Below are 109,673 nucleotides of genomic sequence, written 5' to 3' on the forward strand. Positions count from 1 at the left end.
GAGGGAGTCCAGATGCCGCTGCAACAGGTGCGCGGCGGCGTGTTGGTCCAGCACCTTGCGGCGGTCCCGGCCGTTCATGTGGGGCAGATCGGCCAGGTCATCCCGGGCGGCGCACGAGGTCAGGGTTTCATCCACCGTGGTCACGGGCACGGCCAGACGGCGGGTCAGCCGTTTGACGAAGTTGCGGGCCTGCCGCAGGCTCAGGGGTTCCTGGCCCTCGGCGTCCGGCGGATGCAGGGGCAGACCCACCACCACCTGCTCCACACCGTGCTCGATCACCAGGGCGGCAATCTCGTCCGCAACCTGCTGTTGCGAACGATTGTACAGGGTTTTGAATGGAAAGACCAGCCGCGCGTCCGGGTCGGAAATGGCCAGCCCCACCCGCTCGGTGCCGTAATCTATGCCCAGATGCTTCATGCGGCGGCTCGTTCCGATGGTTCATTCCAAAAGACGCCTCAGCCCGCGTACGGGGCCAGCACCTCGCCCAGATCCCGCAGGAAGGCTGCCAGCATGGCCTCGGTGATGTCGCCCATGTGGCCCACGCGGAACACCGGCGGCGCACCGGCGGCCTCCAGGGCGGTGTTCATCTTCATGTACCCGGTATCAAAAAGATAGCCCCTGGCGCGCATGGTTTCCTTCACGGCCTTCAACTCCGCGGCGCTCAGGCGGGCCGGACACTGCACGGCCGTGGCCGTGGGGGAGCGGAAGCCTTCCTGGGCAAAGAGGGAGAAGCCGGGCAGGCCGGCCACAAAGGCGTGGGTCATGTCCCGCAGGCGGCGGTGCCGCTCGAACCGCGCCTGCGGCCCCTCCACCTCAAGAATGTACCGCAGCTGCACGGCCAGCTGGTTGGCCAGGGCCGTGTTGGGGGTGGAGAGCGTCTGCTGCTTGCCCGCCCGCTCCAGGTGGCGGACGATGTCCGTCACATAGCCTTTGTGGGTGATCTGCTTGGATTTTTCCACAGCCTCGTCGGTGATGAAGGCCATGCCCAGGCCGGCGGGCAGGGCCAGGCTCTTCTGGGTGGCCGTGGCGTAGCCGGCGCAACCCATGGCCCGCAGATCCACCTCGGTGCCGCCGAACACGGAGACGCCGTCGATGAGGGGCAGGGCGCCATGACGGCGGACCAGGGCGCAGAAGTCGGCCAGATTGTCGTGACAGACGCCGGTGGAGGTCTCGTTGTGGGTCATGGTGACCACGGCGGGGCGTTCGGCTTTGAGGGCCTCTTCCACCAGGGCCAGATCCATGGCCCGGCCGGGCGCGATCCTGCGCTGCACGGCGCGTTTGCCGTTGAAGGCCGCGGTGTTGTGAAAGAGATCCCCGAACGCGCCCACGGAAATATTGAGCACCACCTCATCATCGGCCACCAGGGAGCGGACGAGGGTTTCCAGGGCGTTGGAACCGGAGCCGGGAATGAGCGCCAGATGCACGCCGTCATCGGCAGGCGAATCCGTCAGCCCGGCCAGGGTGCGCAGGCCGCGGAAGATGATGTCAAAGCGGAGATTGGCCTCCGAGTCGCGGTGGCCGAATTCCGGCAGGGCGGCTGCCTGACGGATTTCGGGCCGGATGTACGTCGGGCCGGTGATGAACAGGGTGAGGTCGTGGGTGAGATCGGGGCAGTCCATGGATCCTCCGCAGCGCAGGAAAAGGGAAAGCCGGGGCGGAGACTCGCCGCCCCGGCGTGATGTTTGAGGCAGTTACTTGTCCGCCGCCACCACCCGGCGCACGCCGCCGGCGCGGGGAATGGCCTTGGCCACGGCCTTGCGGAAGCGCTTGCTCCAGCGCGGGCCGTGCAGCCGTTCAGCCAGATACTCCAGGGAGTGCAGCACGGGGTGCCCGTCCTGCAGGCCCAGCAGCGAGCGCGTGATGCCCACCTTGCAGGAGGGGCAGCCGACGATGATGGGCCGGTCCGCAGGGTAGGCGGCCAGATCCTTGGTCAGCTGTTCCTGTTTGCGGCTGCGGATGCGGTTATAGATGTCCGGCGAGGTCAGCGCGCCCATGCCGGATTCGCCGCAGCATCCAGGAGAAACAGCCACCTGCGCGCCGGTGAGCCGGGCCAGTCCCTGGCGGTAGGCCTCGGTGGCCTTGGGGCCCTTGATGCCAGTCCATTCCGCGTGGCAGGCGCCGTGGTACAGCAACTGCCCGGCGCCGGTTTTCGGCAGCTTGTCCGGCGAGATGCGATCCAGCAGGAACTGGGTGATGTCCTGATGGGCCAGCTTGCGGTTGAGCATGGTTTCTAGCTGATATCGGGAGAGGCCGTCCCGGCAGGAGCCGCAGGAGGTGAGCAGGTGCGTCACGTGCAGACCCTCGGTGGCGGCTTCCTCCAGGAGTTTCTTGATGGCGTAGATGTTGCGCGCCTGATTGGTGGTGAAGGCCTCCTCGCAGCCACTGACCAGGAGCGGATAGCCGCAGCAGAGGTGCTCGCGCGGGACGACCACGGCGTAGCCGGCTTCCAGCAGCAACATGATGCCGGCCAGGCCGATGGAGCGATAGAACAGCGAGGCCCCGCAGCCCGGGAAGTACAACACCGTGGGCAGGCCGTCCTCGGGCTTCTCCAGGGGGGTGGCCGGCAGGGCCGCGCCCGAGGGGATGAAGAACGGGCCGCGGTCCAGCTGCAGGGCCTGCAGCAGGTTGTTCACGCCCAGCTGCGGGCCGGGGCCGGAGAAGAGCGGGTTGTCGATTTTACGCCGCCAGGAGGGCGGGATGAGCCGCACCAGCTGGCTCTGGGCCGTGCCGCCAATGGCCGCCAGCCGGGCGGCCTTGGGCACGCGCCGGGCCGGGGCGCCAGCCAGCCAGCCGAGCACGGCGTGCTTGATGGGATGCCCGCCGGCGTGTTTGTCTTCCAGAAAGGCCCGCAGGGAGAGCACCACGCCGGGGGTGTCGATTTTCACGGGGCAGGTGGCCGTACATTTGCCGCAGGCCGTGCAGTGCTCCATGAGCCGGCGCAGTTCGTCCAGGAGAGATTTGTCCGGCTCGCCCTTGTTCACCTGGGTGTAGTAGATGGCCTCCACCAGCGCGCCCAGGGTGATGAACTTGTTGCGCGGATGGTAGATGAGCGAGCGCTGGGGCTGGAACATGGCGCAGACCTGCTTGCACTTGCCGCAGCGGGTGCAGGTCTGGATGCTTTGCAGCAGCCGGATCAGGCGTTCCTTTTCCGGCAGGCCGCTCTGGCGGATGTCCTGGATGAGGCGGTTGAAGGAGAAGGTATAGGGCGTGACCGGCAGGGCCCGCTGGGTGAGCTTGCCGGTGTTCAGGACGTTGTTGGGGTCCACTTCCTTTTTGTATTTCTTGAGCGCGGCAATCTTGTCATCGGAAATGAAGCCGATCTTGGTGATGCCGATGCCATGCTCGCCGGAGATCTGGCCCTTGAACTCCAGCACCTGCTTCATGACCGTGGCCGCGGCCTCCTCGGCCTGGTGGAGCATCTCGGGATCATTGGAGTTGACCGGGATGTTCACATGGCAGTTGCCGTCGCCGGCGTGCATGTGGCTGGCCACGATGAGCCGGGTTTTGAGCATGTTCTGATGGATTTCGGCGATTTTTTCCGCCTCGGCCGGGTAGCGGCTGGCCAGATCGCGGAAAAAGAAGGAAATCTGTACTTCCAGTTCCTGGTCGTTCAGCTCGGCCAGGGTGATCTCCTTTTTGAGGATTCGCTGGCAGAAGCCGCGCTCCATGGCGATGAATTCGTCATCCATGAGCACACCTTCCAGCCGGCCCACCTCGCCCAGGGCCCTGCGGTAGGCCTTGGCCAGATAGATCAGGTTCAGCCCTTCCAGAAAGTCCGAAAAGGCCGGGATGACCTCGGTGGGGATGACCACGTCCTCGTTGATTTTGAAGCCGGAGGTCCGCTTGGAGATGGCCGAGAGCTTGTGCCGGTCTTCCCAGAAGTGTTCGGCTTCCTTGGCGTCTTTGGCAATGAAGACGTCCATGTTGTCCCGGCGGTCCACCATGGAGGCGATTTCCGCCGTGGCTTTGTCCAGGGCTCCGGCATCGTTGCTGTTCAGCTCCACGATGAGCACGGAGATGGGGTCGCCTTCGTAGGTGGCGGATTTTTTTTGGTATTCAATGGCCTGGACGTATTTGATGCCAAACTCTTCCAGGGCGCTCATCTTGACCAGGTCGCCCTCTTCACGGATGCGGCCGCGCAGGGCCACCAGCTCGGTGACCACTTCCATGGCGTGGTGCATGCTACGGCCGAAGAACTCCAGGACAATGACGCGGGATTCCTTGAGAATATCATAGCAGATGAAGCAGGCCTCGGTGATGATGCCGTCCACGCCTTCCTTCTGCACACCGGGCAGGCCGCCGAGGTATTTGTTGGTCACGTCCTTGCCGAGGTTCTCGCCGCGGATCTGGTCCCCGGGCAGGGAGATGGTCTCCCGGACCTGGCCGTTTTCTCCAAGGATTTCAAAGACGGCTGTTTCCTCGGGCAGAATCTTGTGCCGGGGATGGTCCACACGGCGGACCTCGATGAGGTCCCCGGTGGGGGTAACCATCTTGTACGACAGGATATTATCCAGGGTGGTGCCGTATTCGAAGGCAAACGGCCCGCCGGAGTTTTCGGAAATGTTCCCGCCAATGGACGAGGCCGCCTTGGAGGCCGGGTCCACGGTGAAGAGCAGGCCTTTTTTGGCTGCGGCCTGGATGGCCTGCAGGGTGATGACCCCGGCCTGGCAGCAGAGGATCTTCTTTTCGGCGTCGATGTCGAGAATGTCCTTGCACTTGGCCATGGAGAGGATGATGGAGCGCTGGTGCGCCGGGATGGCTCCGCCGGTGAGCCCGGAGCCGCCGCCGCGCGGGACGATGACAAAATCCATCTCATTGGCCAGCCTGACGATGGCCTGGATCTGCGCCGTGGTCTTGGGGGTGATGACCAGCAAGGGCAGGTTCATGCGCAGGTCGGTGGAGTCCGTGCTGCTCTCCACCAGGGTGGAGGGGCGGGCGTCCACGCTGTCGGCGTCGAGCATGGCCGAAAGCCGGCGGGCCAGCTCCTTCTTGAAGCGCTGGTCGTCCTCGAATTCCTTCCAAAACCGCTTGATGGCCTTGGAGAGCACGCCGGCGTATTCCCGGGACAGGGAAGGCCGCTCGCGCCGGAACTTGGCCTTTACGCTTTCGATCACCTGGCGCGGGTCGATGAACGGGTTGTACCGGACCAGAAACATCTCCTGGGCCAGGGCCAGGGCCAGATCGCGCACGGCTTCAGGCCAGGCGGCGAACTCGCCGGGGGGGAGCCCCAGCACGCGGGAGACGATGTGTTCGGGAGGCAGGGAAATGTGTGGGCCTTTCTGCATCATGGGGGGCCTCGCAAGGCGGAGAGCGCCGGCTGGGCCGGGCTGTCCTGAGGGGGGAAAAGGGGAAATACTTAATGACCCAGAGCCGGCTTGGCAACCCCTGGCCATGCAGCTGATTTTACAACCAGCCAGACTGAAGGGATTGGGGCCGGTGAGGGGCGTGTTGCCTTCCGCGGCATTCTCATTTAGTTCGCTTGGGGTTTGGGCAGGCTGTTCAGCAACTGTTCAAAGCCCTGCAGCATCTGCCCGAGTCCTTGCTGCAGCGCCTGACCGGCCCGCCAGGCCAGATACTCTTCCTGACTGGGAAAACCGGCGAACATGAGATCCTGGCCCGTGGCGTTGAAGGCGCCGGAGTTTTCGATGGGCTGACAGACCAGCACGGGCAGCGGGGCCGAAGGGTCCAGGTGAAACACCGTGACCCTGGCCAGGCCGGGCAGGGCGTCCTGCCGCAGGCAGAGTTCCACATCGCTGCGGGTGCCGTTCTGGGCCGGGGCGATGGCCGCCACCGTGCCAATGACCCCACCCTGCAGTGCGACCGGCGTGCCCAGGGGCAGCCGGGATTCCTGCAACGGCACGGCAAAGCGAACCGTGGCCCGGCGATGCGTCACGGGATTGCACAGGCCGCCCGGCAGGGTGGACGTGTCTGAACAACTGGTCAGCGTGGCCGTCATCAACACCGTCAGCAGCAGACAGAGCCATGCGGCCAGTGCATGGGGACGGAAAGGGTGTTTCATGAATCAGCAACTATCATATTCCGATCCAGCCCGCCAGTCTTCCGCCACGGTGTCGCCGCATGGGCACCATGGGGGCCGCGTTTTCCAGACTGCCCGCGCCCTGGGCATTTCCCCGGACGCGCTGCTGGACGTGAGCAACAATGCCAACTCCCTGGCTGCGGACCTCACGACCGACATCCTGGCCGCCATCCGCCCGGAGCATCGTTTCTACCCGGACCCGGCCTGCGCGGCCCTGCGCGAGGCCCTGACAACCGCCGAAGGTCTGCCCTCGACGCAGATTTTGCCCGTGCACGGTTCCGCCGAGGGCATCCTGCTGGCACTTTTGGCCCGCAACCCGGCGCAGGTGTGCATTGTGGGGCCGATTTTTTCGGAATATCCTCGATGGTGCGAGGTGCTGGGCATCCCCTGGCGCCTGCATGCCCTGCGGCCGGAAACGGGCTTTGCCCTGACCGCCGAAGACCGGCAGGCCTTGCAGGCCGCGCCCGAGGGCATGGTGATCCTTTGTTCTCCGAACAATCCCGCGGGCTGCGTCATTCCGGATCTTCCCGGCCTGCTGGCTGCTCTGGCGCCGCGCGAAGTGATTGTGGATCTGGCGTACAAGGATTTTTTGCACGGCGAGCCGGCCTTTGCCGGGCATGTGCCTGCGGTGCTTCTGCAGGCCAATCCGCACACCATCTGCCTGACCAGCATGACGAAATTCTTTTTTTGCCCGGGGATTCGCCTGGGCTGCGTCCTGGCCGGGCCGGCGACCATCGCCCGGTTGGCCGCGTTGCAGCCGCCATGGAGCGTGACCCAGACGGCCCAGGACGCCGGAGTGGCTTTTCTTGATCAGCAGGACGCCTACCGTGCCCGGCTGGCGGAGTTGCGCCGGCTGCGCGAGGACTTCGCCGGGCTCCTGTGCCGCACCCCTGGTGTGGCCGAGGTGCTGCCGTCGGACGTGAATTTTCTGCTGGTCCGCCTGGATCCCGGATGCTGCGCGGCATCCCTGGCCGAGTCCCTGGCCTGTGAACAGCACATCCTTGTCCGCGTGTGCGACACCATCCCCGGGATGCCGCCGGGGTATGTGCGCCTGCAGGTCCGCACTGCCGAGGAAAACGCCCGCGTCGCCCAGGCCCTGGCCATCTGCGCCAGCAAATAATTCCTCCTCACCCCCGCCATAAAAATTTATGGAAGGGGGATACGGTGGGAAACCGTTCTTCAGAACGGTTTCCCACCGATTTTCTTACGCATTCTCCAGCCTGCAGCCCAGGGCCATGCAGGCGGCCATGGAGCCGAGGCAGTTTTCCACCGGGCCGATGTGGGCCTTCTGGAGCAGGGACGCGGCAATAACAGCGCGGCGGCCGCTGCCGCAGAAGCAGGTCACGGGCCGGTCCGTGGGCAGGCTGGCCAGCTTGGCCTCCAGGTCGCCCAGGTAGATGGGCGTGGCGCCGGGAAGCAGGCCCCTGGCCCATTCGCCCTCATTGCGCACGTCCAGGAGGGTGAAATCCTCGTTGGCGTCGATGCGCCGCACCAGCTCGTCCACATGGACTGCGGGCAGGCTTTCATAGGAAAACCCGGCGGTTTCCCAGGCCGGGAGCCCGCCGGCGAGGAAGCAGGTCACGTTGTCGTAGCCCATGCGGTACAGCTGGGCCACGGCTTCGTCGGCCTGGGCCAGCTCGTCGATGACCAGGCCGATTTCCTTGTCATAGTTCAGAAAATAGCCGCAGTAGGCGCTGAGCATGTCCATCGGAAAGCAGAGTGAGCCGGGGAGATGCGCGCCGCCGAAGGCCTCGGGGCTGCGGATGTCCACCACCTGCATGCCGGCGGTTTTCTTTTCCATAAAGGCCTTGGCCGATAGCGGGGCAGGCTGGGGCAGGGCGGCAAAGTCCGGGGCGTTGCCGCCGAGGTTGTACTCCTCCATCTTGCTGAAGTATTTTGGCTTATGATGGATTTCCGCCATCTTGAACTGGATGAAGGCTTCCTTGTCCGGAAGCTGGAGCAGGGGGTTGCAGCGGCGCTCGTGGCCGATGGTGGAGAATTCGCGCTCGGACAGCGACGCGCCGCAGACAGAGCCGGCGCCGTGAGCGGGATAGACGATGGTCTGATCGCCCAAGGCGAGAAGTTTGTTGTGGATGCTCTCGTAGATGTTGGTGGCGGTTTCGCGTTCGCGGCCTGGGAAGAAATCCGTACGGCCGACATCGCCAATGAACAGGCAGTCTCCGGTGAACACGGCCACGGCCGTGGTGGCGCCTTTGTCCCCGGCGCTGTGGTCGTACAGCGCCACGGAAATGGACTCAAAGGTATGCCCCGGCGTTTCCAGGATTTTTGCCTCCAGGCTGCCAAAGCGGAAGCTGTCGCCCTCGCGCACGGCCTGGCCAAAGGCAAAGGGCAGCTGCCGGCCGTGGCAGCAGACCGCACCCGTGCGGCGGGAAAGCGCCGCGCCGCCGCTGCAGATGTCTTCATTGCGGTGGGTTTCGAAAATGTGGGTGATGACCGCACCATGCGCGCGGGCGATATCCTGATAGATTTGGCAGTCGCGCCGGGGGTCTACCACGCCGGCCTTGCCGCCATGTCCAAAGATATAGGAAATGTGGGCCAGACCGGGCGATCTGACGGGAACGACAAACATGGACATGCGCTGGTCCTCCCTGAGGTTCGGCCCTGCCGGGGTGCAGGGAGGCACGCTCGGCAGGGACCGGTGAGAATTGGCTTCATTGTATCGTGATTCACCAATTCTGCAAGCGGGAATCTACGGCGAAAACAGGCTTGCCTTGAGACGCCCGGCCTGTCACAAGCAGAGCATGAAGCACCCTGCACTCTCGGCGCATATCACGTGGATGCGGCAGCTGGCCCGCCGCCAATGGTGGATGGGGAGACTCTGGATCGGCCTGGGGCTGCTGCTGCTCCTGTGGGCGAATGTCGGCTGGGTGCTGACCCGGCTGGAGCATTTCGCCGCCCCCACGGCCATCACCATCACCGGGGATATTGCCAACTGGTGCGCCTTCAACGGCATCGTGCTTTTTCTGGCCATGTGCTGGATGGGCAGCCGCAACCCCTGGCTGGAGCGTGCGCTGGGCCTGGACGTGCTGCTGTTGACCCATCGCCGGCTGGCCATGGTGGTGCTGGCCTGCTTCACGGGGCACGCGCTGTTGCGGTCCTGGTCCATCTCCATGGGGCTGGGCGTGGGGTACGATCTGACGCTGCTGTACCGCATGCAACTCTCGGAATGGCCCCTGACCCTGGGGCGGATCGTGTTTTTTGCCATGCTGGTCTGCGCAGCCCTGGCCTATGCCGGGCAGGCCCTGGGCTGGCTGCGGTTCCGATACTGGAAGCAGCCGCATCTGCTGTTCTATGCGTTGTTTCCCCTGGGCATGCTGCATGGTCTGCTCTGGGGGGATGACATGGGGAAGCGTCCGTTGGTGGAATTATGGTGGACGCTGATGGCGTTGTTCCTTGTGGATTGCCTGCTGCGGTGGCGCTACATGCGGCGGATCCGGCCGCGGTTGCGTTGGACGCTTGCCGAAATACGCCGGGAGACCGCGAACACGGCCACGGTATGCTTCAGCCCGGAGGCTTCCGAGGCCCTGGCGCAGGGCCTGTCCACCCGCCGGCCCGGCCAGTTCGGCGTGCTGCGCGTGGCCGACCCTGTGCCCCTGCCCGGCATGAACGAACCCCACCCCTTCACGTTTTCCGGATCGGCCTCCTCGCCGGCCCGGCCCCTGCAATGCACCATCAAGGAGGCCGGAGAGTTCACCCGCACCGTGGCCACTCTGCCCGTGGGCACGAGTTTTGTGGTGGAAGGGCCGTACGGCCGGTTTCTGGACGACGTCTGGACGCACAACCGCCTGGCCCTCCTGGCGGGCGGGGTGGGGATAACGCCTTTTCTGAGCCTTGTGCGCAGCTGGGCCGAGCGTGACGAGGCCCTGCCTGCGGTGCTCTTCTGGTCCAACGGCAGGCGGGCGGATGTGTTTGCCGTGGAGGAACTGGCCGGCCTGTGCCGGCGTTTGCCACTGACCGTGGTCCACTGCCTTTCCCGTGAGCCGCGCGGGGAGGTCGAGGCCCTGCCCGTTGCGCCCGGTCTGCACTGGCATGCCGGACGGCTGGACGCCACGGTGCTCTCGCGCTGGTTGTGCGGAGACGAGGGGGGCGACGCCTGGGGCTGCTACGCCTGTGGCCCGGAGCCCTGGCTGGCTGGCGCTTTGGCAGGCCTGCACCAGGGCTGTGGCATTGCCCCCGGCCGGGTGCGGCGGGAGCATTTCTTCTGGTGATTACATCTTGTCGAAATACATCAGCACCCCAATGACCACAAAGCCCACCGAGGCCACCTTTCGGATGATGTCGGGATCGATGTATTTGCAGAGCACGCTGGCGAAGATGACGCCCAGCAAACTGACCAGCACCAGGGCCAGGGAGGCACCGATGAACACGGCCCAGGGCTTCTGGCTCTTGGCGGTCAAGAGCACGCAGGCCAGCTGCGTCTTGTCTCCCAGTTCGGCCACAAAGAGCGTGGCAAAGGCTGTGGCGGCAAGTTTCCAATCCATGATGTGCAACTCCATGCAGGCCAGGCTCCCGCGCCTGGGTCAGGAAATGGTGGGCGGCCAGATCATACTGTCATCAAGATGCCATGGACTTTCCATGGTGCTGTCGAATTCATATGCCAAGGTCGCCGCCGTGCGGGATAGCCTGTTTTCCCGTAAAAGCAAAGGAGCGCGCCATGGCCGAGCTGCTGCAGGACGACGAGAACGTGTTTTCCATTGAGGAATGGAACCGGCTGATGCAGGAAATTTCCCGGGCCGACAGGCACTGGACCGTGTGGAGCGACGAGGAGGAACCAGTGGTCGCCTCGGACTTCGATCGTCTGCCGTCGGAGCACTGAGACTCATTGCCCGGCCAGCACAGCCCGGCGGCAGGCCAGCAGGGAATAGGCGTACACCAGGGCCGTGGCCAGGGCGATGCCGGGTACGCCCAGCCAGTGCATGAGCAGCGCGTTGCCCGCCACATTCACCAGCACATTGCCCACGGCCAGCAGGGAGAGCACCCCATTGCGTCCGCTGGCAGCCAGGTAGCGGGAATAGGCCCAGGTCGCCCAGCTCAGGGGCATCTGGAGCATGGCGCAGGCTTGTACCTGGGCCACCAGCACGGTTTCCGGTCCGGTCATGGCGCCGCCTTCGAACACCAACCGGGCCACGGGCAGGGAGAGCGCCACCCCGATGCCGGACACGGCCGCGCCGCTCCAAAGCAGCCGGCGGGCCCAGCGCTGGCACAGGGCCAGGGCCCCGGCGGTCTCTCCCCGGCCGAGCCGTTCGGCATAAAAGGGAAAAATGGCTGTGGCCACGGCCATGCCGCCCAGGCTGATGGCCAGGGTCGGCAGCTTGCTGCCATAATTGAGCACAGAGACCGCACCCGGGCCGAGCATGGCGGCCATGGTCCGGTCCACAATCTGCGCCGAGGCCACCGCGGCCATGCCTGGGGCCATGGCCCAGGTCTGCCGGAAGAGGCGGCCCAGCCCTTGCCTCGTTGCGGTCTCCAGTCCGCCCAGCCGCCAGCGCCAGCCCCGGCTCCAGAGCAGTGCCACGGCGGCCGCCACCTCCAGCATTGCCCCGGCCAGGGTTCCGGCGGCCAGCAGATGCACATCATCCAGCGCCCCCGTGGCCAGGCCGCCAAGCAGCAGCACCAGCACCGTGCCCAGGGGCACCATGCCCGGGGCCAGGCCACTGCCGAAAAACTGTTTGTCTGCCTGCAGGGCGCCGTGCACCGCCCCGGCCAGCAGTCCGGTGCACCACAGGGGGCTCAGCCAGTGGGTCAGCCGCAGCACGGTGCGCGGGTCGGCCTCGGGTATCATCTGGTGCAGAAGCCAGGGCAAGGTGACCAGACTGGCCAGCCACAGCCCCACGCCCAGGGCGGCCGCGCCCAGGAGGGCCCAGCTGAGAATGCCATTGCGTTCCCGCTGGCTGGGAGCCTTGGCCAGCACGGGCACGATGGAAGAATGCAGGGACAACGAGATGATGCTCGACCCCATGGTGGCCACGACCATGGCCAGCAGATAGGCGTCCAGCGCCGCCGAGGCCCCGAAGAGCCGCGAGACGAGCATTTCCCGCCCCAGCCCCAGCACGGCCACGCTGGCGGAAGCCAGTCCGGCGGCCAGGGCGGCGCGACCTATGGACAATGGGGGCATGCGCACTCCTGCATGAGGAGCTACCTAGCAGAGTTCGCGTCGGGCAGACAGTCCTGAATCGTGCCCCTCGACCCACATCCCCCTGTGCAGGATTCTGGACTTGCGCCGCGGAACGCGTATTTTTACGGTCACAGCCGCATCAGTTTTTTCAGGGAGAGAGTTATGTCCGATGCCATGCATTTTGCGTTTGTCCGCCCCGAGCCCCTGCCGCCCAACGGCCGGGCCGTGGCCATCGTCGGCGGCGGGCCCTCGGGCCTGGCCGCGGCGGGCTACCTGGCCAGCCTGGGCTATCAGGTGGACGTGTACGACAAGCTGCCCAAGGCCGGCGGTCTGATGACCTTCGGCATTCCTTCCCAGCGCATCCCGCCCGGTCGCATCCAGGCCGGCGTGCTGGAGCTGGAGCGTCACTATGGCGTCAATTTTCATCTGCAGACCAAAATCTGCTGCTCCGCCCCCCTGCACGAGGAGGAGGGGGATCATTTCTCCTGCGATATTCGTGGGATGGGTGAGCTGGTGGAAGATCATGACGCCGTGATCATCTGCACGGGCTCCTGGAAGTCCCGCACCCTGAACATCCCCGGCGAGCAGCTGCCCGGCGTGTACACCAGCCTGCAGTTTCTCTTCCCCATCCGCGCCGCGGGCTACGGCAAGCCGGGCGTCACCGCCCCGGCCGTGCAGGGGCAGGATGTGGTGGTGATCGGCGCGGGGCATTCGGCCGTGGATGTGGCCCACAGCGCCCTCCGGCTGGAGGCCCGCAGCGTGACCATGTGCTATCGCAAAACCCGCCGGGACGCCCCGTGCGGGCTCTATGAAATCGAACAGCTGGAAGCCGCCGGCGTGCGCTTTCTCGAGCGGCACACTCCCCTGCGCTTTGAGGGCGAGGAGGGCCTGACCGGATTGGCCTGCCGGGTGGAGGGCCAGCCGGATCCGGTGACCCTCCCGGCCCAGGCTGCGGTCACGGCCATCGGCGAGATCCCGTCTCCCCCCTTTGCCCGGGAGCTGGGCCTGGAGAACGTCCGCAAGGGTGACGTCAAATGGCTGAACATGACGGCCATTGAGAACGTTTTTGTTGCCGGGGATGTCCTCACCGGACCAAGCAAGATCGGCAAGGCCATAGAAAGCGGGCTCAAGGCCGCGCGGTCCCTGGCCAACTGGCTGGACCTCAAGGCCCAGTCCCGGCAGGCCGAGTTTCAGGACGAGGAACGTGTCCCCCGGCCCGCGCCCCGCACCTCTCCTCATTAACCCAGCAGGATGACTCCATGAGCGATTCCCCCGCCGGAAAAGTCCTGTATGTGGACTATTCCATCTGCATTGGCTGTGAGACCTGCGAGACGGTCTGCAGCTTTCTGCATGACGCCCCCCGCATACATATGACGCGCACCCGCGACGGCGTACTGGTGCCGCTGTATTGCCGGCATTGCGAAAAGGCCCACTGCATCCGCGCCTGCCCTCGCGGCTCCCTGGCCCGGGATCGCGACGGCGCCGTGGTGCTGCAGCCCATGCTCTGCCGAGGATGTGAATCCCGCGAATGCACCCAGAGCTGCCCCTATGCGGCCATGGTGCTGACAAACAAGGGCGTGGCCGTGCGCAAGTGCGACATGTGCGCCGAGCGTCGGGCCATCGGCCTGGGGCCGGCCTGCGCGGCCATGTGCCCCACCGGGGCCATCCACTTTCTGGACCGCTGCGACCTCCCGGCCTGCGAGACCGAGGCCGCCAGGGACGCCGAAAAACGCGTCCTGGCGCACCTGCGCCCCTCGGCGAACAAGTGAGAAAGCAAGGGGAAAAAGCAGGAAAGAGGAAGAGAGAAGAGGGACGGGGGAGCTGAGTTCCCCCGGACCCCCTCCAGGTGAGTCTGATGCCTGAGCGCTAGTGTTGCGTTCTCTAAAATGATCCATACAGAATAGACGCAACACTGGGCCGCAGGCACAGCGGCCCCGGAGCAGCATGCTCCGTGAGTCAGCCGAAATCCGCGCAGTTCGGCTGACGATCTTCCACGAAATCTGATGACATTCTTATCACCTTATTTCGTGGACATCACACTAGTGGCAGCCGCAGTCGTCGCCGTGGTGATGATGGTGCTCGTCGGTCTCGCCGTGCAGGAACATGTCGCACAGCTCGCGCTTGACTTGCCGCTGGTTGACGTTGAACAAAAAGCGCAGGAACGTCAGGAAGTCGGCCATGCCGGCTTCGGAGGCCAGATCGTACCCGGGCACCATGGCAAAGCGGTTCAGCTCGTCGAGCAGCTGCGCGCGCACGGTGTCGTCCTTCTGGATCAGCTCTTCCACCAGCGCATAGCGGCCGTGCTTGTCGATGACCTGGGCAAAGTAGGCCTTCATGCGCAGCATGTTGATGGGGTAGAGTTTTTCCTGGAATTTCAGGTAGCTGATGGGGCCGTCCATGGCCATGGTCTGGTCGAAATCATAAATGACGATCATGATCGTTCCTCAGGCTGATGTGGATGTCACGGCCGGCTGGCTAGCGCGGCCGCGCATGCGGCAAGGTGCCATCCCCCGGCGACGGGGTCAAGCTGCGGACAATTCGGGCAAGCCGCCGCAGGACGCGACTGCCCGGGGAGCAGACGGGATCATGACAAGGCGAGCGTCATGAAGTGGTGTTTCATCATCCAGTCTTTGGGAGCAGGCGGGGCCGAGCGCTGCGCCGCAACGCTGGCGGACTATTGGACGGCCTCGGGGCAGGACGTCACCCTTGCCACCTGGGCCGACGCCCGCAGCGATTTTTATTCCCTGCCCCCGGCCGTGCGCCGCGTGGCCCTGGGGCTGGACCGGCCCAGCGCCGGCGGACTGCAGGCCATCGGCAGCAATCTCCAACGGGTCCGCGCCCTGCGCCGGGTGCTGGTGCGGGAGCGTCCGGAGGTAGCCCTGGCCTTCATGCCTGTGAGCAACTGTCTGCTGGCCCTGGCGGCGGCGGGGCTGCCCCTGCTGGCCCTGGGGTCCGAACAATGCCATCCGCCGCGGCTGCCCCTGGGGCGGCTTTGGGAGCTGGCCAGGGCGCGGCTGTATGGCCGTCTGGACGCCGTGGCCTGTCTGACCCAAGACAGCGCGGACTGGGTGCTGCGGCATACGACCGCCCGGCGCGCGCCGGTCATCCCCAATCCCGTGGCCTGGCCCCTGCCGCGTCTGGAGCCTGTGGTGGACGTGCCGGCAGACGCGCACCATCCCCGCCTGCTGCTGGCCGTGGGACGTCTGGCGGAACAGAAGGGCTTTGACCGCTTGCTGGAGGCCTTTTCCAGGCTGGCCGGCCCACCTTCCGGATCTCCCAATAGTCCAGAATTCCAGGCGTTCCACGACTGGCGACTGGTCATTCTGGGCGAGGGGCCAGAGCGGACGGCCCTGGAGGCGCAGCGCGACCGGCTTGGGCTGGGCGACCGGGTCAGCCTGCCGGGAGTGGTCGGGAACCTGGGCGATTGGTACGCTGCGGCGGATCTGTACGTCATGACGTCCCGGTTCGAGGGATTCGGCAACACGCTGGCCGAGGCCCTGGCCCACGGGCTGCCGGCGGTGGCGGTGGATTGCGAGACCGGGCCGCGCGATATCCTGCGCCACGAGCTGGACGGGCTGCTGGTCCCGCAGGACGATCCCGACGCGTTGGCCTCCGCCCTGGGCCGGCTGATGGCCGATGCTCCCCTGCGCAGGCGCTTTGGCGCGCAGGCGATGGCCGCGCGGGAACGCTTCGGCCTGCCGGCAGTGGCCTCGCAGTGGGAGGCCCTGGTGGCCGCGACTGCCGGGCAGGATCGCTCTTCACCCCGGACTTGACGAAGCCCACGGTTCAGCGGACAACACCCCATGCGCGACAGAGGATTCGAAAGCCCCTCCGCCCGATCGCCCCGGCCACATCAGAGCGAATTCTGGCGTGATCCAAGCCTGCCGTATCTGGTGGATGCCCGGTCCACGCATCTGGCCGTGGATCCTTTCCACCTGCACACCCATGACAGCTGGCTGGTTTCCCTGGTGGAAGCCGGCGGCACCCGGGCCCGCCTGCGGGACACGGTGCACGAGATCCGGGCTGGCGTGGTGGTGGTGGTGCCGCCGGGCGAGCCGCACGCCTGCAACCCTTCGCCGGGCGATATTCTCCAGTACAAAAGCCTCTTTCTGCATGCCGGCTGGCTGCACTGCCTGCACGCCGGCGCCGGCCCTGCCCTTCTGGAAGGGCCGGCTGCAGAGGCGGTGCGCCGGGCGCTGACCGCGGCCTATCACATTTTCCGCGGGCCAGGGGAACGCCTGGAAAAGGATGAGGCCTTTCAGGACCTGCTGGCTGCCCTCGGGCGTGTCTGGCCGGCCGGCCCGGTGTCGGCATCCTCCACCACGGAGGCGGCAGGGGATTCCCGGCACCCGTTCCGGCTGGTCCGCGTGGTGCAGGAATGCCTGCTGTCGCACCTGGGCCGGGTGGTCACCCTGGAGGAACTGGCCACCGCGGCGGGCACCAGTCCGCATCAGCTCTTGCGGACCTTCCGGCGTCAGGTGGGGCTCTCCCCGCACGCCTGGCAGATGCAGCGGCGTATCGAGCAGGCCAAAACCTTCCTGGCGGCCGGCCTGCCTCCGGCGGAGGTGGCCCTGGAGACGGGATTTTCCGATCAAAGCCATTTCCACCGCGTCTTCAAGCGATATGTCGGCGCCACGCCCGGCCAGTATCAGGCCGGGGTACCGACCGGAGTACCGACCGGAGTGCCGGCCGGAGTGCCGGCCAATATGTCTGCCGGTATGTCTGCCGGGGCCTCCGGCAATCCGTGCAAAATCGTCCAATCCCTGCCCCCCCGTCCTCTGGCATAGCCTGCGGGCAATGCAAGGAGGACCTATGCGTACATCTGGACTGGCCTGGATTGCCCTGGCCCTGGCTGTGGTATTCTGGGGATTGAGCTTCGTGGGCAGCAAGGTGGCCCTGGGCCTGAACGGTGGCGGTGGCCTGCCTCCCCTGACGCTGCTGGCCATCCGCTTTTGCCTTGGCGCGCTGGTATTCGGGCCGGCGGTGTTCCGCATGGGCTGCCGCCGCTGGCCATTGCGGTTGCATCTGCGGATGCTGGCCATGGCCGCCTGCCTGCCCGGCGCGTACTTCGTGCTGGAAATCTACGCCGTGACCATGACCACCGCTGCCAAGGCGGCGCTCATCGCGGCCTGCATCCCGGTCACGGTGCTGCTCATCGGGGCCTGGGTGCGCGGGGAGCGGCCTGGCTGGCGGCTCGGCTGCGGCGCCCTGGCGGCCCTGGCCGGGGTGGGGCTGCTTGTGGCCGGGGAGGACGGCCTGGCCGGCCTGGCCGGGGGCCTGAATCCTGGCGACGGGCTGATGCTCCTGGCCGTGCTGGCTGCGGCCGGGTACATGCTGATGGCCGATGGCCTGGGCCGCGAGTTGGGCGTGCAGGCCGTGACGGCTTGGCAAATGGTCTGGGGGGCGGTGTTTTTTCTGCCTATTGGGCTCTGGCAGGGGGCGGATCTGGCCTGGGGTTCCGTCTCGGCGGATGCCTGGCTGGCCACCGCGTGCCTGGCGCTCTTCCCGACCCTGACCGCCTTTTTTGCCTACAATTACGCCCTGTCGCGGCTGGGCGCGGGCACGGCCTCCCTGGGCATCAACCTCGTGCCCCTGGTGGCGGCCCTGGGAGCCTGGGCCGTGCTGGGCGAGGCCATGACCGCCCGCCAGGGCCTGGGCGGCGCAGCCATTCTCCTGGGCGTGTTCCTGGCCACCACCTCGCCAACGTCGAATACACCGGAGCCCGGCGCATCGGGGGCGGATGAATCCCTGTGTGAGGGGAGATGATTTCCGCGTGGCGATGCGGTAGAGCAGGGCAGGATCTGTTCACCTTTTGCCCGCAGGAGTCCCCGCCATGCGTCGCCCTGTTGTGAGAGCTGCGAGAATTGTAAGAGCTGCGATGATTGTGATGGGTATGATGCTTGCCGTCATGCTCTTCGCCGTCAGTCCGGTCCGGGCCCAGAATGCCGTCCAGGAAGCCTCCATGGGCCCGTTCACCCTGCGGGAAACGCCGCTGCCGGAGGTCGAGGGGCTCGTCTCCCTGAGCCTGGACTACAAGGGCGCAACGCTGCCGCTCGAAGAGGAAATCATGGCTGGCGCAGTGGCCGAAGCCGTCACGCAGGAGAATCTGCCAGGGGCCGGCTGCCGGACGCTGGTGGTCCCGGCCTTTACCGGCGGCGCGCACTGCTGCAGCATCACCTACCTGGCCATGCAGTGCCAGGGGCAGGATCTGCTCTTCAGCGTCGGCCTGGGCCATGGCTCGGAAGCGGAATTTCAGGATCTGAATGGCGACGGCACGCAGGAACTGCTCATTCAGGACTGGAGTTTTGCCTACTATGGGCCGGAAGGGACGGATTTGAGTCTGTCCTTTGCCGAGAGCCTGCCTTTTCCGCGGGTATTCGTGTTTACGGGCAATGCCTGGCGGGCGGACCGGCCCGGCGAGTTCCCTGCCTATTATCAGGCCTTGCGCACGGAAAATGAGCAGGAGTTCACCACGGCGGATGCCGGCGCGGCCATTGCCTGGACGGCCATGGCCCTCATGGAAGGCCGGCCGGAACAGGAAGTGGCTCCCGCCCTGGGCACAAGGCTGCCCAAGGACTGGCGCCGCGCCACGCCGCGAGTGCTGGAGGACCTGAAGGCCGCCCTGGCCGGCAGCGGGGAGCTGTGCACGGCCCTGCCGCTCGTGCCCCAGCCGCAGCCCTCGCAACAGTGACACGGCAGGGCGGATCGGCAGGTCTTTTGTCCGATTCTAGCTGGCCTGATTCGAGCCGGCCTGGACCTCGGCCCAACGGAAGCAGGACTCCAGATGATCGTTGACCACGCCCGTAGCCTGGAGATGGGCATAGACCGTGGTTGGTCCCAGAAAGGCGAAGCCGCGGGCTTTCAGATCCTTGGCCACGGCGTCGGCCAGGGGCGTTTTTGCCGGGATCTGGCCCAGCTCCTGCCACCGGTTGACCACGGGCCGACCATCCACGAAATTCCAGAAATACGCCGCCACGCTGCCCCGCTCGGCCTGGAGTGCCAGGAAGGCCCGGGCGTTCCGGATGGCGGCGGCGATTTTCTGGCGGTGGCGGACGATGCCCGGATCGGCCAGCAGACGGGCCTGATCGGCCTCGCCGAAGCGGGCGACCTGTTCCGGGTCAAAGCCGGCGAAGGCGCGGCGGAACTGTTCGCGCTTGCGCAGGATGGTCAGCCAGGAGAGGCCGGCCTGGAAGCTCTCCAGCACCAGAAACTCGAAGATGGCCCGGTCGTCGTGCAGGGGCAGGCCCCATTCGGCGTCATGGTAGGCCAGTTCCTCCGGGCTCTTCAGGCACCAGCCGCAGCGGGGGCGGGCATCGGGAATCTCCATGCCCATTACTGGCCTTCGATGGCGTCCATGACGTCGTCCAGGGCGTCCAGCACGCGGCGTTTGGGGTTCTTGCCGCAGATGGTCCCCACGAGGTTGCCGAGCTGCTCCCAGCTGTCGGGGTCAAAGGTGGTGGAACCGTACACGCCGGAATAGTAGCCATCCACCCAGACCAGGATGATGCCGATTTCCTCTTCGGGCATGCGCAGGAGTTCGCGGCAGGTGAGGGTCTGGATGTCCGCGGCGGCGTGGGCGGCCGGCGCCTGTGCGACGAAGAGCAGCAGGGCCAGGGCGAGCGTGGCGAGGAACGGGCGCATGGATTTCCCCCAGGGCTGGCGTGCGGTCGGGCGGCTGCGAGACCGTGTCATTGTGTACTGCAGAGGTGATGATTCTGTCCAGCCATGGGCACAGCGGTTGCGTCCCCCTGAAAAAGCACTATGCTACGCCGAGCGCCAATCACCATCACTCCCCTTGCCGGACAAGGGGTTGCAAGGGAGCACCCACATGGCCATGGATAATGTGCGCAAGCTGATGAAAGCCATCCGCAGCGACGAAGCCCTCAAGCTGGAGCTGGCCAAGGCTCCGGATCAGGCCGCGCGGGAGGAGATTCTGCGCCAGCGGGACATGCATTTCACCCACGACGAGTTCGACGCCATCATCGACCATCTCCACGTCCAGTGCCAGACGCACGAGGAGGCCGAGCGCTTCCACCAGTTCCGCCTGTGGTGGGATTTTTTGCGGCGGACGTGACCTGCTACTTTCTCCCCTCGTTTCCACTGGAGGGGGCGCGGGGGAACTCAGTTCCCCCGCACGGCTCTTTCCTAAAACTCCACATTCCCCGGCGTTCTGGGGTAGGCGATGACGTCGCGGATGTTCGGGATGCCCGTGACGAACATGAGCAGGCGCTCGAAGCCCAGGCCAAAGCCGGCATGGGGCGCGGTGCCGAACTGACGCAGTTCCAGGTACCACCAGTAGGGCGCCGGGTCGATACCCTGGGCCTGCATGCGGGCGAGCAGCACGTCGTGGCGCTCCTCGCGCTGGCTGCCGCCGATGAGCTCGCCCACGGTGGGCACCAGCAAATCCATGGCCGCCACGGTCTCGCCGCCATTGTCGGCATCGTTGACGCGCATATAGAACGGCTTGATGGTACTGGGATAATTGCACAGGAAGACAGGCTTGCCGAAGGTTTTCTCGGCCAGGAAGCGTTCGTGTTCGGTCTGCAGGTCCGTGCCAAAGGCCACGGGATACTGGAAGGCCTCGCCGGCGTCGCGGGCTTTTTGGAGCAGCTGCACGGCCTCGCGGTACTCCAGGCGGGCAAAGGGCTCGTCGGCCACGCGGGTCAGGCGGGTCAGGCAATCCTTGTCCACCCACTGATTGAAGAGGGCCAGGTCGGCCTCGCAGTGGTCCAGCAGATGCCGGGCCACGTGTTTGACGAAGGCCTCGGCCAGATCCATATTCGCGGCGAGGTCGAAGAAGGCCATCTCCGGCTCGATCATCCAGAATTCCGCGGCGTGCCGGGCGGTGTTGGAGTTTTCCGCCCGGAAAGTCGGCCCGAAGGTGTAGACCTTGCCCAGGGCCATGGCCAGGGGCTCGGCCTCCAGCTGGCCGGAGACGGTCAGATAGGCCTCGCGGCCGAAGAAATCCGCTGCCACGTCATCCTTGCTGCCGCGGGGCAGGGCGGTGACGCGGAACAGTTCGCCCGCGCCCTCGCAGTCGGACCCGGTCAGGATGGGTGTGTGCACGTGGACAAAGCCCTGGGTGCGGAAAAACTCGTGCACCGCAAAGCTGGCCTCGGAGCGGAGGCGGAAGAGCGCGCCAAACTTGTTCGTGCGCGGCCGCAGGTGGGCGATGCTGCGCAGGAACTCGTCGGAGTGCCGTTTTTTCTGCAGCGGGTAGTCCTCCGGAGCCGGGCCGATCAGTTCCAGGGACGCGGCCTTGAGCTCCCAGCGTTGCCCCTTGGCCGGGGAAGCCACCAGTTCGCCGGTCAGGGCCACGGCCGCGCCGGTCAGGATCTCCTTGAGCCGCTCCGCCCCGGGCACGGTCTCGTCCACCACGCATTGCAGGTTGGCCAGGCAGGAGCCGTCGTTGATTTCCAGAAAGGAAAAGCCCTTGGCGTCGCGCCGGGTGCGGACCCAGCCACGGACCAGGACGGAGGAGAGGGGGGATTCGCCGGCAAGCAGCGTCTTGATGGAGGGCGTGTGCATGAGGGTGCCTTGATGGAATGATCAGTCTTGGGGGAAAATGGATTCATCCGGCAGCAGGTCCGGATCCTCTTCCGAAAGGTCGTCTTCCGCCATTTCCGCCGTCTCCTTCGGGTCAAGCGGATTGCGCACGTCGCGCTCCCAGTCGATGCGGCGGACGATCTCGCGGCTCAGGTCGTCCAGGCCCTGGCCGGCCTTGGCCGCGATGGGCACGGCGTCGGGAAAGCGAAACCGCAGGGCGGCGCGGGCTTCTTCGTCCAGCATGTCCCACTTGTTCAGCACCAGCAGCCGGGGGGTGTCCTGCAGCTGCATCTCGCGCAGGATGTCCTCCACAGCCTGATTGTGCAGATCCAGTTCCGGGTGCGAGGCGTCGGCCACGTGCAGGAGCAGGTCCGCGCTCTCCAGCTCTTCCAGGGTGGCGCGGAAGGCTTCCTTGAGTTCCTCGGGCAGGTGGCGGATGAAACCCACCGTGTCCGTCAGGATGAGCTCGCGCTCCTCGGGCACGCGCAGGCGGCGGGTGGTGGGATCCAGGGTGGCGAAGAGCTTGTTCTCGGCCAGCACGGTGGCCTGGGTCAGGGCATTGAGCAGGGTGGACTTGCCGGCATTGGTGTAGCCCACCAGGGCGGCCACGGGCACGCCGGCCCGGGCCCGGCGGCGGCGGGCCGCGGCGCGATGGCGGCGGAGCTCTTCCAGCTGCTTTTTGAGCCGGGTCTCGCGGTCGCGGATTTTGCGGCGGTCCATCTCCAGCTTCTGCTCGCCCGGGCCGCGGCCGCCGATGCCGCCGGCCAGGCGGGAAAGGGCCTTGTTCTTGCCCACCAGCCGGGGCAGGGTGTAGCGCAGCTGGGCCAGCTCCACCTGCAGCTTGCCGGCGCGGCTGGTGGCGTGCTGGGCAAAGATATCCAGGATGAGCATGGTCCGGTCCAGGACCTTGCGCTCCGTGGCGTCGGCCAGATTGGAAAGCTGGGAGGGCGAAAGATTGCCGGCAAAGAGCACCAAGCCGGCCCCGGCCTGCAGGGCCAGGGTCTCCAGCTCGGCCAGTTTCTCCTTGCTGAGGATGGTGGCGCTGTTCAGGCTGTGCACGCGCTGGAGCATCCGGCCGGCCGGGACCACACCGGCTGTCTCGGCCAGGGCCTCCAGCTCGTCCAGCTCCAGTTCCTGCACCCCCTTGGGCGCGGTGGAGACGCTGACCAGCACAGCCCGGGCCGCCTCGCTGCTCCCGGCCGTCGGCGCGGTGGCGGGACGTCGGGATTCCGACGGTGTCGGTGCCAGCCGGGCCCACTCGTCTTCCAGGGCCTGGGCCAGCTCCGAAAAATCCACCTCCACATGATCCCAGGCCAGGGCGTCATGGACCTGATAGGTCGGCTGCTCGACCTGCTCCTCGGGCTCTTCCTCGCGCTTCGGGGGAGTCGGGGCCACGGGCAGGAGATTGGCGTACTGCAACCGCCGCGGTTCGCCCTGCTCATCCACGGTGAGCACGGCCAGGGAGTCCAGCCGCAGAAAGAGCATGTCCATGAGGTCTTCGCGGGAGAGCAGATCCGGCGTCAGGTGGGTGTGGACCAGCCGGAGGCCGCGCAGACGCCCGGCACCCAGGCGGGCGCGGGGCAGTTCGGGAATGTAAATGGAACCCGGCTCACCCACGATGACCATCTGGGGTCGGCCCTGTCGGTCGATGAGCAGGCCCAGCTGCCGGCCCACGCCGCGGGACAGGATGGCCAGCTCCCGGGCCTGTTCCGGGGTGTAGCCGCCCTGGTTGGGGTAGCGGCGGGTGTACAGCCGCGAAAGGGCCTTCTGCTGGCTGGGCTTCAGACCCTGAAGATTGCCTTGCAGTTTGGAGGCGATGGCGGGGCTCCTGGGAAAAAGGGACGGGGAGTCGAAAAAAACCGCGCCGTCCGGAAAAGCCCTGCGGCTCCGGACGGCGCGCAGGGAAACTAGGCGACGTCAGGATTGGCGAAATAGTCCGCAATCATGGTGTCATAGGCCGAGGTGGCGCGGAAGGTCTTGGAAGCCATGACCCGGCGCAGGGCCAGACTCACCTGGCCGGCATTGGCTTCCAGCTCGTGCATGATGGCCGGGTAGTCCGCCGGGTCCGGAGCCACGAGCATGGAATGGAAATTCTTGGCCGCCGCCCGCAACAGGGTGGGGCCGCCGATGTCCACCTGCTCCACGGCGTCCTTGAGGGCCTGTCCCTCGCGCACGGCCTGGGCAAAGTTGTACAGGTTCACGCAAATGCAGTCGAAGGGCAGGATGTGCAGCTCGCCCAGGGTCTTCAGATGCTCTGGATTGTCCTTGTCCGCCAGCACGCCGGCGTGGATGTGCGGATGCAGGGTTTTGACCCGGCCGCCCAGAATCTCAGGGAACCCGGTCACCTGACTCACAGGCACCACAGGCAGACCCGCATCGGACAGGGTCTTCCACGTTCCGCCGGTGGAAACCAGTTCCACGCCCTGCGCATGCAGGAAGGTGGCGAATTCCACCAGCCCGGATTTGTCGGACACGCTCAGCAGCGCGCGTTTGATCGGCAGCAGCTCCATGACCTCTCCTCACGAAAGGGTGTTTCCCTGGCCCACTGCCACAGTTCCGCCCTGCAGGCAAGCCGTGGCAGGACGCTGCAGCACGTTTCCCGGCCACCGCGCCAGCAGGCGGCCGGGAAACGTACGCATGGGGAGGGGAGAGATCGAGGCGATCCGGCGCGTCGGAACGCAGCTAGGAAGCCAGGGCGAGATGTTCGTACAGTTCGCGTGCGGCGCTGTTGCCGGGTTCGCGGGCCATGATGACTTCCAGATGCCGGCCGGCGTCGGCGGTGCGGCCCAGGGTGGTCAGGCAACCAGCCAGGGCAAAGCGGACGTCGGTCTTCAAAGGATTCACAGCCAGGAAATTTTCCAGATGCGGCGTCACGTCAGCCAGACGGTTGAGCACGTAGCCCGCCTGGATGATGCCGAACACGGCAACCATGTTCTCGGGATTGAGTGTCAGCGCCTTGTCAAAGCGGGCAAAGGCTTCGTCATGCTGCCCGTTTTCCATGGCGATGAGCCCGATGCCGGCCTCGGCCTTGTCATTGGGGCCGATGGAGGCAGCCTTGTTGTAGTGGTTCAGCGCCACTGGCAGGTCGCCGCGCTGCACGGCAATGGTGGCCAGACCCATGTAGGGGTCCGGATGGACGCCGTTGGAGCTGGCCGCCTTGCAGTAATACTCTTCGGCTTTGTCCAGGTCGCCCATGAACAGGTAGCACTCGCCCAATTCCTTGTTGATTTCGTACTCGAGATGATCGCTCATGACTCCCCTCCGGCGGGGTGGTTTGATTTCCACTTTGAACACGGGCTCTCCCAGGACATGCCAACTGTCATGGCGAGAGACTTTGTTACAAACCGGGGCCGGGGGGCAGAAACTGCCTGCCCGTGCCGGCGCTGAGAGTTAAGCAACACCCGTGCCAACACGGGGGCAGTTCACGCCCGCCGCAGTCCCCCCACCGCCCTGGCCTCCCGGCCCCCCAAAAAGCGCCAACTCTGCGACGATATTCAGACACTTCACTTTTTCAGCTGCGGAGGGTTGAAAATTAATCTTTTTATTTTAGCTGGTTGCGTATAGTTTTGAAAATGGAACGCCCCTTGCAATGTGCCCGGCGTCGCCTTTCGATCACAGGCCACAACAAGAACGGCCATCGCAGCGTTTAAGGAGTATTGCAATGCGTAGTTTGTTTCCCCTGCATGCCGAGCTGGTTGGCAAAGTGATGGACATGCGCATGGAGCGTCAGAATGTCGTCATGGCCAACCTCGCCAACCTTCGCACCCCTGGTTACAAGTCCATGACCCTCGAATTCGAGGAGGACCTGCAAGCGGCCCTCAACCGCGACCCCAAGGGCAAGCTGGCCCGCACCAGCGGGGAGCATCTGGCCCGCAAGTTCGACCCCAACACCTTCCAGGACACCTACGTCAAGGAGTTCCAACCGCATGTGGTGCATGGCGGCGACCGCGTGGACCTGGACAAGGAAATGGCTGTGATGAGCAAGAACAACATGATGTACAACGCGCTCGCCACAGTGCTCAAGAAGCACTTCGAGGGCATGAAGACCGTCATTCAGGAAGGGAGCAAGTAAATGGACTTCATGACTGCATTTGATATTGGCGCTTCCGCGCTCTCTGCAGAGCGCACGCACATGAATATCATCGCCATGAACCTGGCCAACGCCAAAACCACCCGCACGCCCGGTGGCGGACCCTATCAGCGCCGCAGCATCACCCTGGCGGCCACCCCGGTGCAGTCGCCCTTTGCCAAGGCCATGGAGAATGCCCTGGACCGCGAGCTCAAGGGCGTCCGCGTCATGGATATCGCCAAGGACAGCCGCGCCTTCAAGCGGGTGTACGAACCCGGCCATCCTGACGCCGATGGCGAAGGCTACGTCAATTACCCCGACATCAATGTGGTGGAAGAAATGACCAACCTTATGACCGTCTCCCGGTCTTACGAGGCCAACACCACCTCCATCGAAACCGCCAAGAGCATGTTCCAGAAGGCTCTCGCCCTGGGACAGTAACCCCCGACTCTTGAAGGAGAACGACCATGGCTATCAACAAACTTGCCATCGACGCGTACCAGAGCGCACTGAACGAAGGCCTCAAGCTGCGTCAGGATGTGAACAAGTCCGGCTTTTCGCAGCAGGATCATGAGCAGTCCAGCACCACGTCCGGCCAGGGCTCCTTTGCCGAGACCGTGAGCAAGGCGCTGGGTGACGTCAACCAGATGCAGCTGGACAAGAATTCCCTCATCGAGGCTTTTGCCTCCGGGGAAAACGAAAACGTGCACGAGCTGATGATTTCCTTGCAGAAGGCCGGGCTGGCCATGAGCATGACCACGGCCGTGCGCGGCAAGGTGCTTGAAGCATACCGCGAGCTGTCTCGATTGAGCTTCTAGCCGGCGCACCTGCTGCCTGGATTGCAACCAGTTTACTTCATTCTTAATACCGGCTTCATTCGCCTGATCGGGAGAAACCATGGCCAACGTGCTTGCCACCACCATCGAACGGTTCAAGGGATTCTGGGGCAGAACCAACCTGACCCAACGCGTCTTTCTGGCCGGCCTGGCCGTGGCGGTGGTCGCGGCGTTCATCTTCATGCTCGCGGTGCTCAACCAGCCGAACATGAAGGTGCTCTACAGCCAGCTGGCTCCCGAAGACGCCAACCGCGTTGTGGAAATCCTCAAGGCGGACAAGGTCAAATACGAACTGGCGGACAACGGCGCCACCGTGCTGGTGCCCGAGGCCCTGGTGTACGATCTGCGGCTCAAGATTGCCGGCGAAGGGGCCATGGTCGGGCAGGGCGTGGGCTTTGAAATCTTCGATGAACTCAAGATGGGTCAGACGGACTTTGTCCAGAAGATCAACTATCAGCGGGCCTTGCAAGGCGAGTTGTCCCGCACCATCATGGAGTTCCCGGAAATCGAAAAGGCTCGCGTGCACCTGGTCATTCCTAAAAAGAGCCTCTTTATTGAAGAGGAAGCCAAGCCCTCGGCCTCCATTGTCCTGCAAGTCCGCGATGGCAAGAAGCTGGAGCAGAAGCAGGTGCAGTCCGTGGTCAACCTCGTGGCCATGGCTGTGGAAGGTCTGGACAAGGAAAAAATCACCGTCACGGATACGCGCGGCCAGCCTCTGTATGCCCCCAGCGGCGAAGGCACCCTCGAAGGCCTGACCACCACCCAGCTCAACTACAAGCAGACCCTGGAACGCTCCTACGAACGCCGCATCGAAGAAATGCTGGCGCCGGTGGTGGGCTCGGGCAAGGTCATTGCCAAGGTCAACGCGGATCTGGACTTTTCCCAGCGCACGGTGCGCAAGGAGCTCTGGGATCCGGAAAAGGCCGTGGTGCGCAGCGAACAGCGCAGTGAGGAAAGCACCAACGGCCGGGCCAACACTGAATCCGGCATCCCCGAAGCCAATTTCCGTGGCGATGGCGTGGCCGGCGCAGTCTCCACCCAGGCCTCCAACCGGGAAACCCGGACCACCAACTACGAAATCAACAAGGAAGAGCAGAACATCGTGGCCCCCGTGGGCGAGCTCAACCGGTTGACCGTGGCCGTCATTGTGGACGGGTTGTATGAAAAGGCCGAAGGTGCGGAAGAATTTACCTATGTGCCGCGTTCCGCGGAAGAGATGCAGCGCTTCCAGGAGCTGGTGCGCAGTGCGGTGGGCTATGATTCCGCCCGGGGCGACTCGGTGCAGGTGAACGACATTTCCTTCGGTGGTCCCGAAGTCGAGGAAAAGCCCTCCTTTACCAAGATGGCCTTTGATTTGATCTTGCGCAACATGAAGACTATCCTTAGCTTCGTGGCGCTGGTGGTCTTCGTGATGGTGGTGGTGCGGCCGGTCATCCTGGCCCTCATCCGCCCCAGCGTCACGGGCGAAGCCGTGGAAGGCCTGGAAGGCCTGCCCGAAGGCGAACAGCGTCTGGCCCTCATGGAAGGCGACTCCGAAGAGCTGGAAGCCATGGACGCCATGCGCAAGATCGAAGACATCAAGGCCCATGTCATGCAACTGACGGAGCAGAACATGGAACAGGCGGTGGGCATCCTGCGCTCCTGGGTCAAGGATCTTCAGGAACAACCCGCCCACGCCCGCGCCGCCTAACCCTGCCCCCGCGTTTACGCCTTAGCCAAAGGAAGTTGTGACCATGCCTCCCGAACAGCGCCTCAAGGGCCCGACCAAGACCGCCATCCTCCTGCTCGCCATGGGGGACAAGTTCACCACCGAGATCTTCAAGCGCATGGACCGCCACGAGATCTCCGCAATCTCCAAAGCCATGGTGGAACTGAACACCGTGCCCAAGGAGCAGGTGGAAGAAGTGGTTCGCGAGTATCACCGGGCCCTCATCGTCGGGCAGGAGATGATCACCGGGGGTGAAGACGCCGTCAAGCGCATGCTGGCCAAGGCCCTGGACCCCGACACGGCCAAGTACATCATGGATCATCTGAATCTGGATCACGGCCCCGTGCCCTTCCGCGAGCTGGAGAACGTCTCCCCGCGCATCCTGGCCCAGATTCTGCGCAACGAGCATCCGCAAACCCTGGCGCTTATTCTGGGGCATCTGCCCTCGGAACAGGCAGCCCAGCTGCTGAGCAACCTGCCTGCGGGCGTGCGGCCGGAAATCCTCATGCGCCTGGCCCGGCTGGAGGCTGTGCCCGAGGAAATGCTGGTGGAGGTGGACAAGGTGCTGCAAGCCCAGCTCATCGCCATGGGTGGCAAGGAAGGCAAGAAGGTCGGCGGCGTCGGCGCGGTGGCCGAAATCCTCAACGCCGTGGACCGTGCCACGGAAGAGGAAGTCCTCTCGGAAATCGAAGAGGAAAGCGCCCAGATGGCCGAGGAAATCCGCAACCTCATGTTCGTCTTCGAAGACATCAGAGGCCTGGACGACCGCCATATCCGCGAACTGCTCAAGGAAATCTCCAACGAGGACCTCACCCTGGCCCTCAAGGGCGCCTCCGACGACCTGCAGCAGAAGTTCTTCAGCAACCTCTCGGAACGCGCTGCCTCCATGATCCGGGAAGACCTGGAAATCATGGGCCCGGTCCGGCTCTCCGATGTGGAAGGCGCGCAGCAGAACGTGGTCAAGACGGTGCGCCGCCTGGAAGTGGAAAACCGCATTCAGATCAGCAGGGGGTCTGGCGATGTCTTTGTCTAGTAGCGCAGAATCCTTGCAATACGGTAAAGTCATCCTCAACGACGGCCGCGCCCTCTCGGGTGGCTTTCTGGAGGAGTCGGCCGAGCGCAGGGCTGTCCTCAGTGCCGAGGAAGAAGCCGACTACATGGCCGCGGTCAAGACCCGTGCCCAGGAAATGGCCGCCCAGCTGCTCCGCCAGGCGCAGGCCGAAGCCCAGGCCCTGCGCGAGCAGGCCAGGGAGGAAGGCTACCAGGAAGGTCTGGAGAAGGCCCGCGAAGAGCTGGCCGAGGCCCACGCCGCCATGGTGGATTCCCTGGCCCAGGCCCTGGCCGCCGTGCGGCAGGGCTGCCTGGAAATCTTCGCCGCCTGCAGGGAGGATCTGCTCCTGCTCCTCAGGGCCAGTGTGGAAAAGGTCCTGGCCACGGAACTGGCCCATGACCGCAATGTCGTGCTGGCCGCTTATCTGGACGAAGCCCTGGAGCGGCTGGACGGCCTGGCCGGCCTCACCGTGGTTGTGCATCCGGATGATGAACCCCTGATGGCCAACATCCTGGAAATTGCCCGCCCGCGCTACCCTGACCTCACAGCCTGGCGCATCCGCACCGACGAGCATCTGGCCCAGGGCAGCATTGTGGTGGAAAGCGGCCAGGGCATGGTGCACAACACCGTGGAAGCCAGGCTCCAGGCGGTGTCCCGGGTGCTGGAAGGGCTGACCCTGCCCGCCACCGAGCGGGAAGAACTCCTGATGCAGGAACAACAGGAAGAAGAGGCCTAGCCATGGATGCGGCCGCCTGTCTTGACGAACTTTCGGAACTGGACCCCTGCCTGAGCTATGGCAAGGTCACCAAGGTGGTGGGCATGATCGTGGAGGGCCGCGGCGTGCGCGCGCCTCTTGGCTCGGTCTGTCACCTCATTCCCGAAAGCCAGCGCGGCCGTGGCGATGCCTCCTGCCAGGCCGGGCACATTGCCGCCGAGGTGGTGGGTTTTCGCGACGGCGCCGTGCTTTTCATGCCCTACGGCGACATGCGCGGCATCAAGCCCGGCACGTTGATCCAGAACTCCTCCATGCCTCCGAACTTTCCCGTGGGGGATGAGCTGCTGGGCCGGGCCGTGGACGCCTTCGGCGCGCCGCTGGACGCCGCCCCTCCGCCAGGAAGAGCCTTCTGCTCCCCCATGCACACCGGCCACCATCGGCCCATCTTTGCCTCCCCGCCCAATCCTCTCTCCCGGCCGCGTATCAGCGAGCCGCTGGATGTGGGCGTGCGGGCCATCAACAGCCTGCTGACCCTGGGCAAAGGGCAGCGTGTGGGCATCATGGCCGGCTCGGGGGTGGGCAAGTCCACCCTGATGGGCATGATGGCCCGCTATACCAAGGCCGACGTCAACGTCATCGGCCTCATTGGTGAACGCGGCCGCGAAGTGCTGGAATTCATGGAAAAAGATCTCGGTCCCGAGGGGATGGCCCGTTCCTGCCTGGTGGTGGCCACCTCGGACCAGAGCCCCCTGGTGCGCCTGCGCGCGGCCTACGCCGCCACGGCCCTGGCCGAGCATTTCCGCGATCAGGGCAAGGACGTGCTGCTGATGATGGACTCCGTGACCCGCTTTGCCATGGCTGCCCGGGAAATCGGTCTGGCCGTGGGCGAACCGCCCACCACCAAGGGCTACACGCCCTCGGTTTTTGCCCAGCTGCCCAAGCTCCTGGAACGCGCCGGCCGCAACAGCAAGGGCACCATCACCGGCATTTACACCGTGCTGGTGGACGGGGACGACTTCAACGAACCCATCGCCGACGCCGTGCGTTCCATCCTGGACGGCCACCTGGTGCTCACCCGTGAACTGGCCGACCAGGGCCACTACCCCTGCATCGACATCCTCAAGTCCATCTCGCGTCTGAAATCCGACATCATCGCGCCGGAACTCAATGCCGCCGGCCAGACCATCCTCAGGCACATGGCGACCTACAAGCGGGTGGAAGACATGGTCAACATCGGGGCCTACACCCCCGGCGCCAATGCGGACATCGACAAGGCCCTGCAGATGATCGGCCCCATCCGGCAGTTCCTGCAGCAGCCCGTGGCCGAGCAAAGCCCCATCGACCCGAGCTTCGAGAGCCTGAAGGCCCTTGCTGCGCAGTGATCCGGCCGGGGTGTGCCGAGAGGTGACTATGTGTCTCTGTGAATGGGGGACGTCCTGCGGCGGCAGGGCGTCCCCTTCTGTCTTTCGGCTTGCGCAGCTCAGTCGTGACGCGCCAGCAGGTGCTGGGCCAGCCGCATGGCCATGGCCAGCAGTTCGGCATGCGAAATGTCTCGGCCATGCCGGCGGCAGCTGCCGTCTTGAGCGCATTCGAGGCCCAGGGGGGAGAGGGCGCGCAGATCCTGTTTCAATCCTGGCACCCCCGCGGCCAGCCGCAGCAGGGCCATGAGCACCCGATGGGGCAGGGCTGCCGGGTCCAGCAGCAGTTCCACGCGGGCAAGGTGCGGGGCGCGGTCCTGAAAGGTTTCCTCACGGGTGACGATCACGCCCCGGGCCACGGGCCGGCCTTCAAGTTCCTGACGCTCCTTGCGCACCAGGGTGGACCGGCCGCTGACGTGGTCCGTGGGAGCCTGCACGTGCCAGTCCATGGTGCCGAAGACGCCGGCCAGGGCCTCGCGCAGGGTCTCGCGCCGGGCCAAATCCATGGTCTGGGCGGCGCGCATCCGCTGGGCCGCCAGGGCGCCGCCGCCCAGAAGCGCCAGGCAGGCCAGGGCGCCGGGCATGGTCACTGCGCCGCCGGACAACTGCCGCGCGCCAGGAAAGATGGCCACGGCCATGGTCAGCGTGACCGCCAGGGAGAGCAGCAGAAACACGCCCAGCACGGCCTGGCCGGGCAGGGCCTGCCAGACGGCGGACGGTTCCTCAGCATCTTGCTGCGGCGCAGGCAACGGCAGGGCGGCCATCCGGGCCCTTTGGCCCGCCCAGGGCCCTCGGTTCCCTTGGTCCCCTTGGTTCCCTTGGTCCAGGGGATCCGAAAAAAGCACGGCCTCCAGCGCGGAGAGCGGCATGTCGCGGTGGGGCAGGATGCCGGCCGGTTGCCGCAGCAGCATCAGGAAGAGCTGGGCCTGTCGCTCAATGGCATCAACGAAAAAGAGAAAAATCAGGGCATGGGTCAGCAGCACGCCAGTCAGAAAGCCCACCCAGGAGGCGGCGAAAACCGGATCCTCCCGGTGCAGCACCAGGGCCGCCAGGGTGAACACGACGCCGCCACCGAGAAACACGCTCAGACACTGCACCCGTGGCGGCATGTCCGCCAGGGATTGCCCGCATGACGTCCGCATAGCCCGACCTCCGTGTTCGGAGTTGCCTAACATCGTCATGACATTGGCGCAATCCATTCCTCGCTTGCCAGTGGCAGCGCCCCGGCGGGCCATGCAGGCATTCTTCGCGCAGCCTGCTTGACGTCGCCACGCGGCCGTGTATGGATGCTTGAAAGGAGGCTTCCATGCGTTTTCATGTTGCCTCATACACACCGTCTCAGGCCGCATTGCGGACCTTTTCCCGCAGCCCCTGGCCGCTGCTTGGCGCCGGGCTGTTCTGCCTGTTGATCTTCCTGGGAGCCCTGGCCGGCTGGTTCGGGCTGTTCCACTTGGACGGCCAGCCGTTACACTGGCGAATTTCTTTGGAAATTGCCGTGTTGCCGCTGTTTCTGGCCGGGGTGTGCCTGTACATGGCCCGCTTGTCCATGCGTCAGGCCTCCTGGCTGGTCAAACTGTATCCGGACGGCATGCTCCTCAACGCCAGGCTGACGCCGAGCACCAAAAAAAGCCAGGACTCCGGCGAGGGAGTGGCGCTGTTCTTTTTGGAATGGAAGGACGTGGCCTGGGCGCGGCTGCGCAATGAAATCCGCTACGTCAGAACACCCATGCCAGGGCACCGGCAGCGGCGCGAGGAAGATTTTGTGGAGCTGGAATGTGTCAGCGGCCAGGTGGCCTATCTGCGCGGCCATCTGGCCCGGGAAGCCGCGCGGCAGGGGCTGTGCCCGGATGATTTCTGCCCCCTGGAGCTGACGGACGACAATCATCTGCTCCTGCGCTGGGATGTGACCCCGGGGGCCGAGGAATTCCTCAAGGCCATTGCCGGGCACATCCCCGTGCGCGAGCCCGTGCACCTGACGGTGTGAGGCGCACGGGCTCGCGGACAGCCAGGAAAGGCCAGCAGCCTGCCGGGGAGCCCGGCGCGGCGGCCAGGGAGCGCGTCCGGCTACTTGTTTTTTTCCATGCCCTGGAGGGCCTGAAGCAGCTCCAGGTTCTTGCGCACATAGTCATCCACGCCCGGGCCTTCCTGGGTGGTGTTGCTGCCAATAATGTCATCGAATTCAGAGGTTTCCATATACTGCCGCATCTTGCGCATTCTGGACATGATATGGAACAGGAAGGCGATGACCACCAGCAGCATCACCCCGGCAAAGACCACCTGATCGAGCATGGCCGCGGAAAAGCCGATCTTGACGCTGAAAATGTAGTTGCCCAGGAAGAATGCAATGCCGCAAGCCGCAATGCCTGCCACGGACTTGAGCCAGATGAAGAAGTAGCGCCGGTTGAAGACGCGTTCCTTCAGCAGGCCCAGCACGCTGATGACGATGGACGAAACGAAGACGAGGGTCTGCACTGCCAAAAATCCCGTGGCGCCGCCAAGCAAGACGGAGACGAGGATGTCGCGTACTGCATTGTCCATGCTGCACTCCTTGCCTGCGCCGCCGGGGGGGTATGCCGCGGCCCGCGCAGGAAACCGGTCATTACGCTGTCGCGGGGGCGAAGTCCATGGGGTACATGGCCGCGCGGGTCTGCTCCGCTGCGCCTTGTCCCAGGAGCCGCCACATCTTCAGCGTCAGTTCCTTGAAAATTTCCGCCCGGTGTCCATCGGTCACATGCTTGGCAGCGCGCAGGGTGTGCAGCCAGGCTTCCATGCCCATGGATTTGATCCATTCCTTTTTGGCGGTTTCTTCCACATATTCCTCAATGCGCATGAGCATGGCCGGCTTGCGCTGCACATAGGCAATGGGCGAGCCGACATCAATGCCCTTGGATTCCATCAGCTGCCGGAACGCAACAACCTCGGCGGCCACCTGTTGCAGCGTTTCCTGATTCATGTGCGCCAGCATCTCGATGTAATCCGCCAGATCATCAAGATGCACCTCCACCAGTCCCACGCCTAGCTTTTTTGCCGCCCACTTCAGCATTGCCGCACCTCGCAGGTTCTCATGATTGTCCTTGGCCACGCCGGCAGTCCGCGATGGACTGCCGAACGCTGCTGCCCCGCTCACGCATCAGGTGGCGCCCGGCGGGCTGCCGCCTGCCGCCTGCCTGCTGCGGATCTGCTGCAGGCGCTTGACGATGGCCCGCAGCATGACCAGGCTTTGCCTGTCCAGGTTGATGAACTTGCAGGCCATGAGCGTGGCATCGCAACGAATGACCCGGCATTGCAGGTCTTTCATCAGCACTTTGTAGGACGTCATGAGGTCGAGGGAAATGACCTGCTCCACAGCAAAAGCCCATCCCTCGTGGTACGCGGCCAATCCATGCTCGCTGAGATTGCTCAGGGGCAGCTGGCGTGCGGTTTCGTTGATGAACACAGAAAGGCCTTCGGCATTGACGCGAGCGGTGCGGCGGCGGTCGCCAGCCGTGTCGGGCGCACTGGCCCGGGCCTGCGGGCGCGGCTTGGAGCGCGTGTCTGCCTGCTCCGGGGGGGGGCGGCTGCACCCGGGGTTCCTTGGGCGGGGACGCCTGGGGAGCGGCATTGCTGCGCGCGGAGCGCGAGGCGTTGTCCCTCTGGCTCCCCACCAACGGCGGGCTGTGGGCCCGTCGGCCGTGGGAAAGATGCTGCGGCGGGGGCGCAGAAATCTCGAACAGGGATTCAGGCGGCGGCGCCGGCATGGATGTGCCCCCTGGCCGGGCCTCATATTGGGCGTGCCCGGGGTCGTCGTCCATGGAATCGTCCAGATCCAGGGCGTATTCCTCGGCCTCCTCGTCATCCAGAGCCGGATCCATGCCCGGGGAGTCGGCGTCGTCCGTGTCCAGGATAATGCTGAAGGCTTCACCCGCCTCGGGATCGGCCCCGTGCTCGTGGAACGCCTCCTCTGACGCTGCGGGCGTGGCATCGTCCGTGTCGCGCCACTCCTGCGCGTCCGGTTCCTCTGCTGACGCCGGCGGGGGAGGGGGCTCGGGGAGATCCAGCAGCTCGGGCTCGGCCGCATCCAGGGGGATGATGATGGCTTCTGGAATGTCGTCGGCGGCCGTCTCGAACTGGATTTCCACGCCATCCACCGACACTGCCGCGGGGGGCGGCGATTCTGCCGTGGGATCGGCGGCATCATGCTCCGATGATTCGACAAATTCAAACTCGGGCTCGGATTCTGGCTCGAATTCGGGCGCTGCCTGGAGCGCGACCTCGGCCTCAATGACCGGGACAATTTCCGGGACAATTTCGGGGACGGCCTGGGGAGCCGCGTCGGGGGCTGAGGGCGCATCCTGGCCGACGTCCTGCGGAAAATCCTGTGCCGCCACCGTCAGGAAGGGCGGCTCAGAGGTGGTGACCAAGTCGTCCAGGGTCTCGATATCTGCCTCGGGGTCTTCCTCAGTCACGGCAACAGAGGCGGCCTGAGGCGTCGCGGCCGGAGCCTTGGACGTCGCCTTCAGGGCCGGGTCAGGGCTGTTGGCGGGCGGCGCAAAGGCCACGGCCAGGGCCGAGGAGAGGTCGTTGAAGTCCTGCTCGCGCAGCCCGGTGAGCTGGTCAACATGGCGCTGCAGGTGCTCCAGGGTCTGCCGGGTCAGGCGCATGACCCGGGCGGCGGGGTCTTCACTGTTCTGGGCGGCAAAGGTGGCCACGCACTGCTGGGCCAGTTTGATGACACCCTGGTCCTGTTGCAAGAGCGCGGAAATCGTGCCCAGCGTGTCCATGAGCGCACTGTATTGCTTTTTGCGCTGGCTGGCTGGCAGGGACTGCTGCAACTGGGCCATGAATTGTTTGAAGACGGGGCGGGCATATTTCGGGAACACGAATTCCAGGGCCTGCCGCCAGAGAACAATAAGCACCAGTTTGTAATAGTGAATAAAGTTGGAACAGGCGGCGTCCTCGGGCATGCCAAGGCCTTCGCATTCCGCATCGCAGGAATACTCCTGGAGGAACTGATGAAAGCTCGCCGCAAGGCGATTGTAGTCCGAGTCGCGCAGCATCCTCTGCCCCTGAAACGTTCCGTTGGTTGCGCATCACTTCCCGGCCGAAGTTCCTGCAGGCGAAGCCTCATGTGGCTGTGGTGAAACACCCCATGACACCATGCCGAAGCGTTGCTTCAACCCGTCGAAATATGCCGGCATCATCACCTTTGCTGTCATGCCGCAGTCAATAATACCGGGCGAATTCAACAAGGGTAATGGTGCGTGCAGGTGATGACATCAACAACAGGAACAGTGCATACTATTGTGAGCCTTGTTGTTCCAGTATGATGCAAAAAAGGATGCTGTGTCAAGAATAGGTTACAGCGTTGCTGTGAAGTGATCGCGTTCTGGAGAAGCGCATGCTGCTGTGGAATTGCAGAATATTGCAGTACGAAAATAATCTAATGAAAGTTTAGAAAAATTGTAACATGCTATCATATAGGCAATAAAGTCTCCATCGACGGGAAAATACACAACGGAGAGGGCTGCGTATTCCACATCTGTGGAAATCCGTACACGGGAATAATCCCTATAAAAAAATCTCGAAAAAAACTGGTCCGGGGCAGAGGCAGGGGAAATCCTGCCTCTGCCCCTGGCGCAACCATTGCTGTTCACTCGAAGTGTTGTGGACAGGCAGATTCCCCGGTCTGCTCCATTTCGGGGGGAGAGGCCTGGAGCACCAGACTGGCGCCTGCCCGTTGCCGTGCGGCAAAACAGAGGGCCGAGCCAGCCAGGCCGAGAATGCCAAAGCCTGCGAGCAGGGCTTTCATGGCCAGCTGATACTGACTCATGACCTCCGGTCCCAGCGGGCGGTCCCCCACATGGTGCGCAATGACCACCGTCACCGCGCTCATGCACAGGGTCATGCCCAGCGTCCGGGCCTGGCCGGTCAGGGCCGAGGCGATGCCGTAGCGGGCCGGAGTCACGGCGGACATGACCACCACCATGCTTGGCGAGGAAAACATGCCGATGCCCAGCCCCACCACACCCAGGGCCAGCCCCACGTATTCCAGGCTGCTGCCCAGCGAGACCTGCGAGGCCAGGCACACGCCCGTGGCGGTCAGCAGCGAGCCGGCCCCGGCCAGCAGGCGTGGCGAGAGCTTGTCCGCCAGCCGGCCGACCACGGGAGAAACCAGGCTCTGCACCACAGGCTGGATTACCAGCAGCATCCCGGCCGCAGCCGGCGTCATCCCCCGGCCGATCTGCAGGTGCAGGCTCAGCAGAAACGGCACGGCAAAGGCGGCTCCCGACACGGTGAAGATGGAGGCAATGCCAAAGGAAAACTGCCGGTTGGCCAGAAAGAGATCCAGGTGCAGCAACGGGGCGCTGCTGCGTGATTCGATGAGCAGAAATACCACGAACAAGGCCGCGCCGGCTCCCATGCCCCACCACCCCGAGGCTTCCTCGGTATGGGCGCTGCCAAAGACGAACAGCCCGATGGCCAGCGCGCTGCTGATGGCTCCTGGCCAGTCGAAGCGCTCTCCGGCCTTGGGATGGATTTTCCAGTCAAGATTGCGCAGACAAACGCCCACCGCCACCAGGGAGGGGAGCATCCCGGCATAGAACAGCCAGCGCCAGCCAAGCTGGGCCACGATGAGCCCACCCAGGAACGGCCCGGCGGAAATACCCAGGAAAATCCCGGCCATGCTGATGCCCAGGGCCTTGCCCCGTTCTTCGGGCGGAAAGGCGTCGTACAGCAGGGCCAGACCGGTGGCCAGGGTCATGGCCCCGCCGGCAGCCTGCACCCCGCGGATGGCCAGGAACCATTCCATGGTCGGCGCCAGGGTCAGGCCCAGGGTCGTGAGCGTAAAGAGTGCCAGCCCGGTCAGAAACACCGCACCCCGGCCCAGAATGTCCGCCGCCCGGCCCAGGGGCAGCAGGAGCATCGCGTTGCCGCATAAAAACACGGCTTCCACCAGACTTAACGCAATGGCCGAGGCGGAAAACTCCCGCCCGATGGCCGGCAGGCAGACGCCCACCCCGGAAATCATGAACGGTACGGCAAACTGTGTGACGACGACGGCAAACAACACCGCCCACTTGTTCGACTTATGCATGGTGTGAGGCTTCCTGTTCGAGGGCCGCCTCGAGATTGGCGGCCATGGCTGCCAACAGGGTAAGTGTCTCCGCCTGTTGGGCGGCGTCGAATCCCTTGAACAGCGCGTGGTTGTGTTCCCCGAGCACGGCATAGAGCCGGTCGGAGAGAGAGGTGGCCTTGGACGTGGGAAACACGCGCTTGAGCCGTCGGTCACTGGCATCTTCCCGGCGTTCCACATAGCCGTGCTGCTCCAGCTCAAACAGGGTCCTGGCCGTGACTGCCCGGTCCACCTTGATGGCCCGGCACAAGGCGTCCTGCGGCTGGCCCGGTTTTGCCAGCACTTCCAGGAGCAGGGCGATCCAGCCCCGTTTGATGCCCAGCCGGCGCATGCGGGGCGCCAGAAATGCCGCGGACAAACGGTGGAGTACGGCCAGATGATGCCCAGGGGCCTTGCCTTTGCATCGCGCGTGAGGATGTTCCATTGCTTTCCCAATTGTTGATTTATCAATTGAAGGAGGGAATGAATCTTTCCAGCGCCGTTGTCAAGAGGGGCGCCGTCGGGGTGGCCGGAAAAACGGTCAGCCGAGGCGGAGTCTGGCGGCGATGTTTGCCGGGGTCGTGACGGGCCCGGCGGGCAGGCGGAGCGGATCAAACAAGCCAATGAGTTCGGCCGGTGTGCAGGGTTCAGGAGCGGGCATTATGCCCGCCTGTGCGCCCAGCCAGCCGGTAATGGCCTCGGGCCGGACGCCGGCCTCTCGCAGTGCGGCCAGTTCCAGACTGCCATGGCGCTTGGCCAGCCGTTCCCCGGCCGGGTCCACCAACAGGGGGACGTGCAGATATTGCGGTGTCGCGCCCCCGAGGAGCTGGCACAGCAGCACCTGCCAGGGCGTGCTCTCAAGCAGATCCACCCCGCGCACGATCTGGGTCACACCCATGGCGAGGTCGTCCACCACCACGGCCAGCTGATAGGCCCAGACACCGTCGGATCGCCGCAGGGCCACATCGCCCAGGCGGGCCGGGGCGATGCGGATTTGGCCGCGCTGCAGATCCGTGAACGTTACCGGCTGCTCAGGACAGTGCAGCCGCAGGGCCGGCCGCCGGCCCTCGGCCTCTCGCGCCGCACATTCAGCCGGGGACAGGCCGCGGCAGGTTCCCGGATACACCGGCCCGGCCTCGCCGACATGCGGGGCGGAGGCCAGCCCCCGCAGTTCCTTGCGCGTGCAGTAGCAGGGGTAGATCAATCCCCTCGCCGCCAGGGAGTTCAGGGCGGCATGATACCGATCCAGCCGCTGGCTTTGAAAGTGCGGCCCCTCGTCCCAGTCCAGGCCCAGCCACGTCAGATCCCGCTGCAGCTGGTCCGCGAACTCCGGCCGCGAGCGCACGGTGTCAATATCTTCCATGCGCAGGATGACCCGCCCGCCCCGGCGGCGCGCCGCCAGCCAGGCCAGCAGAAAGGCCCAGGCATTGCCCAGATGCATGCGCCCCGTGGGGCTGGGCGCAAGGCGGCCGACGAGGGGGGATGGGGGAGGAGGAGAAAGAGGGGAAAAAGGACCGGGGGAACTGACTTCCCCCGGACCCCCTGCGGGTGTGATGTGTGATGGTTCGCTAGAACTGGGCATAGATGAAGGGTTGGAAGGTCTTGCCCGCCAACGGGGCCATGCAGATGACAAAGAGCAGCGCCAGCGCCGCCGTCCGTGCCAGGGAAAAGGCGGGCGATTCGAGCAGGGCGGACGGCAGGCGGCGGGTTATCCAGGGGCCCGCAGGCATGGAGAAGAGCACGCCCAGCAGGATGGCCGCCTGCACGTCCACCCCATGCAGGTACCACAGCACTTCCTTGACCGCCTCACCCGGTGTGGCAAGGCCGATCAGGGCGGTGTAGTAGTCCAGCGCGCCTGTCAGCGTCGGGGCGCGGAAGAGCGTCCAGCCGAGCATGATGGCCAGGATCAGATACACATGCTGCAGCGCCTTAGGGAGTTTGTCAAACACGGCGGGGAAGAAGCGCTCCAGGCTGATGCACACCCCGTGATAGGCTCCCCAGGCAATGAAGGTCCAGCCCGCGCCGTGCCACATGCCGCACAGGAAGAAGACCATGAACAGGTTGAACCCGGTGCGCGCCGCGCCATGCCGGTTGCCGCCCAGGGGGATGTACAGATAGTCCCGGAACCAGCTGGAAAGCGACATGTGCCAGCGCTGCCAGAACTCACGCACGCTGCGGGCGATGTAGGGGTAGTTGAAGTTTTCGGCCAAGCGCAGTCCCAGCATCCGGCCCAGGCCCACGGCCATGTCCGTGTAGCCGCTGAAGTCGAAGAAAATCTGCAAGGTATAGCAGAGGAGGCCGGCCCAGGCCATGGGCGCGGAAAGCTCCTGCGCCGGGGCATTGAAGGCCGCGTCCGCGGCCTTGGCCAGGGTGTCGGCCAGAAGGGCCTTTTTGGCCAGGCCGAGGATGAAACGCTGTGCGCCTTCGGCAAAGATGGCCCGGTCCAGCCGTCGGGCCGTCAGTTGTGGGGCCAGATCCGGATGCCGGTCGATGGGGCCGGCCACCAGCTGCGGAAAGAGCGCCATGTAACAGCCAAAGGTCAGGGGCGAGCGGCTGGCCCTGGTCTTGCCGCGGGAAACGTCCAGCACATAGCTGATGCCGCGAAAGGTGAAAAAGCTCACCCCCAGGGGTTGGGCGATGCGTTCCGCCAGGCCCATTCCGGCAGCATCCATAAAGAAATTCATGTATTTGTAGTAGATGAGCAGGGCCAGATTCAGCACCACCGCCGCAGCCACGGCCCGGCTGCCCGTGCCTTCGCTCTGCAGGGACTGCACGGCCAGCCCGGCGGCGTAGTTGAGCAGGATGGAGGCCAGCAGCACCAGCAGGTGCCGCGGTTCGCCCCAGGCATAGAAGATGAGACTGGCGGCCAGGAGAAAGGCATTGGCCCAACGTTGCCAGATAGGAGAGTGGGCCTTGCCGCGCTGGGCCTGCCACTGCAGGAGCGTATGCCCGGCCAGCACGGCGGGCAGAAAGGCCACCAGAAAAAACATGCTGGAGAAGAGCATCAGTTGCCTCCTGCCGTGCGCTGCCGGCGCAAGAGTTCCGGTTCGGTCACCAGCCAGCGGCCTTCGCCCTGCGGGTGGAAGATGGCGGTCAGCTGGATGAGCCCGCCCGGCGCGCAGGGCACGGGCACGCAGAAGAGTTCATCTGTTCCGTTGAGTGGCACGGTCACGTCTTCATGTCCGCCGCGGATGGTCAGGCTGGCCGGGGCCTCGCCGGCCACACGCTGCACCCGCCCGGCAACCACCACCCGGCCAAAGCCATCGGCGTGGATCTCCGGCAGCAGGATGGTCTTTTCCTCCCGCAGATCCCAGGCCACTTCCTCCTCTGCTCCGGCATTCCGTCGGCCGGTCTGCGTCAGCTCCAGCACGGGCGAGCCGAGCACCACCTCGCCCAGGGCCATGAACTCCGGATCCATCAAGGCGCCCCAGGGCCAGAGCATGCTGCGTTCGGCATAGGCATGCACCAGCAGGGAGGGCTTTTCCTCCTGGAAGAACCGCTCCAGGGTCTTTCTGGTCATGGCATCGTGATGAAAGTGCACGAAGGTGTGGAACAGATAGGGCAGGGGCGTGGGGAACCAGGGAGTATCCGGCTGGCCATTCTGCCCCACGTGCGTGGAAAAGTAGGAATCCGTGGCAAAGAGCACGGTGCTGCCCGGGGTGTCCGGCAGGGCGTCGTTGACGATGCGATAGGGTTTGAGCCAGATGCGCGGCATTTCGGCCACCGCGGCCTGGAAGGCCGGGGTGTGGTCATAGCGCAAGGCTTCCGTACCGGTAAAGTACAGAATGGGTACGACATCCTCGTCATACACGGTCACGGCCAATTCATCGCGCAGGGCCATGTGGCCGGCGGCATCGGCGATCTGCCTGCCGGAAAACTGCGGCATCCGGACCTGGACGCGCTCCAGGAGCAGCTCGTTGGCCAGGCGCAGGCCGCGGCCGTTCCAGTGGGCCGTGTCCGAGAGCACGTTGAAGAGACGCGCCTCGCCCTTGCGCGCCAGAAATCCCGGCGCGGTATCCAACACCTGCACGGGCGTGTCGGCCATCATGGCCAGGAACTGCTCCTGCCGGCTCTCGCCCTGCAGGGCCTCAACCCAGTCCGGCAGCCATTCCGGGTGGATGGTGGTTTTGTTCGGGCCGAGCATGAAGAGGTAGGCCACGCCCTGGCCCTCGCACCAGGTTTTGAGACCGGTCAGGTAGGCGCGGCGGCGCAGGAGCTCGTCCTGTGCGAGGGGCTTCATGCCCATGTAGTCCCGCACCGTGTTCTCCTGGCTCATGACGAAGAACAGCTCCCCCTCCTTGCCCAGCAGGTGCGCATCCACGGGCACGCCCAACCAGCGCTCCATGACCATGATGTACGCGGCCACCAGATGCGTGCGGAAGGGGAAATGATCGGCCACATACAGCTCGATGGCCCGCGGCAGCTGCCTGATGGGCGTGGCGGCGAGGTCCGGCCAGGGCGCAAGCTGGCGGTTCTCCTGCAAGTCAAGCGGCGCGGGCTTGAAGGCGGGGAAGAGCGCCAGCGTGGGCAGGGCCAGCAGCAGGGCGAACACCAGGGCCATGCTGCGGGAAAACAGCCGGGGCGCGGGCGGTGGCGTATCCGATGAGGAAGTGCGGGGGGGCATAGGGATGATCCTGGACATAATCCTAAACAAATGTGGCACTATGACACAGGCCCACAGCGATGGCCTGCGCTGCGTCCTTAGGCCTTTTTTCGGGCCACGTCATCAGGTTTGTGAAACAAAGAACGAAATATTTTTGTAAAAGTTCCAGGAGGATCAAAAGCCTTGCAGGAATCAGCGGGCGTTCTGCCAGCCTGCGCCCCGGCGCACCAGATCCAACATGGCCGGCGGCAGCAATTCCCCCACGCTGCGGGCCCCGCTGCCCGTGACCAGCTCCGCGCCGTGCTCGCGGGCCAGCCGGGCCACATGGCCATTGGCCAGGCAGTGCCGGGGATGGGCGCACAGCTCCAGCCGCACCCCGCGGGTTGCGGCCAGGGCGGCTTCCTGCGGGGTGATGAGCCCGGGGTGCAGCAGCACGTCCGCCCCGGCCTCAATGGCGGCCAGGTTCGTCCCGCGCGGGACCTGATCGCCCAGTGTCTCGCCATACACGGCCACCTGTCGCGCGCCAAGCTCACGGGCCCGGGCGATCAGCGTCTCCACCCGGCCTGGCGGCACGTGCGCCAGGCACACGCCGGGGACCAGCTCCACGTCCAGGTGCAGGGCGTCGGGCATTAGCGCCCGCTGCGCCGCCAGCACCGGCTCCAGGCTGGAGGCATCCACCAGATCCGCCAGATGCACCGCATGCAGCCCCAGCGCCCTGGCCCGGCACAGCATGGCCAGCGGCCCGTCGACCCCGATGCCAAGGCGGGTGTGGATATGAAAGTCTGTACGCATGGGGAGGGGGGAGAGGAGGAGAAAGAGAGAAGGAAAGAATGGAAACAGGGGGGATAATCCTCCCTGGACCCCTTGTTCGTTTTTTTGCGCCGCAGCGCAGAAGCGCTGCGGCGCAAAAAAACAACTGGAGGGGGTTCGGGGGAACTCAGTTCCCCCGTGCCGTTTCCGGGCCGTGTTCTTTCCGGCCTTTTCCTACATCTTGTATTTCGTATCCTCGACGTTGAGCTTTTCCAGTAGGTCGCTCCATTTGTCGGCGTCTTCGGTCTTGAGGACCGGGGTGCCGGTTTCCTGGAGGGAGTCTGTGGCGGCCTGGGCCAGGACATCCTCGTGGACGCGGATGGGGGCTTCGGCGCGCAGGGCCAGGGCAATGCCGTCCGAGGGCCGGCAGTCCACACGACGCAGGGATTCGCCTTGCAGAACGCGGATTTCGGCGTAGTAGGTGCCGTCTTGCAGGGAAACGACCTCCACGCCCTCCACGCGGGCGTCCAGGGCCTTGAGGGCCGAGAGGAGGAGATCATGGGTCATGGGCCGGGGCATGGAGACGTTGTTCAGGGCCAGGGAGATGGCCATGGCTTCCATGGCGCCGATCCAGATGGGCAGGACCGTGTTGCCGGCCAGATCCTTGAGCACGAGCACGGGGACCTGGGTGTCCTCATCCAGGGCAAGGCCGTATACTTTCATCTCTACCATGTCGCACCTGCCGCTTTTCCCGAGAGGGAATGTTTCAGGGCCGCGTCGATGCGGACTGGGATCATCATGCCAGAAAAGGCCCGGTCTTGTCTCGCGTTGATCAGCCCATCGGGGTCGTGGACGTTGACCACGCGGTTCCAGGCGTCTCGGCCGGTGAGCACCAGCCCGTCGCCGTCCTGCCGCCGGGCGGGGCCTTCCAGGAGCACGTCCACCGTGCGGCCCACGAAGGTTTCCAGCCGCGATTCGCTGATGGACTGCTGCAGGCGCTGCAACCGGGCCAGACGGTCCAGGCTTGCGGCGGGGTCCACTTTGTCCGGCAAGTCCACGGCCTTGGTGCCGGGCCGCTCGGTGTAGCAGAAGGAAAAGGCCGAGGCGTAGCGCACCTGCCGGATCAGCTCCAGGGTGTCGGAGAAATCGGCCTCGGATTCGCCGGGAAAGCCGACGATGAAGTCCGTGCTGAAGGCAATCTCCGGCCGGGCAGCGCGCAGCTTCTCGATTAAGGTATGGTAATGCGCCACGGTGTAGCGCCGGCCCATGGCCGCCAGGATGCGGTCCGAGCCGCTTTGCACCGGCAGGTGGAGCATGGGCGCCAGGGTCGGTTCCTCGCCAAAGGCCGCGATCACGGCGTCGTCCAGATCCTTGGGGTGCGAGGTGGTGAAACGCAGCCGGACCAGACCGGGCAGCCGGGCCACGGCCCGCAGCAGCTCGGCAAAGGTGCGGGAGCCGGGGCCCAGATCCTGGCCATAGGAATTGACGTTCTGGCCCAGCAGGGTGAGTTCCCGCGTGCCGGAATCCACCAGCCGGCGACATTCGGCCAGGATATCCTCAAAGGGCCGGGAGCGCTGGGGGCCGCGCACGCTGGGCACGATGCAGTAGCTGCACCAGTTGTCGCAGCCGACCATGATAGTCACAAAGGCCTGGGTTGAGGCGGACTGATTATCCAGATGATCTTCCCGGGGCCGCCAATGCTCGGAGAAGTCCAAGAGCGAGAGGCGCAGCCGGGGATGAGCCAGCAGGCGATCCATGGCCTCGGGCGCCTCGGGCAGGGAATCCCCGCCAAACACCAGCCGGACAAAGGGAAACCGTCGCCACAGCTCGGTCCCCACCTGCTGGGCCACGCAGCCCCCCACGGCGCAGAAGGCCTGCGGATGCTCCCGAAAATAGGCCGCCAGCCGGCCGAGCAGGCTGTACACCTTCTGTTCCGGCTTTTCGCGTACGCTGCAGGTGTGCAGGATGATGCAGTCCGCCCCGGCCAGGGCCTGGGGGGAAAGCTCCTCGCCCGGGCCGAGCAGCACTGGCAGGCGGGCATGGCCGCGGGCGGTCAATGCTCGATCCAGCCAGGCAGCGTCGTGGACGTTCATCTGGCAGCCAAACGTGATGGTATGAAATTGCATGGGCGGACTGTAAGCAGTGTTGCGGCCAATGGGAAGGGCCAGGGATGGGGAAGGCCGTTCCTATCCGCTTCAGGCGCGCCCGTCTAGCCCGTCTGGCCCGCGTCCTCTTGCAAGGCCATCAGGATTCGGTCCGCCGCTTCCCGGGGGGAGAGGGCGGCACCGTCCAGCACCAGGGCCTGCGGGGACATTTCAAAAGGCACATCCACGCCGGGTACTTCGCCCAGGCCGGGATCGGACCGGCCCGTGCGCTGACGTTCCAGGGCGCGCGCATACAACCGGGCCTGGACCAGCCCTTGCGGCCGCGCCGCCTCGCGGGCCATGGCAACGCCCAGGGGCACGTCGATGATCACTTCCAGGAACGGGAGTTGCCGGGCTGCGGCCCTGTGCCGCAGGGCCTCCCGCCAGGCCCGGCGGTGGGCCGTGGCGTCCACAATCACGACCCTGCCCTGCCGCTGCAAGGCCAGGGCTTCGTCCGCCAGCAGCGCATAGGCCTGCTCGCGTTCCTCGGCCGTGTACTGCGGCTGGGGGATATAGACCTTGCGTCGCTCATCCATGGCCAGATGCACCGCATCCACCCCCCGCGCCGCCAGGGAATCCCGCACCAGCCGGGCGATGGTGGACTTGCCCGAGCCGGGCAGCCCGGCAATCCAGAGCAGTGGCGGGGATGGCATGATCACGGGCTGCACTCGCCGGCCTTGTCCTGTCAGTCCAGCAGCGCTTCCGGTTGCCTGAAATCAAAAGGCGTCTCCACCACCCGTTCCATGAAGCGCAGGAGCGCCTGCCGCACGGCCGGGGGGTGGCTGGGGTACCATTGGGGCGAGGCCACCACCAGACAGCGGAAGACGAAGAATGGGGCAATGACCTCCAGGGCCTGGGCGTCCCCCGTCCGGCTCAGGTATTCCTCGAAAAAGGCGTTCCAGAGCTGCCGGAACGGGCCTTCGAAGCGCAAGGGCGCCTCGGGCCGCATGAGCAGGCCCAGGAGCAGGTAATTGACGGCCATGGCCGCCAGATCGCCGGCCGGCTCGCCCCATTCGCCACGGCTACGGTCCAGGAGGCCGAAGCCGCCGGCCTCGGTGGTCAGGACATTGAAAGGATGGAAGTCCCCATGCACCTGGGCCAGCCGGTGATGCAGGGGCTTGAGCCGCCAGCGCCAGTCCAGGAGGCGTTTTTCCAGGGCCAGGAAACGTTCGGCGGAAAAGTCGGGATAGTCGGCCGGATAGGCTTCGTCGATCAGGCCGAGGATGCATTCGCTGGAGCCGATGAGATTGCGGATGTGGCGATAGTACAGATCGGGATCGTCTTTCCTGGTGCGATGGATATCCGCCAGCCAGCCGGCCAGGGCACGGGCCATGGTCACATCCTGGGGCCGGAACCCGCCGCTGCGGACGCGCTCCAGGTCGTCATAATAGTCATGGCCGGGCAGCTTTTCCTGCAGCAGAAAGAACTCTTCGATGTCGTTGCAGAGCACCAGCCGGCCGCCGGCAGCCACATAGCCCAGGGCCAGGGAGCGGGCGTGGCCGGGGAGACGGGCCGAGGTCTCGTGCTGGAACATGAGGATGGCGGCGCGGTCCCAGTAGAACTGGTGGCCGTATTTGTCGCCGCGCATGGAGGAGAGCACGGCTTCGCGCCTGTGCCCGTCCTGTTCATATTCCACAAGCACGGGCTTGCCGTAGCCGAATTCCTTGATGCCTTGCTTGCTGGCCCCGGCCATGGTGCGCACGGCGAGGAGCCGGGCGGCCGGGCCGAAGCGGGCTTTCAGAAACGCGTCCAGGGCCGGAAGTTCGACATCGCGCATACGCACCTCGTCCTTCGCAGCGGGGCGGGGGGGCCTCGATTCAAACTCAGACATCCCCCCGCCTCTGGTCTTCTTGCTCTGCTACCGCGGGTCCCCCAGATGCAGGGGGTAGCGGGACCAGAATTCATCCAGGGTGAAGCGGTGTTCCTGGGTGCCGTGCTGTTCCACGCAGAAGGCCGCGGCCGTGGCGCCCATGCGACAGGCGGCGGCGAGATCCATGCCGTCCACCAGCCCGCAGAGCAGGCCGGCACGGAAGGAATCGCCCGCGCCAGTGGGGTCTTTGACTTCCTTGACGGGCACGGCGTCGATCTCCAGCAGGCCATCCTTGCCGTTGCGGCAGACCGCGCCCTTCTCGCCCAGGGTGGTGATGCAGATTTCGGGCAGATCAGCCACTTCGGCCTTGGTCAGGCCGGTGGATTTGCTGACCATTTCCATTTCATAGTCGTTGGAGATGAAAATCCGGGAGCCGGCGATGCATTTTTTGAGCTGGTCGCCGCTCAGGGCAGGGATCTGCTGGCCCGGATCGAAAATGTAGGGGATGTTCAGGGCGGCGAACTTCTCCGGCAGGGTGGTCATGTCTTCCAGATTGCCGGGGCCGATGATGGCGATGGCCCCGCCGGCCTGGGTGTGGCCCAGGTCGTAGGTGCAGGGCTGGCGCATGGCGCCGGGGTTGAAGCCGGTGATCTGGTTGTCGTCGCGGTCGGTGGTGATGTACGCGCCGGCAGTGAACTCCTCATCCACGTGACGGATGCCGTCCAGGGAAAGGCCGAGCTTGCGCAGGTGCGCCTCATACGCCCCGAAGTCCTTGCCGGCGGCGCCAAGAATAAGCGGAGACTTGCCCAGAAGCACCAGGGTGTAGGCGATATTGCCGGCGGTGCCGCCGAACTTTTCCGCCAGACCATCCACCAGAAAGCAGACATTCAGGATGTGCAGCTTGTCCGGAAGAATGTGATCTGCAAAGCGGCCGGGAAAGCTCATGATCCGGTCATAGGCCAGGGAGCCGGAAACGTAGATGCGCATGCGGGGGTCTCTCCAGTCAGGGTAAAAGGTGAACGGTCAGGCCATGGCCGGCGGCGTGGTCTCGTCCTCAATCCATTGCAGAAAATCCGGGTTGCCGGCCAGAATGGGCAGGGCCACCACGCATGGGACGTCGTAACTGTGCAGTTCCCGGACGGCATCAATGCAGGACTGGACCTTGGCCAGGGTGGTCTTGCAGAGCATGACCACTTCCTCGCCTTCTTCGATGGCGTCTTTCCACCAATACATGGCCTGCATGTTGGGAACCATGTTCACGCAGGCGCACAGCCGGCGTTCCAGCAGGCGACGGCCCAGGGCGCGCGCTTCGTCCATGCTTGGAGCAGTGATGTAGAGCAGTCTGGCTTCCATGGCAATTCTCCATGCCGCCCTCAGGGGCACAACGGCTTGGCGCTGGGGCCGGAAGTGGTCAGCCAGCCGGCAATGGCCCTGGCCTGGGTTTCGTCTATTTTCGCACCCTTCTGCTGCATCTTGGCCACCGTGGCCGGCCAGAAAGACGGCTCCACCTTGCCCAGACGGAAACAGATTCGGCGGGGATCATGACAGGCGCCGGCACATTTGGCCACGGTCAGCGCCCCGGCGTCCTGGGCAGACCCCTGCGTGGAGGCATGCAGAGACATGGCAAACAACAACAACGCCACCAACAACACGCAAAACGCAACAACCCGATGCATGCAAGGCTCCTCTGAATCTAAAAGGGAATCCTGGCTTGCTCATACGTGATTTTTCGGCAACTGTCTGCCCTGGATCGCCCGTTTGGCCTCTTCCTGGAGAATTCCTCATGCCCCGCGTCAGTGCCCGCCCCGCCGCCTTGCACCAAGACCCCCATCGTATCAACGCCATCCTGGCCATCCTGGCCGCCCGTTATCCGACACCGGAAACCATGCTCCACTGGGGCACGCCCTGGGAACTGCTGGTGGCCACGGTGCTTTCGGCCCAATGCACAGACGACCGCGTGAACCAGGTGACCCCCGGCCTCTTTGCCCGATTTCCGGATGTTTCGGCCATGGCCGGGGCCGGACAGGCCGAGGTGGAAACGCTGATCCATTCCACAGGTTTTTTTCGCAACAAGGCCAGACATCTCATCGCCGCCGCCCGCATCATCCTGGACCGCCACGCCGGCCAGGTGCCGCAGACCATGGACGCCCTTCTCGAACTGCCCGGCGTGGCCCGCAAGACGGCCAATATCGTCCTGGCCAACGCCTTTGGCGTCCAGGCCGGCGTGGCCGTGGATACCCACGTCAAACGCCTGAGCTGGCGGCTGGGGCTGACCGATTCCAAGGACGTGGCCCGCATCGAAAAAGACCTCATGACCCTGACTCCCCAGGCCGACTGGGGCCGGCTCAACCACTGGCTCGTGCTCTTTGGCCGCGAGGTCTGCCCTGCCCGCAGCCCGCACTGCGCCCGCTGCCCGCTGGAAGCCCTGTGCCCAAAGCGGGATGTGGGCGGAAGGAGTGGGGAGAAGGAGTGAGCAGAGGAAGAAGAGAGCAGAGAACGAAGAAAACCAGGGGGGATAATCCCCCCTGGACCCCCTGTTCGTTTTTTTGTGCAACGCAGCGCCGGAGCGCCGCGCCGCATAAAAAACAACTGGAGGGGGTTCGGGGGAACTCAGTTCCCCCGTGTCGTTTCTTCTCTTTTCTTTCTTTTCGTTGGCCTACTTGGGCACATCGGCCAGGGTGCCGCCCTGGGCGGCGCTTTCGAGCCGGAATTTGGTGTTGCCCAGCCAGCTGTCGCGGGACTCGGTGCCGTTGGTGAAGCGTTCGATGCGATAAATGGATTGGACGTCCAGATCCACGCCAAAGAGGACGACGCTGTCGGGCAGTTTTTTGGTGATGGTATAGCGGCCCTGGCTGGGGTTGGCCTGGATGAGTTTAAGGATATCCTTGGCCTGCTCGGTCTGGGGCCAGAGACCGTCGGATGCGGTCTGCAGGCCAGGGGAGGGGGGGGCATCCGCGGCAGGGGCGGTGGACTTTGCTGGTTCGGAGTGGCCGGGCAGGGGCGGCGGCGGGGTTTCGCGCTGGAAGAGTTTGGAAGCCGCGCGGGTGAGGGAGCCCAGGGAGACCAGAGGGACATCGGCCTGATGCAGAAAGAACACTGCGCCCAGGGCGCAGGCCGCGGCCAGGGCCAGGATCAGGCAGCCCGGTGAGCGGTGGGAAGGTTCCTTGGTCTCCTTGCCGCGCCCAGGGGGAGGCGTGGGGGAGGTGAACCGCGAGCTTTGCGAGGCCGGGGTGGCGGCATGGCCGGAGGAGTGGGCGGGGCGGGGCGGGGCGTCGGCCATGTCAAAATGCACCGGCCGGTGCGGCCTGGGCGCGGCGGCCTCCTCCCCGCGGGCATGCAGGGGCTCGACGGGGGGGATGGCCTCGTCAGGCATGTCCCAGGGGGCTCCGGCGGCGGTGTCTCCGGGGTGATGGGGCGGGGCGTACGCGGGCTGCGGTTCTCCCTGCGAGGCAAGCGGGGAGCCGGAATAGGGGCTGCCCGGCTGCTCCGGGGACTGTGCATGCGGCGGCACCCCGCCGGTTTCCTGGTGCAGGGCCTTGTGGATGCGCAGCTCCAGGGTCTGGCGATGAATCATGTCCGAAGGCGCATACCGGTTGGCCCAGCGGTCTTCTGCGGGGTGATAATGAAACAACCCCTCGGCGTTCAGCACACTGACCCAGGGGGAGGTCCGGTCTTTCAGGAAAAAGATATCCGCGCTGTCCGGGCCGCTCTGGTGGGCGAGCATGGGCAGGGGCAGGGAGACGATGCGCCGGCAGATGGGATATCCCAGGTGCAGGGGTTCCAGGCGTTCCACAATGCGCCGGTCCCGCTCCTTGAAATTGCCGGGCAGCAGCTCGGGCTGCATGCGGAACACGTGCAGCAAGTGGGGGCAGAACCGGCGGACATCGCGTTCCTTGAAGCCGGCGCGCAGCTCGCGCCACTCCGCGCAGGTGCAGGTCCAGGCCTGGGGATCGACGGCATAGACGGCATTGTCGCCAACAAAACTGTCCACATGGATAACCTCATGGGCAGTATCGGCGGCATGGTCTGGCGTGTGGGGATCTTGCGGAGCGGGCACGAGGGATCCTTCTGGTCTGCCTGCAGGAGTACAGGGGGGCGTGAGCCGTCAGTGTAAAAAAGCGTGCCCGCGAATGCAACAGGATGTAATCCGCGCGACCCTCGCTTACGGTTTCCAGGGAACAGCCCGGACCTCCAGCATGTCTATCCAGACCTCTCCCGGTCCGGTGACGATGAGGTTGAGCTGGATGCGGTCAGGGTTTTCCCCGGCGTTCAGATAGAACGGAATGGCCTGGGTAGTCCAGTCGGTGTCTCCGGAAAGGGGCATGTTCATCCCGCGGGAGAAGAACTCTCCTTTGTCCTTGAAGCGACAGAGCATTTCCAGGTAGGCCTGCCCCTTGAGCCCCCGGGTCCGCAGTTTGGCGGAAAAGCTGACAATGGCGGACTCCACATCAGGATCATCCAGGGTGGCCAGCTGCAGCGTGGTGGCCTTGGCGGTCTGAAGCTTCAGGCCGCCATCGTCTGCACTGACGGCGCTGGCGGCGAGAATATCCTTTGGCTCGGCCAAATCCTTGCTGAAGAGGGACGCCTCCGCCGCCAAGGCGGGGGCCAGGGCGCGACTTCCGGGACACAGAAATGCCAGCGCCGCAGCAAGCAACGCAACAGCAACTGTCAGTGAACGCAGCATACTCCCTCCCCATGTTGCGGCAGGCAATGACGTTATTGCGGAATTTCCACCTGCGGATCCAGGGCCTTGGCCTTGGTGTACTCCTGCTGGGCCTGCCCGGTATTGCCCATGCGGGCATATATGGCCCCGCGGGTGGCGTAGGCCTGGGCATCTTCCTTGTCAATGTTCAAGGCTTTGTTGATGTCGGCCATGGCGCCCTGCAGGTTGCCCTGCTGCAGGAAGAGCTGGGCGCGGTTGAAATACGTGTGCGGATAACCGGGGTCCATGCTCTCGGCCTTGTCATAGTCGGCCTTGGCCTTGGTCAGGTCGCCCTTTTTCAGCCAGGCATTGCCACGGTTGGAATAGGCGGTGGCGTCCGGGTGCAGTTCAATGGATTTGGTGTAGTCCAGGATGGCTTTGTCCAGATCGCCCTTGATTTTGAGGGCGATGGCCCGGTGCAGGTAGGCATCGGCATCCCTGCCGTCCAGGAGAATGGCCTTGGTGAAGTCGGAGATGGCCTTGTCCAGGTCGTCCTTTTCCAGCCACATGGAGCCACGGTCAAAGTACAGATCCTGGGCGCGTTCGAGATCCGGCTTGGCCTCGTTGTTGCGACCCATTTTCAGGTAGATATTGGCGCGGTTGTGGAACACATCCGGGTCGGAAACAAGAATGCTGGAGGCTGCGGAAAAGTCCTTGAGGGCTTCCTCCATGTTGCCGCGGTCAAACCAAGCCAGGGCGCGGGCCTTGAGGGCCGTGCCTTTGTCGTACGTGGAGAGTTCCCCGGAATCGATGGCCTCGGTAAAGTAGCGCACGGCTACCTCATGCGCGCCGCGGCGGGCGGATTCGATGCCGGTCATGATTTTTTCCTCTGCCGTCTGTGCCTTGGAGGCGGACGGCAGCAGGGGATCCTTGACGCCCAGGGGGCTGCTGGGCGCCGTGGCGGGAACGCCGCCCGGTGCCAGATTCTGCACCGGGGGTTGGGCCTGGGCTGCGGACGCCTGGCTGGGCCCCCCCGCCGAGCAGATGAATCCAAGGAGACCAAAAACGCAGGAAAACAGGGCGCAGGCAAGACGGTTGCGGTGCAAGGGACAGACGGTCATGAAATCCTCCGGAAAAAACGCGATCAATCCCGTCGCAAGGGATTGATCGCTGGACGCTGAGAGCCGGTTCACTGTATCAAACAGGGCTGGATGAATGCAATCGGTCCCAGGAGAAAATACATGCGTTACAGCTTGTTCATGATGCTGGTTCTGTGCCTGGTCCTGGCTGTGTCCCCGGGCTGCAAAACCGGCGGGGGGCGCAAGGCGCGGACCACCAATCCGGCCATGCCCGGCATGACCATGCCCCAGGCCAGGCCGGCGGCGCCGGCCCAGCCCGATGGCGGGACACTGGACCCTGCGGCCAGAGAGACTCCCAAGGCGGCTGCCACGGGGCCTGCCACGGGGCCTGCCACGGGGCCTGGCCGGGAAGCGGCCACCCCGGCCCCAGTCCCGTCCCCGGGCTTAGGCGCTCCGCCACCACCCCGGCCCGTGCTTTTCCTGCCGCCAGAGCAGTGGGTGGAGCCTCGCACCGCCTTGATTTATCTGCACGACGCCGGCTCAGATCCCCACGCCGCCGCAGGCTCCCTGGGGCTGGAAGCCTCGGCCCGCGATGCCGGGGTGCTGCTGGTGGTCCCGCAGGGCAGCGGTCCGCAGGGCGCGCTTTCCTGGAATGCCGGCTCCTGTTGCGGCGAGGCTGCCACCAGCCAGGCGCCGGACGCAGCCTGGCTGGTGGCCCTTCTGCAGGCCCTGCCGGCCAGATTCGGCATCGACCCGCAGCGCATCTACCTGGCCGGCCGCGGGGCGGGGGGGATGATGGCCGGTCGCATGGCCTGCGAGCGGGCCGACCTGCTGGCCGGTCTGGCTGTGGTGGGGGCGGGGCTGGACTGGCCGGGCTGCCGGCCTGCCCGCACCTTGCCCGTGCTGCATGTGCACAGCATGGAGGATGTGAAATATCCCTATTTTGGCGGCGAGGTTGCCGCCCCGGTGGGGTCCGGTTTTCTGACCATGAACTCCGCCATCCGCAGCGCCACCTTCTGGGCCAGAAGCAACCATTGCGCCGAGACCTACACCCGCTTCACCCAGGGCAGCGCCATCTGGGAGCGCTTCCAGCAGTGCATGGGCGGGGCCGAGGTGACCTTGCTGTCCCTGTCCGTGGATGCCGGCCGCCAGGGCGACCCCTATGCCGGCTATCCCGTAGGCTTCAAGATTCTTGAGTATTTTGGCCTGACAAAAAAATGGGAGACGGGCAAGAAAAATTCCATTGACGTGATGCCCGGCATCCGGTAGTAAGCCTGTTTCCCATGCCGGAGGAAAACATGTTCGCAATTATTGAATGCAGTGGCAAGCAGTACAAGGTGCAGGAAGGCGCGCTTGTTGACGTGGATCTCCTGGCGGCCGAGCCTGGTCAGGAAGTGAAGCTGGACAAGGTTCTCATGCTGTCTGGCGGCGACGACGTCAAGGTCGGTGCGCCCTATGTGGACGGCGCCACGGTCTCCTGTGAGGTTGTGGAGCACTTCAAAGACAAGAAGGTTGTGGTCTTCAAGAAGTGGCGTCGCAACGATTCCCGCCGCAAGCAGGGGCATCGTCAGCAGTACACCACGCTCAGGGTCACGTCCATCGCCTAAGGAGAAGCACCCATGGCACATAAAAAAGCAGGCGGCAGTTCCAGAAACGGCCGCGACTCACAGGGTCAACGTCGTGGCGTCAAGCGCTACGGCGGGCAGGTGGTGCGGGCTGGCAACATTCTTGTGCGTCAGGTCGGCTCCACGTTCCACGCTGGCAAGAATGTCGGCGTGGGCAGCGACTACACGCTCTTCGCCCTTGCCGACGGCGTGGTGAAGTTCGAAAAGTACCTGCGCAACCGCAAGGTCAAGACTCGCGTGCACGTGCTGCCGGCGGAAGCTCCCGCTGCAGCCGCCGAGGCCTAGGCCAGCGCTTCATGCGTTTGCGAAGAGGGTGAAAGGCGCGCAACGCCTTTCACCCTCTTCGGCATCGCTTTTTCGACGCCGGGCTTCCGTGGTTTGTCCGCGGAGTGCCCGCGTCTTCTTGCTGTTTTTCTTTTGCATCCCCAGGTCCGCCCATGAAATTCGTTGATGAAGCCGTTATTTCCGTGCGCTCCGGAAACGGAGGGCGCGGCTGCGTCTCGTTTCGCCGGGAGAAATTCATCCCCCGCGGCGGGCCGGACGGTGGCGATGGCGGCCATGGCGGCGACGTCTGGTTCGAAGCCTCCGCCGATCTCCTGACCCTGTACGACTTCCGCCTCAAGCGCCGCTACGGCGCGGAGAACGGCCAGTATGGCATGGGTCAGCAGCGTTACGGCCGCGCCGGTCACGATCTCGTCATCAAGGTCCCGGTAGGCACGCTCATTTACGAGCTGCCCCAGCCCAAGGCCGAGCCCGACACCGACGACCGACAGGTCTCGCCCAAGGTGGTGGACGGCGGCTTCCTGGCCCCGCCCCAGCTCAACTGGCGGCCCAACGAGCCCCTGGACATCGAAGAGATGCTCAAGCTCGATGGCTACGCTGACGATGATGATGACGATGCCGCAGGCGATGACATTGACGAGGGCGGCGGCGATGCCGACTTCGACGAGCTCAACGAATTCGATGATGAAGGCTGCATCGCCAGCTGCGAAGATACCTGTGACGATGCAAATGCGGCCGGCGAAATGGAAGATGATGCGGAGGAGGACGAGGTCCAGGACGCCCGCGGCGTGCTCGTGGCAGACCTGGACACCCCAGGCAAGCGCTGGCTGGCTGTCAAAGGCGGCCGCGGCGGCAAGGGCAATGTCCACTTCAAGTCCTCCACCATGCGCGCCCCCCGCTTCGCCCAGCCCGGCGAGCCGGGCCAGGAACGTAAGCTGCGGCTGGAACTGAAGATCCTGGCCGATGTCGGTCTGGTGGGGTTGCCCAATGCCGGCAAGTCCACGTTCATCAGCGCTGTGTCACACGCCCGTCCCAAGATCGCCAACTATCCTTTCACCACCCTCACGCCCAACCTCGGCGTGGTCATGGACGGCCCCGGCGCGGACCTGGGCGAGCGCTTCATCATGGCCGACATCCCCGGCCTTATTGAAGGCGCGCACCTGGGCCAGGGCCTGGGCGTCCGGTTCCTCAAGCACGTGGAGCGCACGCGTTGCCTGGTGCATTTGCTCTCCGTGGAAGACATTGACCAGCGGATTTTTAGCGAGGCTTCTGCTGAGGCGGAGCCGTTGGACCCCTGGGCGGGCTTCCGGCTGGTGGATGAAGAAATGGCCGCCTTCGATCCCGCGCTGCTGGACAAGCCCCAACTGCGCGTGGTTAACAAAATTGACCTCATCACCCCGGAACAGCTCAAGATTCTGAAAGATCGAGCCAAGGCCGATGCCATGCGCATCTTCTTTATCTCGGCCAAGGAAAAGCATGGCGTGGAGCCGTTGCTGGCTGCGATCTGGGAAATGCTTGCCCTGCTCCAGGCGGGTGACGCACGCCGCGGAAACTGACCGCGGGAAATCGGGAGTCAGGCCATGAGTCAGGCCGCGAGTGATGTCATGTCCACGCAGGATGACGTAGAGGCGCAGCTGGCCGTCCGCCGCCAGTGGCTGGCCAAGGCCCGGCGGGTGGTGGTCAAGGTGGGCAGCGCCGTGCTCACCGGAAAGACCGGCCTGGATGATGCGGTCATCGAGCAGCTGGCCGGGCAGATCGCCGAACTCATGGGCCGCGGGCTGCAGGTGGTGCTGGTTTCTTCCGGCGCGGTGGCCGCGGGGCGCGGGGTGATCTGCACCTCGGAAAAGTGCCGGGTCATCCACGGCATGCCCGACCGACAGGCCGCTTCGGCCGTGGGGCAGAGCCGCCTTATGCACGCGTATGACCAGGCCTTCGCCAAACACGGCATCCTGACTGCCCAGCTTCTGCTCACCAGGGATGATCTGAAAAGCCCCCGCCGCTTTCTCAATGCCCGCAACACCTTTGGCGTGCTCTTCAGCTGGGGCGCGGTGCCGGTGGTGAATGAGAACGATACCGTGGTGGTGGAAGAGCTGGAATTCGGGGACAACGACACCCTGGCCGCCCTGCTGCTGAATGTGGTGGAAGGCGATCTGCTGGTGAACCTGACCTCGGCCGATGGCGTGTACACCGCCAACCCTGCCGAGAATCAGGACGCTCGACGCCTGGACTACATCGAAGACATCGATTCCCTCAATCTCGAAGCCATGTGCTCGGGCAAGACGGCCGTGGGCACCGGCGGCATGTACTCCAAACTGCGCGCGGCCCGGCGGGCGGCCCAGCTGGAGGCCCCCACGCTCATCGTTTCCGGCCGCACGCCCGGCGCACTGGTCCGGGCCCTGGATGGCGAGGCCATCGGCACCTTTGTGGTGCCGCACACCAAGAGCATCCCCCAGCGCAAGTTCCGCCTGGCCTACAACGCCGTGCCCGCGGGCACGCTGACCGTGGATGACGGCGCAGCCCACGCCCTGACGACCAATGGCAAAAGCCTCCTGCCCATCGGGGTGTGCGGGGTGGAGGGCAGCTTCGGCCGCGGGGCACTGGTGCGCATCTGCGGGCTGGACGGCCGTTGCCTCGGCGTGGGGCTGGCCAATTACCGGGCTCAGGATTTGCGCAAGATCATGGGCAAACGGCTGACGGAAATCGAGGCCGTACTTGGGCCTGGCCTGTATGCCGAAGCGGTGCATCGCAACAATATGCTGCTGGACGCGGCGTTGTGAAGCATGTAGTGAGAATTGCCATTCCATCCGCCAATTACACCAACTGACCACAGGGATTGCCAGCGGGACTGCATGAGCATCAAGTTACCAAAGCATTTGGGCACCGCCATACGGTTTGCCCTGGTGGGAGGCTGCCTTGTGTATGCCTTCTGGGGCCTGGAATGGGACAAGTTTCTGGGCGCAGTACAGCAATTCGGCTGGTTCGGCCTGTGTGTCACAGGCGTGCTGTCTGTGGTGCAGTATCTGCCCGTGGCCTTGCGCATCAGCTACCTGTCGCACTGGCAGGCCTCGCTGCTGGTTTCTCTCAAGGCCAGCGTCTTCTGTCTGGGAGTGAACAACATCCTGCCGGCCAAGCTGGGTGAGGTGGCCAAGGCCTACTACCTGCGCAAAAAGACCGGCATCCCCCTGGGCAAGGGCCTGGGGCTGATTTTCTGGGAGCGGTTCTTCGATCTGAATATTCTGCTGCTCCTCGGACTGGCCGCGGCGTTTCTGCTGGGCAAGAACGTGGTCGTGGCGCCCATGGCCATTGTGGTCGGCAGCATCTGGGCCGCGGTGATTCTCTTTCGCTGGAAGCCGGGGCTGTGCGAGCTGGTGGCCAAATTCCTGCCAGGCCAAAAGCTGAAGGATCTGTTCCACGAGGTGATGGAACAGCTGCAGTGCCGGGCCAATCCACGCTTTTTTGCAGCCCTGGGCGGCTACAGCCTGTTCGTCTGGGCCGGTTTTGCCGTGGTTTACTTCGCCGCCGTGTGGATGATGGGCGAACTGGATCTGAGTTTTGCCCAGACGCTGACGGTATTCGTGGTGGCGTCCATCGGCTTTGCCGCGCCGTCTTCCCCTGGCGGGGTAGGCGTGTTCGAAGGGGCCTTTGTGTTCGCCATGTCCCTGTTCAAGGTGGAACGCGAAACCGCCCTGGCCATGGCCCTGGTGCTGCGCTTCATGTTCTTTGTGCCCACGGTGCTGGCCGCGCTGTACGTCATGGCCCAGTCCGGCATGAGCCTCAAGGGCATTCGCGAAGTGCAGACCGAGTCCGAACAGGTGGAAAAGGAGTGCGCGTTCGATGACCCAGCCGACGAAGGATCCCTCCACGGCACCCGCTAAGGGACTGGCTGCCACACAGGGCAACCGCCCCTGCCTGCTGACCATTGCCGGCTCCGATTCCGGCGGCGGCGCAGGCATTCAGGCCGATCTCAAAACCTTTTCCGCCCTGGGCGGCTTCGGCACCACGGTGATCACCGCGCTCACGGCCCAAAACGGTCTGGGGGTAACGGGCATTCACGCGCCGCCGCCAGCGTTCGCCGTGGCGCAGCTGGATGCCGTGCTGGCCGGCTTTCCCATTGCTGCCGCCAAGACGGGCATGCTCTTTTCCGCCGCCATCATCGAAGCCCTGGCCGAACGGCTGGACGCCCAATTCGCCGCGCGCCCCTTCCCGCTGGTGGTGGATCCCGTGTGCATGAGTCAGAGCGGGCATGCCCTGCTGCAGGACGACGCTGTGGAGGCCCTCATCGCCCGCATGCTGCCCCTGGCCGCCCTGGTGACGCCCAACCGCCCCGAGGCTGAACGCCTGACCGGCATGGCCATCAACACGTCGGACGACGTCGCCGCAGCCATCGCCCGGCTGCTGGAACTGGGCGCCGGCGCGGTGCTGCTCAAGGGTGGACACTTCGACGAATCCGCAGATGTGGACGGGCAGCTCCTTGACTGGCTGGGCTTGCCCGGCCAGGCGCCCCTGGCCCTGCCCATGCCCCGGGTCCAGACCACGCACACCCACGGCACGGGCTGCACGCTTTCCGCAGCCATCGCCGCCGGGCTGGGGCAGGGGATGCCCCTGCAAGATGCCGTGACCCGCGCCCAGTGCTACCTGCATCAGTGCCTGGAGGCCGCCTTTGCGCCGGGCCTGGGCTGTGGACCGCCGGATCACATGGCGGTCTGCCACTGCCAAGGCTGAAGCCACACACCGGGGAGCGTCATATCTCCCCGGTGTGTGACGTATTTGTTATTCTGCCTTGCTATAGGTGCGGACTGAGGCAAGCTTGTCCCAGTCATAATAGGTGTTTACTGCTTCGTCACCTTTTTTGCAGGTGATGCGGATGAACTCCTCGCCCAGGAAAATCGTGGCGTCGGCGTACACTTCGCCTTCGTTGATCTGGATCTTCACTTCTTTGCGCAGTTTGCGGGAAAGGGTGCCGTGCACGGGCATGGACGCGTATTCAAAGACTTTTTCCCAGGTGGCTTTCAGCATGTGAGGCTCCTTGACGGGGTTGCACGGCGTGGTTGCGGAAGGGCATGCACGCCGCAGGTGTTGCAGGATTACAGGATTATACAAATGCGTGATAATGGGCAAGCGGCGATGCGATCTCGCCCGATGAAAAGGAAACCCCGCCAAAGCCCGGGGCTTGCCTGCAGCGGCAGAGCTGGGGTAAGCCCTTATGGAAGGAAGGCCGGGTGCAGCGGTTCTGGGGGGCAGGTCGCTGTTGGGAACCGCAATGCCGGCACCGCTGCAGGGTGCTGGCGAGAATGCGCGCGTGGGCGCGGCACAAGGTGAATCATGTCCAGCCGTACTTCTGCCTTGGTGGCCTTGCGGCCGCTGGCGCCAAAGCGCGGGGTGTTTCAGCCGCCGCTTGGGCTGATCAGCCGCGCCAGTCTTGCCGAGGTTCGCGAGCAGGCCCAACTGTTCACGGACCCCCTCATCCGTACCCTGATGGATTCCGTGACCAATCTGGTGCTGATTCTGAACAAGCACCGGCAAATCCTCTTTGCCAACAATCAGTTGCTGGACATGCTCAAGCTGGACAGCATGGAGCCGATCCTGGGTGTGCGGCCCGGGGAACTGTTCCAGTGCGAGCACGCCCGCGCGGCCAGCCATGGCTGCGGCACCAGCGAGGCCTGCACCCAGTGCGGCGCGCTCAAGGTCATTCTCTCGGGCCTGGAGGGCATCCGCGGAACCGAGGAGTGCCGCATCACCCGCCGGGACGATGAACTGGTGGAAGCCTATGATCTCAAGGTCTGCGGCTCCCCCTTTCATCATGCGGATGAGCAGTTCGTGGTCTTTGCCATCATGGATATCAGCCACGAAAAGCGGCGCCGCGCCCTGGAGCGGATTTTCTTCCATGACATCCTGAACACCGTGGGCAGCCTGCGCAATCTGGTGGAACTGGCCTGCGAGGAAGCCCCGCCGGAAATCATGGAGGAGCTGACTCTGGTGCACCAGTTCTTCCAGGGCATGGTGGACGAGATTCTGGCCCAGAAGCTCTTGCTGGACGCGGAAAACGACGAGCTGCACCCCCAGATGCAGTGGCTGCACAGCCGGGAGGTGATGCTGGCAGCCATCTCGGCCATGCGCGGGCACGATGTGGCCAAGGGCCGGGCGCTGGAACTGGACGGCGAGGCTGTCTCCTGCCCCTTCCAGAGCGACAACACCCTGCTGCGGCGGGTGCTGGCGAACATGCTGAAAAACGCCCTGGAAGCCGAACCGCCAGGAACGGTGATCCGCATTGGCGCGCAGATTGATCCGCAAGATCCAGAGCATCTGGTTTTCTGGGTGCGCAACCCAAGCGTCATCCCGCGCGCGGCGGCGTTGCAGATTTTTCAGCGTTCTTTCACCACCAAGGGCCCCGGGCGCGGTCTGGGGACGTATTCCATCAAGCTCCTGACCGAACGGTATCTGAAGGGTCGGGCCAGCTTCACCTCCCGCGAGGGTGAAGGCACGGTGTTCCAGATTCGGCTGCCTCTGGAAGGTGTGTGTTTTTAACTCCCGCCGCGACAGACAAAATGTTGCGCCATGGCCGCTCGTTCACGTCGCTGCTCCATGTCGGAGGCGTGAGCGGGCGGTTTGTTGCATCTGCATAAGCAATTTGGTAGTGTAGAAATTTCAAGGAGCTAGGCACTCATGATGTTGTCTAGAGTTGATTATTGTCGTTTTTAGTTGACACAAATCGATTGAGCGAGGTATTTGGTCCTCGAAGTGCAATGAGAGGGAGTCTCATGGCGGCTCGCGCCGTGCGTCCCTGGTTGGGCTCCGGGCCAGTCCCGGTCATGCAGGCAGGACCACGGAAGGAGGCAGTGTGGTGATGGATAGCGAGGCGGCACGCACCACCTTCACCTTGCTGGAAGCGGCAGCCCTGCTGCAGGTGCATCCAGAGACCTTGCGGCGCGCCATCAAGGCGGACGAGCTCTTGGCTGCCAAGATTGGCAAGGAATACCGTATTTCCAAAACTGATTTGGAAGCGTATTGGACCGCAAAGGGTGGAGGCGCGTTGTTTGACGACTCCCCGCGGCCCCAAGGGCTTCTTTCCAGGCCGGGGCGCAAAAAAAAGCAGCCCCGCCGGGGACCCGAGCAGCTGACACTGCTCCCGCAGACGCAACCCCCCGCTTCCGCAGGCAATCCTGGCAGCGACGAAGACGGGGACGAGTGACGCACGGCCTTCAAGGAGGACTGGACATGGCAGAGCCCACCCGCAATGATTCCGGCATGGAATCCATCACGTTGCAGAACGATGCCGGCGCTGTGATCGCCTTTACCGGGCGGTTGTGCGGCGAGCATTCGTTTTACGACGCGGAAACCGGGGCCTTGACCCAGCAAAAATTGTATATCACTAATCAAGGCTACACGGCGTATGCCGTGGTGCGCAACGATGGTCGCGTCAAGGAACGCCGGGCGTACCTGCTCAAGCGCGAAGGCCAGCATTGCCGCATCAACAATGGCCTGTTTGATGTGATTGTCAATGTTCGCGACCTGTTGCTGGCTGTGAAAGGCTTGTGCGGACTCGAAGAAGACGCCCGCGAGGAAGACTTCTTCAAGGAAGCCCTGGACATTATCGGGCAGGACGACGCCGCCAACGGCTAGCCCGCACGCTGTTGGCCGGCGGCGCGGTACTCCGCGCAGATTCGTCCTCCACTACCGACGCTTGGGACAGGCGGCTCGGAATCTGGTGCGTCTTCGACCGATTCCTCGCCGTGCAGTTGATCAACTCACAAGCAATATGAGGAGTGGCGAGTCATGGCCCTGACCAAGAAATTTCTCAAGACCAAGCCGGTATGCAAGGTGACCTTCAAGGTTGCCAGCGATGCCGTCAATGGCGCGGACGCGCTGTTTCTGGTGGGCGATTTCAACGACTGGGAAAAGTCCACCACGCCCATGAAGAAGAACAAGGCGGGCGAGTTTTCCGCCACCGTGGACCTCGCCGTGGGCAACGCGTATCAATTCAAATATCTTGCGGCAGAAGGCGGGGAAGAGCGCTGGTTCAATGATGACGCGCCCGACCGCCTGGAGTGGAGCGACTTCGCCGGCGCGGAGAACTCGGTGGTCGCTGTCTGAGCCAGCAGGCGCCAGTCTCTGAATGCCTTGGCGCCAGCCCTGCCGGGGCACTCGCAGTGCCGACCCTGCGCCGGAAATGCCCGCCGTATGCACCTGCGCACCAGCGCACGGGCAGCAGCCAGGAGCCCCGCGCCCCTCGTTTCTTTTCCGCACTCACGGACGTCGCCGCGTGTTCTGGCAGGGTGCCCTGCGCCAGACCTTCCATGCCTGTGCCAAGCCTTCCATGCCTGCGCGCAGGGGCTGGCTTGCGCTTGCCGGAGCATTGGCCGCATTGATCGCGGGCCTGCGAACGCGCCGCGCGGCTGCTGCAGGCCGCAAGGGTGGATCGGCTAGTCCTGGATCTCGAAATACTGGGTGAGCTGCACCAGATCCAGGATCCGGCGCACCTGCTTGCTGGGGCGGACCAGGCGCATGGTGGCGCCGCGGTCCCGGCTGCGTTTATGCAGGATGACCAGAACGCTGATGCCGGTGGAATCCATAAAGGTGGTTTGGGAGAGATCCACTTCCACCACGGAAAAACCAGCGTTGGCAAGGGCCTGTTCCACATCTTTCTTCAGCTGCGGAGTGACCTTGAGACTGATGTCGCCAGCAAAGACAAGGCGCATCAGGTCGCCCGTGTGCTCGATGGCGTAAGGGGGAGATTGATTGAGCATGGTTCACGCACAGCGTAAAGGGTGATTAGGGACGGCTGGATACAAGCCTTGCCGTTCCACTATCACCCGCGTCGTCCGGACGCAAGGCCGCAGTCTTTTCTCCTGGGCCGATGAGAACAGCTTCCTGTGACGATGTTGGTAAATACACTGTTTCAGCCCGGATGCAGGCATTGTCTCCCGGTGGCCAACGTGCTAAGAGTTGCACGCTGCGCGATTACAGCGCTCGGATAGCCCGCCAGCGCGGCGGAGTGCCGGGAATTCGATTCATTTGACAGCGAAAATGAGGGCACAATGGCCGGCAAGGACATGATTAACGCTTTCCTTGGCGCCGGAGCCGTCTTTGAAGGGCAGCTCCAGTTCAAGGGCATGGTGCGCATAGACTGTTCGTTCACGGGTGTCATTCATTCCGAAGGCACCCTTATTCTGGGCGAGAAGGCCCGCGTGGAAGGTGACATCAACGTGGCGCATCTGGTCTCCAACGGGACCATCGTCGGCAATGTCGCGGCCAAGGGCAAAGTGACGCTGCAAAAGAATTCCCGGTTGCTGGGCAATCTGGTCACGCCGTTTCTGGATGTGGAAGAAGGAGCGCTCCTGGAGGGACAGGTGCTCATGAAGCGTGAAAACGCCAATGAATCCAATATCCCGGCGCCTTATTTCGATTCCGGCTCCACGGGTGAGCTGCCTCCCCAGGAAGAGGAATCCGGCAGCGGCAAGAAAAAGGGCTGGTTCAAGCGGTAGTCTGGCGCGTATTTCATGGAACGCATCTATCGATACGCCAAGACGGTGTTCGACCCGGTTGAGCATTTTTGGGAACATCCGAACACCCAGCGCGCCGTGGCGGGCGGCATTGTCTTCATTTTTCTGGCGTCCCTGCTGGGCATTGAACTCAAGCGCCAGGGATTCCTGCCGGAGCCCCTCGCCTCGGCCACGCCGACCAGCCATTATTACGCCGTCAATGTGGCCTTTACCTTTCTGCTCATTCTGGAAGTGCTCAGCTTCATCTTCGTGCTGCCGTCCTCGGTGTCTCAGGCCCTGGGCAAGCAGCTGGAATTGCTCTCGCTGATCCTGCTGCGCAATTCCTTCAAGCATCTCATCCACCTGCCCGAGCCCATCGATCTCTCTGCCGGGGTGGAGCCGTTGTACCCCATCCTTTCCGACGGCGTTGGGGCCTTGATTATTTTTTATCTCATCGGCGTGTATTACCGCGCCATCAAGACCACGCCAGCCATCTCCTGCGCCATGGACCGCTACCGGTTTTCCAGCGTCAAAAAGGGCTTGGCCCTGTGTCTGCTGGTGGCCTTCTGCTTTCTGGGCGCGCGCTACCTGTACCTGAAAGCCACGGGACAGCATCCCCAGGATTTCTTTGAAACCGTGTATACGGTGTTGATCTTCTCGGATATTCTCATTGTGTTTCTTTCCCACCGTTTTGTGCCGTGTTTTCACGCCGTGTTCCGCAATTCGGGCTACGCCATTGCCACGCTGTTGATGCGCATGAGCCTGACAGCGCCCATTTATTACGATGTGGGCATCGGCGTGTTTTCCGCGCTGCTGGCCCTGGGCATCACCAAGGCCTACAACAGCTGGACCCCACCGCCGCCCGAGCGCGCTCCGGATCCGCCCGAGCTGCATGCAGCCCTGCAAGGCCATCTGGCCTGCGACGGTGACTGAGCCCGGGCCGGATTGGCCAATTCCGGATACATTCCGGACCGGCTGGCGACGTACCACCAAGAAAATCGGGGGCGCTCCGGATGGAGCGCCCCCGTTGTTTCCTGGCAGGGATGGCAGACCCTAATAGTAGCGCCATTCGCCCGGCGATTCGCGCAGGTACAGGTCAAAATCTTCCGAAATGCCGATCTTGACCTCATCTTCAAGCGTCTCAAAGATGACGCTTTTCTCCGGATCGAAGCCTACATCCAGGGCCAGGTTGTGCAGATGGGCCAGAATGCCGTCAACCTTGTTTCTGACGATCGGGTCGGTCTGGTACTGTTTCCGAGGGACCCGGGTGGTGGCGATGTAATACATGGCACCCTCCTTTCCGGGACCGCTCCTTAAGAAGCCTTGTCAGCACAGCGTGTTACTGCCATTTAAGCAGGATACCCTGTGGAACCCGGGCAGCTGCATCTGGGCACTCGGGAATGCGGTCTCTTGACGGACATATAATCATCCTGTTCCAGTATGCAACTGCCGCAAAAATCCGGGAGGCACGGGCGAGTGCCTCCTGGCTCGTGAGTCGGCTCAGGAACCGGCTCAGGAACCGGCTGGCGCAGGGGCAGGATTGGCCCGGCAGTAGCGCGAGCAGACGCTGTAGGCGTTGTCCAGCACGTACTGGCAGCCGTTGAAGATGTAGCGTGGTGAGAGCTGGGCGCGCAAGGCGCTGCACTGCCGGATACATTGGTCCTGCCCGGGATAGCCGGCAGAGAGCATGTCGGAAAAGGCGACGCAGATGGCGTCCTGGTCACCGGGGCCACACTGATTGTTGTTGATGCCGCTGCTCGCCGGCCCGTCGAACATATTGCAACGGTGACGGAAGGTGGACAGGCTCATCTGGGGCGAGCCGCCCATCGCAAGCAGGGAAGAATCGTCGGCAGCTCCCGGCGCGGCGGTTTGCGCGGACACGGGCGGCAGGGCGGCGCAGAGCAACAGCGCGGCAGCAAGTAAGCCAGACCGCACCAGAGAACGCAGGCCAAAGGGCAGGGCGAGGAATCGCATGGGCAACCTCCCGGCAAGGGTGGCGAGACGGACAGTCATCCTGGCCCATCTATGCGCATTCACCCGCTTGTGGCAAGTCCGGCGCGCGGCCGTCCCTTACTCCCCACACGCCCGTTTGCATTGCAGATGCGCGTAGTCCAGCCAGGGGAGGCAGTCCGCGCTGCTGGCGGTGGCCTGGAGCAGCCGCTGGCGGGTTTCCTGGCGGCGCTGGCGGCAATCGGCCGAGCAATCCTGCCGGGCGGCCGCGGTGGTCTGCATGTGGCGGCACAGGGCTTCCACGGCGCTGCGGGGGCACACCGCGCCAGAGGTCCACAGGGCCGGGCCGGAGTAGCTCAGGCAGCGCTCCAGCTGCAGGGCGCGGTCCCCGGCGGTGACAGGTCCGCCCGCGTGCAGCGGGGGGGGCGTCCAGAGCAGGCAGCTTGCAGAAAGGAGCAGGCATGCCAAAGCCAGCAGGCAGACGCGGCTCATTGGCGGGGCTCCTCGGGACGGGCAATGCTGTCAGGCTGGGTGGAATGATCCGACCGGGCCAGGATGGCCTTGGCTGCCAGAATGCCCGTGGCTGCGGCCGCGACGATGTTGCCGGCCACGCCGGGCCCGTCTCCAGCCACGTACAGGCCGGGAATGCTGGTCATGAGGTGTTTGTCCGTCTCCACCTGATTGGCGAAGAACTTGATCTCCGGCGCGTAGAGCAGGGTCTCTTCGTTGGAGACGCCGGGAGCGACGAGGTTCAGGCGCTCCAGTCCCTCCACAAGGTTTTCCAGGATGCGGTCGGGCAGGGCCATGGCCAGGTCGCCGCAGACGACGTTGGTCATGGTCGGTTCGATGGAGCTTTTCATGATCCGGTTCCAGGTCGAGCGCCGGCCGCGTTTCAGGTCGCCAAAACGCTGCAGGATGGGCTTGCCGCCGCCGATGAGGGTGGCCAGCCGGCCAATGGCCTCGCCGTAGGTCTGGTTGTCGGACACGGGTTCCGTGAGCACCACCTTGGAGAGGAAGGCGAAGTTGGTGTTGTCGGACTTGCGGTCGCGGTAGGCATGGCCATTGACGCAGACGAAGTCCTGGTAGTTTTCCAGGGAGACGAAGCCCTCGCGGTTGGTGCAGAAGGTGCGGGTGGAGTCGTCGTATTTGCTGGTCTGGATGAAGAAGGTCGGATCATAAATGATATCAGTGATATCAGAATAAATGTCCTTGTGCACCTCCACGCGCACGCCCACCTCGATCCCGCGCTGGGAACAGCTGAGCTGATGCCTCGCGGCCAGGCGGGAGCACCAGTCTGCGCCCAGGCGGCCAGGGGCCAGAATGAGCTGGCGGGTCTTGTATTCGGCCTTGTCGGTGATCAGCCCGGTGATGCGGCCGTTCTCGATGACGATGTCCCTGGCTTCTTCCCTGGTGTGGAACTCCACGCCCTTGTCCCGCAAATGGGCGGACATGGTGGCGATGTGGTGGGGGAGCTTGTCGCTGCCCAGGTGCTTTTGCTTGATGAGCAGCAGGTCCACGCCGTGCTTTTTGGCTGTTTTGCGGATTTCCTTGGCCGCCTCCCAGTTGGTGGGGTAGACGGGCCCGTCCATGCCAAAGCGGTTGAAGACCAGTTCCGTCTCGTCGATGAGGGCCTGGGCCTGGGAAAGGGGCAGGAACTGGGTGAGGTCCGACTTGCCCAGCTTATGGATATAATTGAGCTTGCCATCAGAGAACAGGCCTGCGCCGCCCACGCCGGCCAGGATGTGGCAGGGCGAGCATTTGCGGCAGGCGCCCTCCTTCTTGATGGGGCAATTGCGTTTGTGGATGTCATACCCCTTGTCCAGGAGCAGGATCTTCAGATCGGAATACTCGCACAGCTGGTAGGCGGCGAAGAGGCCGGCCGGCCCTGCGCCGACGATGATAACGTCCCAGATGGTGTTCACGGCTGTCTCCAGGCACGGAAAGCGGTTCGCGAAAAAGGGCAGTTTTGCATAGCGGAAGAATGCACGGGATGCAATGGCGAGTTGCAGTCCGCTGGCACAGGCAGTCGCTTTACTTCGGGCTGGGGGCGGGGTAGTGGTCGATTCTTTTCCTGCTCCAAGGAGTCCTCCATGCCCACCGCGCCGCGGCCGGCCGCGCCCTCTTCGCATCTTGCCGCCATCCTGGCCCTGAGCCTGGCCATGGTGCTCTGGGGGTCGAGCTTCATCGCCATGAAGGTGGCCGTGGGCACGTTTCATCCGCTCCTGGTGATCTTCTGCCGCATGCTGCTGGCCACGCTGCTGTTTGCGCTCTTTGCCCGGCGGTTCATGCGGGCGGAATACCGCGCCGGGGATTGGAAACCCATGCTGCTCATGGGCCTGTGCGAACCGGGGCTCTATTTTGTGTTTGAAGCCTATGCCCTCAAACACACCTCCGCCGCCCAGGCCGGGATGGTCACGGCCATGCTGCCGGTGATGGTGGCCGGCGCGGCGGCGGCCTGGCTGGGCGAGCGGCCCTCCCCGCGCATCTGGGCCGGGTTCATCCTGGCTGTGTGCGGGGTGGTGTGGTTGTCATTGGCGTCCACGGTACAGGAGGCCGCGCCGAATCCCATGCTCGGCAACTTCCTGGAGTTCCTGGCCATGGTTTGCGCCACGGGCTATATGCTGCTGCTCAAGAAGCTCTCGGCGCGCTACTCGCCCTGGTTGCTGACGGCCATTCAGGCTGCCGTGGGCACGCTCTTTTATCTGCCGACCCTGCCCTTTGTGGACTGGCCGCAGCACCTGGAATTGTTGCCGACGCTCTCGGTGCTGTATCTTGGTTCCATCGTGACCATCGGGGCCTACGGCTGCTACAACTTCGGCATGAGCCGGCTGCCGGCCAGCCAGGCCTCGGCGTTTGTGAATGCCATCCCGGCGGTCTCGCTGCTCCTGGCCTGGCTGCTGCTGGGGGAGCGGCTGAGCCTGCAGCAGCTGGTGGCCTGCGGGGTGGTTTTTGGCGGGGTGATCCTCAGCCAGGGCACGGTGCGGCAGAAAGGCTGAGCAATGCAACAACGCATTCTGCCGCGCGCATGGGCAGGAAGGCAGGGGGGACATCTTTTTTGGAAAGATATCCCCCCGAATTGTTTTAAATACCGTGTAGATCCTGATGCCGGCGGCGCAGGTGCTCCAGCAGGTACTGCGGGGACGGCTCGCTGCCAGTGGCCTGGCGGACAAGTTCCCGCGGCATGTAAAGCATGCCATGGCGATGAACGCGATCCTGGAGCCAGTTGCGCAGGGGGGAGAACTCGCCGGCAGCCATGCGGGCATCCATGGCGTGCTCGCCGCCCAGTTCATCACTGGCCGCGGCGTACAGCTGGGCGGCGTACATGGTGCCCAGGGCGTAGGTGGGGAAGTAGCCGATGGCCCCGGCGGGCCAGTGCATGTCCTGCATGACGCCGTTTTTGTGACTGTCCGGGCGGATGCCCAGGAGTTCCTCCATGCCGGCATCCCAGGCCTCGGGCAGGTCGCGAACCTCCAGCCGGCCGTCCATGAGGGCGGTTTCCAGGCGGAAACGCAGGATGACGTGCAGGCAATAGGTGACTTCGTCGGCCTCGGTGCGGATCAGGCTGGGGGAGACGGCATTGACCGCCCGCCAGAGTTTGTCCGGGCTGAGATGCTCCAGGTTGGGCAGGAAGCTCCTGGCCTGGGGGGCGAGCCAGCGGCAGAAACCCAGGCTGCGGCCGACCATGTTTTCCCAGAGTCTGGACTGGGATTCGTGCACGCCCAGGGAAATGTAGCTCCCCATGGGGGTTCCCCAGAACGCTTCCGGCAGGCCGATCATGTACAGGGAATGCCCGGCCTCGTGCAGGACGCCGTAGAGGGATTCCAGGAAATTCGTCTCGCAATGGCGGGTGGTGATGCGGTGGTCCCGCGGGCCCGGGGCGCAGGAGAAGGGATGGGCAGAAATGTCCAGTCGGCCGGCATCAAAGGAAAAGCCCACCGCTTCACAGACCAGGCGGTTCAGTTCATGCTGGGCCGGGACAGGATAGTGCCCGTTCAGGGAGCCGGGTTCGGCGCGGCGAGGGCTGCCCAGGATGGCGTCCAGAATCGGCCGGAGGCCTGCGGCCAGCTCATCAAAAAACGGGGCGAGCCGCGCGGCGGTTTCCCCGGGTTCAAATTCGTCCAGGAGAACGTCGTAGGCGGTCTGCCCTGGGCCGGCCAGGCAGGCGGCCTGTTCCTTTTTCAGACGGATCACCTCTTCCAGCAGCGGGGCCAGGGCGGCCCAGTTGCTGGTGGGGCGGGCGTCCTGCCAAGTCATTTCCGCCTTGGTGGTAGCGATGATCAGGGCGCGGGAGAGTGCTTCGGGCACGTTGACGGCGCGGTCAAATTCCCTGCGCCAGTGAAACACGGCAGCGGCGTATTCCGGGGGCAGGCCGTCGGTGGCTTCGAGCGCGGCCAGGCGTTCACCTCGGGCCGGGTCCTGGTGCCGGGCCTGGATGAGGGCCACCAGGGCGGCCAGCTGTTCGGCGCGCCAGTCGTGGCCAGCCGGGGCCAGCATGGTGCGCTGGTCCCAGGCCAGGAGTTCCAGGGCGGTGGAGAATCGGGCGGTTTCCCGGCTGTGCTCAAAGAGCCACTGCAGGGAACTGGCGGTATCTGCGGGCATGGGGTCTCGCTTTCTTTGGTATGTGATGATGGCGGACTGTAGCAGCGGTGCCGCGTCGGGGCAACCATATCGCGGGTGCGGTATTCTGGCGGCGTGTTGGGCAGGCCGCACGTCAACCTGCTGTAATTCCCCCGCTTGCTCTATTGGTGCCAATCCAGTAGGATGCCGCATTTCCATCCTGCTTCCCAAGGATCATCCCACCGTGTGCGGCATCGCCGGTTTTCTCCTGCTCGACAACGCCCCTCCCGTCACGGACACGCAGGCCCGCGAGGTGCTGGACGCCATGGCCGCCGCCATCGCCCATCGCGGTCCGGATGGCCGGGGGCATCATGTGGGCCTGCCCGCGGCCTTTGCCCATTGCCGGCTGGCCATCATTGACCTTTCCACCGGCGCCCAGCCCATGGCTTCCGAAGACGGCGCCGTGGTGATCACCTTTAACGGCGAGATCTACAACTACCGCGAGATCCGCGCCGAACTGGAGGCCCGGGGCCGGCGGTTCAAGACCCGTTCGGATACGGAAGTCCTGCTGCAGGCCTATCAGGAGTGGGGCGCCGCCTGCCTGGACCGGCTGGAAGGCATGTTCGCCTTTGCCCTTTGGGACGCGGAGCGCCGGGCGCTCTTTGCCGCACGGGACCGCTTCGGCAAAAAGCCGTTTTTCTACACCATCCAGCAGGGCGTCTTCCTTTTTGCGTCGGAGTTGTCGGGCCTGGAGGCCGCGGCGGCCCGGCTGGGCGCGGCATGCTCCATCCAGTTCTCCATCCGGGCTTCCACCCTGGCCCGGTTCCTGGCCTATGAATACGTGCCCACGCCCGAGAGCATCTATGCCGAGGCCCGCAAGCTCCCGCCGGCCCATTTTCTGGAGATGCACCAGGACGGCACGCTGCTGGTGGAGCGGTACTGGGAAACGCCCATGCCCCGGCCCGAGGGGGCCAAAGGCTTTGGCCGGGCGGACGAACCGGCCCTGTGCGAGGAACTGCGCCGGTTGTTGCGCCAGGCCGTGCAGCGCCGCCTGGTGGCCGATGTGCCCGTGGGGGTGTTCCTCTCCGGCGGGGTGGATTCGTCCTCCGTGGCGGCCATGGCCGGGCAGCTGGCGCCGGGCATCAAGACCTTTTCCATCGGCTTTACCGAGGCCAGCTACGACGAATCGGCCTACGCCGGCCGCATCGCCGCGCAGGTGGGCACGGACCATCAGCTGGAAATGCTCTCGGCCGAAACCTGCGCCGACCTCCTGCCTCAGGTGGTGGCCGGCTTTGACGAGCCCATGGCCGATCCGTCCATTGTGCCCACCTATCTGCTCTCCCAGATCACCCGGCGGCAGGTCACCGTGGCTCTGGGGGGCGACGGGCCGGATGAGCTGCTGGCGGGGTATGAGTATTTTCCTGGTTTCAAGGCCACACAGCTCTGGGAGCGGCTGCCGCGCGGGCTCAGGCGGGCGGCCGTGGCGGCCAGCCGGTTCCTGCCCGGCTCGGCCGGGTACGTGAACCCCCGCCACGTGGCCCAGACCTTCCTGGCTGCTGCCGAGGCCCCGGCCTGGCTGCGCACCCAGCGCATGCTCACGGCCCTCACCCCCGAGGCCCAGCGCGCCTTGTGGGTCAAGCCGCATGATTTTCTGGAGCGCGAGCGGCTCTTCGCCCCCACCAAAGCCATCTGGGAGGCCCTGCCGGACTGGCCACCCATGGCCAGGGTTTTTCATCTCTTCGCCCGGCAGTACATGCTGGACTACATTCTGGTGAAGGTGGACCGCTGCACCATGCTGCATGGCCTGGAGGCCCGGGCGCCGTTTCTGGATCGGGATCTGGCGGAGTTCTGCTTCCGCCTGCCCGTGTCCTTCAAGCTGCGCGGGGCCACGCGCAAGTACCTGCTCAAGCAGGCCATGGCCGGCATGCTGCCCCATGATATCCTGCACCGTCCCAAGCGCGGGTTTTTGATTCCCACGGCCGCCTGGCTGCGGGGCCGGCTGCGACCGCTTCTGGAGGAACTCCTGCACGAACGCCGGTTGCGCGAACAGGGGATCTTCGACCCGGCGGACGTTCGCCTGTTGCTGGACGAGCATGTCTCTGGTCGCAAGGATCATCGCAAGGGCCTCTGGACCCTGTTGGTATTGCAACTCTGGCTGGCCGGAAAACCCGGTATTCGCATCCAGGCGGATGCCTGACCCGGTGACGAGGTTGGCTCTCGCGCGCCCCCGCCGCCCCAAGCAATCGAGAGGACGCCGCCCATGACCGTTCCTTCGGAACCCCAAGCCGGCACCCAGGCCGGCTCCCAGGCCAGCCCTGGCGGACGCCAGGACCTTGATCTGTTGAACATGCCACTGGACGGGATTGTCCATTACTGGGTCTCCCTGCACAAGAGCCTGGAGCCGCACCGGAAACTGAGGAACGGCCAACGCCAGCTGCAGGAGGAAAGCCAGCTGACCGCGGAGCCGCTCTCGCGCTTTCTGCTGGAGCTGCTCATGAGCGAGCTGGAAACGCCGGACCTGCGCCGCCTGGGGCAGGCCAGGGTGGAACTGCTCCTGGACGCCGCTGCCCGCCGCCTGCAGCTCATGCGCGTGGCCCTGCTGGACATGGTGACGGCCGAGAATCCGCGCAAGACCGTGGCCAAGATGTCTGCCCAGTATCCTGTGGTCCCCATTGAGGAAGAGAAGGCCTTTTCCCTGGCCCAGCAGCTGGTGGCCCTGGCCGGCACGCCCAACTGGGAGGCCAAGGCCCACTATTTTTCCGTGGACCACCGCCAAAAGGACGACAAACTCATGGTGGCCCTGCTGTTCCACGTGGCCTGGTGCCGTCGGGAAGGCAAAATGGCCATGCGCCAGTTTTTGCCGCACCTGCATTCCATCTTTTTCCATCAGGGGCTGACCCTGGTGATCGACGGGTTTGATGGCCCCTTCCTGCGCAAGCGGCTCAAGGTGCATCAGGCGGCCATCATGGCCGATGCCCGCCGCAAGGCTGCCTGCTCCCTGGAACTGGCCTGCGCCATCAAGCAGCGCCTGCCCCACGAGCAGGCCCAGTCCATCGCCCGCACCTGGCTTCTGTAGCCAACCGACAGGAAAACGCGGACCCCGGGCCGCGTTTTTTGCCAGCATGCTGTTGACAACGATTTTCAATTTCAGATAAGGCCCGGACAGAACGTTTCACCCCTTTGAGGAGGTTCCGATGTCCAAGGCCCTGATCGTGTACGGTTCCACCACTGGCAACACCGAAAGCGTGGCGGAAGCCATCGCCAAAACCTTGAACGCAAACGGCGTGCAGGCCGAGGTCAAAAGTGCGGCCGACGTCCAGCCTTCCGGCCTGGCCGAGGGGTACGACGTGCTGCTCTTTGGGTGCTCCACTTGGGGCGATGACGAAGTCGAGCTGCAGGAGGATTTCATCCCCCTGTATGAAGATCTGGAAAGCGCAGGGCTCAAGGGCAAGAAGGTCGGCGTCTTTGGCTGCGGCGACTCTTCGTACACCTATTTCTGCGGCGCCGTGGACGCCATTGAGCAGAAAGCCGCGGAGCTGGGCGCGAACATCATCGTCGGCAATCTGAAAATCGACGGCGAGCCCGACTCGGGTGACGCCGAAAACTGGGCCCGCGACGTGCTGGCCGCAATGCAGTAACCACGATTGCGCCGGGCAGGGGAAGCCCGTGGCGCGGGCTTCCCCTGCCCGGCCTGCGTGGTTCGGGAAGTTGCGGGAGGCTGTCTTTCTACCGAGAAGACAGCCCCCCGCGTTCGTTATTGCGGCGTCTATCGGCCCTGGCAGCTGGCGGTCAGCATGCCGCCCAGGAGCAGGGGCTGGGGCAGGCCTGGGGCCGGGGCGGTTTCGGGCTGGTCGGCCTTGATGGAGAATTCCACTGTTGCCGGGGGCAGCACTCCGGAGGCGCCAGGGGAGCCCAGCCCGGCCAGCACCGTGTCCCCGCGAAAACAGACCGTCAGGGGCAGGGTGATCCACTCCTCGTTTTCCGAACACAGGGAGAGCTGGCGCGAGGGGGCGATGTGCTTTTCCGAGCCGGCGGTGGCGCGGAGCATGTGGCTGGCGGTGGTCAGGCGTTCCAGGCGGCCATCGGGTGCAAAGGCCAGGGAATTCACATCCCCGCTCACTCCCTCGGGATCCGGATCAAACACCGTGACCGGGCCAAGGGGAGAGAGAATCTCCACGGGCCGGGCCGGTTCCAGGGAGGCCAGGGCGCCGTTTTCGTGAAAGGCCAGACCGATGCGCGCGGGGATGGGCCCCACGGGCGTGGGCCAGCGCACGGTTTCCTCCGTCCAGAGAGAAACGCTTTGCAGCGCCCCGGAGGGGAAGAATAGCAGGCTGATGCAGCGGGCTTCCAGCACGCGGCGGCCGGCGTCCAGGACATTGGGATCTGGCGGCAGATCCAGACGCAACACCGGGGCCAGGGCCTTTTCGTCCTGCCAGGAACGGTAGGCGCTCAGCTTGCCATCCTGGGGGAAGAGCCGGCGCAGGCTGCCATCGGGATGAAAGAGCAGCCGCTCGGCCGGGAGAAGGCCCAGTGAGGTGGCCACAGGCGTTTGCGCTTCCAGGGAAAGGGCCTTGAGCACGCCGTTAGGATACAGCTCGATGGCCGGCCGCGGCGGGCGACGGGTTTCGGGGTCTCCGGAATCGTCGGAAAAGCGCGGAACGAGCTGGCCAAGCGGGGTGTCCAGGGATTGGCAGTCATCCAGGCGCAGCAGGCGGGGGGTGCCGTCAGGATGGCGGCCTTCCACGCGAACAGGGGACAGCTGCAGGGGCGGCGTGCCGCGCCCCAGGGAAACAGTGGCGGAGTGGTGTGTCATGGTATTGTATCTGAAGCGGCTTGCGGTGGGGGGCTGCAGCACGGCAGGGCAGGAGGAGAGGCGCACGGCGGGCGATCAGATATCGTCACGATGCAGGACGTCCTTGAGGAGATCCCGAAAATCCTCCACCACCTTGTCCGTGGGGGCGTATTCATACACGGTCATGCCGTAGGCCGGCGCTTCGGCCAGGCGTGGCGAATGCCGGATGGGCGTGCAGAGGTACTTGCCGTAAAATTTTTCCAGGCTTTCCAGAATGGCCTGGGAGTTCTTGTTGGGCTTGGCCAGGAACATGGGCAGCAGGTACTTGAGGACCACGCCCTGATTGTGTTTGCGCAGGGCGGCAAAATTGCGCAGAAACTCCGCAAGGCCCTGAATGGACATGACTTCCAGGGAAACAGGGGCCAGGAGCTCCCGCGCATAGAAGAGCACGTTGACGGTCAGGGCGTCCCAGCTGGGGGAAGTGTCCAGGATGATGAACTGGAAGGCGCGTTCAATGGGCTTGAGAGCCTCGGCCAGGGTGGTTTCGCCGGCGTAGTCCTGGCGGGTGATGTGGCGTTTGATCTTGGCCAGGGACTTGCCGCCGCTGAGCAGCCAGAGGTTGTCCCGGGCCTTGAGCATGGCCTGATCCGGCGTGGTCTCGCCCAGGATGAGGTTGGTCAGCCCATCGTTCGGCTTGATGCCGAGCATGAAGGCGGCCTGGCCCTGGGTATCGCAATCGATGAGCAGGGTCTTGAAATTGTTGATGGCCAGCCCATGGGCCAGATGCACGGCGGTGGTGGTTTTCCCCACGCCACCCTTGGAGATCATCACGGCGATGGAGCGGGCGCTGCCCAGGGAGAACCGCTGGCCGCAACGCTTGCAGGGCAAGGTGGCCGGGCCCGGGGGGAGCTGCGAGGTATCCACCTGCTGCCGGGTGCGGCAGCTGGGGCAGATGATTTCCATCTCAGCCCTGCTTGCTCAGATGTTTGGTGATGAGCTTGAGCATGAGGCTCGATTCCCCCTTCATCTCGAACTCCCTGAGGGCGATACGCAGGGAGATGGCCACAATGTCCGACATGGACACCTGGCTCTTGTACTCGTCTGGCACCAGCTTTTTAATGTGGTGTTTTGCGGATTTGAGTCTGTTGTGCAGCTTTGGGGGGAAGTAGACCGTGGCCTTTTTCTTGTTGGCCGGCACTGCCAGGCGGAAGGAGCGGAACTGCTCTTCGGTATCGGGGTCGGTCAGTTCCAGCAGGATATTGCGGGCATACTGGCCAGGAGAGTCGTCCAGGTCACTCAGCCGGAAGGACCGGTACTGGGGTTTGCCCACTTCGCTTTTGTCCCGATACAGCAGCGGGGCCAGATCGTCAGCTTCCCCGGCCGAGGGGTCGGCAGCGGTGTCGGCGGTGGGGTCGCCGCCGCCCAACAGCTCGGCCAGGATATCGTATTTGGGAGAGCTATCGTGTTCCGTCATGGAGCCTGTCCTTGCTGCGCCAGTCTGCTTTACGGCGTGGGACTGGGCTGCGGTCGAAGCGGCGGCCGGACTCGAACCGGGGCGCTGTGGAGAAGACGTCGTGCCGGGCATGCTACCCCAGATGTAGGGAAAAGGCCAGCTTGCCGGCAGCCGTTTTGCCCTCAGGGTACCAAGAACGACACACTTTTTCGGCGCTGTCAAGTCGCTGCGAGGGGCAGGGCGGATCAGGCCGCTGCGGAAGCCGGCGCCCCTTCTGCCACCAGGGGCTGCCGGACCAGGGAATTGCCTTCCATTCCCTTGGCCTGTTTTTTGACCGTGGCTGTGCGGTTTGAGAGCAATTCCATGCTGAAACAGGCGTCCATGGGGCAATCGATGACGGCGATGGACAGGGAGGTCAGCGGGAACTGGCCCAGCTGGCCGTCCCGGCCCTTGCCAATGATGAAGCCGCGGGCAGCGTCTTCGGGGGAATAGAGTTCCCTGGAGCGCTGGGCATACTGGTGCATCACGTGGTCGCAGATGGCCTCCACCCGCTCGGGATGGCACATGATCAGGAAATCATCCCCGCCGATGTGGCCCAGAAAATCGTCCTCCGCGCCGTGGAGTTTGGCGCTCTCGCGCAGGAGCTCGGCCGTGAGCAGGATGATGCGGTCCCCGCGCTCGAAGCCGTAGACGTCGTTGTACACCTTGAAATTGTCCAGGTCGATGTAGGCCATGGCCGTGGGGACGCAATGCTTGAGGCGGCGTTCGATCTCGCGCTCGATGGAGACGTTGCCTGGCAGGCCGGAGAGGGGGTTGGCGCCCTTGGCCAGCTCCACCTGGGTCTGGGTCAGCTGGTCGAGCATGCGCTGCACCGAAACCACGCCCAGGAGCTTGCCTTTGTCCACCACAACGATGTCATCATACACCTTGGTGGATTCCCGGATCATGGCCAGGGCGGCCACGTCTTCCAGGGGCTGGTCACCCTCCACCACCAGGGGCGCGGGGTCCATGATCCGGGCTGCCTCCCGGTTGTAGTACAAGGACATGCCAAACTGGGTGGAGAGGTGGCGGTCGGTATTGTACTGCATGAGCAGGCCGCAGGGGCGGCCATCGCGGACCACCACCACACTGGTCTGGGCTGGTTTGTCGGCCAGCAATTCCTTGATTTCGCGGACGGTTTTGGACTCGCTCGTGGTCGGGCAGGGCAGAACCAGCTCGCGGATGGGGGTGGAGCATTTCCAGGACTGGCCGTCCTGCTGGGTAAAGCCGGTTTTTCGGGGAATGGCCACGCCGGGGGTGGCGGGCTTGTAGCCGGGCGCACCCAGGCAGTTGCCCTGGCCGGCATTCACGCCCATGGACACGAGGGAGCTCAGGGCCGTTTCGGTTTCAATACCCACGGCAATGGTCCGCGCCCCGATGCGCTGGGCCATGAAAAGCAGGGTTTCCACCATGCTGCGGTGGTAGGGGTTGGTATCGATGCCTTCCACCAGGGAAATATCGAACTTGATGAAATCCGGACGGATGAGGGTGATGTTGCGCAGGCTGGAGTCTCCGGAGCCCACGTCGTCTATGGCGATGGCGAATCCCTTGGCCCGGAAGCGTTCGATATCCCGGAAAAAGAGGTTCATGTCCTTGAAGCCCTGGCGTTCGGCGAACTCCAGGACGATGTTGTGGGGCTTGAGCCCGTAGGCTTCGATTTCCTCAAGCAGCAGGCCGGGCGTGAAGTTCGGGTCGGCGATCTCGTCGGAGTGGTTGTTCAGGAAGAGCCTCTGATTGGGGCCCACAGTTCCCAGGCCGGTGAGGGCTTTTTCCCGGCAGAGCTTTTCCAGCTTGAAGGTGGCGCCGGATTCCTTGGCCAGCTGGAAGAGCATCTGCGGCGAGGAGAAAAAGGTATTCTCCGGTCCGCGGGAAAAGGCCTCCCAGCCCATGACCTGGCCGGATTCGAAATCCACAATGGGTTGATACAGCGTGGCCACCTTGCCGCGTTCCAGAATGCACTGGAATTCCTTATGTAATGGCGGGGAGGCCACGTCCCTGGGCCGGGCCCCGAGCCGGCGGGCGTGGAGAAAGGCCCGCAGGAGCACGCCGTCCATATCCCCGGCCACGTTCTTGTCCACATAGGCATAGCCCACGTGAATGTCGCTGGCCGCGGCCACACGGGGAGGCAGCTTCATGGCCAGGCGCTCCCGGGACTGCATGCGGAACATGTGGGCCGCATTGGCCAGGCCAACGATATCCGGCGGAATGTCAAAGAAGAGCACAAAGGAGGAAAAGCCCACCCGGCCCGAGAACAGCAGCGCGGCCTGGGGCAGAAACCCCGGGAAAGCGGCCAGGGCGTCACGCTCCAGCAGATGCACCAGCTCCACGCCGATGTGCTCGTCCTCGGGGGTGGAGAGGGTGTAATAGTTGGCCACATCCACGGTAATGAGGCCAAGATTCCGCTGCCGGTACAGGTCATGCAGATGTCGCCAGTGTTCCGGGGCGATGAAGGCCTCCAGGGAGGCCGGCTTCTGGCCCGAGGGGATGTGCCCGCGGACATAGCGAAGACGGTTGCCGAAATACTTGGCGAGACGCATGGGGCAGCTCCTGTGCTGGCGGCGTGGCCAGATGTGTGGGCAGGCGGCCTGATATGACGGCCTGCCTGACAGCCTGTTTGGCAGCATGTGTGGCGGAAGGGACCAACCGTTGCTTGCCGAAACAAGGCCACGCTGTACCACAGAATGCCTTGGCGCAGGGGGGAGCAGGGTGTGACAAATCGATGAAGATTCGGCGACAGGAATTGTGCGGACACAGGAGGGGATCTCCCCAACGAGCAGACGGCCTCCGGTGCAACTCCAGGGGCCGCAGGAGGCGTCCGTCGGGGGGATGTATTCGTCGGCAGGGCCCGGACGTCTGCAGGGGCTACGCGTCCGGCAAGGCCTGGACGTCTGGCACCACGCGGGCAAAGCGGTCGGCCAGGGCCGCCAGGGCTGCGCGGTGCAGCACGGCAGCGGGAATGATCCCTGGACCCCCCTGGGCGGCTGGCAAAGGATCTGACAGAGGATCTGGAAGGTCGCGCGTGACACAGGCGGCAGCAGGGATGGCCGGCAGACCGCAGGGCAGGGCCAGATCCAGGGCCGCCCGCGCCGTGGCCGAGAGGCACATGTGCGTCATGCAGCCAGCCAGAATCCAGGCCTTGCGCCCGGTCTCCGCCAGGGCGGCGGCCAGGGGCGTGCCGGCAAAACTGTTGGGCAGCTTTTTCTCCAGAACCAGCTCACCCGGCGCGGGCTGCAGGCAGGCCACAATCTGCCCCCTGGGCGCACTGCGATCAAAAGGCCCGCCCGGCGCACCGGCATGGACCACGTGAATGATCGGCGCGCCCAGCTGGCGGGCCCGCAACAGCAACGCCCGTGCCTGCTCCAGCGCCGCGGCAATGCCCACCAGGGGCAGTGCGCCATCCACGTATTCCTGCTGATAATCCACCAGCACCACGGCGCTGTGGGCAATGCCGGCAGGAATGGGCGAGAGGCCGGCCATGGCCAGCAACGTGCTGGGAGAGCGGGGGGCGTCCGGCATGCAGTCAGTCCACAATCTGCAGGAGTTCCTTGGCCAGCTCCACAACCTCGTCGGGGTCGAAGGGCTTGGTCATGTAATCGTACGCGCCGATTTCCAGCCCCTTCTTCTTGTCCGCTTCCTGGCCCTTGGCCGTGAGCAGCACCACCACAGTATCCTTGAGCGCAGGATCGTTCTTCACGGCGGTGCAGACTTCATAGCCGTTCATCTTGGGCATCATGATGTCCAGAAACACCACCTGCGGCCGCTCGGAACGGATCAGGTCCAGGCCTGCCTCTCCATCGGCGGCAGTGAGGATTTCCACGGCAAATTCGTCTGCCAGATCTTCCAGTGCCTGTTCCTGCAGGGTGCGGATGTGCAGCTCGTCCTCGATGATGAGCAGCTTCTTGCCCATGCGCAGCTTCCTTTCTTGCTGCCGGCCGTCCTAGGGCGCCGTGGGCAATGCCACGAACCCGAGGCGGGTGGCCGGGTATTTGTCGGTGACGATCATGACGCCATGCAGGCCCAGTTCCGGTGCCTCCAGCCGCGCAATGCCTTCCCAGTTCGAGGGCAGGAGCCCCCTGGCCAGTGGCAGATCCGGACCGTTTTTCTCTATGCCATTCTCCGAAAAACGCAAGGGCAGGAGGCGTTCCACGGTGGTGGCGTTGTTGGCGGGCTGTCCGGGTGTTTCGGAAGCCGGCCTGAGCAATGCCGCCTCGCCAGTCCAGAAAAAGTTCAGGCCATAGAAACCGCCATCCTCGTCGGGAGCGGTGACATCCGTGAACCGGTATTCCAGGGCAGGAAAGCCAATGCGCTCCTCCAGGACGAGTGCAGGCGAAAAAACCAGCACCTGCGCGCGGGGATTCACATTGCGGCCGTTGGCCTCGAAAAAGGCGTACACCTTGTGTTCGCGCACGAGGAGCGCCTCGAAGGCCATATTGCGCAGCTGGGCGGGCGGATCCAGCCGGACTTTGGAGACCGGGTCCATGATGATCCGGTTGGCGGCGCGGTCCACCTTGCCGCGAACCAGCCAGCCCACCATACGTTTTTGGTGCCGGGCCTCAATGGCCGCGTAAACGGTGTCGCCATCAAAGGCGATGGCCTCGTAGCCTTCGTAGCCCGGGATGCTCTTGGCAAGCCCGCCATCGGCAAAGCTCCACGGCACAGGGATGACCGGGGCCTGCAGGGCGCCATCCGGGGCCAGCCGTTCGAGCAGGGAGGATTTTTTGATGAAAAACAGCCCGCCGGCCCGCTCGGGATACTGGGGCAGGAGCACCAGCCGATCTTCCCACCAGCTGAGGCTGGAGAATTCCATGGAAGCGTCTGTCGCCGGCCCTTCCAGGTGAAAATCCTGCACAGGCAAGGGGGCGATGTCTGCCGCGTTGGTCACAACCGCCGTGCTGCACAGCAGCACCACTGTGCACAGGGCCGACAAAAGCGAAGGGCGAATGCTCATTCGCCAATGCTACCTGCTTTTGCCATGGCTGGCTAGGGCCTGCGGCCAAAAACGAGCTGCGGGAGAATCCTTATCGTAAGGATTCCCCCGCAGTGCAACAGCGCAGGCACGGTCAGCGTTATTTCTTCATGGTGATGGCGGTTTGCAGCAGGCTGTCCGTGGTGGTGACGATTTTGGAATTGGCCTGAAACCCGCGCTGTGTGGTGATCATGGTCACGAATTCCGTGGCCAGGTCCACGTTGGAGAGTTCCAGGGATTTGCCGGACACACTGCCGAAGTGGTCGTCTCCGGCATAGCCTTCCAGGATTTCCCCGGCAGCATCCCCGGCGGAATAAAGGTTGTTCCCCTCGCGCTGCAAGCCGTACTTGTTGGTGAAATCATACAAGGACAAGCGGTATAGGTCGGCGGTTTCTCCGTTGGAGTAGATGCCGTAGAGGGTGCCGTCCTCGGCAAAGCCCACGTTGGTGAGGGAGCCTTCGGGGTAGCCGTCCTGAGCCTGATAGTTGTTGTAGGACGATCCGGAGTAGGCGGTGGTGAAGGCGTCGTCACGCTCGTATTCAAAGGAGGAGAGCACGTTGCCGGCGGCGGCGTCGGCCAGGGTGGAAGTGCCATTCCAGGTGCCGGTGGTGCTGCTCAGGCCAAAGTCGATGCTCGTGGTCATGGTGGCGCCGTTCGAGAAGGTGGCCGTGACGCTGGGGCCGGAGCCGGCGCTCAGGGAGGCCAGGCTCCAGGAGGTGAGATCCGACGGATCCCCGGAGCCGGAATAGGTATAGGCTGTCTGCCCCACGAGCTGGCCGGAGGTGCTGAAGGTCATGGTGCCGGACATGAGAATGCCCGCGGAGGAGGTGCCGGCCAGGGAGGAGCCATCTTCCTCGGGTGGAATGGTGACGATGTAGCCGTAAATGCTTTCGCCGGTGCTCGCATCCTTGCCCACCTTGGAGTAGTACACAGTCAGGGTATGCTTTTCACCGGAGGAGTCGTAGACGGAGATGGAATCCGCGTGGGAGTACTGGGAGCTGGTGAGGGGTTCGTCGTCGGAGAGGCCATTGTAATCCGCCAGCATGGAGGCCAGGGTGGGGGCGCTGGCATCGTCAAGGAGGTCTCGATCCAGGTTGCTGTAGAGACTGATGGCGCTGGTGCTCCGGGCGGCCAGGGTGGGGATGGCCTCGGCGTCGGTCCAGAGGCGGATATCCGTGGTTACGTCGGAGACTGTGCCGTCGGCGTTGTACGCCTTGCCGCGCACGGCGTAGCCGTTGGTATCCACCAGATACCCATCCCGGTTGAAGACGAAATTGCCGGCCCGGGTGTAGTAGATGTCATTATTCACCTGGTCACGCACGGCAAAGAACCCCTGGCCGGCAATGGCGACATCCGTGGCCGAGTTGGTGGTTTCGAACGAGCCCTGGTTGAACATGGTCACCACGTCCTGCACCCCCACGCCGTGCCCGGTCTGCGGCACGCCCACGCTGGCGCTGGTGGTGGATGAGGCGAGATTGGAGCTGATCAGATCCGAATAGCGGATCTGCGCGTTCTTGAAGGCGGTGGTGTTGACGTTGGCGATGTTGTTCCCGGTGACCTTCATCCCGGCGGAGTAGGTCTTCATCCCGGTGGCGCCGATATACATTGAACTCATCATGTTGCAGGCTCCTTGGGCGGCAGTACCGTCGCAGGCCCGTCGAAGCGCGGGCGGGCAGAACTTGCCGATGTGGAGCAGTAAGCAGGGATCGTGCCGACGCGCATGCGGGAACACGTTGCCAGTTCCGGAAGACTGTTGTAAGGGAAGAGCGTACTGTAATAAAGGAGACGGACTATGTCGCAACGGCTGGTATCCACTGCGGTGGCGCTGGTGTTCACTCTGTTCCTTGCCGGGATGCCCGCTGCTGGACATGCGGCGGACAAATCCAAAGCTCAGGAAGACTACGCAAAACGCTTCTCGCCCATCACCAAGGACAAGGTCCGTATCCAGCCGTTTGATCCGGAATCCCAGCTCAAACGACAGAATGAGGCCATTCCAGACAAGATTGATCCCAGCAAAAGAAAGCTGGGTCACGTGAATTAACGCGGAGCGGCCAGAGCAATGTACTGTTGAGAATGGCCCGCACAAGAAGGGAGCCTATCTCCTTCCAAAACTTTTATCGTTTTAAAGAACCATAAAAAGTCTTTTGAAAGGGGGTTCGGGGGAAAACCTTTCTGAAGAAAGGTTTTCCCCCGGGAAATTGTATCACACTAAAAATACTCAGCCTTCGCGGGAGAAGGGGCGGCCCAGATCCCCCGGCGCGCCTGCCCGTTTGCGCAGGCCGGGTAGTGCGCCCGAGGTGGCCAGCACGGCAATGGTCAGCAGGTACGGCAGCATGCGCAAAAAGCTCGGGGAGATGTCCGGAATGCCGAAGAGCTGCCCGCTCACCTGGGCCTGAAACTGCAGGGCCGTCAACCCCCCGAACAGCAGGGCTCCAGCCGCCGCAGCCAGGGGCCGCCACCCGGAAAAAATGACCATGGCCACGGCGATCCAGCCCTGCCCGCCGGTCATGCCTTCCTTCCAGCCCGGCGTGTAGGCCAGACTCAGATAGGCTCCCCCCAGGCCGGCCAGCATGCCGCCGGCCACCACGCACCCGGCCCGGAGCCGCGCCACGGGCACGCCGGCTGCATCCGCTGCCGCGGCATCCTCGCCCACGGCCCGGATACGCAGGCCCAGCCGGGTGTGGAACAGCAGCCACCACAGGGCCACAGCCACCACCGCCGCCGCATACACCAGGGCGTTTTGGCGGAAGAACACGTCGCCCAGCACGGGAATGTCCGCCAGACCGGGCACGGGCAGCAGGCCCAGCCGCACCCCGCGCAGGCCCAGATAGCCCCGGCCCAGGAAGGTCGCCAGGCCGGTGCCCAGAAGTGTCAGGGCCAGGCCGCAGAGCACCTGATGCGCCCGGAGCCCGATGGTCAAGGCGGCGTGCAGCCCGGCGAGCAGGCCCCCGGCCGCCATGGCCGCACCGCAGGCCAGGAGGACGGATCTGGTTTCGTAGCCGACCACGAATCCAGCCAGCGCGCCGCAGAGCATCATGCCTTCAAGCCCGAGGTTGATCACCCCGCTGCGTTCGCACAGCACCTCGCCCCCGGCGGCCAGCATGACCGCGGCGGAAGATTTGACCGCAATCTGCCCAATGACCACGGCATCTTCAAGCATGACGCAGCCTCCAGCGTTGCAATGCGGCCGGGGTGATGCAGGACTCCGCAGCCAGGAAGGCCAGCAGGAGCATGGACTCAAGGACAATGCCGATGGAAGCCGGCAGGCCCAGACCGGACTGGAGCTGGTCCCCGCCCACGGCCAGAAAGGCCAGGGCCAGGGCCGCAGGCGGGACGCCCAGGGGATGACGACGGGCCAGACAGGCGGCCACGATGCCCTCGTATCCCAGTCCCACAGCCAGACCGTCCTGCAGCCGGCCGTGCAGGCCGCAGACCTCGCCCGCGCCGGCCAGCCCGGCCAGGGCGCCGGATCCCAGGAGCACCAGCACCAGCCGGCCGCGCGGGGCAAAGCCGGCATAGGCCGCGGCCAGGGGACCCAGGCCGGTCACCCGCACGCGGTAGCCCCAGCGGGTGCGGAACAGCAGCACCCAGGCTGCCAGCGGCAGCAGCAGCGCCAGGACAAACCCCGGATGCAGCCGCGAGGCTCCCAGCCGCGGCAACAGCGCAGCCGCGGGCAGCATGGCCGTGCCGGGAAAGCCCATGCCCGCCGGATCGCGCCAGGGGTCGTAATACAAATACTCCATGCACAGGATGGCCACGTAGTTCAGCAGCAGGGTGGTGAGGATTTCGCTGGTCCCGACCCGGGCCCGCAGCAGGGCAGGCCCAAGTGCCCACAGTGCGCCGCCGAGCATGCCCGCCAGCATGGCCGCGGGGGCCAGCAGCCAGGCCGGCGCGCCCGGCAGCAGAAAAAGCGCCGCGCCCGCCGCGCAGATTCCGCCAGCCACCAGCTGCCCTTCGGCGCCGATGTTCCAGAGCTGCATCTGCACCGCCCAGGCCACGGCCAGGCCGGTGAGCATCAGGGGGGTGGCCTTGACCAGCCATTCCGCCACGGCGTTCCAGGATCCGAAGGCTCCCTGCGCCATGTGCCCCCAGGCCTCCAGCGGTGATTGTCCGCACAGGGCAAAGACCACAGACCCCAGCGCCACGGTCACGGCCACGGCGGCGGCCAGGGAGAGCAGGCCGGCGAGCCGGCGTTCCTGACCGGTCATGCGCTGGCTCCGGCAGCGGCGTGTGCCCCGGCCATGAGCAGGCCGATGCGGTGCAGGCCTTCCTCGCCCTGTCGATTCTGCAAAGAAAGCACGTCCATGACCCGCCCGCGGAAGAACACGGCCACGCGGTCCGCCAGGGAGAGGGCTTCCTTGAGATCGCCGGTCACCAGAAGCACGCCGGCCTCGGCGCGGGCCTGGAGCAGGGCCTGCCAGACGGCACGGGTGGCCTGCACGTCCAGGCCCTGGGTGGGTTGTTCGACCAGCAAGAGCCGCGGATGCCGGCCCAGCTCCCGGCCAAGAATGAGCTTCTGCAGATTGCCGCCAGACAAAGAGCCGGCCAGGGCCTCGGGGGAAGGCGCGGCGATCTGCCGCTCGGCGATGAGCCGGGCCGTGGCCTTGCGGGCAGCCGGGCGGTTCAGCCAGCCAAGAAGTCGCAACAGTCCTGATTTGCGGATAAATTCGGTATCCCTGGTCAGCAGGCAGTTTTCCGTCAGCTGCAGGGGGGCCACGCTGCCCACGTGGTGCCGGTCTTCGGGAACATAGGCCAGTACATTGCGGGGCGGGCGATAGTCCCGGGCCGGACCGGCCATGCCGCACACGGCCACGCTCCCCGCACCAAACCGCTCCAGGCCGGCCAGACAGGCCGCCAGCCGCTCCTGCCCATTGCCGGCCACGCCGACCACAGCCAGGATCTCGCCGCGCCGCAGACGCAGGGAGACGTCGGCAAAGCCGTTGCCTGTGGCGTGCTCCAGCCGCAGGACCTCCTCGCCCAGGGGCGGGCGGGAGGAGTCGGCGGTGGATTCGTCGTCGTCGCCCAGGCCGGGAACGCTCAGGACCACCTCGCGACCAACCATCAGCCGGGCCAGCTCGCCACGATTGGTGACCTGGGAGGGCGCAATGCCCGTGGCCACCAGCCGGCCGCGGCGGAGCACGGAAATCTCGTCCGCATGGGCCAGGACTTCTTCAAGTTTGTGGGTGATGACGATGACCGCACGGCCTTCGGCTGCCAGGGCCTTGAGTGTGGCGAAGAGCCGTTCGCTTTCCGCCGGGGTCAGCACGGCCGTGGGTTCGTCGAGGATGAGCAGGCTGGCGTCGCGGGCCAGGAGCTTCAGGATTTCCACCCGTTGCCGCTCGCCCATGGACAGGTCCGCGATGCGGGCCTGGGGATCGACCTGGAGTCCGTAGCGGGCCGCAAGCTCGCGGGTCAGGGCCGCTGCGGCGGCCACAGACAGGCGCGGCAGTGAGAGGGCCAGATTTTCGGCCACGGTGAAAGGCGCCACGAGCATGAGCCGCTGGTACACCATGCCCACGCCCAGGGCGATGGCCTGGGCCGGGGAGGCAAAAGCCACGGGGCGGCCCTGGTGCAGGATGGTCCCTTTGTCCGGCCGGGTGCGGCCGGCCAGCATGGACATGAGCGTGGACTTGCCGGCGCCGTTCTCGCCCAGCAGGGCATGGATGCGGCCGGCGTGGATCTCCAGGGAAATGTGCTGATTGGCCAGGACCTTGCCAAAGCGTTTGGACAGGTCCCGCGTGGCGAAGAGCGGGGCGGCGGGGGTGGGCATACCGGGCACGGCAGGGTTTAGCGCAAGGGAACCGGTGGCGGGAGCACGGCCAGGGCATGCACAGGCGCGGGAAGGGCTACGGAGGGCGTGCCTTCCTGGGCGGCGCAGAAGACGCCAAGCAGGGGCGGCATGGGCTGGTCCAGCTGGCGCATGACTTCGTCCAGCAGATCGCACAACCCCAGGAGCGTGCCGCCGCTGGAGACAACGTCATCGAGAATCACCAACCCCTTGCTGGCGGTGGCCAGGAGCCGCATGTCCCGCTCATACATGGCCAGGAACTTGCCGCCAGAGGTCACGGATTCCACGGCCATCTGAATCACCGGCCGCACGCCGGCTTCCATGTGCGGCTTGATGCGGTTGTAGGCCACGGCCATTTCGTCCACCCCCAGGGCCTCGGCCGTGGTCTGGGCCAGCTGCAGGGCCTTTTCCACCACGCAGACGAAGACAACGCCGTCCAGAGCACCCACCTCGGTCCGGATTCTGTCGGCCATGAGCCGGCCGAGGTCGCGGTTCAGGCGAATCTGCCCCACGAGGTTCAGCGAGGCGATACGCACGCCGGCCTTGCCGCCAACCACCACCTGAGGCAGCTCCACGGCATAGCCAAGTCCGGGCACTTCCAGCCTGTATTTTTCGCCGGTCTCCCGACTGTGCAGCACGTCCATGGATGCCTCGTTTCCCGTGTTATCCTGTCCAATGGGGGCGCGGGGGAACTGGGTTCCCCCGCTTCATCCGCTTGTCTCTCTTACTTCGGGATGCTGCCGGCCACGCCCTTGACCAGCCAGTCCATGGTCAGGAGTTCCTTGTCCGTGGCGACCTTGCCGGCGGGGATGCGCTCCACGCCTTCGGTGTCCACCAGGGGGCCGGCGAAGATGGTGTCCTCGCCCTTTTGGAGCCTGGCCATTTCGGCCAGGACCTTGTCCTGCACGTCTTTGGGCACGCTGGCGTGGAAGGCGGAAAGCTTGATATCCCCTTCCTTGAAGCCGCCGAAGTACTCCTCGGCCTTCCAGGTACCGTCCAGCACCTGCTGCACCTTTTTCACGTAGATGGGCCCCCAGTTCCAGAGGGTGGAGACCAGGGCGCAATCCACGCCGGACTCGGCAACATCGGCGCCGTAGCCGATGGCGGGCACGCCGGCGGCACAGGCCGCGGCGGCGCTGTCCGGGGTGTCGGCCATCTGACGGATGAGGTCGTGCTTTTTGGCCACCAGGGTTTCGGCCAGGGTGGTTTCATTGATGGGATCGCGCCAGGACTTGAGCCAGGCCACGGTCACGGGCGTGGCCGGGGGCGTCTCGCCGCGTTCCTTCAGGCCCTTGAGGAGGCCGATGGTAAAGGCGTTGATGCCGCGGATGGGTTCGGGGATGGGCTGGGTGGCCACGGTGCCGACGTTCTTGTAGCCCATCAGGCCGGCCATGTAGCCGGCGAGGTATTCTGCCTGCTCCATGCGAGCGAAATAGTTGCCCATGTTCGGAGCGGTCTTGTAGCCGGAGCAGTGTTCGAACACGGTATTGGGAAAGTCCTTGGCCACATTCAGGGCCGGGTCCATGTGCCCGAAGGTGGTGGCGAAGATGATGTCGTAGCCTTCTTCGGCATACTTGCGGATGACGCGTTCGGCGTCGGCCGGGGAGAAGAGCTTTTCGGTGTAGGCAATTTCCACCTTGTCGCCCATCACCTGTTTCATTTCCTCAATGCCCTTGTAATGCGCGGTGGTCCAGCCCTGGTCGTTGATGGTGTCCAGGAGGGAAAAGGCCACGCGGATCTTGTCCTTTTTGGCCAGGTTGGGCTGGGCCTGGGCCGTGGTCGCGGCGAGGCACAGGCACAGTGCGGCGAGAACGGCAAGACGGCGAAGAGAGGCCATGGGCTGCTCCTTGGTGTGAAAAAACGGACAATGACGGACCGCGCCGTTGTCGCGGTCCGTCACGCAATTGTCAAGCACCGTCCGGAAACGGGGAACTACAGGGCCTTGGCCGCAGCCAGGGCGGCGGCGTAGTCCGGCTCCTGGGTCACTTCCTTGACCAGCTCATAGTACGTGATGATGCCTTCGGCATTCACCACCATGACCGCGCGGGCCAGCAGGCGCAGCTCCTTGATGAGCAGCCCGTAAGCCAGCCCCAGGGAGCCGTCGCGATGGTCGGAAAGGGTCTTGACCTGGGCAATGCCTGCCGCGGCACACCAGCGCTTCTGGGCAAAGGGCAGGTCCATGGACACGGTAAGCACGCTCACCTCGCCCAGGGCGCCGGCTTCCTGGTTGAAGCGGCGGGTTTCCATGTCGCAGACGGGGGTGTCCAGGGAGGGGACGGTGGAGAGGATGAACGGTTTGCCGGCATAGTCGGCCAGCGTCACGGGATTGAGGTCGTTGTCCAGCACGGTGAAGGCCGGGGCTTTCATGCCAACGGTCACGGGCGTGCCAACCAGGGTGAGGGGATTGCCAAGAAAGGTGACGCCGCCGGAAATCTCTTGCATGGGTCATGCTCCTGTTCGGATAAGGGAAAATAACGCCTTCGCCCGCAACGCGCCCAGGGAGGCCACAACGGGCCAACAGACGCCGGACGGGGAAGTTCCCGGAAGCATAGCCTGCGAAGAAAAATTTATCCAGTGCCCGATGCAAAAAACAGCACCGGACGGCGCTGCGTCAGGCGATATCCGCCTTGGACAGGACCATGATCAGCCTGCGGATGACGTCCACATCAAACCGGTCGCGCCGCTCCTTGAGCCAGCTCAGGGCCTCAAAGGGAGTCTTGGCCGGGCCCTCGGCCGTGGCGCGGGTGAGATTTTCGTAAACATTGCAGAGGGAAAGAATCTTCACGGGCAGGGGGATGTCCTCGCCGGTAATGCCGGAGGGGTAGCCCTGGCCATTTTCCATCTCGTGGTGGAACAGGATGCACTGGATGGTCAGCTGGTGCAGGGGCAGCGCGCCGGCCACTACCACGCCCAGGGTCGGGTGGCTGTTGGCCATGGCGGTTTCCTGAGGGGTGCGGTCCGCCGGGCGTTTGGCAAAGATGTACTGCGGCAGGCGGATCTTGCCGATATCATGGAAGATGGCGCCCAGACCCAGGCGGGTCAGGGTGTCATCGTCAAACTGTTCATAGGTCTGGGCCAGACTGAGGGTGAACACCATCACGCCAAGACTGTGATGGTATTCCGTGTACCCGCGGGCCACGTAGGCGGCAATGCTTTTGAGGGCTTCGGGATGCTTGAGAAAATCCGTGGTGGTCTGCACCAGGTTCTCCACGCGGGAGAAGCGCTTTTCCGCCAGGGAACGGGAAAGACGTTCCTGGTAGATGTCCTTCACCAGGCCGGCGGCGGACTGGCCCCAGAGCCGGGCGCGGTCTTCCTCGGGAATCCCGTCGTCATCCAGCAGTTTGGAAAGATTGCGATGGAGATAGTCCTCGTAAAACTTGCGCTCATGGGCATGAATATACAGCTTGTTGATGCCCAGAGCCGCCAGACGGTCTCGATGCGCAGGAGTGAACTGCTCGCCGCGCCGGCAGTACAAGAGCATGCGGTCCTGATGCCGCAGCATGACAGAAAAGCCGCCAGTGGTGGCGGGCAGAATGCAGTGCGGAGAGATCTCCACCACCGCAACTTCGTCGTATGGTTGGTCCTTCACGGTGCGAAACTGGGCAAGGTGCCGGGCTGCTGAGTGTACGTCTGCCATGATTCTACTCTATTGACCGGCATATCCCCAGGGGGCCATGGAGCCCGATGTGGAGCCTGGCACAGGGTTGGCGGTGTCGCAGCGGAGGTCCGTTGATGGGGGAAAGACCTCAGAGGCTCGGAATTTCCCACGCACGGTACAGCTTTGTTAAAGCGTTGCCAGACCTTGCCCCCTGCGTCAAGCACATCATGCCTTCCGGGGGCGGCCTGCAGGGTCAGACTGGCAGCAGCAAAAGCCGGCAGCGTCGTGCTCATGGTCCACCTGGCGTGTATGCAAAGGGTCAGGGTATGTCCCAATTATACACGGTGCCACCCGTCTAGGCAACGAGATGGTTGCCTTTTATTGTGATTTTTCTACTTGTTTGGAGCCTGAGGCATGAGCTCGTTAGGCAGGTTGTTCAGGAGATTCGGCAGCAGCGGGAGGTTGCGCTCCACAATTTCCAGCACCAGGAGAGCCGGTTTGTTGGCCTCGATATAATCCGGATCCAGGGCGGCGTAGGTGGCGGTTTCCACATACTCAAAGTCCTGGGCCAGATATTGGGGCAGGAATTTGGAAAAGGAGTCGCCGTACAGAATGGCCCGCGGACGCTGCCGGCCTTCGGCGGCAGCCGTGGCGTTCCGGTCCACCAGGGGAGCCAGGAACTCGTGGTACTCCGGCATTTCCTCGGTCATGATGATCATGTTCGCCAGATCACCACCCGGAGTGGTCGTGGATGTCATGTTGTAGTTGCCCAGTTCCAGGGGGGCCCAGCTTGCGCCCGTTTCAGTCTGCAGGCGGTCAACCACACGCTGGCGCAGATGTTCCATGGCGTGGAGCGCCCCCACATTGGTCCAGTGTGTATCAGTCTTAAAGTAAATGTACTCGTTCTTGCGGGCCTTGAGGGCAGCGGTGGGATCCACCACCAGGGCCGTGGTATGCCTGGAGAGGTATTCCAGGAATTGCGCCATGCGGTTCGGGCGATCCACCGGGACAATGCTGGGGGGCAATTGCTCGGGAAAAATCATGGCCTTGTTCGGCGCAATGAACAGGGCAAAGACAATCCCCCGTTCCCGGCACCAAGCGTCCCAGGCGTTCAGGCCGGCAGCGATGAGGGCCAGCTGCGGTTCCGTCAGCAGCGTGGTGCCACGGTAGGAGGAGATGGGATCCGCCGTGGGTTCGGCCAGGGTGAAAAACAGCCAGCCATCGCGACCAAACACCACCTTGTTGACCTGAATGGCGCCCAAAACACGATATTTGAGCAGCACATAGCTCTTGATCATGAGGTTGCGCAGGCCAAAGTGGTCGGCATACCAGCGGTCGAACTGTTTGGGGAACCGGGACAGCTCCTTCATGGTGGTGGGCATCCCCGGCGCCTCGGCCTTGAAGCGCTGCTCGAAATCGCCGGATTGCAGCTCCAGGCCGGTCAGCTGGGTCAGGCCCGGCACCAGCAGCACCAGACAAAACACCACCGCAAGCGCCCATTGCAGCGGGCGGGAGAAGGGGGAAAGGCAGGTGTCAGGACGCTGCGTCATATGCTAAAACCGGAAGTAAATGAACGGGTTGTACGTGGACACCGCCGTCTGCAGCACGGAGAACAGCAGCACGATGGTCAGCAGGGCAAAGGCTGCCAGCTGCGGGGCCATGCGTCGCCCCTCCCCCTTGCACAGCCGTGCGAACTGGGAATAGGCCAGGGGGGTGGAGAACAGGGCCCCCAGAAGCAGCGCCCCAAGCAACTCGCTGTGCAGGTACTGCGAGGGCAGATGCAACACGTGTTCTGCAGCGTTGCCGCCAGCCATGGCCTTCAAATACTGCAGGGCATGCCCGAATTCCTCAATGCGGAAGAAGACCCAGCCCACGATGACCACCAGCAAGGCGTACAGGTGCCGCAGCGGACGCCACAGCCGGGCCAGCAGCTGGCCCAGAAACGCGCGCTCCAGCACCAGGAAGATCGAGTAATACAGCCCCCAGATCAGGAAGTTCCAGCTGGCGCCGTGCCAGATGCCGCACAGGGTGAACACGGCAAACAGGTTGAAATACGTCCGGAACGGCCCGCGGCGATTGCCGCCAAGGGGGATGTACAGATAATCCCGGAACCAGGTGGAAAGAGTCAGGTGCCAGCGCCGCCAGAATTCCTGGATGCTTTGGGAGATATAGGGATAGTTGAAGTTTTCCGGGAACTTGAAGCCGAGCATGGCCCCCAGGCCGATAGCCATGTCCGAGTAGCCGGAAAAGTCGAAGTAAATCTGCAGGCTGTAGCAGATTGCTCCCATCCAGGCCAGCCCCATGCTCAATTCGCCGGCTGGCAGGGCCATGATCTGGTCCGCCGCCGCGCCCAGGGTGTTGGCCAGCAGGGCTTTTTTGCCCAGGCCGAGCAAAAAGCGCTGGACGCCGTAACTCCATCCATCCAGCGTGATGTCCCGGTGTGCCATTTCGCGAGCCACGTCTTCATAGCGCACGATGGGGCCGGCAATAAGCTGGGGAAACAGCGCCACGTACAGCCCCACCCGGAAGGGGTTCCGTTGCGGCTCGCTGTGTCCGCGGTACACATCCATCAGGTAGGACATGCCCTGGAAGGTGAAGAACGAGATGCCGATGGGCAAATGCACTGGCGATTGCAGCAGCAGTAGCGGTCCGTGCCCCAGTGCGGCGGCCAGTTCATTGATATTGGCCAGCAGGAAGTTGAAATACTTGAAATGCAGCAGCAGGCCCAGGTTCACCGCCAGGGAGATCCCCAGCACCCACTGCTGCCGTGTCCGGCGGGCAGCGCGGTCCGCCGGCGGGGCCAGAAACAGGCCGGCCACCCAGTTCAGCAGAATGGACAGGAGCATGAGCCAATAATGATATGGCTCTCCCCACGCGTAAAACACAAGGCTCATCAACAGCAAAAAGCCATTGCGCGCCTGCCGGGGCAACAGCAGCGAGCCAGCCAGCACCAGCGGCAGGAACAAAAAAAGGAAGAGGGGAGAGCTGAATACCATAGGGTGCGCGTGCCGGGAAATGTGAAGGAAGGATAAGACGACGGCAGGCTTCTACGCCATTCCGGCAGGGATGGCAATGCCAAAAGCAACCGGCCAACCGGCACACCCCGCAGGATATTCCGGTTGGCCGGCTGACGAGACGCCAGGGGCAGAAAAGTGGTTATTTGCCAGTTTCCACAGGGTATTCAGCTTCCAGCCAGGCAGTGATGCCGCCGGGATGCCGGGAAACGTGCTTGTACCCCAGCTTGACGGCCCACAGGGCGCCATTATGGCTGCGGGTGCATTTGACAAAGCCGCAGTAGAACACAATGGGGCGGTTCAGGTCCGGACCCAGCAGGGCCTTGAATTGCTCAAGGGTCTTGCCGTCCGTCTTGGAGGGATCCCATTCGGCCATTTCCTCAATGGGGAACAGGAACTGCCTGGCGCCGGGAATGTGGTTCTTTTCATAAGAATCCACGAGAGGCATGGTGTCCACCACCAGCAAGTCCTTCACCTCGGCGAGTTTTTTCTGCAGCTCCTCGGTGGTCACCAGGGTGTAGCCACCGCGTTGCGTCTCCCGCACCAGGTTGACGGCTTTGGTTTCCAGGTCCATCTCTTTCTTCACCAGATCGGCGCCGGCAGGGACGGCCCAGCACAACAGCATCGCAGCGGCAACGACGAGACGCGCCAAACGCATGGCTCTACTCCTTGGGCTTACAGGTGGATGAGACTTTCCACCTGCCCTAGCCGGGAGGCAACCATGGAGGCAAATCGTTTGATGTGAGGAATTGCGATGCGATCTATAGAATAAAATAATGGCTACGGCTGCCAGTGGCGCAGTGTGCCCAGGGAGCGGAAGGCAGGCTGCTGTCTGCTTGCGAGCCAGGCGCGGACATAGCAGAACGCGCAACCGACGAGCATCCATAGGTCCCGGATCAGCGCCGCCTTGAGGCTTTCCGGCGAGGCTTCGTCCCCGGTGCCGAAGCAGCCGCAGTCGATGGAGAGCCCTTCAAGAATGCCCCACCACAACACGGCGACGAAAAAAAGCAGCATTGCGGTCACCACCGTAAGGCTGCCGCGAACATTGAAGATAAGCCCCAGCCCGGCCAATACTTCCAGCACGGGCAGCGAGTAGGCCACATAATCAATGTACTGCTCGGACAGGAGATTGTACTCCCAGATGGTGTAGGCAAAGGCTTCGAGATCGGCGAGTTTGTTCACACCGGCAATGACAAACAGCCCGCCGATGACGCAGCGGACGACGCGATGCAGCCAGGTAGAGGCCAGCACCTGCCGGATCTGGGAGGGGGACGAAGAAATCAGGCCACGAGACATGGTTTCTTTTCAACCCTTTCGAGGAAGACGTCAAGTGTTCCCGGCGCAGAAGCCAGCAAGAGACGCTTGTCTCGTGGGGGGGCTGGATGCTACCGTCCGTGCCAGTCTAGCAGCTGATTGTTGCGCCAGGAGTGGTCTGCCCCGTGTCCCGAAATTCCGTTTCCGCTGTGCATCAGCCATTGGTCGCGCTGGCCCTGGGCGCCGCGCTGGTTCTGACTGCGGCCGCGCTCTGGTTTCTGTGGACCACGAGCACCCCAGGTCCCACGGTGGTGCGCCAGGATGGTGCGCCACCGGACACCGCCGCCCGGGCCCGGCCCGTTCCGCCCGCCCCCGAGCAGTTGCGCCGTCCCGCCGTTCCTGATCCCGACCTTCCGCCGCCGGACGACCTGCTGACGGATCTGGCCGGCGCCGTGCTGGCCGGCTATGTGCCTGCGGTTCCCGGCGCAGTCGGCCGCGTCACCCTGGATCTGCCGGCCCTGGCAGGGCGGTATGCCCTTGCGGATGTGGGCGGCGTCTCGCCGGCCATGCTGAGTCTGGCGTATTTCATGGCTGCCGAACCGCTGGTGCAGCGCATGGCCTGGTGTGCCCGACAGCAGGGCGACGGGGCTGCGGCGCTGACCGCCACGGCCGCAACGGTCCGGGAACTGGCCGCCTGTCACGCCCCCCCGTCCTCTCCCAACTGCGCCTTTGCCCTGGAATTTCTGGCCGGGCTTGCCGGCAGCAATCCGCCGGAGCAGGCGGCTGTCCTGACGGCCAGAGCCCGCGTGCTGTTGCAGGATCTGGCCGCACGGCTGGACCGTGCGGCGCAGGACCGCTGAGCGCGACGGCCACTCGACATCTAAAAAACTATCTAGCAGGGGATCGTCTCCAAGAACCCGCCGCGCCCTGCGTCGGGGGTGCGGGCTAGGCCTGCTGGTTTTGCTGGGCTTCCAGCTTCTGGGTCTCCAGCAGGGCCAGTTCGGAGTTCTTGCTGCTTAACTGCGTGCTGAGGGTTTCGGCTTCAGCCGCCTTGGCAGGATCCTCCTCGGCCTTGGGCTGGACCTGCTGGAGTTTCTGCTCCAGTTCCTTGATTTCCTGTTCCAATTCCTCGATTTGCTCTTCCAGCTCCTCCACGGTGTCGGTGCTGCTGTCGCTCGACCCACCACCGCCGGCCGCACTGCCGCCGGAAGCCGCGACGCCCGCGCCGGAAATCGCTGCCGTGCCGCTGCTTTGAGTGGAGGAGGCCAGGGACTTGCCTTCCTCGGAGATGGAAACCGTGTCTCCCGAGGTGGTGGCGGTGCCGGCCGGGGTCGTTTCCTGATCGGCATCCAGGTAGCCACCGCTGGCCAGGCCCTGCAGGCTGTCCAGGCTGCCGGTTTGCGCAGCCTTGCTGAACATGGACGCGGCCGCGGTGAAGGCCGCCTGCTGGGTGGTGTCCGTGGCCGAGTCCGCGCTCTGGGTCAGGTTGTCGGCAATGCGCTGCATGGCGCTCTTGAAGCCGTCGGGGTCGCTGGAGGCCAGTTGCTGCAGGGAGCTCATCAGCTGGCCCAGGGAGGAGACGGAGGATTGGTCGCCACTGGAAGACTGGGCGGCCTGTGTGGAGGATTGCGAGCCGCTCAGACTCGTGCCCTGCAGGGATTGCAGGCCGGTGACGCCGGTGGAATACAGGTCGTACAGAGAATTGGTGGCAGCGATGGTGGACATGGTCAGCTCCTCGCAGTGTGTCGTGATGATACCATGCTCATCGGCAACTGCGAGCCACACTTGACCTTGCATCGCGTAATGATGCGTCTTGGAAGGTAAAGAAATGTAATGACGCTGCGGCCTCAGCTTATTGCGGTGGCACGAAGATGTTGTCGGCAAAGCGGATGTAGGTCCGGCCACCGATCTGGGTCTGGATGGTGTAGTTCAGGAACTGCGTGGCAGCCTGGGAACCGGCGCGCCGTTGCACAGCCAGCACGCCCCGGCAGCTGCGCCCGAGATTGTCCGGGGTTTGGCCCAGGGACTGGATGTCCGAGAGCGCCAGCCCGACCTCGCTGCCCACTTCCTGGCCCTGCCGCTGGGTGATCATGTCCCTGGCAATGCGCAGGGTAAGGTCAATCACTTTGGGGTCATCGCAGGCGGCAACCCCTTGGGCGGCGGCTGCGGCAGGCAACAGGGAAAAGAGCAGGGTCAGTAGAAGAAGACGTTTCATGTCGGAACCTTATGGGAGGATGCTTGCGCAAGCGGGAGCCGTGCCTGGCTGCATATCGCGGCCCGGGGCTTTGCGTCATGCAGAATGAATGCTGTGGCCTCTACCGCGAGCCGAACCGGGAATCAAGCAAGAATTTTCCCGCTGCTGTTGACGCCAGCCTACCGGACCGCGTACAGTTGCAGGCATTGCTGCACCCGGCCGGCGTCTCGTGCCGAGCCGCTTCCTGGTTTCATTCTCTTACCGTACCAAACAAAGACTGCCTTCATGTCCCGCAAAACCGCACTCATTACCGGCATCACCGGCCAGGACGGGGCGTATCTCGCCGAGCTCCTGCTGCAAAAAGGCTATCTTGTGCACGGCATCAAGCGCCGGGCCTCCCTGTTCAACACTGATCGTATCGATCATCTCTATCAGGATCCACATGAACAAGAGCGCCGTCTGTTCCTGCATTACGGCGACCTGACGGATTCCACCAATCTGATCCGCATCATTCAAGAGTCCCAGCCGGACGAGATTTACAACCTCGCCGCCCAGAGCCACGTCCAGGTGTCCTTCGATTCGGCCGAATACACGGCCAACGCCGACGCCCTGGGCACCCTGCGCATCCTGGAAGCCGTGCGAATTCTGGGACTTGAGCAGAAATCGCGTTTCTATCAGGCCTCCACCTCCGAGCTCTACGGCCTGGTCCAGGAAGTGCCCCAGACCGAGAAGACCCCCTTCTACCCCCGCAGCCCCTATGCCTGCGCCAAGCTCTACGCCTACTGGATCACGGTAAACTACCGCGAAGCTTACGATATGTTTGCCTGCAACGGCATCCTCTTCAACCACGAATCCCCCCTGCGCGGCGAAACCTTCGTCACCCGCAAGATCACCCGCGCCCTGGCCCGCATCGCCCTCGGCCTGCAGGAAAAGCTCTACCTGGGCAACCTGAATGCCCTGCGCGACTGGGGACATGCCAAGGATTACGTGGAGATGATGTGGATGATCCTGCAGCGCGACACCCCCGACGACTACGTGGTGGCCACGGGCGAGCAGCACAGCGTGCGCGAGTTCGTGACCCTGGCCGGCCGCGAGCTGGGCATGGAAATCGCCTGGGAAGGCGAGGGCGTGGCCGAGCGCGGGCTGCTGGCCGGGTTCACCCCGGGGCATATCGAGGTGGGCGGCCAGAAAATCCGCTTGGATTTCAAGGGGCTCAAGGTGGGCGACACCATCGTGGCCGTGGACCCGCGCTACTTCCGCCCCACGGAAGTGGAAACCCTGCTGGGCGACCCGAGCAAGGCCAAAGCGACCCTGGGCTGGGAACCGCGGATCAGCTTCCCGGAACTGGTTCAGGAAATGGCCCGCCATGATCTCATGGAGGCCATGCGCGACGAGATCCTCACGCGCGAGGGATACAGAATCTGTAATTATTTCGAATAAATAAAGAGTCAAACCTCCCTGCCAAGGGAAGGAAGTCATGACTGATCAAGGGTTGCACATCCTCATCGCCGACGATTCGCGCCCCCTGCGCACCGTGGCCCTGCACATGCTGCGCAAACTGGGCCGCTGCCAGGAAGCCTGCGACGGGCGCGAAGCCGTGTCGTTGTTCGAGGCCGCCTTGCGCCGCAAGGAGCCGTTTGATCTGGTGGTGCTGGATATCCTCATGCCCCGCCTCAACGGGGTGGATGCCCTGCGCGAGATCCGTCGCATGGAACAGCATCACGGGCTGGACGAAGATGGGCGCAGCAAGGTGGTCATGCTCACCAGCCTGGACGACCCGCGCTTCATGCTGGAAGCCCAGCTGGACGCTCAGGCCGATTATTACCTGACCAAACCTTTTGACAGCGACCAGATGCGCGAAGCGCTGGCCGGCCTGGGGCTGTTGCATGAATCGGGAACCACAGCACCGGTGTGTGATGACGAACCGGCCGACTAGCCTGGATCCCTGCCCGCCGGACATGGTGCACCTTGGCGTGGGGGAGGGTGGGTTCTTTGCCGCTCCCACGCTGGTGCGCACAGTGCTCGGCTCGTGCGTGGCAGTGACCTTCTTCAGCCCGGAACGCCGGATGGGCGGTATTTTTCACGGCCTGCTGCCAAGCTGGAAGGACTATGAATCCTCCCGGCCCGTGGGGGCGCTGTGCTTTCGGTATGTGGATAGCGCCATTGAACGGCTGGTGGAGGAATTTGCCAGCCACGGCGTGCCGCCCAGGCAGCTGGTGGCCAAGGCCTATGGCGGCGCCAATGCCCTGTTTCAGGAGAACATCAGCGTGGCCGGGCGCAACGTTGCCGTGGCCCTGGAGACCCTGACCCGGCTGGGGGTGCGGGTATCGGCCTCCAGCGTGGGGGGCTCCAAAAGCCGCAGGCTGGTCTTCCGCACCGATACGGGCGAGGTGCGGCAGCAGCTGCTGGGCGCCAAAGGGGATGCCGTGTGAAATCGTATCGCAAGGAATTGTGGTTCAATGTTCCGTCCCGACGGGGGTTTGTCAATATCACGCCAGAGGTGGAATCCTGCCTGGCCGAGTCCGGCATCCGGGAGGGGTTGTGCCTGGTGAACGCCATGCACATCACGGCCAGCGTCTTTATCAATGATGATGAATCCGGCCTGCATCATGACTACGAGCGCTGGCTGGAACGCCTCGCCCCCCACGAACCCGTCTCCCAGTACCGGCACAACGTGGGTGAGGACAATGCCGATGCCCACATGAAGCGGCAGCTCATGGGGCGTGAAGTGGTGGTTGCCGTGACAGAGGGCCGCCTGGACTTCGGCACCTGGGAACGGATTTTTTACGGCGAGTTCGATGGCCGGCGCCGCAAGCGCGTGCTGGTGAAGATCATTGGCGAATAAGGCCAAATAAGGGCAGCGGCGCCGCTCCCTGCTTGCACAAAACCTATCGCAGCGCTACAGACCTCGCATGCGCCGTCGCATGCCCACAACCGTATCGGAGAAAACATCCATGCATCGTTTGCTCGTCATCCTGGCCCTCGGGGCCATGCTTTCCCTGGCTGCCTGCCAGGACAATGCGGCCAAGGAAAACGCCTCCGCCAAAGCCGAAGCCCCCAAGGCCGCCGCGCTGGCCAATACCACGGCCAACACCACCACCGCGCCCGCTGCCGCGCCGGCTCCTGCCAGCACCAAGGCCGCGGCCATGTCCCTGGCAGTGGTGGACGAAAACCGGCTGTATGAAGAATCCACCCTTGGCATGGCCGCGCAGAAAATCATGACCGAGGCCAATGAAAAGCTGCAGGCCGAGCTGCGCGCCTTCCAGGAAGCCAAGAAGGACAACGCCACCGATGCCGACGCCGACGAATTCCGCAAGGCGGCCCAGGCCTATCAGGGCATCATGCGCTCGGCGCAGACCGCGCTCTTTGAGCAGCTGCATGCCAAGGTGGTCGAAGCCATCGCCACCTACCGCCAGCAGAAAGGGCTGGAGCTGATCCTGAGCAAGGAAAACGTGCTGGCCTACGGCACCCAGGCCGACGTGACCGAAGAGGTGCTGGCCCTGGTCAATGCCCTGCCCGTGGACGACCTGAAAGGCCCCGAGCTCAAGGACAAAAACAACCTGTTCGGCGCCCAGTAACTGTCCGGCATCACTGGTTCATTATCGCCCCGTCCTGCAGCATGCGCATCGTGTGCGCTGCGGGGCGGGGCGTTTTTGTTGCGGTTGCCGCGTGTATTGAGGTTGCCGCGCGTATTGCGGTTGCGATGGTTGACAGGCCCCTGCCTCTGGAGAAATACTACCGCATGCTGCATCCCGAATATGCTCCCAGCCACACCGGGGAGGGCAGGCAACCCCGGAAAAACCGGGAGGCGCCATCGCCCCTGACTGGAACACTTCCGGGCGAAGCGGTTGCCACCGTCCATTCCGGGGATGCGGAGCGTTTGCGCGGTACGTCTGCTCCCGAAGGGCGGCAGCCGCATCCGGTCTTTGCGCAGCTGGGCGTGCAGCCGCGCAGCCTGTTCGCACATGGCGACCGGCTGGAGCGGCTGACGAGGAGTCATCACGGGCTGTGGGACGGCCGATGCTGGATTGCCCTGCGCACCAGCGCCATCCGCCGGCCGTTCTGGGGCCTCAGGCGGCGCGTGGTCTCCTGCTTTGCCGCAAGCGACTGCTGGGCGGTGCTGCTGCTGGATGGCCCGGACTCCGGCTGGTTGCTGCCCGGTGCGCTGGCCGAAGGATTGATTCTGACCCGCCGCTGGCACCTGGCCAGGGACGACGAATACAAGATTCTGCCGCCCCTGCCAGGGAGCTGTCGTTTTGAGGGACTTGCCGCCGCCCGGAGGCTGCTGGGCGCGCTGTGAGCCTGGCGGGCCTCCCGGCTATTCGGCCGGAGCACCCTGTGAAGCTTCGCTTGCGGTGGCTGCCCCACCGGAAGTAACCGGTTGCGCCGCCGGCCGTTTTTCCCCCAGATCGCCAGAGGCAAACAAGGACTGGAGCAGCTTGGAGTACCGCGCGTCATAGCGGTTGGTATCCTCGGCCAGGGCCTTGCTGGCGTCCTTGGGCGTCATGGCATGCGCATAGGGCCGTTCGGTGATCATGGCGCAGAAGCTGTCGCACACGGCCATCAGCTTGCCGAAGCCGCTCATGTCGTTTTCGCCGATACGGCGGGGGTAGCCGGAGCCGTCCAGGCGTTCATGATGTTCGGAAATGGCCTGCTTCATCTCGTCGTAGGCCAGGCCGAGCTTGTCGGCCATTTTGAGACCGGCCAGGGGATGGGCGTTGATCTTGCTGCGCTCCTCCTGGGTCAGCGGCAGGGTCTTGGTCAGCAGAAATGCCGGCAGCTTGCACATGCCCATGTCATGCAGAAAAGCGGCCATGGCACTGCGGTCCAGTTCGCGGCGGCGGACCTCGCCGCGCTTGGTGGCCAGGAGCAGCCACAGGCCTACCACGCCGCAGTTCACGGAATGCGCCACCAGGGAATGCGTGGTCAGCAGCCGGCGCATGAGCGCCCGGATACGGTGCCAGTCTGCGGCAAGATATTCCGTCAGGACCATGATGTCCCGGTAGAGCTGCTCGAATACCGGCTGCACCGGTTGTTCAAAGAACGCGGCCAGGCGCAGCTGAAACGCCTGCATGAAGATATCCGCAATCTCCGGCTCATGCAGGTTGGCGTCCACCAGGACCAGATCCAGCTGCTTGCAGATGTGTTGCGAGTAGATGGGGTGGTCCGAACGCGAGACGAACAGCACGCCCTCCTCGCACATGGCAGCCACCTCTTCCACCTGCTGACTGGAGAGCCGCTGGCCCTTGCGGAAGTAAGGCTCCAGCGTGCCGATGTTCTCCCTGAAGCGAAAGAGATCCAGCGGCGGCCTGAATTTGGGAAAACTGACCAGGATTTCCTGGCTGATTTGATAATACTCTTCACTGATATTATCTGGAATGATGTTCTTCGCTGCAGCCATGCACGAACGCTCCCGTGGGGGATAATCCCACCACTGTTGCAATGTTGAAACAACGCGAGCAGCTGAAGGCCCGTGACGCGCCGTCCCGTCCTGGCCTGCACGACAGGGGGCCAAGGCCCGCTATTCCAACGTGTTGCCATGTCACTTCAAGCCGTTTCGCAACTCTGGCACGTTTGCCCTGACTGTGCAAGCCCCTTGCTGCAACAGTGGTAGGAGGTTGGGTGAATTTTATAGAAAGAGATTTACTTTTTGTTAAAGTTCTTTTAGACATGGTCTAGACCAAAAGTTGCAGCGCTCCTTGACAGTTCATGGGATTCCGGCGATGAAGTGGGAAATTGTGGTAAAAAGTGGTAGAAGGCAACAGCAGTCGGCGGGGTTCCGCCGGGTAAGATGGGCCGGACATGAGTTCCCAGCTTCTGTTTCGCGGGCGCATGCGGCGCACACTCGATCCCAAGCACCGGCTGATGCTGCCCGGGGCGTTTCGGGACGTGCTCGGCGCAAGGGCGCAGGGGCTTGCCTTGCCGGGTGCTGCTGGCGATCGCTTCATGCTCACCTGTTATGACGGGTGTCTGGCTGGGTTTCCCATGGCGGACTGGCAGGCCTTCGAGGCTTCCTTGGCGGCGGTGCAGAATGCCTCTCGCAGGCTGCGGGATTTCAGGCGGCTGGTGGTGGGCAGCGCGGAGGAGCTGGTGTTTGACCCGCAGGGGCGGGTCCGCTTGTCCGACGCGCATCTGGCCTATGCCGGCATTGAAAAGGACGTGGAGCTGGTGGGGCAGCTGGAGAAATTCGAAATTTGGAGCCCGGAGCGTCTGGCGCAGACGCTGGAACAGGATTTCAGCGACGTGGCTGCCGAGCTGGCGGACCGCGGGGTGGAAATTCCTCTGTAAGGTGGAGCGATGACGGACAGCGCGGCCATGCAGACAGCCAATGGACAACCCGGTTCCGGACCGGCGTCGGAGCAGGTGGTGCCCCGCCATGTCTCGGTGCTGGTGCCCGAGGTGCTGGAACTGCTTGCTCCCCGCGATGGCGGTCGCTACCTCGATGGCACCCTTGGCCTGGGCGGGCATGCCTGGGCGGTGCTCAACGCCGTGCGCGAGCAGGGCGGGCGGGCCGAGTTGCTGGGCATGGACCGCGACCCCCAGGCCCTGGCCCTGGCTCGCGAGCGGCTGGCCGAGTTTGGCGATGCTGTGCGGCTGGTGCATGCGCCGTTCAGTGCCTTTGAAGCTGCCCTGGACGAGGCCGGTTGGGACAAGGTGGATGGCGCGCTCCTGGACGTGGGCGTTTCGTCTCTGCAGCTGGATGATCCGGCGCGGGGCTTCAGTTTTCTGCATGACGGTCCCCTGGACATGCGCATGAACCAGCAGGACGACGCGCAGTCGGCCCTGCAGCTGGTGAACCGGGCCGGCTATGACGAGTTGAAGGAGATCATCAAGGAGCTTGGCGAGGAGCCCCTGGCCGGCAAGATCGCCCGGGCCATTGTGGACCGGCGCGCCAAGAAACCTTTTGAAATGACAAAGGATCTGGCCGAGGTCGTCTCCCTGGCTTATCCGCCGCAGCGAAGGCACACGGCGCGCAATCATCCCGCCACCCGCACCTTTCAGGGCCTGCGCATGGCGGTCAACCGCGAGCTGGATGAGCTGGGGGCCTTCCTGGAGCGCATTGTGCCGCGTCTGGTGGTTGGGGGGCGCGTGGCGGTGATCAGTTTTCATTCCCTGGAAGACCGCCTGGTCAAACTGGCGTTCAGGGAACAGGCGGCGGGCTGCGACTGTGGGCGCACTCCGCCCTGGTGCCGTTGTGGCAAGACGCCGGCAGTGAAGATTTTGACGAAAAAGCCGGTGGTGGCCAGCGAGCAGGAGCAGGCCGACAACAGCCGCTCGCGCAGCGCCAAACTTCGGGCGGCCGAGCGGCTGGAGCAGTCTGGCCAGCCACCTGCACCAGCCGCTCGGCGGCGCTGACCTGCAGCGCAGGCGTTGCACGGACGTTGTCAGGGAAGGAGCACGGAAGATGTTGCACATGACGCACGGCAGACCCGGCGCGGTAACGGGACTTGTCTCCCGCCTCGTCATGCGCTGGATGTTTCTGGTTGGCCTCACGGTGGTGCTGGCCGTGCTGCACGTGTGGCTGAACATTGAACGAGTGGATCTGGCGTACCGGTATCGCGCCATTGAAGAAGAGATTCAGAACAAGGCCAATCTGGTGAGCAAGCTGCAGCTGGAACGGGAAAACCTCATCTCGCCCTACCGGCTGCAGGACATGGCGGGCAAGCTCGGCCTTGCCCCTGCGCAACCAGGGCAGATTCGGAAACTGCCCCTGATGGCTGAAGGGACTGAGGCGGCCGGAATGGCTGACGCGGCACACGATTCCAGCACGGCAACGCCGTAAGCAGCAGGGTGTGACAGGCATGGCAACTGTGGCTCGGAACAGGCATATTTCGAACAAGCGACGCGCTCCCTCCCGCATGGGCGGTGGGTCCACTGGTGGGCTCAGGGGCGGGGCGTCCTCGTTTGCGCGTGGTGCGGCGGCAGGCGTCACCGGTGGTGTGGGCGCCTTGTGGCGCGCCGCCGGGACGTTCAAGGCTGCCGGCAAGGACACGCCGAAGCCTTCCGTCATGCGTCCTGCTCCGCCCATGCCTCCTGGTGCGGCGAGCTTTGCCGCCCGTCAGGACAAGGAACGAGTCAGCCGGGCGCTGCTTTCCGCCAAACTCAAGCTGACCATTGTTGCCTGCGTGTTTGGCGTGTTGTGGGCCTTGCTGTGGGTGCGCGCCGGCCAGTTGCAGATCATGCAGGGGCCAAAGCTGGCGGCCATGGCCCGCCGGCAGCATCTGGCCTCGCTCAAGGTGGCCGGCCCGAGGGGGCAGATTTTTGACCGGCACGGACTGGTGCTGGCCAAAAGCGTGGAATTCGCCTCCATCTACTGCCGTCCTGGCGAGGTGGACAATCCGAACCAGGCCGCGCCGGCCTTGGCCAAGGCCCTGCGTATCTCGCGGCAGGAAGCTTCCGCCAAACTGACCAGCAAGGAACCGTTCGTCTGGGTGCGCCGGCAGGTGGATGACCGCATGGCCGCCGCCGTGCGCGAAGCCAACATTCCCGGGGTCTACCTGACCGAGGAATACGGCCGGCAGTATCCGAGCACCATTCTGGCCGGGCAGCTGCTGGGCTTTGTGGGCCTGGACGACAAAGGCCTCTCCGGGCTGGAGCAGTCCTTTGACGAAGTCCTGCGCGGCAAGCAGATGACCGTCAGCTGGCAGCGCGACGCCGCCGGGCGGCCCCTGGCCATTGACGCCGAAGGCAACGACATTCGCCAGCAAATCAAGGGCGAAGACCTGCGTCTGACCCTGGATGCCACGGTGCAGATGCATGCCCAGGAAGCCCTGGCCAAGGCCGTGGCCGAAAGCCGGGCCCGCTGGGGCGGCGCCATCGTCATCGACGTGGCCACTGCCGAAGTCCTGGCCTGGGCCGAGTATCCCTTCTTCAACCCCAATGCCTTCCGGGACGCGCCCTCCAAGCTCTGGCGCAGCGGCATGGCCATCGATGCCCTGGAAATGGGGTCGGCCATGAAGCCACTGGTTATGGCCGTGGCGTTGCAGGAAGGCGTGGTGGACAAGTCCAGCCGCATCTTCTGCGAGAACGGCTCGTGGAAGGTGGCCAAAAACAGCATCAGGGACACGCACCCCTACGGGGAGCTGACCATGAGCGAGCTTATCCGCTATTCCTCCAACATCGGTTCTGCCAAGCTGGGCCTGCTGGTGGGGCGCGAAAAGCTGCGCGATTACTACGCCCGGCTTGGCTTTGGCCAGCGCGTGGGCCTGGGGCTCCCCGGCGAGGCCGCCGGCATCCTGCGTCCGGCCGGCGCATGGAAGGAAATCGATCTGGTGACCGCTTCCTTTGGACAGGGCTTCTCCGTGACCATTCCCCAGCTGGCCAAGGCCTATCTGTGTCTGGCCTACGACGGGGTGCTGCGTCCGCTCAAGCTCATCAAGGAACCTGCCCTGCAGGAAGAGACGCCAGGGGTGCGCGTGTTTGAACCGGGCGTGACCTGGGACGTGCTCTCCATGATGCAGGAAGTGGTGGAGCAGAACGGCACCGGCCGCAAGGCCAAGATTGATGGCATCACCGTGGCCGGCAAGACCGGTACGGCCCAGAAAGCCCGGCCCAACGGCGGCTATGGCGGCGAGTACGAAGCCGTGTTCGTGGGCGTGCTGCCGGTGGAAAATCCCAAGTATCTTATTGCCGTGGTGGTGGACGAACCGCAGACCAGCCACTATGGCGGCGTGGTATCGGCCCCGGCGTTCCGGGAAATCGCCATCAAGACCATGGCCTCCATGGGCACCTTGCCAGATGCCTCCGCGCTCCTGGCCCAGGAGGAGGAAGAACCTCCGCTTGAGCTGCTGGCGGAGGGACCGCCCTCGGCCGCCATTCTGCATCCCTTGCCCGAAGGCTCCGGCGCCAGCGTGCGCATGCCCGTGGTCCGCACAGCCATGGAAACGCCGCCGCTTCCCCCCGCGCCTGAGCCGGTGGTGGTTCCTGAACGCAAGCCCATCCCCGTGGCGGAAGGGCAGGTGCCGGATTTTCGTGGCTCCTCCCTGCGCACGGCCATGGAATGGTTTGCCCGCTACGGCGTCATGCCCGAAATCAAGGGCCAGGGGCTGGTGGTCTCCCGCCAGCAGCCGCCCGCCGGGTCCCCCTGGGAGGACAAGGATAGCGTCGCCCGCGCCAAGTGCGTCATCTGGCTGGGCAAGCACGGAGGCGCATCATGAGCGGCACGCCCATGACCTATGCCGACGTACAGGCGCTGGTGCGGCAGGGCGCAGGCGTGGCCTCGCATTCCGGCAAGGTGCGGGCCGGCGATGTCTTCGTGGCCTTGCCCTCACTGCGCGGCAGCGTGGACGGCGCGAGCTTTGCGGCCCAGGTGGCTGCTGTGGGCGCCGCCTGTCTGGTGGCGGCGGAAGACGCCGCGTTGCCGGATGCGCTCTCCATTCCCGTGGTCCGCGTGGCCGATCCACGCACTGTGCTGGGCGAACTGGCGGCCCTGCGTTTTGGCACGGGCGCGCTGCCCTTTCCGGTCGTCGGCGTCACCGGGACCAATGGCAAGACCTCCATTTGCGCCATGCTGGAGCATCTCTTTGCCGCAGCGGGCAAGGCCGTGGGCGTGCTGGGCACGGTTTCCTACCGTTGGCCCGGCGTCTCGCGTCCGGCGGCCCTGACCACACCCGGCTGCCTGGAACTGCACGAGATGCTGGCCAGCATGCGCGATGCCGGGACGGATATCTGTTTCATGGAAGTGGCCTCCCATGCCCTGGATCAGGCCCGGGTGGCCGGGGTGCGCTTTGCCGCAGCCGCCCTGACCAATATCACCCAGGATCATCTCGACTACCATCAGAGCATGGAAGACTACGCGCACACCAAGCGCCGGCTCTTCCTGGAATGGCCCGAGGCAGACAAGCGCACGGCCATCAACGCCGATGACGAATACGGCGCCCAGCTGCTTCGTGACATGCCCGGCAGCGTCGGCTACGGCCTTCAGCCCCGGCTTGCCCTGCCTGCGGACCGGCTGCTCAAGGGAGCGATCCTGGAACACAGCATCAACGGTCTCATCCTCGGCTGCAGTTTTAATGGTCAGGAATGGACCCTCAAGAGCCCCGTGG

General features: G+C 64.4%; 112 protein-coding genes (2 of these 112 running past the window's edge). 49 read left to right on the forward strand and 63 right to left on the reverse strand.

Annotated features, from left to right (window positions below; translation table 11 throughout):
- From ruvX to ACYQ00_RS06990, 4 genes are all read right to left on the reverse strand, one after another.
- On the reverse strand, nt 1–417 hold the 5' portion of the coding sequence (ruvX, locus tag ACYQ00_RS06975) for a Holliday junction resolvase RuvX (protein WP_460031415.1). The gene continues 48 nt to the left of window position 1, outside the view; only the first 417 of its 465 coding nucleotides appear in the window; the start codon lies at nt 415–417; its stop codon lies beyond the left edge, outside the window.
- 38 nt (nt 418–455) lie between these two features.
- Nucleotides 456–1,619 carry a pyridoxal-phosphate-dependent aminotransferase family protein gene (locus ACYQ00_RS06980; RefSeq protein WP_460031416.1) on the reverse strand — a complete coding sequence of 388 codons (1,164 nt, stop codon included), beginning with the start codon at nt 1,617–1,619 and terminating at the stop codon, nt 456–458.
- Nucleotides 1,620–1,691: 72 nt separating this feature from the next.
- Complete coding sequence (locus tag ACYQ00_RS06985; RefSeq protein ID WP_460031417.1) at nt 1,692–5,288, reverse strand: FAD-binding and (Fe-S)-binding domain-containing protein; 3,597 nt, start codon at nt 5,286–5,288, stop codon at nt 1,692–1,694.
- Between the two features lie 182 nt (nt 5,289–5,470).
- Nucleotides 5,471–6,019, reverse strand: coding sequence for a hypothetical protein (locus ACYQ00_RS06990; RefSeq protein ID WP_460031418.1), 549 nt, complete (start codon nt 6,017–6,019; stop codon nt 5,471–5,473).
- Here ACYQ00_RS06990 and ACYQ00_RS06995 point away from each other — a divergent pair.
- A complete protein-coding gene (locus ACYQ00_RS06995) occupies nt 6,018–7,157 on the forward strand; it encodes a pyridoxal phosphate-dependent aminotransferase (protein ID WP_460031419.1) in 1,140 nt (379 codons plus the stop codon). The genes ACYQ00_RS06990 and ACYQ00_RS06995 overlap by 2 nt on opposite strands.
- An 84-nt stretch (nt 7,158–7,241) precedes the next feature.
- On the opposite strand, the gene ACYQ00_RS07000 is transcribed toward ACYQ00_RS06995, so the two are convergent.
- Nucleotides 7,242–8,633, reverse strand: coding sequence for an MBL fold metallo-hydrolase (locus ACYQ00_RS07000; RefSeq protein WP_460031420.1), 1,392 nt, complete (start codon nt 8,631–8,633; stop codon nt 7,242–7,244).
- Nucleotides 8,634–8,799: 166 nt separating this feature from the next.
- Here ACYQ00_RS07000 and ACYQ00_RS07005 point away from each other — a divergent pair, with 166 nt between their 5' ends.
- The gene (locus ACYQ00_RS07005) at nt 8,800–10,266 is read left to right on the forward strand and encodes a ferric reductase-like transmembrane domain-containing protein (protein ID WP_460031421.1); all 1,467 of its coding nucleotides are present in this window, start codon (nt 8,800–8,802) and stop codon (nt 10,264–10,266) included.
- Here the strand turns inward: ACYQ00_RS07005 and ACYQ00_RS07010 are convergent, their stop codons facing one another.
- A complete protein-coding gene (locus ACYQ00_RS07010) occupies nt 10,267–10,539 on the reverse strand; it encodes a TMEM165/GDT1 family protein (protein WP_460031422.1) in 273 nt (90 codons plus the stop codon).
- Between the two features lie 173 nt (nt 10,540–10,712).
- On the opposite strand from ACYQ00_RS07010, the gene ACYQ00_RS07015 reads away from it, so the two are divergent.
- On the forward strand, nt 10,713–10,874 hold the full coding sequence (locus tag ACYQ00_RS07015) for a hypothetical protein (RefSeq protein ID WP_460031423.1): 162 nt from the start codon (nt 10,713–10,715) through the stop codon (nt 10,872–10,874).
- A 3-nt stretch (nt 10,875–10,877) separates the two neighbouring features.
- Here ACYQ00_RS07015 and murJ read toward each other — a convergent pair whose 3' ends face one another.
- Complete coding sequence (gene murJ, locus ACYQ00_RS07020; protein ID WP_460031424.1) at nt 10,878–12,173, reverse strand: murein biosynthesis integral membrane protein MurJ; 1,296 nt, start codon at nt 12,171–12,173, stop codon at nt 10,878–10,880.
- A gap of 162 nt (nt 12,174–12,335) precedes the next feature.
- Between murJ and ACYQ00_RS07025 the strand changes: the two genes are divergently transcribed.
- Nucleotides 12,336–13,415, forward strand: coding sequence for an FAD-dependent oxidoreductase (locus ACYQ00_RS07025; protein WP_460031425.1), 1,080 nt, complete (start codon nt 12,336–12,338; stop codon nt 13,413–13,415).
- Between the two features lie 17 nt (nt 13,416–13,432).
- Nucleotides 13,433–13,942, forward strand: a complete 510-nt coding sequence (locus ACYQ00_RS07030; protein ID WP_460031426.1) for a 4Fe-4S dicluster domain-containing protein — start codon at nt 13,433–13,435, stop codon at nt 13,940–13,942.
- A 270-nt stretch (nt 13,943–14,212) separates the two neighbouring features.
- On the opposite strand, the gene ACYQ00_RS07035 is transcribed toward ACYQ00_RS07030, so the two are convergent.
- The gene (locus ACYQ00_RS07035; RefSeq protein WP_460031427.1) at nt 14,213–14,608 is read right to left on the reverse strand and encodes a hypothetical protein; all 396 of its coding nucleotides are present in this window, start codon (nt 14,606–14,608) and stop codon (nt 14,213–14,215) included.
- Between the two features lie 168 nt (nt 14,609–14,776).
- Between ACYQ00_RS07035 and ACYQ00_RS07040 the strand changes: the two genes are divergently transcribed.
- The 4 genes from ACYQ00_RS07040 (at nt 14,777) to ACYQ00_RS07055 (ending at nt 18,864) form a co-directional block, all read left to right on the forward strand.
- Nucleotides 14,777–15,946, forward strand: coding sequence for a glycosyltransferase family 4 protein (locus tag ACYQ00_RS07040; RefSeq protein WP_460031428.1), 1,170 nt, complete (start codon nt 14,777–14,779; stop codon nt 15,944–15,946).
- Between the two features lie 30 nt (nt 15,947–15,976).
- Entirely contained in the window at nt 15,977–16,960 is a 984-nt protein-coding gene (locus ACYQ00_RS07045; RefSeq protein WP_460031429.1) for a helix-turn-helix domain-containing protein, read from the forward strand.
- 25 nt (nt 16,961–16,985) lie between these two features.
- Nucleotides 16,986–17,939, forward strand: coding sequence for a DMT family transporter (locus tag ACYQ00_RS07050; RefSeq protein WP_460031430.1), 954 nt, complete (start codon nt 16,986–16,988; stop codon nt 17,937–17,939).
- Nucleotides 17,940–18,051: 112 nt separating this feature from the next.
- On the forward strand, nt 18,052–18,864 hold the full coding sequence (locus ACYQ00_RS07055; protein ID WP_460031431.1) for a hypothetical protein: 813 nt from the start codon (nt 18,052–18,054) through the stop codon (nt 18,862–18,864).
- A gap of 36 nt (nt 18,865–18,900) precedes the next feature.
- Here the strand turns inward: ACYQ00_RS07055 and ACYQ00_RS07060 are convergent, their stop codons facing one another.
- On the reverse strand, nt 18,901–19,500 hold the full coding sequence (locus tag ACYQ00_RS07060; protein WP_460031432.1) for a DNA-3-methyladenine glycosylase I: 600 nt from the start codon (nt 19,498–19,500) through the stop codon (nt 18,901–18,903).
- Nucleotides 19,501–19,505: 5 nt separating this feature from the next.
- Nucleotides 19,506–19,814, reverse strand: a complete 309-nt coding sequence (locus ACYQ00_RS07065) for an HdeA/HdeB family chaperone (RefSeq protein WP_460031433.1) — start codon at nt 19,812–19,814, stop codon at nt 19,506–19,508.
- A gap of 187 nt (nt 19,815–20,001) precedes the next feature.
- On the opposite strand from ACYQ00_RS07065, the gene ACYQ00_RS07070 reads away from it, so the two are divergent.
- Nucleotides 20,002–20,247 carry a Nif11 family protein gene (locus ACYQ00_RS07070; protein ID WP_460031434.1) on the forward strand — a complete coding sequence of 82 codons (246 nt, stop codon included), beginning with the start codon at nt 20,002–20,004 and terminating at the stop codon, nt 20,245–20,247.
- A gap of 71 nt (nt 20,248–20,318) precedes the next feature.
- On the opposite strand, the gene asnS is transcribed toward ACYQ00_RS07070, so the two are convergent.
- The 4 genes from asnS to ACYQ00_RS07090 all read right to left on the reverse strand — a co-directional run bounded on the left by asnS (nt 20,319) and on the right by ACYQ00_RS07090 (nt 24,971).
- Nucleotides 20,319–21,701, reverse strand: a complete 1,383-nt coding sequence (gene asnS / locus ACYQ00_RS07075; RefSeq protein ID WP_460031435.1) for an asparagine--tRNA ligase — start codon at nt 21,699–21,701, stop codon at nt 20,319–20,321.
- A 21-nt stretch (nt 21,702–21,722) separates the two neighbouring features.
- Entirely contained in the window at nt 21,723–23,393 is a 1,671-nt protein-coding gene (gene hflX / locus ACYQ00_RS07080) for a GTPase HflX (RefSeq protein WP_460031436.1), read from the reverse strand.
- A 233-nt stretch (nt 23,394–23,626) separates the two neighbouring features.
- Complete coding sequence (locus ACYQ00_RS07085) at nt 23,627–24,229, reverse strand: IMP cyclohydrolase (protein ID WP_460031437.1); 603 nt, start codon at nt 24,227–24,229, stop codon at nt 23,627–23,629.
- A 172-nt stretch (nt 24,230–24,401) separates the two neighbouring features.
- Nucleotides 24,402–24,971, reverse strand: coding sequence for a tetratricopeptide repeat protein (locus tag ACYQ00_RS07090; protein WP_460031438.1), 570 nt, complete (start codon nt 24,969–24,971; stop codon nt 24,402–24,404).
- Between the two features lie 409 nt (nt 24,972–25,380).
- On the opposite strand from ACYQ00_RS07090, the gene flgB reads away from it, so the two are divergent.
- The 7 genes from flgB to ACYQ00_RS07125 all read left to right on the forward strand — a co-directional run bounded on the left by flgB (nt 25,381) and on the right by ACYQ00_RS07125 (nt 31,480).
- Nucleotides 25,381–25,791, forward strand: coding sequence for a flagellar basal body rod protein FlgB (gene flgB, locus ACYQ00_RS07095; protein WP_460031439.1), 411 nt, complete (start codon nt 25,381–25,383; stop codon nt 25,789–25,791).
- Nucleotides 25,792–26,229, forward strand: coding sequence for a flagellar basal body rod protein FlgC (flgC, locus tag ACYQ00_RS07100; RefSeq protein ID WP_460031440.1), 438 nt, complete (start codon nt 25,792–25,794; stop codon nt 26,227–26,229).
- A 26-nt stretch (nt 26,230–26,255) separates the two neighbouring features.
- On the forward strand, nt 26,256–26,606 hold the full coding sequence (gene fliE, locus ACYQ00_RS07105; protein ID WP_460031441.1) for a flagellar hook-basal body complex protein FliE: 351 nt from the start codon (nt 26,256–26,258) through the stop codon (nt 26,604–26,606).
- A 79-nt stretch (nt 26,607–26,685) separates the two neighbouring features.
- Entirely contained in the window at nt 26,686–28,314 is a 1,629-nt protein-coding gene (gene fliF, locus ACYQ00_RS07110; RefSeq protein WP_460031442.1) for a flagellar basal-body MS-ring/collar protein FliF, read from the forward strand.
- 43 nt (nt 28,315–28,357) lie between these two features.
- Nucleotides 28,358–29,365: a flagellar motor switch protein FliG gene (gene fliG, locus ACYQ00_RS07115; RefSeq protein WP_460031443.1), complete on the forward strand. Its 1,008-nt coding sequence runs from the start codon at nt 28,358–28,360 to the stop codon at nt 29,363–29,365.
- The gene (locus ACYQ00_RS07120) at nt 29,352–30,119 is read left to right on the forward strand and encodes a FliH/SctL family protein (protein WP_460031444.1); all 768 of its coding nucleotides are present in this window, start codon (nt 29,352–29,354) and stop codon (nt 30,117–30,119) included. Before fliG ends, ACYQ00_RS07120 begins: the two co-directional genes overlap by 14 nt.
- Nucleotides 30,120–30,121: 2 nt before the next feature.
- Entirely contained in the window at nt 30,122–31,480 is a 1,359-nt protein-coding gene (locus ACYQ00_RS07125; RefSeq protein ID WP_460031445.1) for a FliI/YscN family ATPase, read from the forward strand.
- 98 nt (nt 31,481–31,578) lie between these two features.
- Here the strand turns inward: ACYQ00_RS07125 and ACYQ00_RS07130 are convergent, their stop codons facing one another.
- Entirely contained in the window at nt 31,579–32,658 is a 1,080-nt protein-coding gene (locus ACYQ00_RS07130; protein WP_460031446.1) for a hypothetical protein, read from the reverse strand.
- Nucleotides 32,659–32,822: 164 nt separating this feature from the next.
- Between ACYQ00_RS07130 and ACYQ00_RS07135 the strand changes: the two genes are divergently transcribed.
- On the forward strand, nt 32,823–33,500 hold the full coding sequence (locus ACYQ00_RS07135) for a hypothetical protein (protein ID WP_460031447.1): 678 nt from the start codon (nt 32,823–32,825) through the stop codon (nt 33,498–33,500).
- 80 nt (nt 33,501–33,580) lie between these two features.
- Here ACYQ00_RS07135 and ACYQ00_RS07140 read toward each other — a convergent pair whose 3' ends face one another.
- From ACYQ00_RS07140 to ACYQ00_RS07215, 16 genes are all read right to left on the reverse strand, one after another.
- The gene (locus ACYQ00_RS07140) at nt 33,581–34,054 is read right to left on the reverse strand and encodes a hypothetical protein (protein WP_460031448.1); all 474 of its coding nucleotides are present in this window, start codon (nt 34,052–34,054) and stop codon (nt 33,581–33,583) included.
- A 61-nt stretch (nt 34,055–34,115) separates the two neighbouring features.
- Entirely contained in the window at nt 34,116–34,598 is a 483-nt protein-coding gene (locus ACYQ00_RS07145) for a hypothetical protein (protein ID WP_460031449.1), read from the reverse strand.
- A gap of 48 nt (nt 34,599–34,646) precedes the next feature.
- A complete protein-coding gene (locus ACYQ00_RS07150; RefSeq protein WP_460032489.1) occupies nt 34,647–35,846 on the reverse strand; it encodes a PilZ domain-containing protein in 1,200 nt (399 codons plus the stop codon).
- Between the two features lie 1,299 nt (nt 35,847–37,145).
- On the reverse strand, nt 37,146–38,591 hold the full coding sequence (locus tag ACYQ00_RS07155; protein ID WP_460031450.1) for an MFS transporter: 1,446 nt from the start codon (nt 38,589–38,591) through the stop codon (nt 37,146–37,148).
- Nucleotides 38,584–38,961: a MarR family winged helix-turn-helix transcriptional regulator gene (locus tag ACYQ00_RS07160; protein WP_460031451.1), complete on the reverse strand. Its 378-nt coding sequence runs from the start codon at nt 38,959–38,961 to the stop codon at nt 38,584–38,586. The genes ACYQ00_RS07155 and ACYQ00_RS07160 overlap by 8 nt, the downstream gene beginning before the upstream one ends.
- A gap of 189 nt (nt 38,962–39,150) precedes the next feature.
- Nucleotides 39,151–40,164, reverse strand: coding sequence for a tRNA glutamyl-Q(34) synthetase GluQRS (gene gluQRS / locus ACYQ00_RS07165; RefSeq protein WP_460032490.1), 1,014 nt, complete (start codon nt 40,162–40,164; stop codon nt 39,151–39,153).
- Between the two features lie 13 nt (nt 40,165–40,177).
- A complete protein-coding gene (locus ACYQ00_RS07170) occupies nt 40,178–41,614 on the reverse strand; it encodes an MBOAT family O-acyltransferase (RefSeq protein WP_460031452.1) in 1,437 nt (478 codons plus the stop codon).
- On the reverse strand, nt 41,614–43,233 hold the full coding sequence (locus ACYQ00_RS07175) for an alginate O-acetyltransferase AlgX-related protein (RefSeq protein ID WP_460031453.1): 1,620 nt from the start codon (nt 43,231–43,233) through the stop codon (nt 41,614–41,616). The genes ACYQ00_RS07170 and ACYQ00_RS07175 overlap by 1 nt, the downstream gene beginning before the upstream one ends.
- A 171-nt stretch (nt 43,234–43,404) precedes the next feature.
- Nucleotides 43,405–44,004, reverse strand: coding sequence for a histidinol phosphate phosphatase domain-containing protein (locus ACYQ00_RS07180; protein WP_460031454.1), 600 nt, complete (start codon nt 44,002–44,004; stop codon nt 43,405–43,407).
- Nucleotides 44,005–44,196: 192 nt separating this feature from the next.
- Entirely contained in the window at nt 44,197–44,694 is a 498-nt protein-coding gene (locus ACYQ00_RS07185; RefSeq protein ID WP_460031455.1) for a bifunctional nuclease family protein, read from the reverse strand.
- Complete coding sequence (gene miaB / locus ACYQ00_RS07190) at nt 44,688–46,088, reverse strand: tRNA (N6-isopentenyl adenosine(37)-C2)-methylthiotransferase MiaB (protein WP_460031456.1); 1,401 nt, start codon at nt 46,086–46,088, stop codon at nt 44,688–44,690. The genes ACYQ00_RS07185 and miaB overlap by 7 nt, the downstream gene beginning before the upstream one ends.
- 83 nt (nt 46,089–46,171) lie before the next feature.
- Nucleotides 46,172–46,759 (reverse strand): AAA family ATPase, encoded by a 588-nt coding sequence (locus ACYQ00_RS07195; RefSeq protein ID WP_460031457.1) that lies wholly within the window; start codon nt 46,757–46,759, stop codon nt 46,172–46,174.
- Nucleotides 46,760–46,791: 32 nt separating this feature from the next.
- Nucleotides 46,792–47,883, reverse strand: a complete 1,092-nt coding sequence (locus ACYQ00_RS07200; protein ID WP_460031458.1) for a phosphotransferase family protein — start codon at nt 47,881–47,883, stop codon at nt 46,792–46,794.
- A gap of 81 nt (nt 47,884–47,964) precedes the next feature.
- Complete coding sequence (locus ACYQ00_RS07205; protein ID WP_460031459.1) at nt 47,965–48,903, reverse strand: carbohydrate kinase family protein; 939 nt, start codon at nt 48,901–48,903, stop codon at nt 47,965–47,967.
- Nucleotides 48,904–48,939: 36 nt separating this feature from the next.
- A complete protein-coding gene (cutA, locus tag ACYQ00_RS07210) occupies nt 48,940–49,269 on the reverse strand; it encodes a divalent-cation tolerance protein CutA (protein ID WP_460031460.1) in 330 nt (109 codons plus the stop codon).
- Between the two features lie 20 nt (nt 49,270–49,289).
- The gene (locus ACYQ00_RS07215; protein ID WP_460031461.1) at nt 49,290–49,592 is read right to left on the reverse strand and encodes a hypothetical protein; all 303 of its coding nucleotides are present in this window, start codon (nt 49,590–49,592) and stop codon (nt 49,290–49,292) included.
- Nucleotides 49,593–49,699: 107 nt separating this feature from the next.
- Here ACYQ00_RS07215 and nth point away from each other — a divergent pair, with 107 nt between their 5' ends.
- Nucleotides 49,700–50,389, forward strand: a complete 690-nt coding sequence (nth, locus tag ACYQ00_RS07220; RefSeq protein ID WP_460031462.1) for an endonuclease III — start codon at nt 49,700–49,702, stop codon at nt 50,387–50,389.
- Nucleotides 50,390–50,572: 183 nt separating this feature from the next.
- Here the strand turns inward: nth and ACYQ00_RS07225 are convergent, their stop codons facing one another.
- The 3 genes from ACYQ00_RS07225 to ACYQ00_RS07235 form a co-directional block, all read right to left on the reverse strand.
- Nucleotides 50,573–51,973 carry a hypothetical protein gene (locus tag ACYQ00_RS07225; protein WP_460031463.1) on the reverse strand — a complete coding sequence of 467 codons (1,401 nt, stop codon included), beginning with the start codon at nt 51,971–51,973 and terminating at the stop codon, nt 50,573–50,575.
- A gap of 105 nt (nt 51,974–52,078) precedes the next feature.
- Nucleotides 52,079–52,600, reverse strand: a complete 522-nt coding sequence (locus ACYQ00_RS07230) for a hypothetical protein (protein ID WP_460031464.1) — start codon at nt 52,598–52,600, stop codon at nt 52,079–52,081.
- Nucleotides 52,601–52,632: 32 nt separating this feature from the next.
- Nucleotides 52,633–53,679, reverse strand: a complete 1,047-nt coding sequence (locus ACYQ00_RS07235) for a tetratricopeptide repeat protein (RefSeq protein WP_460031465.1) — start codon at nt 53,677–53,679, stop codon at nt 52,633–52,635.
- Nucleotides 53,680–53,799: 120 nt separating this feature from the next.
- On the opposite strand from ACYQ00_RS07235, the gene ACYQ00_RS07240 reads away from it, so the two are divergent.
- From ACYQ00_RS07240 to thiD, 7 genes are all read left to right on the forward strand, one after another.
- Nucleotides 53,800–54,906, forward strand: a complete 1,107-nt coding sequence (locus ACYQ00_RS07240; protein ID WP_460031466.1) for an alpha/beta hydrolase family protein — start codon at nt 53,800–53,802, stop codon at nt 54,904–54,906.
- Nucleotides 54,907–54,935: 29 nt separating this feature from the next.
- On the forward strand, nt 54,936–55,244 hold the full coding sequence (gene rplU / locus ACYQ00_RS07245) for a 50S ribosomal protein L21 (protein ID WP_460031467.1): 309 nt from the start codon (nt 54,936–54,938) through the stop codon (nt 55,242–55,244).
- Nucleotides 55,245–55,256: 12 nt separating this feature from the next.
- Nucleotides 55,257–55,547, forward strand: coding sequence for a 50S ribosomal protein L27 (gene rpmA / locus ACYQ00_RS07250; RefSeq protein ID WP_460031468.1), 291 nt, complete (start codon nt 55,257–55,259; stop codon nt 55,545–55,547).
- A 152-nt stretch (nt 55,548–55,699) separates the two neighbouring features.
- Nucleotides 55,700–57,100 carry an Obg family GTPase gene (locus tag ACYQ00_RS07255; RefSeq protein ID WP_460031469.1) on the forward strand — a complete coding sequence of 467 codons (1,401 nt, stop codon included), beginning with the start codon at nt 55,700–55,702 and terminating at the stop codon, nt 57,098–57,100.
- Nucleotides 57,101–57,148: 48 nt separating this feature from the next.
- Nucleotides 57,149–58,321, forward strand: a complete 1,173-nt coding sequence (gene proB, locus ACYQ00_RS07260; protein WP_460032491.1) for a glutamate 5-kinase — start codon at nt 57,149–57,151, stop codon at nt 58,319–58,321.
- A 72-nt stretch (nt 58,322–58,393) separates the two neighbouring features.
- Complete coding sequence (locus ACYQ00_RS07265; RefSeq protein WP_460031470.1) at nt 58,394–59,419, forward strand: lysylphosphatidylglycerol synthase transmembrane domain-containing protein; 1,026 nt, start codon at nt 58,394–58,396, stop codon at nt 59,417–59,419.
- A complete protein-coding gene (gene thiD, locus ACYQ00_RS07270) occupies nt 59,379–60,266 on the forward strand; it encodes a bifunctional hydroxymethylpyrimidine kinase/phosphomethylpyrimidine kinase (RefSeq protein ID WP_460031471.1) in 888 nt (295 codons plus the stop codon). The genes ACYQ00_RS07265 and thiD overlap by 41 nt, the downstream gene beginning before the upstream one ends.
- A 48-nt stretch (nt 60,267–60,314) precedes the next feature.
- Here the strand turns inward: thiD and ACYQ00_RS07275 are convergent, their stop codons facing one another.
- Nucleotides 60,315–60,560: a hypothetical protein gene (locus tag ACYQ00_RS07275; protein WP_460031472.1), complete on the reverse strand. Its 246-nt coding sequence runs from the start codon at nt 60,558–60,560 to the stop codon at nt 60,315–60,317.
- Nucleotides 60,561–60,866: 306 nt separating this feature from the next.
- Between ACYQ00_RS07275 and ACYQ00_RS07280 the strand changes: the two genes are divergently transcribed.
- The 4 genes from ACYQ00_RS07280 (at nt 60,867) to ACYQ00_RS07295 (ending at nt 63,635) form a co-directional block, all read left to right on the forward strand.
- Complete coding sequence (locus ACYQ00_RS07280; protein ID WP_460031473.1) at nt 60,867–62,069, forward strand: sensor histidine kinase; 1,203 nt, start codon at nt 60,867–60,869, stop codon at nt 62,067–62,069.
- Between the two features lie 319 nt (nt 62,070–62,388).
- Nucleotides 62,389–62,733: a helix-turn-helix domain-containing protein gene (locus ACYQ00_RS07285; protein WP_460032492.1), complete on the forward strand. Its 345-nt coding sequence runs from the start codon at nt 62,389–62,391 to the stop codon at nt 62,731–62,733.
- A gap of 26 nt (nt 62,734–62,759) precedes the next feature.
- Complete coding sequence (locus ACYQ00_RS07290) at nt 62,760–63,164, forward strand: hypothetical protein (RefSeq protein ID WP_460031474.1); 405 nt, start codon at nt 62,760–62,762, stop codon at nt 63,162–63,164.
- A 153-nt stretch (nt 63,165–63,317) separates the two neighbouring features.
- A complete protein-coding gene (locus ACYQ00_RS07295) occupies nt 63,318–63,635 on the forward strand; it encodes an isoamylase early set domain-containing protein (RefSeq protein ID WP_460031475.1) in 318 nt (105 codons plus the stop codon).
- Nucleotides 63,636–63,964: 329 nt separating this feature from the next.
- Here the strand turns inward: ACYQ00_RS07295 and ACYQ00_RS07300 are convergent, their stop codons facing one another.
- Nucleotides 63,965–64,288: an STAS domain-containing protein gene (locus ACYQ00_RS07300; RefSeq protein WP_460031476.1), complete on the reverse strand. Its 324-nt coding sequence runs from the start codon at nt 64,286–64,288 to the stop codon at nt 63,965–63,967.
- A gap of 291 nt (nt 64,289–64,579) precedes the next feature.
- On the opposite strand from ACYQ00_RS07300, the gene ACYQ00_RS07305 reads away from it, so the two are divergent.
- The gene (locus ACYQ00_RS07305) at nt 64,580–65,026 is read left to right on the forward strand and encodes a bactofilin family protein (protein ID WP_460031477.1); all 447 of its coding nucleotides are present in this window, start codon (nt 64,580–64,582) and stop codon (nt 65,024–65,026) included.
- Between the two features lie 15 nt (nt 65,027–65,041).
- Nucleotides 65,042–65,956, forward strand: a complete 915-nt coding sequence (locus tag ACYQ00_RS07310) for a hypothetical protein (protein ID WP_460031478.1) — start codon at nt 65,042–65,044, stop codon at nt 65,954–65,956.
- Nucleotides 65,957–66,076: 120 nt separating this feature from the next.
- On the opposite strand, the gene ACYQ00_RS07315 is transcribed toward ACYQ00_RS07310, so the two are convergent.
- The 4 genes from ACYQ00_RS07315 to ACYQ00_RS07330 all read right to left on the reverse strand — a co-directional run bounded on the left by ACYQ00_RS07315 (nt 66,077) and on the right by ACYQ00_RS07330 (nt 68,895).
- Nucleotides 66,077–66,310, reverse strand: a complete 234-nt coding sequence (locus ACYQ00_RS07315; protein WP_460031479.1) for a hypothetical protein — start codon at nt 66,308–66,310, stop codon at nt 66,077–66,079.
- Between the two features lie 225 nt (nt 66,311–66,535).
- The gene (locus ACYQ00_RS07320) at nt 66,536–66,997 is read right to left on the reverse strand and encodes a hypothetical protein (protein WP_460031480.1); all 462 of its coding nucleotides are present in this window, start codon (nt 66,995–66,997) and stop codon (nt 66,536–66,538) included.
- Nucleotides 66,998–67,093: 96 nt separating this feature from the next.
- Nucleotides 67,094–67,465 carry a hypothetical protein gene (locus ACYQ00_RS07325; protein ID WP_460031481.1) on the reverse strand — a complete coding sequence of 124 codons (372 nt, stop codon included), beginning with the start codon at nt 67,463–67,465 and terminating at the stop codon, nt 67,094–67,096.
- Complete coding sequence (locus ACYQ00_RS07330) at nt 67,462–68,895, reverse strand: NAD(P)/FAD-dependent oxidoreductase (protein WP_460031482.1); 1,434 nt, start codon at nt 68,893–68,895, stop codon at nt 67,462–67,464. The genes ACYQ00_RS07325 and ACYQ00_RS07330 overlap by 4 nt, the downstream gene beginning before the upstream one ends.
- A 168-nt stretch (nt 68,896–69,063) precedes the next feature.
- Between ACYQ00_RS07330 and ACYQ00_RS07335 the strand changes: the two genes are divergently transcribed.
- Nucleotides 69,064–69,969 carry a DMT family transporter gene (locus ACYQ00_RS07335; RefSeq protein ID WP_460031483.1) on the forward strand — a complete coding sequence of 302 codons (906 nt, stop codon included), beginning with the start codon at nt 69,064–69,066 and terminating at the stop codon, nt 69,967–69,969.
- Nucleotides 69,970–70,054: 85 nt separating this feature from the next.
- Here ACYQ00_RS07335 and ACYQ00_RS07340 read toward each other — a convergent pair whose 3' ends face one another.
- Entirely contained in the window at nt 70,055–71,572 is a 1,518-nt protein-coding gene (locus ACYQ00_RS07340) for a carboxypeptidase M32 (protein WP_460031484.1), read from the reverse strand.
- Between the two features lie 202 nt (nt 71,573–71,774).
- On the opposite strand from ACYQ00_RS07340, the gene asnB reads away from it, so the two are divergent.
- From asnB to ACYQ00_RS07355, 3 genes are all read left to right on the forward strand, one after another.
- On the forward strand, nt 71,775–73,727 hold the full coding sequence (asnB, locus tag ACYQ00_RS07345; protein WP_460031485.1) for an asparagine synthase (glutamine-hydrolyzing): 1,953 nt from the start codon (nt 71,775–71,777) through the stop codon (nt 73,725–73,727).
- Nucleotides 73,728–73,790: 63 nt separating this feature from the next.
- The gene (locus ACYQ00_RS07350; protein ID WP_460031486.1) at nt 73,791–74,606 is read left to right on the forward strand and encodes a hypothetical protein; all 816 of its coding nucleotides are present in this window, start codon (nt 73,791–73,793) and stop codon (nt 74,604–74,606) included.
- Between the two features lie 118 nt (nt 74,607–74,724).
- The gene (locus ACYQ00_RS07355) at nt 74,725–75,168 is read left to right on the forward strand and encodes a flavodoxin (RefSeq protein WP_460031487.1); all 444 of its coding nucleotides are present in this window, start codon (nt 74,725–74,727) and stop codon (nt 75,166–75,168) included.
- A gap of 128 nt (nt 75,169–75,296) precedes the next feature.
- Here ACYQ00_RS07355 and ACYQ00_RS07360 read toward each other — a convergent pair whose 3' ends face one another.
- The 8 genes from ACYQ00_RS07360 to ACYQ00_RS07395 all read right to left on the reverse strand — a co-directional run bounded on the left by ACYQ00_RS07360 (nt 75,297) and on the right by ACYQ00_RS07395 (nt 84,398).
- Nucleotides 75,297–76,343 carry a WD40 repeat domain-containing protein gene (locus ACYQ00_RS07360; RefSeq protein WP_460031488.1) on the reverse strand — a complete coding sequence of 349 codons (1,047 nt, stop codon included), beginning with the start codon at nt 76,341–76,343 and terminating at the stop codon, nt 75,297–75,299.
- Between the two features lie 75 nt (nt 76,344–76,418).
- A complete protein-coding gene (locus ACYQ00_RS07365) occupies nt 76,419–77,285 on the reverse strand; it encodes an AAA family ATPase (protein WP_460031489.1) in 867 nt (288 codons plus the stop codon).
- Between the two features lies 1 nt (nt 77,286).
- The gene (locus ACYQ00_RS07370; protein WP_460031490.1) at nt 77,287–77,796 is read right to left on the reverse strand and encodes a hypothetical protein; all 510 of its coding nucleotides are present in this window, start codon (nt 77,794–77,796) and stop codon (nt 77,287–77,289) included.
- A gap of 224 nt (nt 77,797–78,020) precedes the next feature.
- The gene (locus ACYQ00_RS07375) at nt 78,021–80,351 is read right to left on the reverse strand and encodes a GGDEF domain-containing protein (RefSeq protein WP_460031491.1); all 2,331 of its coding nucleotides are present in this window, start codon (nt 80,349–80,351) and stop codon (nt 78,021–78,023) included.
- Nucleotides 80,352–80,676: 325 nt separating this feature from the next.
- Nucleotides 80,677–81,330: a cysteine hydrolase family protein gene (locus ACYQ00_RS07380; protein WP_460031492.1), complete on the reverse strand. Its 654-nt coding sequence runs from the start codon at nt 81,328–81,330 to the stop codon at nt 80,677–80,679.
- Nucleotides 81,331–81,334: 4 nt separating this feature from the next.
- On the reverse strand, nt 81,335–81,721 hold the full coding sequence (locus ACYQ00_RS07385; protein WP_460031493.1) for a response regulator transcription factor: 387 nt from the start codon (nt 81,719–81,721) through the stop codon (nt 81,335–81,337).
- Nucleotides 81,722–81,751: 30 nt separating this feature from the next.
- The gene (locus ACYQ00_RS07390; protein WP_460031494.1) at nt 81,752–82,762 is read right to left on the reverse strand and encodes a hypothetical protein; all 1,011 of its coding nucleotides are present in this window, start codon (nt 82,760–82,762) and stop codon (nt 81,752–81,754) included.
- Between the two features lie 118 nt (nt 82,763–82,880).
- Nucleotides 82,881–84,398 (reverse strand): flagellar hook protein FlgE, encoded by a 1,518-nt coding sequence (locus ACYQ00_RS07395; RefSeq protein ID WP_460031495.1) that lies wholly within the window; start codon nt 84,396–84,398, stop codon nt 82,881–82,883.
- Nucleotides 84,399–84,572: 174 nt separating this feature from the next.
- Here ACYQ00_RS07395 and ACYQ00_RS07400 point away from each other — a divergent pair, with 174 nt between their 5' ends.
- On the forward strand, nt 84,573–84,821 hold the full coding sequence (locus ACYQ00_RS07400) for a hypothetical protein (RefSeq protein WP_460031496.1): 249 nt from the start codon (nt 84,573–84,575) through the stop codon (nt 84,819–84,821).
- Nucleotides 84,822–84,998: 177 nt separating this feature from the next.
- On the opposite strand, the gene ACYQ00_RS07405 is transcribed toward ACYQ00_RS07400, so the two are convergent.
- The 11 genes from ACYQ00_RS07405 to ACYQ00_RS07455 form a co-directional block, all read right to left on the reverse strand.
- Complete coding sequence (locus ACYQ00_RS07405) at nt 84,999–85,940, reverse strand: ABC transporter permease (RefSeq protein WP_460031497.1); 942 nt, start codon at nt 85,938–85,940, stop codon at nt 84,999–85,001.
- Nucleotides 85,933–86,988 carry an ABC transporter permease gene (locus ACYQ00_RS07410; protein WP_460031498.1) on the reverse strand — a complete coding sequence of 352 codons (1,056 nt, stop codon included), beginning with the start codon at nt 86,986–86,988 and terminating at the stop codon, nt 85,933–85,935. The genes ACYQ00_RS07405 and ACYQ00_RS07410 overlap by 8 nt, the downstream gene beginning before the upstream one ends.
- Complete coding sequence (locus ACYQ00_RS07415) at nt 86,985–88,550, reverse strand: ABC transporter ATP-binding protein (protein WP_460031499.1); 1,566 nt, start codon at nt 88,548–88,550, stop codon at nt 86,985–86,987. The genes ACYQ00_RS07410 and ACYQ00_RS07415 overlap by 4 nt, the downstream gene beginning before the upstream one ends.
- A gap of 17 nt (nt 88,551–88,567) precedes the next feature.
- Complete coding sequence (locus tag ACYQ00_RS07420) at nt 88,568–89,212, reverse strand: phosphoribosyltransferase family protein (RefSeq protein WP_460031500.1); 645 nt, start codon at nt 89,210–89,212, stop codon at nt 88,568–88,570.
- Nucleotides 89,213–89,292: 80 nt separating this feature from the next.
- Nucleotides 89,293–90,405, reverse strand: a complete 1,113-nt coding sequence (locus ACYQ00_RS07425; protein ID WP_460031501.1) for a BMP family ABC transporter substrate-binding protein — start codon at nt 90,403–90,405, stop codon at nt 89,293–89,295.
- 95 nt (nt 90,406–90,500) lie between these two features.
- On the reverse strand, nt 90,501–91,010 hold the full coding sequence (gene tpx / locus ACYQ00_RS07430; RefSeq protein WP_460031502.1) for a thiol peroxidase: 510 nt from the start codon (nt 91,008–91,010) through the stop codon (nt 90,501–90,503).
- 169 nt (nt 91,011–91,179) lie between these two features.
- Entirely contained in the window at nt 91,180–92,205 is a 1,026-nt protein-coding gene (locus ACYQ00_RS07435; protein WP_460031503.1) for an HD-GYP domain-containing protein, read from the reverse strand.
- A gap of 353 nt (nt 92,206–92,558) precedes the next feature.
- Nucleotides 92,559–93,716: an alginate O-acetyltransferase AlgX-related protein gene (locus ACYQ00_RS07440; protein WP_460031504.1), complete on the reverse strand. Its 1,158-nt coding sequence runs from the start codon at nt 93,714–93,716 to the stop codon at nt 92,559–92,561.
- A 3-nt stretch (nt 93,717–93,719) separates the two neighbouring features.
- Nucleotides 93,720–95,162 (reverse strand): MBOAT family O-acyltransferase, encoded by a 1,443-nt coding sequence (locus tag ACYQ00_RS07445; RefSeq protein WP_460031505.1) that lies wholly within the window; start codon nt 95,160–95,162, stop codon nt 93,720–93,722.
- Nucleotides 95,163–95,322: 160 nt separating this feature from the next.
- Entirely contained in the window at nt 95,323–95,838 is a 516-nt protein-coding gene (locus ACYQ00_RS07450) for a rhodanese-like domain-containing protein (protein ID WP_460031506.1), read from the reverse strand.
- A gap of 122 nt (nt 95,839–95,960) precedes the next feature.
- Nucleotides 95,961–96,476, reverse strand: coding sequence for a MauE/DoxX family redox-associated membrane protein (locus tag ACYQ00_RS07455; protein WP_460031507.1), 516 nt, complete (start codon nt 96,474–96,476; stop codon nt 95,961–95,963).
- 143 nt (nt 96,477–96,619) lie between these two features.
- Between ACYQ00_RS07455 and ACYQ00_RS07460 the strand changes: the two genes are divergently transcribed.
- Entirely contained in the window at nt 96,620–97,294 is a 675-nt protein-coding gene (locus ACYQ00_RS07460; protein ID WP_460031508.1) for a hypothetical protein, read from the forward strand.
- Between the two features lie 85 nt (nt 97,295–97,379).
- On the opposite strand, the gene ACYQ00_RS07465 is transcribed toward ACYQ00_RS07460, so the two are convergent.
- Both ACYQ00_RS07465 and ACYQ00_RS07470 read right to left on the reverse strand, forming a co-directional pair.
- The gene (locus ACYQ00_RS07465) at nt 97,380–98,159 is read right to left on the reverse strand and encodes a hypothetical protein (protein ID WP_460031509.1); all 780 of its coding nucleotides are present in this window, start codon (nt 98,157–98,159) and stop codon (nt 97,380–97,382) included.
- 127 nt (nt 98,160–98,286) lie between these two features.
- Nucleotides 98,287–98,649, reverse strand: a complete 363-nt coding sequence (locus tag ACYQ00_RS07470) for a hypothetical protein (RefSeq protein WP_460031510.1) — start codon at nt 98,647–98,649, stop codon at nt 98,287–98,289.
- A 264-nt stretch (nt 98,650–98,913) separates the two neighbouring features.
- Between ACYQ00_RS07470 and gmd the strand changes: the two genes are divergently transcribed.
- The 6 genes from gmd to ACYQ00_RS07500 all read left to right on the forward strand — a co-directional run bounded on the left by gmd (nt 98,914) and on the right by ACYQ00_RS07500 (nt 102,928).
- Nucleotides 98,914–100,068: a GDP-mannose 4,6-dehydratase gene (gene gmd / locus ACYQ00_RS07475; protein ID WP_460031511.1), complete on the forward strand. Its 1,155-nt coding sequence runs from the start codon at nt 98,914–98,916 to the stop codon at nt 100,066–100,068.
- A 37-nt stretch (nt 100,069–100,105) separates the two neighbouring features.
- Entirely contained in the window at nt 100,106–100,564 is a 459-nt protein-coding gene (locus ACYQ00_RS07480) for a response regulator (RefSeq protein ID WP_460031512.1), read from the forward strand.
- Nucleotides 100,545–101,060 carry a chemotaxis protein CheD gene (locus ACYQ00_RS07485; protein ID WP_460031513.1) on the forward strand — a complete coding sequence of 172 codons (516 nt, stop codon included), beginning with the start codon at nt 100,545–100,547 and terminating at the stop codon, nt 101,058–101,060. Before ACYQ00_RS07480 ends, ACYQ00_RS07485 begins: the two co-directional genes overlap by 20 nt.
- Complete coding sequence (locus ACYQ00_RS07490; protein ID WP_460031514.1) at nt 101,057–101,473, forward strand: secondary thiamine-phosphate synthase enzyme YjbQ; 417 nt, start codon at nt 101,057–101,059, stop codon at nt 101,471–101,473. Before ACYQ00_RS07485 ends, ACYQ00_RS07490 begins: the two co-directional genes overlap by 4 nt.
- 109 nt (nt 101,474–101,582) lie before the next feature.
- Nucleotides 101,583–102,206: an OmpH family outer membrane protein gene (locus ACYQ00_RS07495; protein ID WP_460031515.1), complete on the forward strand. Its 624-nt coding sequence runs from the start codon at nt 101,583–101,585 to the stop codon at nt 102,204–102,206.
- A 302-nt stretch (nt 102,207–102,508) separates the two neighbouring features.
- A complete protein-coding gene (locus tag ACYQ00_RS07500) occupies nt 102,509–102,928 on the forward strand; it encodes a hypothetical protein (RefSeq protein ID WP_460031516.1) in 420 nt (139 codons plus the stop codon).
- Between the two features lie 18 nt (nt 102,929–102,946).
- Here ACYQ00_RS07500 and ACYQ00_RS07505 read toward each other — a convergent pair whose 3' ends face one another.
- Entirely contained in the window at nt 102,947–104,029 is a 1,083-nt protein-coding gene (locus tag ACYQ00_RS07505) for an HD-GYP domain-containing protein (protein WP_460031517.1), read from the reverse strand.
- 401 nt (nt 104,030–104,430) lie between these two features.
- On the opposite strand from ACYQ00_RS07505, the gene ACYQ00_RS07510 reads away from it, so the two are divergent.
- The 5 genes from ACYQ00_RS07510 to ACYQ00_RS07530 form a co-directional block, all read left to right on the forward strand.
- Nucleotides 104,431–104,916, forward strand: coding sequence for a division/cell wall cluster transcriptional repressor MraZ (locus ACYQ00_RS07510; protein ID WP_460031518.1), 486 nt, complete (start codon nt 104,431–104,433; stop codon nt 104,914–104,916).
- A gap of 27 nt (nt 104,917–104,943) precedes the next feature.
- Nucleotides 104,944–105,984 carry a 16S rRNA (cytosine(1402)-N(4))-methyltransferase RsmH gene (gene rsmH / locus ACYQ00_RS07515; protein WP_460032493.1) on the forward strand — a complete coding sequence of 347 codons (1,041 nt, stop codon included), beginning with the start codon at nt 104,944–104,946 and terminating at the stop codon, nt 105,982–105,984.
- 49 nt (nt 105,985–106,033) lie between these two features.
- Nucleotides 106,034–106,411, forward strand: coding sequence for a hypothetical protein (locus ACYQ00_RS07520; RefSeq protein WP_460031519.1), 378 nt, complete (start codon nt 106,034–106,036; stop codon nt 106,409–106,411).
- A 157-nt stretch (nt 106,412–106,568) separates the two neighbouring features.
- Nucleotides 106,569–108,785: a penicillin-binding transpeptidase domain-containing protein gene (locus ACYQ00_RS07525; RefSeq protein WP_460031520.1), complete on the forward strand. Its 2,217-nt coding sequence runs from the start codon at nt 106,569–106,571 to the stop codon at nt 108,783–108,785.
- Nucleotides 108,782–109,673: the 5' portion of a UDP-N-acetylmuramoyl-L-alanyl-D-glutamate--2,6-diaminopimelate ligase gene (locus ACYQ00_RS07530; RefSeq protein WP_460031521.1), read on the forward strand. 575 nt of this gene lie beyond the right edge of the window; the window shows 892 of its 1,467 coding nt (coding positions 1–892); its start codon is at nt 108,782–108,784; its stop codon lies off the right edge, out of view. Before ACYQ00_RS07525 ends, ACYQ00_RS07530 begins: the two co-directional genes overlap by 4 nt.

It is taken from the genome of Megalodesulfovibrio paquesii, assembly GCF_054653055.1.

Excerpts from the sequence above, each read along its gene's own strand:
- ACYQ00_RS06980 (WP_460031416.1), bottom strand. The coding sequence starts at position 1,619 with ATGGACTGCCCCGATCTCACCCACGACCTCACCCTGTTCATCACCGGC.
- ACYQ00_RS06985 (WP_460031417.1), bottom strand. The coding sequence starts at position 5,288 with ATGATGCAGAAAGGCCCACACATTTCCCTGCCTCCCGAACACATCGTC.
- ACYQ00_RS06995 (WP_460031419.1), top strand. The coding sequence starts at position 6,018 with ATGAATCAGCAACTATCATATTCCGATCCAGCCCGCCAGTCTTCCGCC.
- ACYQ00_RS06990 (WP_460031418.1), bottom strand. The coding sequence starts at position 6,019 with ATGAAACACCCTTTCCGTCCCCATGCACTGGCCGCATGGCTCTGTCTG.
- ACYQ00_RS07000 (WP_460031420.1), bottom strand. The coding sequence starts at position 8,633 with ATGTCCATGTTTGTCGTTCCCGTCAGATCGCCCGGTCTGGCCCACATT.
- ACYQ00_RS07005 (WP_460031421.1), top strand. The coding sequence starts at position 8,800 with ATGAAGCACCCTGCACTCTCGGCGCATATCACGTGGATGCGGCAGCTG.
- ACYQ00_RS07010 (WP_460031422.1), bottom strand. The coding sequence starts at position 10,539 with ATGGATTGGAAACTTGCCGCCACAGCCTTTGCCACGCTCTTTGTGGCC.
- ACYQ00_RS07015 (WP_460031423.1), top strand. The coding sequence starts at position 10,713 with ATGGCCGAGCTGCTGCAGGACGACGAGAACGTGTTTTCCATTGAGGAA.
- murJ (WP_460031424.1), bottom strand. The coding sequence starts at position 12,173 with ATGCCCCCATTGTCCATAGGTCGCGCCGCCCTGGCCGCCGGACTGGCT.
- ACYQ00_RS07025 (WP_460031425.1), top strand. The coding sequence starts at position 12,336 with ATGTCCGATGCCATGCATTTTGCGTTTGTCCGCCCCGAGCCCCTGCCG.
- ACYQ00_RS07030 (WP_460031426.1), top strand. The coding sequence starts at position 13,433 with ATGAGCGATTCCCCCGCCGGAAAAGTCCTGTATGTGGACTATTCCATC.
- ACYQ00_RS07035 (WP_460031427.1), bottom strand. The coding sequence starts at position 14,608 with ATGATCGTCATTTATGATTTCGACCAGACCATGGCCATGGACGGCCCC.
- ACYQ00_RS07040 (WP_460031428.1), top strand. The coding sequence starts at position 14,777 with ATGAAGTGGTGTTTCATCATCCAGTCTTTGGGAGCAGGCGGGGCCGAG.
- ACYQ00_RS07045 (WP_460031429.1), top strand. The coding sequence starts at position 15,977 with ATGCGCGACAGAGGATTCGAAAGCCCCTCCGCCCGATCGCCCCGGCCA.
- ACYQ00_RS07050 (WP_460031430.1), top strand. The coding sequence starts at position 16,986 with ATGCGTACATCTGGACTGGCCTGGATTGCCCTGGCCCTGGCTGTGGTA.
- ACYQ00_RS07055 (WP_460031431.1), top strand. The coding sequence starts at position 18,052 with ATGATTGTGATGGGTATGATGCTTGCCGTCATGCTCTTCGCCGTCAGT.
- ACYQ00_RS07060 (WP_460031432.1), bottom strand. The coding sequence starts at position 19,500 with ATGGAGATTCCCGATGCCCGCCCCCGCTGCGGCTGGTGCCTGAAGAGC.
- ACYQ00_RS07065 (WP_460031433.1), bottom strand. The coding sequence starts at position 19,814 with ATGCGCCCGTTCCTCGCCACGCTCGCCCTGGCCCTGCTGCTCTTCGTC.
- ACYQ00_RS07070 (WP_460031434.1), top strand. The coding sequence starts at position 20,002 with ATGGCCATGGATAATGTGCGCAAGCTGATGAAAGCCATCCGCAGCGAC.
- asnS (WP_460031435.1), bottom strand. The coding sequence starts at position 21,701 with ATGCACACGCCCTCCATCAAGACGCTGCTTGCCGGCGAATCCCCCCTC.
- ACYQ00_RS07085 (WP_460031437.1), bottom strand. The coding sequence starts at position 24,229 with ATGGAGCTGCTGCCGATCAAACGCGCGCTGCTGAGCGTGTCCGACAAA.
- ACYQ00_RS07090 (WP_460031438.1), bottom strand. The coding sequence starts at position 24,971 with ATGAGCGATCATCTCGAGTACGAAATCAACAAGGAATTGGGCGAGTGC.
- flgB (WP_460031439.1), top strand. The coding sequence starts at position 25,381 with ATGCGTAGTTTGTTTCCCCTGCATGCCGAGCTGGTTGGCAAAGTGATG.
- flgC (WP_460031440.1), top strand. The coding sequence starts at position 25,792 with ATGGACTTCATGACTGCATTTGATATTGGCGCTTCCGCGCTCTCTGCA.
- fliE (WP_460031441.1), top strand. The coding sequence starts at position 26,256 with ATGGCTATCAACAAACTTGCCATCGACGCGTACCAGAGCGCACTGAAC.
- fliF (WP_460031442.1), top strand. The coding sequence starts at position 26,686 with ATGGCCAACGTGCTTGCCACCACCATCGAACGGTTCAAGGGATTCTGG.
- fliG (WP_460031443.1), top strand. The coding sequence starts at position 28,358 with ATGCCTCCCGAACAGCGCCTCAAGGGCCCGACCAAGACCGCCATCCTC.
- ACYQ00_RS07120 (WP_460031444.1), top strand. The coding sequence starts at position 29,352 with ATGTCTTTGTCTAGTAGCGCAGAATCCTTGCAATACGGTAAAGTCATC.
- ACYQ00_RS07125 (WP_460031445.1), top strand. The coding sequence starts at position 30,122 with ATGGATGCGGCCGCCTGTCTTGACGAACTTTCGGAACTGGACCCCTGC.
- ACYQ00_RS07130 (WP_460031446.1), bottom strand. The coding sequence starts at position 32,658 with ATGCGGACGTCATGCGGGCAATCCCTGGCGGACATGCCGCCACGGGTG.
- ACYQ00_RS07135 (WP_460031447.1), top strand. The coding sequence starts at position 32,823 with ATGCGTTTTCATGTTGCCTCATACACACCGTCTCAGGCCGCATTGCGG.
- ACYQ00_RS07140 (WP_460031448.1), bottom strand. The coding sequence starts at position 34,054 with ATGGACAATGCAGTACGCGACATCCTCGTCTCCGTCTTGCTTGGCGGC.
- ACYQ00_RS07150 (WP_460032489.1), bottom strand. The coding sequence starts at position 35,846 with ATGCGCCCTCAGCCCCCGACGCGGCTCCCCAGGCCGTCCCCGAAATTG.
- ACYQ00_RS07155 (WP_460031450.1), bottom strand. The coding sequence starts at position 38,591 with ATGCATAAGTCGAACAAGTGGGCGGTGTTGTTTGCCGTCGTCGTCACA.
- ACYQ00_RS07160 (WP_460031451.1), bottom strand. The coding sequence starts at position 38,961 with ATGCGCCGGCTGGGCATCAAACGGGGCTGGATCGCCCTGCTCCTGGAA.
- ACYQ00_RS07170 (WP_460031452.1), bottom strand. The coding sequence starts at position 41,614 with ATGCTCTTCTCCAGCATGTTTTTTCTGGTGGCCTTTCTGCCCGCCGTG.
- ACYQ00_RS07175 (WP_460031453.1), bottom strand. The coding sequence starts at position 43,233 with ATGCCCCCCCGCACTTCCTCATCGGATACGCCACCGCCCGCGCCCCGG.
- ACYQ00_RS07180 (WP_460031454.1), bottom strand. The coding sequence starts at position 44,004 with ATGCGTACAGACTTTCATATCCACACCCGCCTTGGCATCGGGGTCGAC.
- ACYQ00_RS07185 (WP_460031455.1), bottom strand. The coding sequence starts at position 44,694 with ATGGTAGAGATGAAAGTATACGGCCTTGCCCTGGATGAGGACACCCAG.
- miaB (WP_460031456.1), bottom strand. The coding sequence starts at position 46,088 with ATGCAATTTCATACCATCACGTTTGGCTGCCAGATGAACGTCCACGAC.
- ACYQ00_RS07195 (WP_460031457.1), bottom strand. The coding sequence starts at position 46,759 with ATGCCATCCCCGCCACTGCTCTGGATTGCCGGGCTGCCCGGCTCGGGC.
- ACYQ00_RS07200 (WP_460031458.1), bottom strand. The coding sequence starts at position 47,883 with ATGCGCGATGTCGAACTTCCGGCCCTGGACGCGTTTCTGAAAGCCCGC.
- ACYQ00_RS07205 (WP_460031459.1), bottom strand. The coding sequence starts at position 48,903 with ATGCGCATCTACGTTTCCGGCTCCCTGGCCTATGACCGGATCATGAGC.
- cutA (WP_460031460.1), bottom strand. The coding sequence starts at position 49,269 with ATGGAAGCCAGACTGCTCTACATCACTGCTCCAAGCATGGACGAAGCG.
- ACYQ00_RS07215 (WP_460031461.1), bottom strand. The coding sequence starts at position 49,592 with ATGCATCGGGTTGTTGCGTTTTGCGTGTTGTTGGTGGCGTTGTTGTTG.
- nth (WP_460031462.1), top strand. The coding sequence starts at position 49,700 with ATGCCCCGCGTCAGTGCCCGCCCCGCCGCCTTGCACCAAGACCCCCAT.
- ACYQ00_RS07230 (WP_460031464.1), bottom strand. The coding sequence starts at position 52,600 with ATGCTGCGTTCACTGACAGTTGCTGTTGCGTTGCTTGCTGCGGCGCTG.
- ACYQ00_RS07235 (WP_460031465.1), bottom strand. The coding sequence starts at position 53,679 with ATGACCGTCTGTCCCTTGCACCGCAACCGTCTTGCCTGCGCCCTGTTT.
- ACYQ00_RS07240 (WP_460031466.1), top strand. The coding sequence starts at position 53,800 with ATGCGTTACAGCTTGTTCATGATGCTGGTTCTGTGCCTGGTCCTGGCT.
- rplU (WP_460031467.1), top strand. The coding sequence starts at position 54,936 with ATGTTCGCAATTATTGAATGCAGTGGCAAGCAGTACAAGGTGCAGGAA.
- rpmA (WP_460031468.1), top strand. The coding sequence starts at position 55,257 with ATGGCACATAAAAAAGCAGGCGGCAGTTCCAGAAACGGCCGCGACTCA.
- ACYQ00_RS07255 (WP_460031469.1), top strand. The coding sequence starts at position 55,700 with ATGAAATTCGTTGATGAAGCCGTTATTTCCGTGCGCTCCGGAAACGGA.
- proB (WP_460032491.1), top strand. The coding sequence starts at position 57,149 with ATGTCCACGCAGGATGACGTAGAGGCGCAGCTGGCCGTCCGCCGCCAG.
- ACYQ00_RS07265 (WP_460031470.1), top strand. The coding sequence starts at position 58,394 with ATGAGCATCAAGTTACCAAAGCATTTGGGCACCGCCATACGGTTTGCC.
- thiD (WP_460031471.1), top strand. The coding sequence starts at position 59,379 with ATGACCCAGCCGACGAAGGATCCCTCCACGGCACCCGCTAAGGGACTG.
- ACYQ00_RS07275 (WP_460031472.1), bottom strand. The coding sequence starts at position 60,560 with ATGCTGAAAGCCACCTGGGAAAAAGTCTTTGAATACGCGTCCATGCCC.
- ACYQ00_RS07280 (WP_460031473.1), top strand. The coding sequence starts at position 60,867 with ATGTCCAGCCGTACTTCTGCCTTGGTGGCCTTGCGGCCGCTGGCGCCA.
- ACYQ00_RS07285 (WP_460032492.1), top strand. The coding sequence starts at position 62,389 with ATGGATAGCGAGGCGGCACGCACCACCTTCACCTTGCTGGAAGCGGCA.
- ACYQ00_RS07290 (WP_460031474.1), top strand. The coding sequence starts at position 62,760 with ATGGCAGAGCCCACCCGCAATGATTCCGGCATGGAATCCATCACGTTG.
- ACYQ00_RS07295 (WP_460031475.1), top strand. The coding sequence starts at position 63,318 with ATGGCCCTGACCAAGAAATTTCTCAAGACCAAGCCGGTATGCAAGGTG.
- ACYQ00_RS07300 (WP_460031476.1), bottom strand. The coding sequence starts at position 64,288 with ATGCTCAATCAATCTCCCCCTTACGCCATCGAGCACACGGGCGACCTG.
- ACYQ00_RS07305 (WP_460031477.1), top strand. The coding sequence starts at position 64,580 with ATGGCCGGCAAGGACATGATTAACGCTTTCCTTGGCGCCGGAGCCGTC.
- ACYQ00_RS07310 (WP_460031478.1), top strand. The coding sequence starts at position 65,042 with ATGGAACGCATCTATCGATACGCCAAGACGGTGTTCGACCCGGTTGAG.
- ACYQ00_RS07315 (WP_460031479.1), bottom strand. The coding sequence starts at position 66,310 with ATGTATTACATCGCCACCACCCGGGTCCCTCGGAAACAGTACCAGACC.
- ACYQ00_RS07320 (WP_460031480.1), bottom strand. The coding sequence starts at position 66,997 with ATGCGATTCCTCGCCCTGCCCTTTGGCCTGCGTTCTCTGGTGCGGTCT.
- ACYQ00_RS07325 (WP_460031481.1), bottom strand. The coding sequence starts at position 67,465 with ATGAGCCGCGTCTGCCTGCTGGCTTTGGCATGCCTGCTCCTTTCTGCA.
- ACYQ00_RS07335 (WP_460031483.1), top strand. The coding sequence starts at position 69,064 with ATGCCCACCGCGCCGCGGCCGGCCGCGCCCTCTTCGCATCTTGCCGCC.
- ACYQ00_RS07340 (WP_460031484.1), bottom strand. The coding sequence starts at position 71,572 with ATGCCCGCAGATACCGCCAGTTCCCTGCAGTGGCTCTTTGAGCACAGC.
- ACYQ00_RS07350 (WP_460031486.1), top strand. The coding sequence starts at position 73,791 with ATGACCGTTCCTTCGGAACCCCAAGCCGGCACCCAGGCCGGCTCCCAG.
- ACYQ00_RS07355 (WP_460031487.1), top strand. The coding sequence starts at position 74,725 with ATGTCCAAGGCCCTGATCGTGTACGGTTCCACCACTGGCAACACCGAA.
- ACYQ00_RS07360 (WP_460031488.1), bottom strand. The coding sequence starts at position 76,343 with ATGACACACCACTCCGCCACTGTTTCCCTGGGGCGCGGCACGCCGCCC.
- ACYQ00_RS07365 (WP_460031489.1), bottom strand. The coding sequence starts at position 77,285 with ATGGAAATCATCTGCCCCAGCTGCCGCACCCGGCAGCAGGTGGATACC.
- ACYQ00_RS07370 (WP_460031490.1), bottom strand. The coding sequence starts at position 77,796 with ATGACGGAACACGATAGCTCTCCCAAATACGATATCCTGGCCGAGCTG.
- ACYQ00_RS07375 (WP_460031491.1), bottom strand. The coding sequence starts at position 80,351 with ATGCGTCTCGCCAAGTATTTCGGCAACCGTCTTCGCTATGTCCGCGGG.
- ACYQ00_RS07380 (WP_460031492.1), bottom strand. The coding sequence starts at position 81,330 with ATGCCGGACGCCCCCCGCTCTCCCAGCACGTTGCTGGCCATGGCCGGC.
- ACYQ00_RS07385 (WP_460031493.1), bottom strand. The coding sequence starts at position 81,721 with ATGGGCAAGAAGCTGCTCATCATCGAGGACGAGCTGCACATCCGCACC.
- ACYQ00_RS07390 (WP_460031494.1), bottom strand. The coding sequence starts at position 82,762 with ATGAGCATTCGCCCTTCGCTTTTGTCGGCCCTGTGCACAGTGGTGCTG.
- ACYQ00_RS07395 (WP_460031495.1), bottom strand. The coding sequence starts at position 84,398 with ATGATGAGTTCAATGTATATCGGCGCCACCGGGATGAAGACCTACTCC.
- ACYQ00_RS07400 (WP_460031496.1), top strand. The coding sequence starts at position 84,573 with ATGTCGCAACGGCTGGTATCCACTGCGGTGGCGCTGGTGTTCACTCTG.
- ACYQ00_RS07405 (WP_460031497.1), bottom strand. The coding sequence starts at position 85,940 with ATGCTTGAAGATGCCGTGGTCATTGGGCAGATTGCGGTCAAATCTTCC.
- ACYQ00_RS07410 (WP_460031498.1), bottom strand. The coding sequence starts at position 86,988 with ATGACCGGTCAGGAACGCCGGCTCGCCGGCCTGCTCTCCCTGGCCGCC.
- ACYQ00_RS07415 (WP_460031499.1), bottom strand. The coding sequence starts at position 88,550 with ATGCCCACCCCCGCCGCCCCGCTCTTCGCCACGCGGGACCTGTCCAAA.
- ACYQ00_RS07420 (WP_460031500.1), bottom strand. The coding sequence starts at position 89,212 with ATGGACGTGCTGCACAGTCGGGAGACCGGCGAAAAATACAGGCTGGAA.
- ACYQ00_RS07425 (WP_460031501.1), bottom strand. The coding sequence starts at position 90,405 with ATGGCCTCTCTTCGCCGTCTTGCCGTTCTCGCCGCACTGTGCCTGTGC.
- tpx (WP_460031502.1), bottom strand. The coding sequence starts at position 91,010 with ATGCAAGAGATTTCCGGCGGCGTCACCTTTCTTGGCAATCCCCTCACC.
- ACYQ00_RS07435 (WP_460031503.1), bottom strand. The coding sequence starts at position 92,205 with ATGGCAGACGTACACTCAGCAGCCCGGCACCTTGCCCAGTTTCGCACC.
- ACYQ00_RS07440 (WP_460031504.1), bottom strand. The coding sequence starts at position 93,716 with ATGACGCAGCGTCCTGACACCTGCCTTTCCCCCTTCTCCCGCCCGCTG.
- ACYQ00_RS07445 (WP_460031505.1), bottom strand. The coding sequence starts at position 95,162 with ATGGTATTCAGCTCTCCCCTCTTCCTTTTTTTGTTCCTGCCGCTGGTG.
- ACYQ00_RS07450 (WP_460031506.1), bottom strand. The coding sequence starts at position 95,838 with ATGCGTTTGGCGCGTCTCGTCGTTGCCGCTGCGATGCTGTTGTGCTGG.
- ACYQ00_RS07455 (WP_460031507.1), bottom strand. The coding sequence starts at position 96,476 with ATGTCTCGTGGCCTGATTTCTTCGTCCCCCTCCCAGATCCGGCAGGTG.
- ACYQ00_RS07465 (WP_460031509.1), bottom strand. The coding sequence starts at position 98,159 with ATGTCCACCATCGCTGCCACCAATTCTCTGTACGACCTGTATTCCACC.
- ACYQ00_RS07470 (WP_460031510.1), bottom strand. The coding sequence starts at position 98,649 with ATGAAACGTCTTCTTCTACTGACCCTGCTCTTTTCCCTGTTGCCTGCC.
- gmd (WP_460031511.1), top strand. The coding sequence starts at position 98,914 with ATGTCCCGCAAAACCGCACTCATTACCGGCATCACCGGCCAGGACGGG.
- ACYQ00_RS07480 (WP_460031512.1), top strand. The coding sequence starts at position 100,106 with ATGACTGATCAAGGGTTGCACATCCTCATCGCCGACGATTCGCGCCCC.
- ACYQ00_RS07485 (WP_460031513.1), top strand. The coding sequence starts at position 100,545 with ATGACGAACCGGCCGACTAGCCTGGATCCCTGCCCGCCGGACATGGTG.
- ACYQ00_RS07495 (WP_460031515.1), top strand. The coding sequence starts at position 101,583 with ATGCATCGTTTGCTCGTCATCCTGGCCCTCGGGGCCATGCTTTCCCTG.
- ACYQ00_RS07505 (WP_460031517.1), bottom strand. The coding sequence starts at position 104,029 with ATGGCTGCAGCGAAGAACATCATTCCAGATAATATCAGTGAAGAGTAT.
- ACYQ00_RS07510 (WP_460031518.1), top strand. The coding sequence starts at position 104,431 with ATGAGTTCCCAGCTTCTGTTTCGCGGGCGCATGCGGCGCACACTCGAT.
- rsmH (WP_460032493.1), top strand. The coding sequence starts at position 104,944 with ATGCAGACAGCCAATGGACAACCCGGTTCCGGACCGGCGTCGGAGCAG.
- ACYQ00_RS07520 (WP_460031519.1), top strand. The coding sequence starts at position 106,034 with ATGTTGCACATGACGCACGGCAGACCCGGCGCGGTAACGGGACTTGTC.